At 65.4% G+C, this 108496-nt stretch carries 117 protein-coding genes and 1 pseudogene (1 of these 118 cut by a window edge); 71 read left to right on the forward strand and 47 right to left on the reverse strand.

Going from position 1 to position 108496, the window contains the following annotated elements; all coding sequences use genetic code 11:
• Nucleotides 1–109: 109 nt before the first annotated feature.
• From msrQ to ACP156_RS08280, 3 genes are all read right to left on the reverse strand, one after another.
• Nucleotides 110–724 carry a protein-methionine-sulfoxide reductase heme-binding subunit MsrQ gene (gene msrQ / locus ACP156_RS08270; RefSeq protein ID WP_425050836.1) on the reverse strand — a complete coding sequence of 205 codons (615 nt, stop codon included), beginning with the start codon at nt 722–724 and terminating at the stop codon, nt 110–112.
• 10 nt (nt 725–734) lie between these two features.
• Entirely contained in the window at nt 735–1664 is a 930-nt protein-coding gene (msrP, locus tag ACP156_RS08275; RefSeq protein WP_425050837.1) for a protein-methionine-sulfoxide reductase catalytic subunit MsrP, read from the reverse strand.
• A 116-nt stretch (nt 1665–1780) separates the two neighbouring features.
• A complete protein-coding gene (locus ACP156_RS08280) occupies nt 1781–3307 on the reverse strand; it encodes an FMN-binding glutamate synthase family protein (RefSeq protein ID WP_425051884.1) in 1527 nt (508 codons plus the stop codon).
• A gap of 266 nt (nt 3308–3573) precedes the next feature.
• Between ACP156_RS08280 and ACP156_RS08285 the strand changes: the two genes are divergently transcribed.
• Together ACP156_RS08285 and ACP156_RS08290 are read left to right on the forward strand one after the other, a co-directional pair.
• Nucleotides 3574–4062, forward strand: coding sequence for a fasciclin domain-containing protein (locus ACP156_RS08285; protein ID WP_425050838.1), 489 nt, complete (start codon nt 3574–3576; stop codon nt 4060–4062).
• Between the two features lie 294 nt (nt 4063–4356).
• Nucleotides 4357–4602, forward strand: a complete 246-nt coding sequence (locus ACP156_RS08290) for a hypothetical protein (RefSeq protein WP_425050839.1) — start codon at nt 4357–4359, stop codon at nt 4600–4602.
• A gap of 138 nt (nt 4603–4740) precedes the next feature.
• Here the strand turns inward: ACP156_RS08290 and ACP156_RS08295 are convergent, their stop codons facing one another.
• Nucleotides 4741–5196 carry an Lrp/AsnC family transcriptional regulator gene (locus tag ACP156_RS08295; protein WP_425050840.1) on the reverse strand — a complete coding sequence of 152 codons (456 nt, stop codon included), beginning with the start codon at nt 5194–5196 and terminating at the stop codon, nt 4741–4743.
• A gap of 175 nt (nt 5197–5371) precedes the next feature.
• Here ACP156_RS08295 and ACP156_RS08300 point away from each other — a divergent pair, with 175 nt between their 5' ends.
• The 4 genes from ACP156_RS08300 to adhP all read left to right on the forward strand — a co-directional run bounded on the left by ACP156_RS08300 (nt 5372) and on the right by adhP (nt 9507).
• Nucleotides 5372–6412: a pyridoxal-phosphate dependent enzyme gene (locus ACP156_RS08300; protein ID WP_425050841.1), complete on the forward strand. Its 1041-nt coding sequence runs from the start codon at nt 5372–5374 to the stop codon at nt 6410–6412.
• The gene (locus ACP156_RS08305) at nt 6405–7571 is read left to right on the forward strand and encodes a M24 family metallopeptidase (RefSeq protein ID WP_425050842.1); all 1167 of its coding nucleotides are present in this window, start codon (nt 6405–6407) and stop codon (nt 7569–7571) included. Before ACP156_RS08300 ends, ACP156_RS08305 begins: the two co-directional genes overlap by 8 nt.
• Complete coding sequence (locus tag ACP156_RS08310) at nt 7568–8320, forward strand: maleate cis-trans isomerase family protein (protein WP_425050843.1); 753 nt, start codon at nt 7568–7570, stop codon at nt 8318–8320. Before ACP156_RS08305 ends, ACP156_RS08310 begins: the two co-directional genes overlap by 4 nt.
• Nucleotides 8321–8496: 176 nt before the next feature.
• Entirely contained in the window at nt 8497–9507 is a 1011-nt protein-coding gene (gene adhP, locus ACP156_RS08315) for an alcohol dehydrogenase AdhP (RefSeq protein ID WP_425050844.1), read from the forward strand.
• Between the two features lie 51 nt (nt 9508–9558).
• Here the strand turns inward: adhP and ACP156_RS08320 are convergent, their stop codons facing one another.
• The 7 genes from ACP156_RS08320 to ACP156_RS08350 form a co-directional block, all read right to left on the reverse strand.
• Complete coding sequence (locus ACP156_RS08320) at nt 9559–9858, reverse strand: DUF6525 family protein (RefSeq protein WP_425050845.1); 300 nt, start codon at nt 9856–9858, stop codon at nt 9559–9561.
• Complete coding sequence (locus ACP156_RS08325) at nt 9855–11063, reverse strand: GTP-binding protein (RefSeq protein WP_425050846.1); 1209 nt, start codon at nt 11061–11063, stop codon at nt 9855–9857. The genes ACP156_RS08320 and ACP156_RS08325 overlap by 4 nt, the downstream gene beginning before the upstream one ends.
• Before the next feature lie 73 nt (nt 11064–11136).
• Nucleotides 11137–11916, reverse strand: a complete 780-nt coding sequence (locus ACP156_RS08330; RefSeq protein WP_425050847.1) for a 3'(2'),5'-bisphosphate nucleotidase CysQ — start codon at nt 11914–11916, stop codon at nt 11137–11139.
• Nucleotides 11903–13249: a TldD/PmbA family protein gene (locus ACP156_RS08335; RefSeq protein ID WP_425050848.1), complete on the reverse strand. Its 1347-nt coding sequence runs from the start codon at nt 13247–13249 to the stop codon at nt 11903–11905. The genes ACP156_RS08330 and ACP156_RS08335 overlap by 14 nt, the downstream gene beginning before the upstream one ends.
• 118 nt (nt 13250–13367) lie before the next feature.
• Nucleotides 13368–14093 (reverse strand): orotidine-5'-phosphate decarboxylase, encoded by a 726-nt coding sequence (gene pyrF / locus ACP156_RS08340; protein WP_425050849.1) that lies wholly within the window; start codon nt 14091–14093, stop codon nt 13368–13370.
• Between the two features lie 54 nt (nt 14094–14147).
• Nucleotides 14148–14387 (reverse strand): hypothetical protein, encoded by a 240-nt coding sequence (locus ACP156_RS08345; RefSeq protein ID WP_425050850.1) that lies wholly within the window; start codon nt 14385–14387, stop codon nt 14148–14150.
• Nucleotides 14374–14586: a hypothetical protein gene (locus tag ACP156_RS08350; RefSeq protein WP_425050851.1), complete on the reverse strand. Its 213-nt coding sequence runs from the start codon at nt 14584–14586 to the stop codon at nt 14374–14376. The genes ACP156_RS08345 and ACP156_RS08350 overlap by 14 nt, the downstream gene beginning before the upstream one ends.
• A 206-nt stretch (nt 14587–14792) precedes the next feature.
• Between ACP156_RS08350 and clpB the strand changes: the two genes are divergently transcribed.
• The 4 genes from clpB (at nt 14793) to lpxK (ending at nt 20095) form a co-directional block, all read left to right on the forward strand.
• Entirely contained in the window at nt 14793–17408 is a 2616-nt protein-coding gene (clpB, locus tag ACP156_RS08355; protein ID WP_425050852.1) for an ATP-dependent chaperone ClpB, read from the forward strand.
• A 142-nt stretch (nt 17409–17550) separates the two neighbouring features.
• Nucleotides 17551–17796 (forward strand): DUF4170 domain-containing protein, encoded by a 246-nt coding sequence (locus ACP156_RS08360; RefSeq protein WP_275632253.1) that lies wholly within the window; start codon nt 17551–17553, stop codon nt 17794–17796.
• An 11-nt stretch (nt 17797–17807) separates the two neighbouring features.
• Nucleotides 17808–19097 carry a 3-deoxy-D-manno-octulosonic acid transferase gene (locus tag ACP156_RS08365; protein WP_425050853.1) on the forward strand — a complete coding sequence of 430 codons (1290 nt, stop codon included), beginning with the start codon at nt 17808–17810 and terminating at the stop codon, nt 19095–19097.
• Complete coding sequence (gene lpxK, locus ACP156_RS08370; RefSeq protein WP_425050854.1) at nt 19097–20095, forward strand: tetraacyldisaccharide 4'-kinase; 999 nt, start codon at nt 19097–19099, stop codon at nt 20093–20095. Before ACP156_RS08365 ends, lpxK begins: the two co-directional genes overlap by 1 nt.
• On the opposite strand, the gene ACP156_RS08375 is transcribed toward lpxK, so the two are convergent.
• A complete protein-coding gene (locus ACP156_RS08375; RefSeq protein WP_425050855.1) occupies nt 20070–22244 on the reverse strand; it encodes a lytic transglycosylase domain-containing protein in 2175 nt (724 codons plus the stop codon). The two genes, lpxK and ACP156_RS08375, sit on opposite strands and share 26 nt — an antisense overlap.
• A 165-nt stretch (nt 22245–22409) precedes the next feature.
• Here ACP156_RS08375 and dapA point away from each other — a divergent pair, with 165 nt between their 5' ends.
• Nucleotides 22410–23288: a 4-hydroxy-tetrahydrodipicolinate synthase gene (gene dapA / locus ACP156_RS08380; protein ID WP_425050856.1), complete on the forward strand. Its 879-nt coding sequence runs from the start codon at nt 22410–22412 to the stop codon at nt 23286–23288.
• Between the two features lie 16 nt (nt 23289–23304).
• Here the strand turns inward: dapA and ACP156_RS08385 are convergent, their stop codons facing one another.
• Nucleotides 23305–23802, reverse strand: a complete 498-nt coding sequence (locus ACP156_RS08385) for an ion channel (RefSeq protein WP_425050857.1) — start codon at nt 23800–23802, stop codon at nt 23305–23307.
• 118 nt (nt 23803–23920) lie between these two features.
• On the opposite strand from ACP156_RS08385, the gene smpB reads away from it, so the two are divergent.
• The 5 genes from smpB (at nt 23921) to ACP156_RS08410 (ending at nt 27946) form a co-directional block, all read left to right on the forward strand.
• Nucleotides 23921–24397, forward strand: a complete 477-nt coding sequence (gene smpB, locus ACP156_RS08390; protein ID WP_425050858.1) for an SsrA-binding protein SmpB — start codon at nt 23921–23923, stop codon at nt 24395–24397.
• 65 nt (nt 24398–24462) lie between these two features.
• Complete coding sequence (gene sseA, locus ACP156_RS08395) at nt 24463–25317, forward strand: 3-mercaptopyruvate sulfurtransferase (RefSeq protein ID WP_425050859.1); 855 nt, start codon at nt 24463–24465, stop codon at nt 25315–25317.
• A gap of 4 nt (nt 25318–25321) precedes the next feature.
• Nucleotides 25322–26509, forward strand: coding sequence for an aromatic amino acid transaminase (locus ACP156_RS08400; protein WP_425050860.1), 1188 nt, complete (start codon nt 25322–25324; stop codon nt 26507–26509).
• A gap of 129 nt (nt 26510–26638) precedes the next feature.
• Entirely contained in the window at nt 26639–27535 is an 897-nt protein-coding gene (locus ACP156_RS08405) for an MBL fold metallo-hydrolase (protein ID WP_425050861.1), read from the forward strand.
• 24 nt (nt 27536–27559) lie between these two features.
• Nucleotides 27560–27946: a rhodanese-like domain-containing protein gene (locus tag ACP156_RS08410; RefSeq protein ID WP_425050862.1), complete on the forward strand. Its 387-nt coding sequence runs from the start codon at nt 27560–27562 to the stop codon at nt 27944–27946.
• Nucleotides 27947–28046: 100 nt separating this feature from the next.
• Here the strand turns inward: ACP156_RS08410 and ACP156_RS08415 are convergent, their stop codons facing one another.
• Both ACP156_RS08415 and ACP156_RS08420 read right to left on the reverse strand, forming a co-directional pair.
• Nucleotides 28047–29390 (reverse strand): ammonium transporter, encoded by a 1344-nt coding sequence (locus tag ACP156_RS08415; RefSeq protein ID WP_425050863.1) that lies wholly within the window; start codon nt 29388–29390, stop codon nt 28047–28049.
• A 26-nt stretch (nt 29391–29416) separates the two neighbouring features.
• Nucleotides 29417–29755, reverse strand: coding sequence for a P-II family nitrogen regulator (locus ACP156_RS08420; RefSeq protein WP_425050864.1), 339 nt, complete (start codon nt 29753–29755; stop codon nt 29417–29419).
• 270 nt (nt 29756–30025) lie between these two features.
• Here ACP156_RS08420 and ACP156_RS08425 point away from each other — a divergent pair, with 270 nt between their 5' ends.
• The gene (locus ACP156_RS08425) at nt 30026–32248 is read left to right on the forward strand and encodes a transglycosylase domain-containing protein (protein WP_425050865.1); all 2223 of its coding nucleotides are present in this window, start codon (nt 30026–30028) and stop codon (nt 32246–32248) included.
• Between the two features lie 52 nt (nt 32249–32300).
• On the opposite strand, the gene ACP156_RS08430 is transcribed toward ACP156_RS08425, so the two are convergent.
• Together ACP156_RS08430 and ACP156_RS08435 are read right to left on the reverse strand one after the other, a co-directional pair.
• Entirely contained in the window at nt 32301–32894 is a 594-nt protein-coding gene (locus tag ACP156_RS08430; protein ID WP_425050866.1) for an MlaC/ttg2D family ABC transporter substrate-binding protein, read from the reverse strand.
• A 1-nt stretch (nt 32895) separates the two neighbouring features.
• Complete coding sequence (locus ACP156_RS08435) at nt 32896–33690, reverse strand: MlaA family lipoprotein (protein WP_425050868.1); 795 nt, start codon at nt 33688–33690, stop codon at nt 32896–32898.
• A 109-nt stretch (nt 33691–33799) separates the two neighbouring features.
• On the opposite strand from ACP156_RS08435, the gene ACP156_RS08440 reads away from it, so the two are divergent.
• The 8 genes from ACP156_RS08440 (at nt 33800) to ACP156_RS08475 (ending at nt 41948) form a co-directional block, all read left to right on the forward strand.
• Nucleotides 33800–35536, forward strand: coding sequence for a type I secretion system permease/ATPase (locus tag ACP156_RS08440; protein WP_425050869.1), 1737 nt, complete (start codon nt 33800–33802; stop codon nt 35534–35536).
• Between the two features lie 89 nt (nt 35537–35625).
• Entirely contained in the window at nt 35626–36888 is a 1263-nt protein-coding gene (locus ACP156_RS08445) for an HlyD family type I secretion periplasmic adaptor subunit (RefSeq protein ID WP_425051885.1), read from the forward strand.
• Between the two features lie 150 nt (nt 36889–37038).
• Nucleotides 37039–37503, forward strand: a complete 465-nt coding sequence (locus ACP156_RS08450) for a RidA family protein (RefSeq protein ID WP_425050870.1) — start codon at nt 37039–37041, stop codon at nt 37501–37503.
• Nucleotides 37500–38288 carry a glycerophosphodiester phosphodiesterase family protein gene (locus ACP156_RS08455; protein WP_425050871.1) on the forward strand — a complete coding sequence of 263 codons (789 nt, stop codon included), beginning with the start codon at nt 37500–37502 and terminating at the stop codon, nt 38286–38288. Before ACP156_RS08450 ends, ACP156_RS08455 begins: the two co-directional genes overlap by 4 nt.
• Before the next feature lie 49 nt (nt 38289–38337).
• Nucleotides 38338–39525 carry a GNAT family N-acetyltransferase gene (locus ACP156_RS08460; protein ID WP_425050872.1) on the forward strand — a complete coding sequence of 396 codons (1188 nt, stop codon included), beginning with the start codon at nt 38338–38340 and terminating at the stop codon, nt 39523–39525.
• The gene (locus ACP156_RS08465) at nt 39522–39815 is read left to right on the forward strand and encodes a 4a-hydroxytetrahydrobiopterin dehydratase (RefSeq protein WP_425050873.1); all 294 of its coding nucleotides are present in this window, start codon (nt 39522–39524) and stop codon (nt 39813–39815) included. The genes ACP156_RS08460 and ACP156_RS08465 overlap by 4 nt, the downstream gene beginning before the upstream one ends.
• Complete coding sequence (locus tag ACP156_RS08470) at nt 39812–40681, forward strand: mechanosensitive ion channel family protein (protein ID WP_425050874.1); 870 nt, start codon at nt 39812–39814, stop codon at nt 40679–40681. The genes ACP156_RS08465 and ACP156_RS08470 overlap by 4 nt, the downstream gene beginning before the upstream one ends.
• Before the next feature lie 100 nt (nt 40682–40781).
• Complete coding sequence (locus ACP156_RS08475; protein ID WP_425050875.1) at nt 40782–41948, forward strand: benzoate/H(+) symporter BenE family transporter; 1167 nt, start codon at nt 40782–40784, stop codon at nt 41946–41948.
• Here ACP156_RS08475 and ACP156_RS08480 read toward each other — a convergent pair whose 3' ends face one another.
• The 4 genes from ACP156_RS08480 to ACP156_RS08495 form a co-directional block, all read right to left on the reverse strand.
• Complete coding sequence (locus ACP156_RS08480; protein WP_425050876.1) at nt 41949–42416, reverse strand: DUF1203 domain-containing protein; 468 nt, start codon at nt 42414–42416, stop codon at nt 41949–41951.
• Between the two features lie 83 nt (nt 42417–42499).
• Nucleotides 42500–43771 (reverse strand): bifunctional folylpolyglutamate synthase/dihydrofolate synthase, encoded by a 1272-nt coding sequence (locus ACP156_RS08485; RefSeq protein WP_425050877.1) that lies wholly within the window; start codon nt 43769–43771, stop codon nt 42500–42502.
• On the reverse strand, nt 43768–44733 hold the full coding sequence (gene accD, locus ACP156_RS08490) for an acetyl-CoA carboxylase, carboxyltransferase subunit beta (protein WP_425050878.1): 966 nt from the start codon (nt 44731–44733) through the stop codon (nt 43768–43770). Before accD ends, ACP156_RS08485 begins: the two co-directional genes overlap by 4 nt.
• Nucleotides 44734–44808: 75 nt before the next feature.
• Nucleotides 44809–45687: a lysostaphin resistance A-like protein gene (locus tag ACP156_RS08495; protein ID WP_425050879.1), complete on the reverse strand. Its 879-nt coding sequence runs from the start codon at nt 45685–45687 to the stop codon at nt 44809–44811.
• 94 nt (nt 45688–45781) lie between these two features.
• Here ACP156_RS08495 and ACP156_RS08500 point away from each other — a divergent pair, with 94 nt between their 5' ends.
• The 3 genes from ACP156_RS08500 (at nt 45782) to ACP156_RS08510 (ending at nt 47741) form a co-directional block, all read left to right on the forward strand.
• A complete protein-coding gene (locus tag ACP156_RS08500; protein WP_425050880.1) occupies nt 45782–46450 on the forward strand; it encodes a hypothetical protein in 669 nt (222 codons plus the stop codon).
• Between the two features lie 108 nt (nt 46451–46558).
• The gene (locus tag ACP156_RS08505; RefSeq protein ID WP_425050881.1) at nt 46559–47347 is read left to right on the forward strand and encodes a DUF6478 family protein; all 789 of its coding nucleotides are present in this window, start codon (nt 46559–46561) and stop codon (nt 47345–47347) included.
• A gap of 13 nt (nt 47348–47360) precedes the next feature.
• Nucleotides 47361–47741 carry a hypothetical protein gene (locus ACP156_RS08510; protein ID WP_425050882.1) on the forward strand — a complete coding sequence of 127 codons (381 nt, stop codon included), beginning with the start codon at nt 47361–47363 and terminating at the stop codon, nt 47739–47741.
• 7 nt (nt 47742–47748) lie between these two features.
• Here the strand turns inward: ACP156_RS08510 and ACP156_RS08515 are convergent, their stop codons facing one another.
• Nucleotides 47749–48141 (reverse strand): hypothetical protein, encoded by a 393-nt coding sequence (locus ACP156_RS08515; protein ID WP_425050883.1) that lies wholly within the window; start codon nt 48139–48141, stop codon nt 47749–47751.
• 310 nt (nt 48142–48451) lie between these two features.
• Here ACP156_RS08515 and ACP156_RS08520 point away from each other — a divergent pair, with 310 nt between their 5' ends.
• Nucleotides 48452–49357 carry a LysR family transcriptional regulator gene (locus tag ACP156_RS08520; protein WP_275632222.1) on the forward strand — a complete coding sequence of 302 codons (906 nt, stop codon included), beginning with the start codon at nt 48452–48454 and terminating at the stop codon, nt 49355–49357.
• 30 nt (nt 49358–49387) lie between these two features.
• Here ACP156_RS08520 and ACP156_RS08525 read toward each other — a convergent pair whose 3' ends face one another.
• From ACP156_RS08525 to ACP156_RS08540, 4 genes are all read right to left on the reverse strand, one after another.
• Entirely contained in the window at nt 49388–50326 is a 939-nt protein-coding gene (locus ACP156_RS08525) for an OmpA family protein (RefSeq protein WP_425050884.1), read from the reverse strand.
• Nucleotides 50323–50856 carry a peroxidase-related enzyme gene (locus tag ACP156_RS08530; RefSeq protein WP_425051886.1) on the reverse strand — a complete coding sequence of 178 codons (534 nt, stop codon included), beginning with the start codon at nt 50854–50856 and terminating at the stop codon, nt 50323–50325. The genes ACP156_RS08525 and ACP156_RS08530 overlap by 4 nt, the downstream gene beginning before the upstream one ends.
• Before the next feature lie 69 nt (nt 50857–50925).
• A complete protein-coding gene (locus tag ACP156_RS08535) occupies nt 50926–51561 on the reverse strand; it encodes a GNAT family N-acetyltransferase (RefSeq protein ID WP_425050885.1) in 636 nt (211 codons plus the stop codon).
• A gap of 80 nt (nt 51562–51641) precedes the next feature.
• Entirely contained in the window at nt 51642–52373 is a 732-nt protein-coding gene (locus tag ACP156_RS08540; protein WP_425050886.1) for a competence/damage-inducible protein A, read from the reverse strand.
• A 57-nt stretch (nt 52374–52430) separates the two neighbouring features.
• On the opposite strand from ACP156_RS08540, the gene sfsA reads away from it, so the two are divergent.
• Nucleotides 52431–53144 carry a DNA/RNA nuclease SfsA gene (gene sfsA, locus ACP156_RS08545; protein WP_425050887.1) on the forward strand — a complete coding sequence of 238 codons (714 nt, stop codon included), beginning with the start codon at nt 52431–52433 and terminating at the stop codon, nt 53142–53144.
• On the opposite strand, the gene ACP156_RS08550 is transcribed toward sfsA, so the two are convergent.
• Nucleotides 53128–53754: a hypothetical protein gene (locus tag ACP156_RS08550; RefSeq protein ID WP_425050888.1), complete on the reverse strand. Its 627-nt coding sequence runs from the start codon at nt 53752–53754 to the stop codon at nt 53128–53130. The two genes, sfsA and ACP156_RS08550, sit on opposite strands and share 17 nt — an antisense overlap.
• 159 nt (nt 53755–53913) lie before the next feature.
• Here ACP156_RS08550 and map point away from each other — a divergent pair, with 159 nt between their 5' ends.
• Complete coding sequence (map, locus tag ACP156_RS08555; protein WP_425051887.1) at nt 53914–54705, forward strand: type I methionyl aminopeptidase; 792 nt, start codon at nt 53914–53916, stop codon at nt 54703–54705.
• 38 nt (nt 54706–54743) lie between these two features.
• On the opposite strand, the gene ACP156_RS08560 is transcribed toward map, so the two are convergent.
• Nucleotides 54744–55475, reverse strand: coding sequence for an SDR family oxidoreductase (locus ACP156_RS08560; protein ID WP_425050889.1), 732 nt, complete (start codon nt 55473–55475; stop codon nt 54744–54746).
• A 105-nt stretch (nt 55476–55580) separates the two neighbouring features.
• On the opposite strand from ACP156_RS08560, the gene ACP156_RS08565 reads away from it, so the two are divergent.
• Complete coding sequence (locus ACP156_RS08565; RefSeq protein WP_425050890.1) at nt 55581–56471, forward strand: LysR family transcriptional regulator; 891 nt, start codon at nt 55581–55583, stop codon at nt 56469–56471.
• On the opposite strand, the gene ACP156_RS08570 is transcribed toward ACP156_RS08565, so the two are convergent.
• Genes ACP156_RS08570 through ACP156_RS08585 form a run of 4 tightly spaced genes read right to left on the reverse strand, consistent with a single transcriptional unit; the run spans nt 56468 to nt 59278 of the window.
• Nucleotides 56468–56827, reverse strand: a complete 360-nt coding sequence (locus ACP156_RS08570; RefSeq protein WP_425050891.1) for a hypothetical protein — start codon at nt 56825–56827, stop codon at nt 56468–56470. The two genes, ACP156_RS08565 and ACP156_RS08570, sit on opposite strands and share 4 nt — an antisense overlap.
• Nucleotides 56824–57471, reverse strand: a complete 648-nt coding sequence (locus tag ACP156_RS08575; protein WP_425050892.1) for an HAD family hydrolase — start codon at nt 57469–57471, stop codon at nt 56824–56826. The genes ACP156_RS08570 and ACP156_RS08575 overlap by 4 nt, the downstream gene beginning before the upstream one ends.
• A gap of 33 nt (nt 57472–57504) precedes the next feature.
• Complete coding sequence (rsmD, locus tag ACP156_RS08580; protein ID WP_425050893.1) at nt 57505–58071, reverse strand: 16S rRNA (guanine(966)-N(2))-methyltransferase RsmD; 567 nt, start codon at nt 58069–58071, stop codon at nt 57505–57507.
• A gap of 1 nt (nt 58072) precedes the next feature.
• Entirely contained in the window at nt 58073–59278 is a 1206-nt protein-coding gene (locus tag ACP156_RS08585; protein WP_425050894.1) for an NAD(P)/FAD-dependent oxidoreductase, read from the reverse strand.
• An 84-nt stretch (nt 59279–59362) separates the two neighbouring features.
• Between ACP156_RS08585 and ACP156_RS08590 the strand changes: the two genes are divergently transcribed.
• Together ACP156_RS08590 and ACP156_RS08595 are read left to right on the forward strand one after the other, a co-directional pair.
• A complete protein-coding gene (locus ACP156_RS08590; protein ID WP_425050895.1) occupies nt 59363–59854 on the forward strand; it encodes a peroxiredoxin in 492 nt (163 codons plus the stop codon).
• A gap of 138 nt (nt 59855–59992) precedes the next feature.
• Complete coding sequence (locus tag ACP156_RS08595) at nt 59993–60703, forward strand: NYN domain-containing protein (protein WP_425050896.1); 711 nt, start codon at nt 59993–59995, stop codon at nt 60701–60703.
• Here the strand turns inward: ACP156_RS08595 and ACP156_RS08600 are convergent.
• Nucleotides 60700–61323, reverse strand: coding sequence for a TetR/AcrR family transcriptional regulator (locus ACP156_RS08600; RefSeq protein WP_425050897.1), 624 nt, complete (start codon nt 61321–61323; stop codon nt 60700–60702). The genes ACP156_RS08595 and ACP156_RS08600 overlap by 4 nt on opposite strands.
• Before the next feature lie 144 nt (nt 61324–61467).
• On the opposite strand from ACP156_RS08600, the gene mbfA reads away from it, so the two are divergent.
• The 7 genes from mbfA (at nt 61468) to ACP156_RS08635 (ending at nt 67314) form a co-directional block, all read left to right on the forward strand.
• Nucleotides 61468–62442 (forward strand): iron exporter MbfA, encoded by a 975-nt coding sequence (mbfA, locus tag ACP156_RS08605; RefSeq protein ID WP_425050898.1) that lies wholly within the window; start codon nt 61468–61470, stop codon nt 62440–62442.
• Between the two features lie 123 nt (nt 62443–62565).
• Complete coding sequence (locus ACP156_RS08610) at nt 62566–63504, forward strand: AEC family transporter (protein WP_425050899.1); 939 nt, start codon at nt 62566–62568, stop codon at nt 63502–63504.
• 43 nt (nt 63505–63547) lie between these two features.
• Nucleotides 63548–64378, forward strand: a complete 831-nt coding sequence (gene fghA, locus ACP156_RS08615) for an S-formylglutathione hydrolase (protein ID WP_425050900.1) — start codon at nt 63548–63550, stop codon at nt 64376–64378.
• A complete protein-coding gene (locus tag ACP156_RS08620; protein WP_425050901.1) occupies nt 64379–65278 on the forward strand; it encodes a hypothetical protein in 900 nt (299 codons plus the stop codon).
• Nucleotides 65278–65715 (forward strand): YaiI/YqxD family protein, encoded by a 438-nt coding sequence (locus ACP156_RS08625; RefSeq protein ID WP_425050902.1) that lies wholly within the window; start codon nt 65278–65280, stop codon nt 65713–65715. Before ACP156_RS08620 ends, ACP156_RS08625 begins: the two co-directional genes overlap by 1 nt.
• Before the next feature lie 58 nt (nt 65716–65773).
• A complete protein-coding gene (locus ACP156_RS08630) occupies nt 65774–66400 on the forward strand; it encodes an HAD family hydrolase (protein ID WP_425050903.1) in 627 nt (208 codons plus the stop codon).
• The gene (locus ACP156_RS08635) at nt 66397–67314 is read left to right on the forward strand and encodes an ornithine cyclodeaminase family protein (protein ID WP_425050904.1); all 918 of its coding nucleotides are present in this window, start codon (nt 66397–66399) and stop codon (nt 67312–67314) included. The genes ACP156_RS08630 and ACP156_RS08635 overlap by 4 nt, the downstream gene beginning before the upstream one ends.
• Here the strand turns inward: ACP156_RS08635 and ACP156_RS08640 are convergent, their stop codons facing one another.
• Nucleotides 67315–68571 carry an MFS transporter gene (locus ACP156_RS08640; RefSeq protein ID WP_425050905.1) on the reverse strand — a complete coding sequence of 419 codons (1257 nt, stop codon included), beginning with the start codon at nt 68569–68571 and terminating at the stop codon, nt 67315–67317. It abuts the gene before it with no gap.
• Between the two features lie 118 nt (nt 68572–68689).
• Here ACP156_RS08640 and zapE point away from each other — a divergent pair, with 118 nt between their 5' ends.
• Both zapE and thpR read left to right on the forward strand, forming a co-directional pair.
• Complete coding sequence (gene zapE, locus ACP156_RS08645) at nt 68690–69775, forward strand: cell division protein ZapE (RefSeq protein ID WP_425050907.1); 1086 nt, start codon at nt 68690–68692, stop codon at nt 69773–69775.
• Nucleotides 69775–70314: an RNA 2',3'-cyclic phosphodiesterase gene (gene thpR, locus ACP156_RS08650; protein WP_425050908.1), complete on the forward strand. Its 540-nt coding sequence runs from the start codon at nt 69775–69777 to the stop codon at nt 70312–70314. The genes zapE and thpR overlap by 1 nt, the downstream gene beginning before the upstream one ends.
• 132 nt (nt 70315–70446) lie before the next feature.
• Here the strand turns inward: thpR and ACP156_RS08655 are convergent, their stop codons facing one another.
• The gene (locus ACP156_RS08655) at nt 70447–70941 is read right to left on the reverse strand and encodes an N-acetyltransferase family protein (protein ID WP_425050909.1); all 495 of its coding nucleotides are present in this window, start codon (nt 70939–70941) and stop codon (nt 70447–70449) included.
• 37 nt (nt 70942–70978) lie between these two features.
• Nucleotides 70979–72109 carry an S-(hydroxymethyl)glutathione dehydrogenase/class III alcohol dehydrogenase gene (locus tag ACP156_RS08660; protein WP_425050910.1) on the reverse strand — a complete coding sequence of 377 codons (1131 nt, stop codon included), beginning with the start codon at nt 72107–72109 and terminating at the stop codon, nt 70979–70981.
• 80 nt (nt 72110–72189) lie between these two features.
• Here ACP156_RS08660 and ACP156_RS08665 point away from each other — a divergent pair, with 80 nt between their 5' ends.
• Nucleotides 72190–72480 carry an I78 family peptidase inhibitor gene (locus tag ACP156_RS08665; protein WP_425050911.1) on the forward strand — a complete coding sequence of 97 codons (291 nt, stop codon included), beginning with the start codon at nt 72190–72192 and terminating at the stop codon, nt 72478–72480.
• Nucleotides 72481–72532: 52 nt separating this feature from the next.
• Here the strand turns inward: ACP156_RS08665 and ACP156_RS08670 are convergent, their stop codons facing one another.
• Complete coding sequence (locus ACP156_RS08670) at nt 72533–72973, reverse strand: c-type cytochrome (protein ID WP_425050912.1); 441 nt, start codon at nt 72971–72973, stop codon at nt 72533–72535.
• 185 nt (nt 72974–73158) lie between these two features.
• On the opposite strand from ACP156_RS08670, the gene ACP156_RS08675 reads away from it, so the two are divergent.
• Nucleotides 73159–74814 (forward strand): Y-family DNA polymerase, encoded by a 1656-nt coding sequence (locus tag ACP156_RS08675; protein ID WP_425051888.1) that lies wholly within the window; start codon nt 73159–73161, stop codon nt 74812–74814.
• A gap of 13 nt (nt 74815–74827) precedes the next feature.
• Here the strand turns inward: ACP156_RS08675 and ACP156_RS08680 are convergent, their stop codons facing one another.
• A complete protein-coding gene (locus tag ACP156_RS08680) occupies nt 74828–75175 on the reverse strand; it encodes a DUF2794 domain-containing protein (protein WP_425050913.1) in 348 nt (115 codons plus the stop codon).
• Between the two features lie 422 nt (nt 75176–75597).
• Here ACP156_RS08680 and ACP156_RS08685 point away from each other — a divergent pair, with 422 nt between their 5' ends.
• Together ACP156_RS08685 and ACP156_RS08690 are read left to right on the forward strand one after the other, a co-directional pair.
• Complete coding sequence (locus tag ACP156_RS08685; RefSeq protein ID WP_425050914.1) at nt 75598–76737, forward strand: glycosyltransferase family 2 protein; 1140 nt, start codon at nt 75598–75600, stop codon at nt 76735–76737.
• Nucleotides 76738–76740: 3 nt separating this feature from the next.
• On the forward strand, nt 76741–77901 hold the full coding sequence (locus tag ACP156_RS08690) for a glycosyltransferase 87 family protein (protein WP_425050915.1): 1161 nt from the start codon (nt 76741–76743) through the stop codon (nt 77899–77901).
• On the opposite strand, the gene ACP156_RS08695 is transcribed toward ACP156_RS08690, so the two are convergent.
• From ACP156_RS08695 to ACP156_RS08705, 3 genes are all read right to left on the reverse strand, one after another.
• Nucleotides 77898–78728, reverse strand: a complete 831-nt coding sequence (locus ACP156_RS08695; protein WP_425050916.1) for an NlpC/P60 family protein — start codon at nt 78726–78728, stop codon at nt 77898–77900. The genes ACP156_RS08690 and ACP156_RS08695 overlap by 4 nt on opposite strands.
• Nucleotides 78725–80110, reverse strand: a complete 1386-nt coding sequence (locus ACP156_RS08700) for a leucyl aminopeptidase family protein (RefSeq protein ID WP_425050917.1) — start codon at nt 80108–80110, stop codon at nt 78725–78727. Before ACP156_RS08700 ends, ACP156_RS08695 begins: the two co-directional genes overlap by 4 nt.
• Nucleotides 80111–80176: 66 nt before the next feature.
• The gene (locus ACP156_RS08705) at nt 80177–80554 is read right to left on the reverse strand and encodes a hypothetical protein (RefSeq protein ID WP_425050918.1); all 378 of its coding nucleotides are present in this window, start codon (nt 80552–80554) and stop codon (nt 80177–80179) included.
• A 148-nt stretch (nt 80555–80702) separates the two neighbouring features.
• On the opposite strand from ACP156_RS08705, the gene ACP156_RS08710 reads away from it, so the two are divergent.
• From ACP156_RS08710 to ubiB, 3 genes are all read left to right on the forward strand, one after another.
• A complete protein-coding gene (locus ACP156_RS08710; RefSeq protein WP_425050919.1) occupies nt 80703–81353 on the forward strand; it encodes a carbonic anhydrase in 651 nt (216 codons plus the stop codon).
• 87 nt (nt 81354–81440) lie between these two features.
• The gene (ubiE, locus tag ACP156_RS08715) at nt 81441–82184 is read left to right on the forward strand and encodes a bifunctional demethylmenaquinone methyltransferase/2-methoxy-6-polyprenyl-1,4-benzoquinol methylase UbiE (protein WP_425050920.1); all 744 of its coding nucleotides are present in this window, start codon (nt 81441–81443) and stop codon (nt 82182–82184) included.
• Nucleotides 82185–82187: 3 nt separating this feature from the next.
• Nucleotides 82188–83717, forward strand: coding sequence for a 2-polyprenylphenol 6-hydroxylase (ubiB, locus tag ACP156_RS08720; protein WP_425050922.1), 1530 nt, complete (start codon nt 82188–82190; stop codon nt 83715–83717).
• 9 nt (nt 83718–83726) lie between these two features.
• Here the strand turns inward: ubiB and ACP156_RS08725 are convergent, their stop codons facing one another.
• Both ACP156_RS08725 and ACP156_RS08730 read right to left on the reverse strand, forming a co-directional pair.
• Nucleotides 83727–84401 (reverse strand): flagellar hook capping FlgD N-terminal domain-containing protein, encoded by a 675-nt coding sequence (locus ACP156_RS08725; protein ID WP_425050923.1) that lies wholly within the window; start codon nt 84399–84401, stop codon nt 83727–83729.
• 12 nt (nt 84402–84413) lie between these two features.
• A complete protein-coding gene (locus tag ACP156_RS08730) occupies nt 84414–86204 on the reverse strand; it encodes a flagellar hook-length control protein FliK (protein ID WP_425050924.1) in 1791 nt (596 codons plus the stop codon).
• A 117-nt stretch (nt 86205–86321) separates the two neighbouring features.
• On the opposite strand from ACP156_RS08730, the gene ACP156_RS08735 reads away from it, so the two are divergent.
• On the forward strand, nt 86322–86618 hold the full coding sequence (locus ACP156_RS08735; protein ID WP_425050926.1) for a rod-binding protein: 297 nt from the start codon (nt 86322–86324) through the stop codon (nt 86616–86618).
• Complete coding sequence (locus tag ACP156_RS08740) at nt 86605–86955, forward strand: hypothetical protein (protein WP_425050927.1); 351 nt, start codon at nt 86605–86607, stop codon at nt 86953–86955. Before ACP156_RS08735 ends, ACP156_RS08740 begins: the two co-directional genes overlap by 14 nt.
• 223 nt (nt 86956–87178) lie before the next feature.
• Here the strand turns inward: ACP156_RS08740 and ACP156_RS08745 are convergent.
• Both ACP156_RS08745 and ACP156_RS08750 read right to left on the reverse strand, forming a co-directional pair.
• Nucleotides 87179–87304: pseudogene (locus ACP156_RS08745) on the reverse strand (chemotaxis protein MotB); the annotation flags it as partial.
• Between the two features lie 153 nt (nt 87305–87457).
• Nucleotides 87458–89041, reverse strand: a complete 1584-nt coding sequence (locus ACP156_RS08750; RefSeq protein ID WP_425050928.1) for a GMC family oxidoreductase — start codon at nt 89039–89041, stop codon at nt 87458–87460.
• A gap of 174 nt (nt 89042–89215) precedes the next feature.
• Here ACP156_RS08750 and ACP156_RS08755 point away from each other — a divergent pair, with 174 nt between their 5' ends.
• The 16 genes from ACP156_RS08755 to ACP156_RS08830 all read left to right on the forward strand — a co-directional run bounded on the left by ACP156_RS08755 (nt 89216) and on the right by ACP156_RS08830 (nt 102227).
• Nucleotides 89216–90148 (forward strand): VOC family protein, encoded by a 933-nt coding sequence (locus tag ACP156_RS08755; protein WP_425050929.1) that lies wholly within the window; start codon nt 89216–89218, stop codon nt 90146–90148.
• Nucleotides 90149–90151: 3 nt separating this feature from the next.
• Entirely contained in the window at nt 90152–90775 is a 624-nt protein-coding gene (locus tag ACP156_RS08760; RefSeq protein WP_425050930.1) for an alpha/beta hydrolase, read from the forward strand.
• A 170-nt stretch (nt 90776–90945) separates the two neighbouring features.
• Nucleotides 90946–91953: a LacI family DNA-binding transcriptional regulator gene (locus ACP156_RS08765; RefSeq protein ID WP_425050931.1), complete on the forward strand. Its 1008-nt coding sequence runs from the start codon at nt 90946–90948 to the stop codon at nt 91951–91953.
• A gap of 619 nt (nt 91954–92572) precedes the next feature.
• Entirely contained in the window at nt 92573–92761 is a 189-nt protein-coding gene (locus tag ACP156_RS08770) for a hypothetical protein (RefSeq protein WP_425050932.1), read from the forward strand.
• Nucleotides 92762–92856: 95 nt separating this feature from the next.
• Nucleotides 92857–93042 carry a hypothetical protein gene (locus ACP156_RS08775; RefSeq protein ID WP_425050933.1) on the forward strand — a complete coding sequence of 62 codons (186 nt, stop codon included), beginning with the start codon at nt 92857–92859 and terminating at the stop codon, nt 93040–93042.
• An 83-nt stretch (nt 93043–93125) separates the two neighbouring features.
• Nucleotides 93126–93329 carry a hypothetical protein gene (locus ACP156_RS08780; protein WP_425050934.1) on the forward strand — a complete coding sequence of 68 codons (204 nt, stop codon included), beginning with the start codon at nt 93126–93128 and terminating at the stop codon, nt 93327–93329.
• 211 nt (nt 93330–93540) lie between these two features.
• Nucleotides 93541–94143 (forward strand): hypothetical protein, encoded by a 603-nt coding sequence (locus ACP156_RS08785; RefSeq protein WP_425050935.1) that lies wholly within the window; start codon nt 93541–93543, stop codon nt 94141–94143.
• Nucleotides 94144–94995 (forward strand): bifunctional DNA-formamidopyrimidine glycosylase/DNA-(apurinic or apyrimidinic site) lyase, encoded by an 852-nt coding sequence (mutM, locus tag ACP156_RS08790; protein WP_425050936.1) that lies wholly within the window; start codon nt 94144–94146, stop codon nt 94993–94995.
• Between the two features lie 63 nt (nt 94996–95058).
• Nucleotides 95059–95835, forward strand: coding sequence for an enoyl-CoA hydratase (locus ACP156_RS08795; protein WP_425050937.1), 777 nt, complete (start codon nt 95059–95061; stop codon nt 95833–95835).
• Between the two features lie 11 nt (nt 95836–95846).
• Entirely contained in the window at nt 95847–96155 is a 309-nt protein-coding gene (locus ACP156_RS08800) for a putative quinol monooxygenase (protein ID WP_425050938.1), read from the forward strand.
• Between the two features lie 235 nt (nt 96156–96390).
• Nucleotides 96391–96654, forward strand: coding sequence for a 30S ribosomal protein S20 (rpsT, locus tag ACP156_RS08805; RefSeq protein WP_425050939.1), 264 nt, complete (start codon nt 96391–96393; stop codon nt 96652–96654).
• Nucleotides 96655–97331: 677 nt separating this feature from the next.
• The gene (gene dnaA / locus ACP156_RS08810; protein ID WP_425050940.1) at nt 97332–98699 is read left to right on the forward strand and encodes a chromosomal replication initiator protein DnaA; all 1368 of its coding nucleotides are present in this window, start codon (nt 97332–97334) and stop codon (nt 98697–98699) included.
• A 104-nt stretch (nt 98700–98803) separates the two neighbouring features.
• Nucleotides 98804–99922, forward strand: coding sequence for a DNA polymerase III subunit beta (gene dnaN / locus ACP156_RS08815; protein ID WP_425050941.1), 1119 nt, complete (start codon nt 98804–98806; stop codon nt 99920–99922).
• A 57-nt stretch (nt 99923–99979) separates the two neighbouring features.
• Nucleotides 99980–101083 (forward strand): DNA replication/repair protein RecF, encoded by a 1104-nt coding sequence (gene recF / locus ACP156_RS08820; protein WP_425050942.1) that lies wholly within the window; start codon nt 99980–99982, stop codon nt 101081–101083.
• On the forward strand, nt 101080–101610 hold the full coding sequence (locus ACP156_RS08825; RefSeq protein WP_425050944.1) for a DUF1697 domain-containing protein: 531 nt from the start codon (nt 101080–101082) through the stop codon (nt 101608–101610). The genes recF and ACP156_RS08825 overlap by 4 nt, the downstream gene beginning before the upstream one ends.
• Nucleotides 101607–102227, forward strand: coding sequence for a LysE family translocator (locus tag ACP156_RS08830; protein WP_425050945.1), 621 nt, complete (start codon nt 101607–101609; stop codon nt 102225–102227). Before ACP156_RS08825 ends, ACP156_RS08830 begins: the two co-directional genes overlap by 4 nt.
• A 6-nt stretch (nt 102228–102233) precedes the next feature.
• Here ACP156_RS08830 and ACP156_RS08835 read toward each other — a convergent pair whose 3' ends face one another.
• Nucleotides 102234–102557, reverse strand: coding sequence for a hypothetical protein (locus tag ACP156_RS08835; RefSeq protein ID WP_425050946.1), 324 nt, complete (start codon nt 102555–102557; stop codon nt 102234–102236).
• A gap of 175 nt (nt 102558–102732) precedes the next feature.
• Here ACP156_RS08835 and gyrB point away from each other — a divergent pair, with 175 nt between their 5' ends.
• Nucleotides 102733–105150 (forward strand): DNA topoisomerase (ATP-hydrolyzing) subunit B, encoded by a 2418-nt coding sequence (gene gyrB, locus ACP156_RS08840; protein WP_425050947.1) that lies wholly within the window; start codon nt 102733–102735, stop codon nt 105148–105150.
• Between the two features lie 123 nt (nt 105151–105273).
• Entirely contained in the window at nt 105274–106671 is a 1398-nt protein-coding gene (locus ACP156_RS08845) for a methyl-accepting chemotaxis protein (RefSeq protein ID WP_425050948.1), read from the forward strand.
• A 9-nt stretch (nt 106672–106680) separates the two neighbouring features.
• Here the strand turns inward: ACP156_RS08845 and ACP156_RS08850 are convergent, their stop codons facing one another.
• Nucleotides 106681–107403: a GntR family transcriptional regulator gene (locus tag ACP156_RS08850; protein WP_425050949.1), complete on the reverse strand. Its 723-nt coding sequence runs from the start codon at nt 107401–107403 to the stop codon at nt 106681–106683.
• Nucleotides 107404–107575: 172 nt separating this feature from the next.
• Here ACP156_RS08850 and ACP156_RS08855 point away from each other — a divergent pair, with 172 nt between their 5' ends.
• A protein-coding gene (locus ACP156_RS08855) for a TRAP transporter substrate-binding protein (protein WP_425050950.1) crosses the window boundary here: on the forward strand, nt 107576–108496 show its 5' portion. Its footprint extends 111 nt past the window's final position; only the first 921 of its 1032 coding nucleotides appear in the window; the start codon lies at nt 107576–107578; its stop codon lies off the right edge, out of view.

The following is a 108496-nucleotide window of genomic DNA, read 5'->3' on the forward strand; positions in this document are numbered from 1 at the left end:
CCGGCTCCGCTTCCCCACCCACTAAGCCCCGCAATCGGGCGTCAGACACCGGGACTCGCCCCCTCGACTCGCGAGTCGAGGGGGCGAGTCCGCTCGTTACGCCCCGGTTTCAGGCGCGCGCCATCATCCGGCTGCGTTTGGGCACCATGCGCAGGGCAACCAGACCGACCACCGCCGCCATGTACAGCATCGGTTCCAGCTGGAAGCCTTTCGACAGGATGACGAAGTGCAGGCCGCCAAGCAGACAGGCGGCGTAGACCAGCTTGTGCAGCTTGCGCCACGCGGGGCCCAGCTTGCGGACGGACCAGTTGTTCGAGGTGACAGCTAGTGGGATCAACAGAACGAAGCTCGCCATCCCGATGATGATGTACCACCGCTTCACAAGGTCCGCGGCGATCTGCGACCACAGCAGGCTCATGTCCAGTACCAGCCAGATCAACAGATGCAGCAGGACGTAGAAGAAGGCGACAACCCCGATCGCACGCCGGTGCTTGATGAGGTTGATGCCGGCGAACCGCCGCAGCGGCGTGACGGCCAGCCCGGCGATCAGCAGTTGCAACGCGAACAGCCCGACCTCGTGCTCCAGCGCCTTGATCGGTTCCACGCCCAGCCCGCCGGTAAAGCCGAGATAGAACCACCACGCCGCCGGAAGCGGCGCCACTATATACAGCAGCCACGTGGGAATGGCGCGGAAGGCCGCGTTGATGCGGTCAGTCAGGGTCATCTGTCCGGCCTCAGTAGAACTTCGACAGGTCCATATCGGCATACATGCCGGCGACCTCGGATTCATAACCGTTGAACATCAGCGTCGGGATCCGCTTGGCGAACAGACCGCCACCGACCTGCCGCTCGCTGGCCTGGCTCCAGCGCGGATGGTCCACCTGGGGGTTCACGTTGCTGTAGAAACCGTACTCCCGCGCGTTGGCCATGTTCCAGCTGGTCGGCGGCATCTCTTCGACAAGGCTGATCCGGACAATCGACTTGATCGACTTGAAGCCGTACTTCCACGGCACCACCAACCGAAGGGGCGCGCCGTTTTGCTTGGGCATCGGCTCGTCGTACAGGCCGGTCGACAGGATGGTCAGCGGGTTCATCGCCTCGTCCAGCCGCAGGCCCTCGCGGTAGGGCCATTCAAGGATCGGCCGTTTCTGCGCCCACATCTCTTCCGGACGGTAGAGGGTTTCGAAGGCCACGTACTTGGCGCCCGGCTGCACGCCGACGCGGTTCAGCAGATCGGCGAGTTCAAAGCCGACCCACGGCACAACCATCGACCACGCCTCGACACAGCGAAAGCGGTAGATCCGCTCTTCCAGCGAGACACCCGACATGATGTCGTCAAAGGAATAGTCGCCTGGCTTGTCGACCATGCCGTCGATCTTGACGGTCCACGGATCGATGGTCAGCGCGTCGGCATATTCCGCCGGGTCGTTCTTGCCGGTGCCGAATTCATAGAAGTTGTTGTAGCTCGTGATTTCCTCAAGCGTGTTCGGCGTCGCGTCCGTGGAATACTCGGACGGCTTTGCGCCCAGTTTCGCCAGCGCAGGCCCGGCGATGCCGCCCGCCGCAAGCGCGGTGGCCCCGGCAATCAGTTGACGACGGTTCATGAACGCCGCTTTCGGGGTCACGTCGGACCAGTTCAGATCGTTCTTCCAGCGTCCAGCCATTGTCTTTCCTCCGTTCCGCTTCCTTGCACCATCAGATACGGCCGCCGCGTCGCTTTTCAAAAACACGCCCTGCCACGGTGGCGTCAGGCATGTTTCAGGCGGCCTCTCACAGGTACTTACGAGTGCAGTTCGCCGGTTGGGCTCAAATTGTTACGCCGACGCTCTTCAGCATTTCGTGAGAACAGCTCGTTCATCGGGACCGAGATGCCCTGATCCGTCATGATCCGCACGTGCCGGCGGCGCATCAGCCGAGGCTCGCTGACACCGACGGAATGGGCGATCGTCTCGACCTCCTTGATGACGCCCTTCGCGTAATGCGCCACCTTCTTGTACTTGTCCTCGACCACCAGCCCGCGCTGCAGGCGCTTGTCATGGGTGGTCACGCCGGTCGGGCAGGTGTTGCGGTTGCACTTCATCGCCTGGATGCAGCCCAGCGAGAACATGAACCCCCGCGCCGAGGTGACAAAGTCCGCCCCAGCGCACAGCGCCCACGCCACGTCGGACGGGTTCACCAGCTTGCCGCTTGCCACCAGCCTGATGCGTTCCTTCAGGCCGAAGTGGTCGCGCAGGTTGGCCACCAGCGGCAGCGCCTCGCGGATCGACATGCCGACCAGATCCATCAGCGGCAGGGGCGACGCGCCCGTGCCGCCTTCGCCGCCATCCAGCGTGATGAAGTCCGGCGCACTGTCGGGTCCGCGCTGCACGATCAGCGAAAACAGTTCGGACAGCGGCTGCATGGACCCGGCGACGGTCTTGATCCCGACGGGCTTGCCGGTCACCTCGCGGACATGGGCGATCATGTCCAGCAGGTCGCCCCAGTCGTCGACCTCGACATGGCGGTTGGGCGAGATGCTGGACTGTCCCACAGGGATGCCCCGGATCTCGGCGATCTCGGGCGTCACCTTCTCGGCGGGCAGGATACCGCCCTTGCCGGGTTTCGCCCCCTGCGCCAGCTTGATCTCGAACATCTTCACCTGCGGCTTGCCCGCGATGTCGCGCAGCCGGTCGTCGGACAGGTGCCCCTCGGCATTCCGCACCCCGTACTTGGCGGTGCCGATCTGGAACACGATATCCGCGCCCCCTTCCAGATGATACGGCGACAGCCCGCCCTCGCCGGTGTTCATCCATATGCCGGCCTCTTTCGCGCCCCGGCTCAGGGCAAGGACGGCGGGCTTCGACAGCGCGCCGAAGCTCATGCCAGAGATGTTGAAGAAAGAGGGCGCCATATATGGCTCGCGCGCGCGAGGGCCGATGACCATCGGCTCGGTGCTGGCGCTTTGATCGTCCAACGGGGGAAAAGCGGCGTTCACGAAGATCGGGGTGCCGACGACGTTCAGGTTGCGGGTGGACCCGAAGGCCACCGTATTCCCGGCGCCCCCTGCCGCGCGCCCGATCCAGTCGCGTTGCGCGCGGTTGAACGGCATCTCTTCCCGGTCCATCGCGAAGAAATACTGCCGGAAGAACTCGCCCAGCTCGGTGAACATGCCCCGGAAGCGTCCGATCACCGGATAGTTGCGGCGCACCGCATCCGCTGTCTGCGTCTTGTCGATGATGTAAAGAACAGCCGCCAACAGCGCGGCGCAGCCGACGACGCCGACGAAGGCCAGTGCCATGATCTCCAGCGCGCGCGCGACGATGTTCATGTACAGCATGGTGCCTCCTCCGGTGCCTGCATCTCTGCCGCCACCCTCTGCGAAATGCGGACCCAACCGCAAGTCCGCGATCACATCGGATCACCTAGCGTCACCCGGTCGTGATTTGAAAAGACCGGCGGCCGCGGCTTAGCGCGCGCTTCCTCAGCGTCAACGGCGGGCCGCGAAAATGTGAGCGTGATCCGATCCGGCCCGACGCCCCGTAGCCATGGCGATGTCACAGACGACATCTGCATTGCAACGAAGGGAGACACCCAATGCTTCGCAGAACCATGATCACGCTGACCGCCGCCACCGCTCTTGCCATGCCGGCCTTTGCCGCCAGCCACTCGGAGATGAAGAACATCGTCGAGACCGCGCAGGAAGCCGGTAGCTTCTCGACCCTGCTCGCCGCTGCAGAAGCCGCTGGCCTTGTGGAAACGCTGACGGGCGAAGGTCCGTTCACCGTGTTCGCGCCGACCGACGACGCATTCGCCGCGCTGCCCGAGGGCACCGTCGACACCCTGCTGATGCCCGAGAACAAGGATCAGCTGACCGAGATCCTGACCTATCACGTGGTGCCGGGCAAAGTGATGTCGGGCGACCTGTCGGACGGCATGATGGCCACCACCGTCCAAGGTTCTGACGTCACGATCATGACCGAGGGCGGCGTCATGGTGAACGACGCCAACGTCGTCACCCCGGACATCGAAGCCTCGAACGGTGTGATCCACGTGATCGACGCCGTGATCATGCCGGAAATGTAATTCCCGCACCGATCGGCCACCCAGCCGGTCGGACCCCGCCCACGGCGCACCCCCCGCGCCGTGGGCACCCCGCCGCCGGAACGCGCAATTGGTACGGGTGGCTTCCCGCCGATCGAGGCGGCTCCCTGTTTTCGCGCGGAACGCCGCCTTTCCTGGCGGCTGGTTTTCGCGGCGCGGCGCCCAGAACGACGCTTTCCCGACATCGCTGATGCGAACCGCCTCCGCCGACCCCATCCTCTGCCCCGTGGCCGGAGCTACGACCGGACACGCCCCCAAACCAGAGGATACACGAACATGAAGAAAGCACTCATCACCCTGGGCATCCTGGCGTCCACCGGCGGCGCCGCCGCCGCCATGACGATGGCGCAGATGGACGCAAACGGCGACCAGTTCGTCAGCCTCGAAGAGATCCAGTCGGTCCATCCCGCCGTCACCGGCGAGGTCTTCGCGATTGCCGACGAGGACTCGGACGGCCTTCTCAGCGACGAGGAACTCGCCTCTGCCCAGCAGATGGGTCTGATCCCGGCCGACCAGGGCTGACAGGCTGCCGACCGGGCGACGGCACAGGGACGGGACCCAACCATCCCCAAGGCTTCGGGCCCTGCGCCCGTCCGTTCCCTGCGCAGCAGACCCCGGAACGCGGGACCCCGTCGGACACGTCCGGCGGGGTTTCACAGGTCATGTGACGGGTACCGAGAACCCGACCTTTACCCGGTCCATGACGGCGCTTGTCCGGAACCTCAGCACGTTCTCTTCCGAGAAAAAGTGGCGGCGGGTGAAGTCGTCATAATCCGCCATGTCGCGAGCCGAGAGGATCAGCACGAAATCGGCGTTCCCGGTGACATAGTAGCACTGCATCACTTCGGGCGCGTCGCGCATCCGGTCCTTGAACCGGTCAAGATCCGCGATCCGCTCGTTCTGCAACGTGACCTCGACGATCAGGATCAGCCCGCGCCCGACCTTGTCCGGTGCCAGAACCGCGATCTCGGCCTCCACCACACCGGACGCCCGCAACCGCGCCAGCCGCTTGCGGCAGGCATCGGGCGAAAGCCCCACTCGCTCTGACAGGGCGTCCGCCGTCAGCCGGGCATCCTGCTGGATTGCATCCAGGATCTTCGCGTCGAATCCGTCCATGGCGGCAAGTCTGGCGGGTTTTCGGCCTGAGATTAAGCCTGATACGCGCGCTCGTCCGGAATTCGGCCAAAGACCGGATCTGAACGCCGCTTTTCGGCCTCATCCGCCCGTCCTTTTCCGGGAACATCACGTCGGACACGGCTAAGCTGTCTCAAACCCCAGACGAAAGCGCCCGATGCCCGTAGTTCTCGACAATCCGTTCCGTGGCCATGGCCTTGCCCTTGACGCCCCGATGCCCGCCGACGATCCGACCGGGGTCGCCGGTCTGCTCGCGAATTGCCCGGCGCACGCCGCAACTCCGCTGATCGACGCGGCGCCCCTTGCCACCCGCACGGGTGTGGCCTCGGTCAGCATCAAGGACGAACGGAACCGCATGGGCCTTGGCAGCTTCAAGGCGCTTGGCGCGGCCTACGCCATCGCGCGCGAAGCGGCCGCACAGGGCACCGACTGGCCCACTTCGCTTGGGGACCGTACCTATGTCACCGCCAGCGCCGGTAACCACGGGCTTTCCGTCGCCGCCGGAGCCCGCCTGTTCGGCGCGCGCGCTGTCATCTATCTTGCCGAGACCGTGCCGCAGTCCTTCGCCGCCCGCCTGAAAGCCAAGGGGGCCGACGTCGTCTACGAGGGCCGGAATTACGAGGCGAGCATGGCCGCCGCCGAGGCCGCGGCGCAATCGAACGGCTGGACGTTGCTTTCTGACAGCTCATGGCCGGGCTACACCGAACTGCCCTACCGCGTGATGGAAGGCTATCTGCAACTCGCCGCGGAAGCCGCCGGACAAATCGCCAAGCCGCCAACTCACATCCTGCTTCAGGCAGGTGTCGGTGGCCTTGCTGCGGCGGTCGCCGCCTTCGCTCGGCGGGCGTGGGGCGACGCGCCCCGTATCGTCGTGGTCGAACCAGACGCCGCCCCGGCGCTTCATGAAAGCATCCGTGCGGGCAAAGTCATCGACACCGAAGGCCCCGTTTCCTGCATGGGGCGGCTTGACTGCAAGACCCCCTCGATGATCGCGCTGAACGGCCTCGCGAGAGACGCCGATGCCTTTGCCACCATCACCGAAGCCGAAGCGGAACGCGGCGCCGACGTTCTTGCGGAGCTCGGCCTTGCGACCACGCCCTCTGGCGGGGCGGGGCTGGCGGCTTTGATTGCGGGCCTCGACCCTGGCCCCGATGCCCGCGTTCTCGCCATTCTCAGCGAGGGACCCGAGGATGCCTGACCGCTCCCTCATCTTTCCGGCCGCCGAATATCGCGCCCGGACCGAACGGCTTCAGGCAGAGATGGCCGTGCACGCGCTGGACGCCCTCCTGCTGACCACCCCCGCCGACGTCTTCTATGTCACCGGGTTCCTGACCCGCTTCTGGGAAAGCCCGGCGCGCCCGTGGTTCATTCTGGTGCCCGCAACGGGCGCACCGGTCGCGGTGATCCCCGCCATTGGCGCCGACCTGATGTCGCGCACCTGGATCACCGACATCCGCACATGGGACGCCCCCGACCCCGTCGATGACGGCGTCTCACTTCTGACCGGCACGATCCGCGAAATGGTGCCGGTGCAGGGAAAGATCGGCGTCCCCTCGGGCCTTGAGACCCACCTGCGGATGCCGCTGTCCGATTACGAAACCGTGCTGCGCCGCATCGCCCCGCGCAGCATCGACGACGGCACCGCCTGCGTTCAGCGGGTGCGCGAGATCAAGTCGGACGCCGAGGTTGCGAAGATCCGCCAGACCTGCGCCATCGCGGGCCGCGCCTTCGAACGGGTCAAGGATTTCGCCGGTCCGGGCCGCCCGCTCGACGCCGTGTTCCGCGAGTTCCAGATCGCGCTGCTGTCGGAAGGCGCGGACTGGGTCAGCTATGTCGCAGGTGGCGCCGGACCGGACGGCTACGGCGATGTCATATCGCCAGCTACCCCGACTCCGCTCGACCCCGGCGACATTCTGATGCTGGACACCGGCGCGGTGCGCGACGGCTATTTCTGCGATTTCGACCGCAACTATGCTGTCGGCACCGCCTCGGATACCGCAAGGCGAACCCACCACGCCCTGTGGAACGCGACCGAGGATGTGCTGCGCGACCTTCGTCCGGGCCACCGCGCCTGCGATGTTCACCGAATGCTGTGTGACGGCCTGACCCGGCGCGGCGCGGAACCGGGTGGCGGACGCCTTGGTCACGGGCTGGGCATCACGCTGACCGAATGGCCCTCTTTCACGCCGCTCGACCAGACACCCCTGCGCGCTGGCATGGTTCTGACGCTGGAACCCGGTGCAATCGTCGCGCCCGGTCGCATGATCGTCCACGAAGAGAACATCGTGCTGCGCGAAAACGGCCCGGACCTTCTGTCGCCCCGTGCCCCCGCCGAACTGCCGGAACTCGTCGGATGAGCGTCGCCTACGAAATCTCGGAAGACCCGATTCCCCGCCTCGGCCTGATCGTGCTGCAGGTGGACGAAACCATCGAAGACGACTTCCGCCGCATGTTCCCACCCGGTACCGCCCGGCTGCACATCAGCCGCATCCCTTCGGGCGCGGAACTGACGCCGGGCACAATCGCCGCGATGGAAATGGCGCTGCCCGCCGCCGCAGCCCTTTTGCCGCCCGCCGTCCGGTTCAACGCAGTGGCCTATGCCTGCACCTCGGGCACCACGCTGATCGGCGCGGGGCGGGTGCGCGATCTGGTGCAATCGCACACGAGCACCGCCAGCGTCACCGACCCGCTGACGGCTACACTGGCAGCGACCCACGCGCTTGGCATCCGGCGGATCGGCATTGTCTCGCCCTACATCGAAGCCGTGGCGACCCCGATCCGCCGAGCGTTCGAGGCGGACGGAATCGAAGTGCCCGTGACGCTGTCTTTCGGAGAAGAGGTCGAATCCCGCGTCGCCCGCATCGCCCCGGCCTCAATCCGCGATGCCGCCATGTCGCTGGCCGCTCAGGCAAAGCTCGACGGTCTGTTCCTGTCCTGCACCAACCTCCGAACACTGGATGTGATCCCCGAACTGGAACAGGCGCTTGGCCTTCCGGTGCTGGGCTCGAACCTGGCATTGGCATGGCATATGGCGCGCATGTCCGGGGTGTCGACCGACGGACTTCCCGGACGGCTCGCGACGCACATACTGCCGGGAACGGCCTGAAACCGGTTCCAGTTTCTTCTCCGCCAGAACCCCTTCAAACCAACACACCTCACGCCTCGAACGTTATAAATTTTTCATTATAAATTTGATCCAGAACATATCGCGACTCGTCCGGGCGTGGGATTATTGGGCGAAATCTCAGAAACGGAGCTTTTGCCATGTCATTGCCCAAGACAATGAAAGCGGCCGTCGTCCCCGCGCTCGGCCAACCTCTTGATATCCGCGAAGTCCCCGTCCCCGAAGTCGGGCCGGGACAAGTCCTGATGCGTGTGCGCGCGTCGGGCGTCTGCCACACCGACCTTCACGCCGCCGAAGGCGACTGGCCGGTGAAGCCGACCGCGCCGTTCATCCCCGGCCACGAAGGCGTCGGCGAAGTCGCCGCGATCGGTGCCGGCGTCACCCATTTGAAAGAGGGCGACCACATCGGCGCACCGTGGCTGCACACCGCCTGCGGGCGCTGCGAACACTGCGTCGGCGGCTGGGAAACGCTGTGCGAACACCAGCAAATGACCGGCTATACGGTCAACGGCGGTTACGCCGAATACGTGCTGGCCGATGCCAACTATGTCGGCCGCCTGCCGGACAACCTCGAATGGGGTCCGGCGGCGCCAGTGCTGTGCGCCGGGGTGACGGTCTACAAGGGTCTCAAGGAAACAGAGGCCAAACCCGGCCAGTGGGTCGCCATCTCTGGCATCGGCGGGCTTGGCCACATGGCCGTTCAATATGCCAAGGCCATGGGCCTGCGCGTGATCGCCGTCGATATCGCCGACGACAAGCTTGAGCTGGCCCGCAAGATGGGGGCCGAGATCGCGCTGAACGCGGTCGAGACAGACGTCGCGACCGAGGTGCAGAAACTCGTCGGCGGCGCGCACGGCGTGCTGGTCACGGCTGTGTCCAACAGCGCCTTCGAACAGGCTGTCGGGATGACTCGCCGGGGCGGCTTCATGTCGATGGTCGGCCTGCCGCCGGGAACCTTCCCACTGCCGATCTTCGATATCGTGCTGAAACGGATCACCGTGCGTGGCTCGATCGTCGGCACCCGCAATGATCTGCGCGAGGCGCTGGACTTTGCCGGAGCCGGGCAGGTCGAGTCTCACTTCAGCTGGGACAAGCTGGAGAACATCAACGCCATCTTCGACAAGATGCGCGCCGGTCAGATCGACGGTCGGATCGTGATGAAGATCTGACGCGCCGACTATCGCAACGATGACCCCGCCGAACCTATCCGGCGGGGTTTTCTATTGCGCCGTCACCGCCCCGCGCGCGGTCTTGGGATGCGATGCGCCCCAGACCTTCGCCGCATCGCGCTGCAAAAGCCGCTCTTCGATGCCGGACAGCGCCCGCGCGGCCGAAGCCGCATCGCCGCCTGCGTCCCGCAGTGCACCCTGCCACGCCCGAAGCGCCGAGCGCGGCGACCACGGCAATGCCGCACCGTTCAGCCATCGACGCAGGTCCGCCGGCAGGCGGTCGTACTCGGCCATCGGGTTCACCGCCCGCCGCCTGCGCGGCAGCGAGCATTTATCGTTTCCGCGCCTCATGCCGCCTGCGACGCCTCGCGCCAGCCGGGGAACGGGTCGGCAAGATCAGTCCAGTCCGACGGCGTGAAATCCTGCGCCGTGTCCAGAAGCGCCGCGTCCAGCGACGCAACCAGAGCCTCGCGGTTCATGCCCGAGCCGATGAACACCAGCTCTTGCCGCCGGTCGCCCCACGGCTCCATCCAGTTCTCGCGGATATAGGGATGATCCGGCCGACGCTCTTTCGGCACTGTCGCCCACCAGCGCCCCAGCGGTTTCACGGTGCTCAGCGCGCCGGCCATCGAGAACTCGGCCAGCCAGTCGGGCCGGGTCGCGATCCAGAAATGGCCCTTTGCGCGGATCACGCCGGGCAAGGGCCCGGTCAGCACCGCATGGATCTTAACCGGATCGAACGGCGCCCGCGCGCGGTAGACGAAGGACGAGACACCGTATTCCTCGGTTTCCGGCACGTGATCCGCGAAGCCATACAGTTCCTTGGCCCACAGAGGATGCTCGTGCGCGGTTTCGAAGTCGAACAGACCGGTGTCGAAAATCTCGGTGGCGGGGACCTGCGAGTAATCCGTCTCGATGATCCGCGCATCCGGGTTCAGTGCGGTGACGATCTTGCGCGCCGCGTCGACCCGCTGCGGCCCCGCAGCGGAGACCTTGTTCAAGACGACCACGTCGGCGAACTCGATCTGGTCGACCAGCAGATCGACCAGCGACCGGTCGTCGCCTTCGCCCATGCTCTCGCCCCGGTCGGCAATGAAGTCGTGGCTGGCATAGTCCTGCAGCAGGTTCACCGTATCGACGACGGTCACCATCGTATCCAGCCGCGCGACATCCGACAGGCTTTCGCCCGCCGCGTCGCGGAACTCGAACGTCGCGGCGACCGGCAGGGGCTCTGACACGCCGGTGGATTCGATCAGCAGGTAGTCGAAACGCCCTTCGGCGGCGAGACGGCGCACCTCGATCAATAGGTCGTCGCGAAGGGTGCAGCAGATGCACCCGTTGGTCATCTCGACCAGCTTTTCTTCGGTCTGCGACAGGTCCGCGCCGCCGTCCCGCACAAGGTCCGCGTCGATGTTCACCTCGGACATATCGTTGACGATCACGGCGACGCGCCGACCCTCGCGATTGTTCAGTACGTCATTCAGCAGCGTGGTCTTCCCGGCGCCAAGAAAACCGGACAGGACGGTGACAGGAAGACGGGTGTCGGTGGTTGGCATTGCTGGCTCCAAGATTGATACGTTATAACATATCAAATCTCGTGAAAGCCTCAAGCCGCATTCTGCAACTGCGTCAGCCGTGTCCGAGGTGGTCCAGAAAGGCCTTGTGCATGGCAGACGAAGCCACGATGCAGCCGGGGCTTTGCGCGCCCTGCGAATTGAATCTCAGCGCCGCACCGGCCGCATCGGTGGCCAACGCACCCGACTCGGCTGCGATCAGAACGCCAGCCGCAATGTCCCAATCCCAAGTCGGCCGCAGCGTGATCATCGCGTCGAACCGCCCCTCCGCCACAAGACACAGCCGGTAGGCAAGCGACGGACGGAAATGCCGTTCGATGTTCGGAACGCCGCCCGGCCAGTGCGCTGCATCCATCACGGGACGCGACGCCAGAACCTCGGCCCCGTCCAATGCAGCGCGCCGGGACGCGGCAAGCGGCTTGCCGTTCAGCAACGCGCCGCCGCCAAGCTCGGCGCGATAGGTCTTGTCCAGTTTCGGCAGATGCACCACCGCGGCAATGGTCCGCCCGTTTTCGACCACGGCAAGCGAATGCGCCCAGGTAGTCTGCCCGTCGATATAAGCCCGCGTGCCGTCGATGGGATCGACGATGAACACCCGTTTCGCGGACAGCCGCTCTGGATTGTCCGGCGTTTCCTCTGACAGCCAGCCATAGTCCGGACGCGCCGCGGTCAGGGTCTTGCGCAGATAGGTATCGACGGCAAGGTCGCCCTCGCTGACCGGCCCCGCACCGTTGCCCTTGTCGCGGATCGTCTGGTCGCTGCGCCAGTATCGAAGCGCGATCTTCGCGGCTTCTTCTGCGGCGACCGACAGCAGGTCGGCATCACTCTCCGGCAAGGGTCAGCCCTTCGACCAGAAGCGAGGGCACGCGATAGCTGCGGTGCGCCCGCGCGTCGTTCGCCGGGGTGATCCGCATCAGCATGTCGCGCAGGTTGCCGGCCAGCGTGCATTCATTGACCGGATAGGCGATCTCGCCATTCTCGATCCAGAAGCCGGACGCCCCACGGGAATAGTCGCCGGTCGTCGGGTTGATCGAGCTGCCCAGCATCGATGTGACCATCAGCCCGGTGCCCATCTCGGCCATCAACTCGGCGCGCGATTTCGGGCCGGCGGTCAGTTCGATATTGAACACGCCCGGCGACGGCGGGCTGCTGGTGCCGCGCGTTGCGTTGGCGGTGCTGGACAGGCCCAGCTTGCGGCCGGTGGCAAGATCCAGAACCCAGCCGCGCAGCTGGCCGTTCTCGACGATCTGGCGGCGCGCGGTCGGCAGCCCCTCGGCATCGAACGGACGGGACGAGGCGGCGCGGGGGCGGTGCGGATCTTCGGTGATCGACAGCCAGTCAGGCAGAACCTGCTGCCCCATCGCATCCCGCAGCCAGCTTGCGCCACGGGCGACGGCGGTGCCGTTGATCGCGGACAGAAGGTGGCTGATCAGCCCCGACGAGATGCGTTCATCGTACAGCACCGGGAATGCGCCGGTCTTCGGGCGCCGCATCCCCGCCAGCGCGGCAGCGCGTTCACCCGCGAGACGGCCGATTTCTTCCGCGGCGGGCATGTCGGCGGCATGCAGACGCGACTCGAACGCGTGGTCGCGTTCCATGCCGGTGCCGGTCCCGGTGATCGCGGTGCAGGACACGCCATGGCTGGTCCGTGCATAGCCACCCGAAAAGCCGTTGGTCGCGGCAAGATGATGCGCCCGCCGACCGTATCCGGCACTGGCCCCGTCGCTTTGGCTGACGCTGCTCACGTCAAGCGCCGCAGCCTCGGCAACCCGCGCGCGGTCTTCAAGCGTCTGCGGGTCGGGCTCTTCGGAGGGATCGTCGAGATCCAGCGCGGCGACGTCCCAGTCGCGGGCAAGCTGTTCGGCCCCGGCAAGTCCGGCGTTTGGATCTTCCGGGGCTTCCTTCGCCATGGCGACGGCGCGCTCGGCCATCTGGGCAATGGTCTCGTCCGAGGTGTCAGAAGCCGAAACACTGGCCTGCTTCCGCCCGATCAGCACGCGAAGGCCGATGTCGGTCCCTTCCGAGCGTTCCGCCTGTTCCAGCTTGCCGCCCCGCACATCGATATTGATCGACGTCCCCTCGACCGCGATGGCGTCGGCGCTCTCGGCGCCGGCCTTGCGGGCGGCGTCAAGCAGGCGGTCGGTCAGGGCGGCAAGACGGTCGGACATACGCGGGAACTTTCGTGGCTTCGGACTGCACTCCACCTAGTCCCGCCCGCGCGCGCCTGCAAGCGGGCGACGCCCGTGCGGCGACGGTGTCGGTCGTCCCTGAGTAGAGATCAGGTGGCTAGGGCAGCTCTGCCACGATGGCCTGCGCCGCGGCGCGGGGGTCCTGCGCGGTCCAGATCGGGCGGCCTACCACGATGTGATCGGCGCCGTCGCCGATGGCGCTGGCGGGTGTCGCGATCCGTTTCTGATCGCCCACCGCCGAACCGGACGGCCGCACGCCGGGCGTCACGATCAGCTTGCCGGCGGAATTGCCCAGCGCCCGGATCGCCGCCGCTTCGTGCGGCGAGGAAATGACGCCGTCGGCGCCCGCATCGAAGGCGCGACCGGCGCGGTCCACCACGATCTCGGCCACGTCGCCCGCGCGATACTGGGCGTCGTCCAGATCGCCACGGTCGTAAGAGGTCAGAACCGTCACCGCGAGGATCTTCATGTCAGACTTCGCCGCGCCCTGCTTGGCCGCCGCGACAACGGCCGGGTCGCCCTGCACCGTCAGGAAATCCAGATCGAATTGCGCCAGTCCGCGCACGGCCGCTTCCACCGTCGCAGAGATGTCGAACAGCTTCATGTCAAGGAAGATGCGCTTGCCGTGCTCTTGCTTCAGTTCGTTGGCAAGGGCCAGCCCGCCGCCGGTCAGCATCCCCAGCCCGATCTTGTAGAACGACACCGCGTCGCCGATCCGGTTGGTCAGCTCCAGCGCCTCCAGCGCGTTCGGCACGTCGAGGGCGGCGATCAGCCGGTCGTCGGCAGCCGGGTACAGGTCGTCCTTGGGCATGGGCAGGGACATGGCGCTCTCCGTTTCGGTGGGGTCGCGCCTATGTCCTCGTTTAGCGCCTCTGCGTCAAGCGTGGTGCGGTCCGGGATGGCGTTGCGCGTCCATCCGCAGGGCAAGCCTCTGGGCGTCGGCGGCAAGCCGTTCCTCAACCGGCGTGGCGCCCTTCAGCGGCTGGCTCGTGCGAAGCCGGATCCGGCGCGCGGGCTGACCGGCCTGCGGCTTGACGATAAGGGCCACGGCCGCTTCGACCCGGTCGAAGTCGGCGTCATAGTGCATGTCCGTCACGCGGGTCTCAAAGATCTGCATCGGGCCGCTCCTGTTTCTGCTGCGACGTCGCGGCGGCGATAAGCGCGCGGCTGATGCGGCGGTGGCTCCACGCGGGATGTCCCGGAGCCGAAATCCGAAGCGGGCGGCGCCCGGCGGTCGGGGAAAGATGGACCTGGCCGATGAATCGACGCGTGGTCGGGTCGAAGATCACGTCGTCCACGCCTGCGATGGCTGTCATGGGACTGCTCCTTCTGGTGGCCGGTATCGGCCTTGCTACAAGATATACGCGCGAGCCCTCCCAAGGTTCCAATCGGCTTGCACAAATCGCACATGCGCCTGTCTTGAAACCGCATTCCGCAACGCCCAAATCCTTATCGAGGCCCGAGGGGGGACGTGCCGATGACGGGCGTTTCCGACAATGGGTGCTTTGATAAGGAGAGTGCGATGAACTTGGAGAAGTTCACGGAGCGGTCGCGCGGCTTCCTGCAAGCTGCACAGACGATCGCCATGCGGGAAAACCACCAGGCGCTGGTGCCCGAACATCTGTTGAAAGCGCTGATGGATGACGATCAGGGGCTGGCCGCCAACCTGATCAAACGCGCGGGCGGTGCGCCCGAGCGCGTCGTCGAGGCCTTGGATGCCGCGATGGCGAAACTGCCGCAGGTGAGCGGCGCGAATGGCCAGACCTACATGGACCGCCAGACCGCCAAGGTTCTGGACGAGGCCGAGAAGATCGCCACGAAGGCGGGTGACAGTTTCGTTCCGGTGGAACGCCTGCTGACCGCGCTTGCCGTGGTGAAGTCAAAGGCCAAGGACGCGCTGGACGCGGGCGCTGTCACGGCGATGGCGCTGAACAGCGCGATCAACGATCTGCGCAAGGGCCGCACTGCCGACACGGCAAGCGCCGAGGAAGGCTATGACGCCCTGAAGAAATACGCCCGCGACCTGACGGAAGCGGCGCGCGAGGGCAAGATCGACCCGATCATCGGACGCGACGAGGAAATCCGCCGCGCCATGCAGGTGCTGTCGCGCCGGACCAAGAACAACCCGGTCCTGATCGGCGACCCCGGTGTCGGTAAGACCGCCATCGCCGAAGGCCTTGCCCTGCGGATCGTGAACGGCGACGTGCCGGAATCCCTGCGCAACAAGAAGCTGATGGCGCTCGACATGGGCTCGCTGATCGCCGGTGCCAAATACCGGGGCGAGTTCGAGGAACGTCTGAAGGCGATCCTGAAAGAGATCGAGGCCGCTGCGGGCGAGATCATCCTGTTCATCGACGAGATGCACACGCTGGTCGGCGCGGGCAAGACGGATGGCGCGATGGACGCGGCCAACCTGATCAAACCTGCTTTGGCGCGGGGTGAACTGCACTGCGTCGGCGCCACCACGCTGGACGAATACCGCAAGTACGTCGAGAAGGACGCGGCGCTGGCCCGCCGGTTCCAGCCGGTGATGGTCGACGAGCCGACGGTCGAGGACACGGTGTCGATCCTGCGCGGCATCAAGGAGAAGTACGAACTGCACCACGGCGTGCGGATCTCGGACTCGGCCCTTGTCGCGGCCGCGACGCTGTCGCACCGCTATATCACCGACCGGTTTCTTCCGGACAAGGCGATCGACCTTGTCGACGAGGCCGCCAGCCGCCTGCGGATGGAGGTCGACTCGAAGCCCGAGGAACTGGACCAGCTGGACCGTCAGATCCTGCAGATGCAGATCGAGGCGGAAGCCCTGAAGAAGGAAGACGACGCTGCCTCCAAGGCCCGGCTCGAAAAGCTGGAGAAGGAACTGTCCGACCTTCAGGAGAAATCCGCCGAACTGACCGCCAAGTGGCAGTCGGAACGGGACAAACTGGAATCGGCGCGCGAGCTGAAGGAACAGCTGGACCGTGCGCGGATCGAGCTGGAAACCGCGAAGCGGCAGGGTAACCTGCAGCGCGCGGGCGAGTTGTCCTACGGCGTGATCCCGCAGCTTGAGAAACAGCTGAACGCGGCGGAAGAAGCCGAGGACGAGGTGATGGTCGAAGAGGCCGTGCGCCCCGAGCAGATCGCGCAGGTCGTCGAGCGCTGGACGGGCATTCCCACGTCCAAGATGCTGGAAGGCGAGCGCGAGAAGCTGCTGCACATGGAAGAGGAGCTCGGCAAGCGGGTGATCGGCCAAATGGCCGCCGTGACCGCCGTGTCCAACGCCGTGCGGCGCGCGCGTGCCGGTCTGCAGGACGAGAACCGTCCGCTGGGGTCGTTCCTATTCCTTGGCCCGACCGGCGTCGGCAAGACCGAACTGACCAAGGCGCTGGCCGAGTACCTGTTCGACGACGACAAGGCGATGGTCCGCATCGATATGTCCGAGTTCATGGAAAAGCACTCGGTCTCCCGTCTGATCGGCGCGCCTCCGGGCTACGTCGGCTATGACGAGGGCGGCGTCCTGACCGAAGCCGTGCGGCGCAGGCCTTATCAGGTCGTGCTGTTCGACGAGGTCGAGAAAGCGCACCCCGAGGTGTTCAACGTGCTGCTTCAGGTTCTGGACGACGGTGTCCTGACCGATGGGCAGGGTCACACGGTGGACTTCAAGCAGACGCTGATCGTGCTGACGTCGAACCTTGGCTCGCAGGCGCTGTCGCGGTTGCCGGACGGCTCTGATGCGGCTCAGGCGAAGCGGGACGTGATGGATGCGGTCCGGGCGCACTTCCGGCCCGAGTTCCTGAACCGTCTCGACGACATGGTCATCTTCGACCGCCTGACGCGCGCCGACATGGACGGCATCGTCGAGATCCAGCTTGGCCGCCTGAAGAAGCGGCTGGCCCAGCGCAACATCGTGCTGGAACTGGACGACACCGCGATGACGTGGCTGGCCGACGAAGGGTACGACCCGGTCTATGGCGCGCGCCCGCTCAAGCGGGTGATCCAGCGAAGCCTGCAGGACCGGCTGGCCGAGATGCTGCTGGCCGGCGACGTGAAGGACGGCGACACGCTTGCCGTCAGCGCCGGGGCGGACGGGCTGATCGTGGGCGACCGCGTGGCCAGTTCAAACCGGCAGGCCCCGGACGACGCGGTCATTCACTGACCTGCCACCTATGACGACAGCAGGGCCCTGCCGGCAACGGCGGGGCCTTCGCGCATCCGGTCGCGCCGTCGGGCGGGCCAATCGCTCTTTCCCCCCGCCCCCCGGTTGACTAGGTTGCGGCTGAAATCGGGAAGGAAATGCCATGACCCAACGTCTGCACCTCGTCTTTGGCGGCGAACTCGTCGACCCGTCCAAGACCGTGTTCTCCAACGTCGACGAGATCGACATCGTCGGGATCTTCCCGAACTACGCCACCGCCTATGACGCGTGGAAGTCGGCGGCCCAGCGCACCGTGGACAACGCCCACATGCGTTACTTCATCGCCCACCTCCACCGCCTGCGCGACGAGGAAGCCGAGGCGTCCTCGACCGAGGAACTCGACAGCTAAGGCATCGCCGCATGGCCAATTCGCTGTCTCTCAAGCTGTATCTGGCCACCCGAGCGCGGTCCCGCAGGGCCGCGCGCAAACCCGTCGCGCCGCAAGACGGCGCCGAGACGGCCCGCGTCCTTGCCGGCGAGCGGAACGGCGAGGCGTCCGCGCCCCGCCCCAAGGGCCCGCTTCTGTGGATTCACACCGGTCAGGACAGCCACGCGCTGGCTGCCCGCGAACTGGCGCACCGCCTGCGCTCTGAGCGGTCGGAACTGAACATCCTGTTCACGACCACCGCCGAGAAACGGCGTGACGGCACGCGCGACGCCCTGTCCCAGCTGGCGCCGGACGACGCCTCGCCGCCGGTACGGCGGTTCCTCGACCACTGGCAACCGACCCTGTCGCTGTGGACCGAGCCGGACGTGCGCCCTGCCTTGGTCGCGCAGACCAACAAGCGCAACATCCCGATGTTCTTCGTCGATGCCCATACCGCCCCGTCCGAACCGCACGGCTGGCGGTTCTGGCCGTCGCTGTCGGGGTCGATCCTGTCGGACTTCCGGAACGTGATCACCGGCGACCGGGTCAAGGCCGGGTCGCTGCGCCGCCTTGGCGCCGACCCTGCCCGGACCGAGGTCATCGGCTATCTCGAGGAAGGCACTGCCGCGCTGCCCTGCAACCAGGCAGAACGCGACTCGCTTGCCGAAGAGCTTGAAGGGCGGCCGGTCTGGCTGGCCGTCAGAACGGCCGACGACGAGCTTGAACCGGTGCTCGACGCGCACCGGCAGGCGCTGCGGCGCACGCACCGGCTGTTGCTGATCCTCGTCCCCGAAGAAACCGATCATCCCGATGGACCGGATGCAGGCCCCGAGTTGCAGGCGGCATTGCAGGATCAGGGCTTCATGACCGCCCTACGCTCGGCGGGCGAAGAACCCGAACCCGAAACGCAGATCTACATCGCGGACAGCATCGAGGAATTGGGCCTGTGGTATCGCCTTGCCGCTGTCTCTTTCCTTGGCCAGTCGCTTGAGGCATCCGGCGGGGTGAACCCGTTCGAGCCCGCTGCGCTTGGCTCTGCGATCATCCATGGTCCCAACGTCCGCAACTATCGCCGCGCCTATGGACGGCTGGCCTCTGCGGGCGCCACCCGGATGGTGCGGAACCCCGAACAGCTTTACGACGCGCTGGAAGACCTTCTGTCGCCCGATGTCGCCGCCACGATGGCGCACGAGGCGTGGAAGGTCTGCACGTCCGGCGCCGAGGTGACAGACCGCGCGATGGATCTTGTCCTGTCAGAACTCGACGCGCTCGAGGACGGCTGATGCGCCCGCCCCGCTTCTGGTCCGCGCCGCCCTCGCACCCCGGCTGGCAGGCCCGCGCCCTGTCGCCACTCGCCCTCCTCTACGCCCGCGCAACCGCCCGCCGCGTCGCGACCGGGGGCTACCGCGCCCGCGTGCCGGTGATCTGCGTCGGCAACATCAACGCGGGCGGCACCGGCAAGACGCCGACCGTCATCGCCCTGTTGTCGCGGCTTCAGTCGCAGGGGATCGAAGCGCATGTCGTCACACGCGGCTACGGCGGCTCTGCGGAAGGCCCGTTGCGGGTCGACGAACGCAAGCACACCGCCGCCGCAACGGGTGACGAGCCCCTGTTGATCGCCGCCTTCGGTCCTGTCTGGGTCGCCAAGGACCGCGCCGCCGGGGTTCGTGCAGCCGAGGATGCCGGTGCGCAGGCCATCCTGCTGGACGATGGCTTTCAGTCGCCCGCCGTACACCGCGACCTGTCGCTGGTCGTCGTCGACGCCCGCGCCGGCTTCGGCAATGGCCGCGTCATTCCCGCCGGCCCCCTGCGCGAGCCGGTCGATACCGGCCTGTCCCGTGCCGACGCGCTGCTGTCCATCGGCGACGCCAAGGCGCAAGAGCGGTTCGGGGCGACATGGGGCGACCGCATCCACCTGCCCCACCTGACCGGCGCGCTGCAACCGCTGCAGACCGGGATGGACTGGCAGGGGCTCGACGTCCTTGCCTTCGCGGGGATCGGCCACCCCGAGAAGTTCTTCGCCACTCTGCGCGGCCTTGGCGCAAACCTGCGCCGCGCCGAGCCTCTGGGGGATCACCAGCCCCTGACCGAACCGCTGATGACCCGGCTGGAGAACGAGGCGGCGCTGCTGGGCGCACAGCTTGTGACCACGGAAAAGGACGCCGTCCGCCTGCCGAAAAGCTTCCGGCAGAAGGTGCTGACCGTGCCGGTGCGGCTGGAACTGGACGACTGGGCGCCGCTGGACGCCCTTGTCTCTAGCGCGCTGTCAGGATCTCGGTAAGCCCGATCGGCCCGCCCGCCTTGCCGGTCAGCCGCGCACGGTAGACCGGAATGCTTTCGGTGACCCGCATCACATAGTCCCGCGTCTCGCGAAACGGGATGTGTTCGACCCAGTCCACCGGGTCGGTCCCCGGATAACGCGGATCGCCATAGTCCTGCACCCAGCGCCGGGGCCGCCCGGGACCGGCATTGTACCCCGCCGCGACCAGCGCGTAGTTCGGCCCGAATTCCTCGATCAGCGTGGCAAGATAGGCGCTGCCCAGCGTCGCGTTATAGACCCCGTCCGTCGTCAGCCGCGACAGGACGTAGGGCAGGCCCAGCTTTCCCGACACCAGTTTCGCGGTGCCCGGCATCAGTTGCATCAGCCCCCGCGCACCGGCAGGGCTGACCGCGCCCACGTTGAACTCGCTTTCGCGCCGCGCGATCGACAGCGCCAGCGCCTCTTCGACCGGCAGGTCGATCCCAAGACCGGCCAGCGGGAAATAGGCGCGGGGCGCAACGACACCCTCGCTGGCCGCCTGCTTGGCGACCCGGACACTGACGAATGTGTCCCCCAGCGACATGGTGGCATCGGTCAGCGCGACCAGCTCCTCGGTCGGAACGATCTCTGCCAGATGCGACAGAAAGCGGATCGTTTCCCACTGTTCGCCTGCGTCGTGCCAAAGCTTTGCCGCCCGCCAGACCGTCGACGTGGCGAAACCGGCCTGCCGCCAGTCCGGCTCTGGCCCATCGGCCACCAGCGCGGCGTCAATCCCCACCCCGGCCTTCTCGGCAGCCAGCAGCCCATAGAAAGTGGTCTGATGCACGCCGCCCTTGCGATACTCGGCCTGTGCGGCTTCGGCATCGCCCATCGCGTCCAGAGCGCGACCTTCCCAATAGTTGCCCCGGCTAAGCGAAATCGGCGTGAACACCGACGCGGTGAACCGGCGGAAATGGGTCAGCGCCGTCGCCGGGTCGTCGAGGTAGCGAAGCGCCACGTAGCCCGCGAGCCATTCGAGATCCGAATAGGAATATTCGCCACTGTCGGCGGGGATGTAGTGATGGCTGGCCAGCGTATAGGCCCGCGCCCCGTCGCCGTCGCGCATCGCCTGCCGTGCAAGGATGCGCCGCCAGTTGCCCCAGGCGGCAGGGCGGCCCAGCGCCTCGGCCGAGGTGCTGACCTCGATCATCAGGTCGGCGGCGTCGTCGCGACGTCCCTTCTCCAGCCGCCATGTGAACCGGTCATACGCCAGCCCGCCATTGTTCTGAAGCGAGGCCGGTACCTTGCCGATCAGCGTGTCGACACCGGCGGCCTCGCGCTGCAGGGCCTCGCGCGCATCGGCCAGCGCGTCCCACGCCGCGCCGACGCGCCCCTTGGCGCGCAGGATGCCATCGCGGTCTTGCTCCCACAGCAGGAAATCCATCCGATCCTCGTGCGCGGCTTTCAGCGTCTCGGCATAGGCACCAAGAAAGTCGTCTTCCTCCCGCGCGCTCATTTCGATCCCGCGCCATGCGCGCAGCGCCTCGGCCTTGGCGTCGTCGCCCCGGCCCAGCGCATCCAGCGCCCGCGCCAGCCGGAACGCACCGCGCCCCGTCTGCGGCGCCTGCGGCCCGAAGTACGCCACCACCTGCTCGGGGTCCGCGCCTTCGGGAATCTCCGACTCGCCCCGCCGGCGCAACAAGGCCAGACCGGGCCAGTCCGCGTTTCGTTCAAGGAAAGCAAGGTAGTCGGCAAAGGTTCCCTCGCCCGACCGCAAACGCTGCCACTCGATCAGGTCGACCGCCACCGGATCAGCCGCAGCGCCCGCCAGCTTCAGCGCAAGCTCCCAGTCTTTTCGCGCCGCCGCAGCCTGCGCGACGCGGAACTCGTGACCGGTCATCAGGTCGTCCGGCCGTAGCGGCGGCAACCGGTCGATCAGTGACACAGCAAGGTCCGACACGTCCTCACCCTCGGCGTCGGCTTCCGGCACAGGCTCTGCAGCCGGATCCTCCATCACCTCGGCCTCGGTCACGTCCAGGACGTTTTCCTCGACAACGGTCGTATCGGATTCGTCGGCTGCGGCGCTTTCAGCCACCGGACGCGGCGAAGGCCGCATGTCCGTTTGTGCCGCAACCGGCACCCCCGAAAGGCAGAACGCCGCCAAGCTGGCGGCCCACAGTCGACGTTGCATGATTTCGTACCCTTGACGCTTTCGCGGCCAGAAGGTAGCGGGCCGCGGGCCTTAGTAAAACACACAAACTTGGCAACACGATGCCAAGGCACTAGGGTCCGCGCAATTTTGCGGCCGGTTTCAGTGGAAGGTCGCAATCATGGAACACAGGAAAGGATGCGCATCATGATCAAGGGATCTCTCCCCGCACTGGTGACGCCGTTCGCAAAGGACGGCTCGGTGGATCTCGATGCGCTTAAACGGCTCGTCGAGTGGCAGATCGAGCAGGGCAGCCACGGGCTGGTGCCGGTCGGGACCACGGGCGAAAGCCCCACCCTTACCCACTCGGAACACGAGATGGTGGTCGAAGAGGTCGTGAAAGCCGCCGCGGGACGCGTGCCGGTCGTGGCGGGCGCGGGCTCGAACAACACCGAGGAAGCGATCCGCTTCATGCGCCACGCGGAATCGGTCGGCGCGGACGCGGCACTGGTGGTGACGCCCTATTACAACAAGCCGACCCAGCGCGGCCTGTACGAGCACTTCCGCGCGGTCCACGACTGCTGCGAACTGCCGATCATCATCTACAACATCCCCGGCCGCTCGGCGGTGGACATGTCGCCCGACACGATGGGCGAACTGGCCAAGCTGCCGCGCATCGTCGGTGTGAAGGACGCGACCGGCGATCTGGCGCGCGTGTCGTGGCAGCGGATCACCTGCGGCCCCGACTTCGTGCAGGTCTCGGGCGAGGACGCCACGGCCCATGGCTTCAACGCTCAGGGCGGCATCGGCTGCATCTCGGTCACCGCGAACGTCGCGCCGAAACTGTGTGCCGAGTTGCAGGAAGCCTGCCTTGCCGGAGACTACGCCACCGCACTGACGATTCAGGACCGGCTGATGCCGCTGCACAAGGCGATCTTCACCGAACCCGGCCTGTGCGGCGCCAAGTTCGGCCTGTCGGTGCTGGGCATGTGCAACGACAGCGTCCGCTCTCCGCTGGTCGACCTGACCGACGGCACCAAGCAGCTCATGCGCGACGCGATGGTCCACGCGGGTCTTATCAACTGAGATCACCCTTTACGGGTCAGTCGTCCGGCCGGTCCTTCGGGGCCGGCCGTGCGCTTTCCGCGGCCTGCCTTTCGTGCCGGCGCTTCAGCATCAACGCCTGAACCGACCGCACCTTGCGCACGAGATCCACGAAAGCCCCGGTCAGCAGCGCGGCCATGAACAACCCGTTGATCGCCAGCATTCCCGACAGGATCGCCCACTCTTCCGGCAGGACCACGTCGCCGAACCCGACGGTCGTGAAAGCCACCAGCGAGAAGTACATCGCCTCGTCCACCGTCTCGAACAGATCGAGGTGGACCAGCAGCAGCGACCAGAACCAGCACGACAGCAGGATCAGCGTCAGCAGCCAGACGACCGAAAAGCAGACCTGAAGGATCAGCCAGCCGGGCCCGTGCCGCACCGCCTCGTCCGCGGTGGCGCGTTCTGCCAGACGGTCAAAGAACGGCATCGCCGCAAGCCCGAGCAGCGTCGTGACAAGGATAAGGGCCGTTCCGTACAGGATCTCAAGAAGCATGGCCCGTATTGGTCCCTCATCCCCGCGAAGGTCAAGCCTGCCGGGCTGCGACCAAGTGGTGCCCGAAGGCCGCCGACCACTGGACTTGAGGGCCTGAACGCCCTATCTCCTGTCGGCCATGGCAAAGCCGAAGGAAAATACCAACTACAAGGTCGTCGCCGAGAACCGGCGGGCGCGGTTCGACTATGCGATCGAGGAAGATCTGGAAGTCGGCATCGTGCTTGAAGGGTCCGAGGTCAAATCGCTGCGCGAGGGGTCGGCCAACATTGCCGAAAGCTACGCCGAGGTCAGCGACGGCGAGCTCTGGCTGGTGAACAGCTACATCGCGCCCTACGCGCAGGCCAAGACCTTCGGCCACGACGAACGCCGCCGCCGCAAACTGCTGGCGTCGAAAAAGGAACTCTCCCGTCTCTGGAATGAAACCCAGCGGAAAGGCATGACCGTTGTACCGCTGGTGATGTATTTCAACGACCGCGGCATCGCGAAGATGAAGGTCGGCATCGCCAAGGGCAAGAAGGTCGCCGACAAGCGCGAGACGGCGGCCAAACGCGACTGGAACCGCCAGAAGCAGCGTCTCCTGAAAGAACACGGCTAGTCCCGCCCTTGTCAGCACCGCGTCGCGGGGCTAGGCAAGCGGGGTCCGTGCCGAGGGAGCGAGAAATGGCGTCCGACGATCCAAAAACGCTGGTGTCCACCGACTGGCTGGCCGCCCACCTGAACGACCCCGACCTGCGGGTGTTCGACGCCTCGTGGTACCTGCCGGACGCGGGCCGCGACGGGAAGGCCGAATACGACAGGGCCCACATCCCCGGCGCCCGCTATTTCGACATCGAAGAGATGTCCGACCACCGCTCCTCGCTGCCGCACATGATGCCGCCGGCCGAGAAATTCATCAGCCGCATGCGTGCGATGGGCGTGGGTGACGGCCATCAGGTCGTGGTCTACGACGGCGCCGGCATGTTCTCGGCCCCCCGCGTGTGGTGGATGCTGCGCCTGATGGGCAAGACGGATGTGGCCGTGCTGGACGGCGGCCTGCCGAAGTGGATCGCCGAGGGCCATCCGACCGAGGACCTGCCCCCCGTCATGCGCGACCGCCACATCACGGTGTCGTTCCAGAACCATCTTGTCCGCGACGTGACCCAGGTGGCCGCCGCGTCGAAGCTGATGGATCACGAGATCCTCGATGCCCGAGGCCCCGCCCGGTTCCGCGGCGACGCGCCAGAACCGCGCGAGGGGCTGCGTTCGGGACACATCCCGAACTCGAAGAACGTACACTACGCCACGCTGATGAACGACGACGGCACGATGAAGGATCCCGACGCCCTGCGCCGCGTCTTCGACGCCGCCGGCGTGGATCTTGCGAAACCTGTCATCAGCTCCTGCGGATCGGGCGTGACCGCCGCCATCATCGACCTGGCGCTGGAACGCATCGGCCATGACCGCCACGCCGTCTACGACGGCTCGTGGTCCGAATGGGGCATGTATGGCGACCTGAAGGTCGAAACCGGAGAGTGATTCCATGCTGAAAGAGCTGCAAGCCCAGCCGAAGGACAAGATCCTGATGCTGATGGAGATGTACAAGGCCGACCCGCGCGAGCAGAAGGTCGACCTTGGCGTTGGCGTCTACAAGGATGCCGAGGGCGTCACACCGGTGATGCGCGCCATCAAGGCCGCCGAAAAGCAGCTGTGGGAAACCGAGACGACCAAGTCCTACACCGGCCTCGCCGGTGACCCGGCCTTCGCCGCCGGCATGCGCGATCTTGTGCTGGGCGATGCCGTTGCCGCCGACCGCGTGGCTGCCGCCGCGACGCCGGGCGGCACCGGCGCGGTGCGTCAGGCCTTCGACCTTGTGCAGATGGCGAACCCCGACGTGACCGTCTGGGTCTCGGCCCCCACGTGGCCGAACCACGTGTCGATCCTTAAGCACATGGGCATCTCCATGCGCGAATACCGGTATTTCGACAACGAGACCTGCGCCGTCGACTTCAACGGCATGATCGCCGACCTCGACGGCTTGAAGGCGGGCGACGTGGTTCTGCTGCACGGCTGCTGCCACAACCCGACCGGCGCCAACCTGACCCTGCCCGAGTTCAAGAAGGTCGCCGAGATCCTGAACGCCAAGGGCGCGATCCCGATGATCGACATCGCCTATCAGGGCTTCGGCGATGGGCTGGAAGCGGACGCCGCCGGTGTGCGCCATGTCGTATCGACCTGTCCCGAGTCGCTGGTCGCCGCAAGCTGCTCGAAGAACTTCGGCATCTACCGCGAGCGGGCCGGCGTCCTGATGGCGATCCAGGAGGACGCTTCGAAAACCGCCGTCGCGCAGGGCACGCTGAACCACCTGAACCGGCAGAACTATTCGTTCCCGCCGGACCATGGCGCGCGGCTGGTGGGCATGATCCTTGCCGACGACGCGCTCAAGGCGGACTGGATGGCAGAGCTGGAAGAGATGCGCCTTGGCATGCTCAAACTGCGCGAGCAGCTGGCGGATGAACTGCGCAAGCTGACCGGCTCGGACCGCTTCGGCTTCATCGCCCAGCACCGTGGGATGTTCAGCCGCCTTGGCCTGACGCCTGAACAGGTCGAGAAGCTGCGCGAGGATCACGCGATCTACATGGTCGGCGACAGCCGCATCAACATCGCCGGTCTGAACGCCAAGACGGTTCCGATCCTCGCGCAAGCCATCGCGGCGGTCGACAAGGCGTAAAACGGCGCGGCGCGATCTTCTAGAAGATCGTGCGAGGCAGGAGTTTCCAGAAATTCCTGCCTCCACCGGCCCTTTACATATTCCGCGTCAAGAATATGTATCCTTCCGAACCGTCTACGGAGGGATAACATGTTCAGCAAAGAAAGCCCGTCTTCGGGACCGAAATCGCCCCGCGTCGTCGGGTTCTATGAAGAAGCTTCGGGCAGCATCCAGTATGTCGCCATCGACGACGCTACGAAGAAGGCCGCGCTGATCGACGTCGTTCTCGACTTCGACCCGTCCCACGGCCGCACCCGCACCGACAGCGCAGCCGAGATCCTCGATTTCGTTAAGTCCGAGGGGCTGACCGTCGAGTGGGTGCTCGACACCCACCCCCACGCGGACCACATGATGGCCTCGGCTTGGCTCAAAGAGCAGACCGGCGCGCCTGCCGCCATCGGCGAGAAGGTCCGCGACATCGCGAAGCTGTGGGAAGACATCTACCACACGCCCGGTGCCTTCGATCCCGACCGCGATTTTGACCGCCTGTTCGCGGAGGGCGAGACCTTCACGCTTGGCGATCTGGAGGTGAAAGTGATGCTTTCGCCCGGACACACGCTGGGCTCGATCACCTACGTGATCGGCGACGCCGCCTTTGTTCACGACACATTCATGCATGTCGACAGCGGCACCTCGCGCGCCGACTTCCCCGGCGGATCCTCTGCCGAACTGTACGACTCGCTGATGGCCATCCTGTCGTTGCCCGACGACACCCGCCTGTTCGTCGGCCACGATTACCCGCCGGTCGGAGACCGCAAGGACCCCGCTTGGGAAGCGACGGTCGCCGAGCACCGCGAGAACAACAAGCACATCGGCGGCGGCACCTCAAAGGCCGAGTACTGCAAGCTGCGCGACGACCGAGACGCGACGCTGGCGCTGCCGGACCGCATGTTGTTCGCGCTGCAAGTCAACCTGCGCGGCGGGCGTCTTCCGCCGGCAGAGGCGGACGGCGACGCATACTTCAAGATCCCGGCGAACAAGTTCTGACCCGAACGCAGAAAGGACCGACAGATGAAAACCGAAACCGTCGACGGCGGCACCATCGAGACCTGGACGCCGCAGGAGGTCTGGGACGCATATTCGCAGGGCAAGATCGCCCTCATCGACGTGCGCACGCCGCAGGAATATATGCTGGAACACGTCGAAGGCGCGCTGCTGCTGCCGATGCCGTTCTTCGATTCCGAGAAGCTGCCGTCGCAGCAGGGCAAGCGGCTGGTGCTGTACTGCGGCTCCAGCGCGCGCTCGGGCCGGATCGCCTCGGCCTGTGCGGCCAAGGGCATGGTGCCGGTCACGCACATGGAAGGCGGGTTCGCCGCGTGGAAGCAGGCGGGTCTTCCTTACATGGGCACCGACATGGCCACCGGCGCGCCGAAGCGGGTGCCCGGCCAGCAGGACTGACGTCCGCTGCCGATCCGGCCTGCGCGCCCGCGGGCGCCCCAAAAGAAAAAGCCCGGGCGCGTACGCCCGGGCAGTCGTCTCAGACTGACAGGAAGGGAAGTCAGCCTTTCGAGAACTCGGGGTATGCTTCCATACCCAGCTCGGCCATATCGAGACCGTTGATCTCGTCTTCTTCGCTGACGCGGATGCCGATGATGGCTTTCAGGATGAACCAGACCACCAGGCTGACCACGAAGGTGAAGACACCGTAGGCGATGATGCCGGTCAGCTGCGTGCCGAGGCTGGCTTCGCCGTAGAAGATCACGGCGATGGTGCCCCAGATACCGGCACACAGGTGGACCGGGATGGCGCCGACAACGTCGTCGATTTTCAGCTTGTCCAGCATCGGGACCGCGAAGACCACGATCACGCCGCCAACAGCACCGATCCACAGCGAACCGAACAGCGTCGGAGCCAGCGGTTCGGCAGTGATCGACACGAGGCCGGCCAGAGCGCCGTTCAGCACCATGGTCAGGTCGACCTTCTTGTACATCACCTGCGTCAGGATCAGCGCGGCAACAGCACCGGCCGCAGCGGCCATGTTGGTGTTCGCGAAGATGCGCGACACGTCGGACACGTCACCAACGGTGCCCATCGCCAGCTGCGAACCGCCGTTGAAGCCGAACCAGCCGAGCCACAGGATGAACGTGCCGAGCGTGGCCAGGGCCAGGTTCGAACCGGGCATCGGGTGGACTTGACCGCTGCTGGTGTACTTGCCGATACGCGGGCCAAGAACGATGGCGCCCGCCAGAGCAGCCCAGCCGCCGACCGAGTGCACGACCGTCGAGCCGGCGAAGTCAGAGAAGCCCATCTCGGACAGCCAGCCGCCGCCCCACTGCCACGAGCCCGAGATCGGGTACATGACGCCGGTCAGGATGATGACGAAGAACAGGAACGGCCACAGCTTGATGCGTTCGGCCAGAGCGCCCGACACGATCGAGGCGGTGGCGGCAACGAACACCAGCTGGAAGAAGAAGTCCGAACCGATCGACGCATAGTCGAGCGCGGCATCGGCGGCATCCACACCAACCGGATCAAGCACCGTGGTGCTGAAGAACGGGCCAACCCAGCCGGCCATGATCCAGCCATCGCCCGGGTACATCAGGTTGAAGCCGATCAGCCAGTACATGATGGCCGCGAACGAGTAGAGTGCGATGTTCTTGGTCATCTGCATCGCAACGTTCTTCGAGCGGACAAGGCCGCCTTCGAGCATCGCAAAGCCAGCGGCCATGAAGAACACCAGGAAGCCGCCCATCATGAACAGCAGGGTGGTCATGATGTAGGGACCGATCTCGTCGAAGCCCGGCGCGACGGCCTCTACGGCTTCTTCGGCCTCTTGGGCGAAGCCCAGCACCGGCAGCGCGATCAGCGCAGCGGCGATGGGAAGAGTCTTGTTGAGTTGCATATTCGTAATTCCCCTCTGTGCGGCGCTCAGAGCGCGTCCTCGTTGGTTTCGCCCGTGCGCACGCGGATCGCGCTGGCCACGTCGAGAACAAAGATCTTGCCGTCGCCGATTTTGTCGGTCTTGGCGGTGGTCTGGATCGTTTCAACGACCTGGTCGGCCATCGAGGCCGGGACGACGATCTCGAGCTTCACCTTCGGCACGAAGTTCACGGCGTATTCGGCGCCGCGGTAGATCTCGGTGTGACCCGACTGCGAGCCGAAGCCCTTGATTTCAGTTACCATCATGCCGCGCACGCCGATGGCGGTGAGCGCTTCGCGCACCTCCTCCAGCTTGAACGGCTTGATTGCTGCAATGATGAGTTTCACTGTCTTCACCCTTCCGATTGGCAGGTTGTCCCTGCAAGGATTCCACGCCGCTCACAAAGCGATGCACACGCGGGCGTTACAATCCGAAGCACGAGAATTAACGACTTCTTAACAGGCGTGTTGCACATTTTTTGCACTGTTTTCAGAAAACGCCTTAAAAATGTGCGATCAAAAAACACGTTGCTTTGACGCCGCGGCGTCTCCACATCTGCGGACATCGCAGCTATTCTGCGCAAAACAACGACAATCGAGTAGCAGTAGACCAATCTGATGAGCGGGAACGGACGCAAGACGCCGACCCTCGTGGCCGACAAACGGTCACGGGCGGCCGCGAAGCCGAAGAAGGGCCGTACCCCGGCCCGTGGGAAGGCTTCCGCGCGCGGAAAATCGAAGCCCTCGAAACGAACCAACCGGCGCAAAGGCGGTGGCGGCCGCGGTGGAATCCTTGGATTCTTCGGCTCGGTGTTCCGCTGGATCCTGCGCCTGCTGTTCAAGGTCTTCGCTGCCGGCGCTACGGTCGTCGTGCTGATCGTCGGCGTCGCGACATGGTACTTCTACACGACCCTGCCACCGCTCGAGGATCTGCTGGACGGCCGGACGCGCGGGTCTGTCACGATGCTGGACCGCTACGGCGAAGTCTTCGCATGGCGCGGTGACCAGTTCGGCGGACAGGTCACGGCGGAAACCGTGGCCCCGGTCCTGAAGAATGCGGTCGTCGCGACAGAGGACAAACGGTTCTACCGTCATTTCGGCGTCAGCCCCCGCGGCATCGCCAGCGCCATCGCCATCAACCTGCGCGAGGGCCGCAGCCCGTTCTCGGGACACGGCGGCAGCACGATCACTCAGCAGGTGGCGAAGCTGCTGTGCCTTGGCGTGCCGTTCGACAAGGACACGTGGGAGACCGAAGCCGCCTACGAGACCGACTGCCGGCGCGGCACCCTGTGGCGCAAGATCAAAGAGATGCCCTATGCCTTCGCGCTTGAGGCGAAGTACTCGAAAGACGAGATCCTGACGGTCTACCTGAACCGCACCTACATGGGCGGCGGCGCCTATGGCTTCGAGGCCGCCTCGCAGCGGTACTTCGGCAAGGGCGCGGCGCAGGTGAACGCGTCCGAGGCCGCGATGCTGGCCGGTCTGCTGACGGCGCCCAGCCGCTATGCCCCGACATCGAACCTGCAACGCTCGCAGGACCGTGCGAACGTGGTGCTGGGACTGATGCACGATCAGGGCTACCTGACCGATGCCGAGTACGCCCATTCCACCGGCGCGCCCGCCATGCTGTCCGAAGCGGCAGAAGCCCGGGCCGGCGGCTATTTCGCCGACTGGGTGATGGACTCGGGACCGGGCTTCCTAACCCGCGAGACGACCGAAGACGTTGTGATCCGCACCACCTTCGACCAGCGCATCCAGACCGCCGCCGAGACAGGATTGCAGGCAATCTTCGATGCGAAGGTTAAAGAGGGCTCTGAGGCGCAGGCCGCGATCGTGATCATGTCCGCGGACGGCGCGGTGCGCGCTGTGGTCGGCGGCCGCAAGTTCACCGGCATCGCAGGACAATTCAACCGCGCCATCATGGCCAAGCGGCAGTCCGGGTCGGCCTTCAAGCCGTTCGTCTACGCCACCGCGCTGGATCTCGGGTATCGGTTCGACGACTACATCCTCGACGCGCCCCTGACGATCAACGTCCCCGGCTCTGGTCCCTGGTCGCCGCGCAACTACACCCGCGACTATTATGGCGAGGTCACGCTGACCGAAGCGCTGGCGCGATCGCTCAACACGGCGGCGGTCCGGTTGTCAGAGACGGTCGGCCGCGAGAACGTGCGCCACGTGGCCGAGGATTTCGGCATCGTTTCCGACCTTGCCGTCGGCCCCGCGCTGGCGCTTGGCACGTCCGAAGTCAGCCTGCTGGAAATTACCGGCGCCTACGCCGGCATCCTGAACGGCGGCTCGTCCGTGAAACCCTACGGCCTGATCGACCTGCGGCTTGTCGGCGACGATGCGCCGCTGATGGACCAGTCCGGCGGGCTTGGCGAGCGCGTGATCTCGGAACAGGCGGCGCGCCAGCTGATCTACATGATGACCAAGGTGATCGAGTACGGCTCGGGCGGACGCGCCAAGCTGCCGGGTCGCGAGGCCGCGGGCAAGACCGGCACCACGCAGGCCAACCGCGACGCATGGTTCGTGGGGTTCACCGCCGACTACGTCGCGGGCGTCTGGATGGGCTATGACGACAACACTCCGCTTTCAGGTGTCACCGGCGGCGGGCTGCCGGCGGAAATCTGGGGCGAGGTGATGAAACGTGTCCACGAAGACCTGCCGGCCCGGCCCCTGCCGATGATCGACGCGACGACGCTGCCGCCGCGCACGCCTCCGCCGGGACAGGTGCAGGCGCCCCCACCGGGCCAGGGCAACGGAAACGGCAGCGGCGACACGATGGCCGACAGGATCATCAACGACGTCCTAGATTCGATCTTCGGAACGCCGCAGCGCTAAAGAAAAGGCCCGCCAACCGGCGGGCCCTTCATTTTGGTCTGTTCCGTTTGGATCAGCCGCCCGCCTGAAGCGCCGCGGTTACCTGTCCGATATCGCCGCGGTAGCGGTCCAGCATCGCGCCGATCTCTTCCCGCTCTGTCAGCAGCATCGAAACGCCCTCGACGTCGAGGTTGAAGAACAGCGGCCGACCGGTCCGGTCCGACACGTAGAAGGTCACGTTGAACGGCGACTGGCCGGGCAGGTCGGCGGTGGCGCGCACCTCGACCCAGTTCTTCACCGGCTTGGCGCCGCGCACGTTCACCGTGCCGCCCTGATACTCGCGGAACCGGCGTCCGTATTTCGCGGTCAGATAGCGGCTGAACGCAGCCGAAAACGCCGACCGCTCTGCCGCCGAGGCGGTTCGCGCCGCCGGGCCCAGCGCGTAGGCCGCGATATAGGCCTGATCCGCGTAACGATTGAAGATGTTCTGGAACTGGGAAATGATCTGCCCGTCCGAGCCGCCACCGGCAATTGCACGGTTGATGTCGGCCACGGCCTGATCGACCAACCCCTGCGCCGCTGCGGTCGACAGGGCGAATGCCCGACCGGGCAGGAACGGCAGCGCGGCCAGCGCCGCCACGAGAGAACGTCGTGTGATCTGCACCATGCTAGAATCCTTCGGTATCAAGCGCGAAGGGATCGATCTCCTCCGCCGCTACTGTCTGACCTAGCTGGAATCGCCGATTTTGCAAATAAAGCAAACGTGTCGCGGCGTAGCTGTCGGCGCTGGTTTGCAGCACTTCGTTGATCTCGTCGCCGTATTCCACCAGCTCGGTGAAGCCCTCGATAATGCCCGCCGATTGGACGAAATACTGCTCCGGCGTGGGCACCGCATAGCTAAGCGGGTTCATGAAGAAATCGACCACCGTGCCCGCCGTATCCCGCGATGTGGACGGCCCCAACAGCGGTAATTCGACATAAGCCCCCTCTGCGGCGCCCCACGTGTGCAAAGTTTCGCCGAAGTTCGTCGGCCGCGACGGCAGGCCCCATGCGGTTGCCGGATCGAACAGCCCCGCTATGCCGAATGTCGTGTTGATCAGGAACCGCATCCCGTTGTGGACCGCATCCTCGGGATTGGCCTGAAGCAAGTCGTTGACCACCAGGCGCGGGCTGTCGATATTGCCCGCGAAATTGCCCAACGTCCTGACAAAGACGCCTTTCTTGCGCGGCGGGGCACCCTCGGGACGAGGTTTCACAAGGATGCTGGCGACACCCTTGTTGAACTCGTGAACCGCGCGGTTCTGCGTCTCGTACGGGTCGTTGATCGTCTCTGTGATCTCGGGCGCGGCGCAGGCCTGAACAAGGACTGCGGCGGCAAGAACCGCGGCGAAACGCAGGGATGGCTTGGTTCTCATGGCGAATTCCGGAACAATATGAACTCGTTTGGCAGGTCGGTTACACATAGTGCAAGACGACTCCCGGGACAGATGCTACACGTCCCGCTGCATTGTGATGTGACCATTTGGCGACAGCGTCATATGGCGGCGACAAACAGATAGGTAAGACTAGAAAATGCGGCAAGGCGATCCCGATCAAGGCCTTAAGGAACTGCGCGCGGCGCGGGCGGAGAACCGCCCACTTTTCATATTCGTGGCCATCTTCAGCTTCTTCGTCAACCTGCTGATGCTGACAGGTCCGCTGTTCATGCTGCAGGTCTACGACCGGGTTCTGGGCAGCCGGTCCGAAGCGACGCTGCTGGCGCTGTTCATCGTGATGGCGTTCCTGTTCCTGATGATGGGCCTTCTGGATTTCGTCCGTGGCCGGGTGCTGGCGCGGATCGGCGCGCGGTTTCAGGCGCGACTTGACCGGCGCGTATTCGCGGCGGTGGTGCGGAAGGCATCACTGACCCACGGACCGAACCAGTCGGCCAGCGCCCTGCGCGATCTGGAAGCCGTGCAACGCCTGCTGGCGTCGCCCGTGTTCGCCGCGCTGTTCGACATCCCGTGGGCGCCGGTCTTCCTTGCCGGGATCGCGCTGTTCCACCCGTGGCTGGGCGGCCTTGCCATAATCGGCGGCGCTATCCTGATTCTCATTACCGTTCTCAACCAGATCCGCACCAAGGACCCGGTTCAGACCAGCAACCTGGCGACCGCACAGGCCGAGCACATGGCCGAACAGATCCGGTCCGAGGCCGAACTGATCCGCGCGCTTGGCATGCAGGGCAGCGCCTTCAGCCGCTGGAACATCGCCCGCGAAAGATCGCTGAACGAGGGCCTGATCTCCAGCGACCGCACCGGCGGCTATTCGGTCCTGTCGAAGACGTTCCGCCTGTTCCTGCAATCGGCGATGCTGGGCCTTGGCGCCTATCTTGTGCTGACCGAGGGTCTGACCCCCGGCGCGATGATCGCTTCGTCGATCCTGATGGGCCGCGCGCTGGCGCCCCTGGACCTTGCGATTGGCCAGTGGCCTTCGATCCAGCGGGCGATGAAGGGCTGGCGGACCCTCAGCGAGTTGCTGAACGAGATCCCGGAAGAACGCCCCCGCACGCCGCTGCCCGCCCCCGCCGCCAAGCTGACGGCGGACCAGCTGACGGTGATCCCGCCGGGCGAACAGCTTGCAACGTTGCGGCTTGTGAACTTCACGCTCGAACCCGGTCAGGCGATGGGCGTGATCGGTCCCTCGGGGTCCGGGAAATCGACGCTTGCCCGCGCGATCACCGGCGTCTGGCGTCCTGCCGGCGGCAAGATCCGGCTGGATGGCGCTTCGCTCGACAACTACGACCCCGACGTGCTGGGCAGCTACATCGGGTACCTGCCGCAGCGCGTGCAGCTGTTCGACGGCACCATCACCGACAACATCGCGCGTCTCAGCCTGTCGCCCGACCCCGACGCGGTCGTCGTCGCGGCCAAGAAGGCGGCGGCGCATGAGATGATCCTGAAACTGCCCGATGGCTACGACACCCGCGTCAGCGCCGGTGGCGGCCGGTTGTCGGGCGGGCAGATCCAGCGCATCGGGCTGGCGCGCGCCATGTACGGCGAGCCGAAGGTGCTGGTGCTGGACGAGCCGAACTCGAACCTCGACAACGAGGGCTCGGTCGCCCTGAACCAGGCGATCCGCGCGATCAAGGCGGATGGACGGTCTGTGATCATCATGGCCCACCGCCCCGCCGCGATCGAGGAATGCGATACGCTTCTGGTGCTGGACGGCGGCACCCGCCGCGCCTTCGGGCCGCGGGATTCGGTAATGAAGGAAGTCCTGCAGAACTACAGGCAGGTTGTGCAGAACGTGGGCCCGGGGGGCACGGTATGAGCCAGGCAAAAATTCAGATCGGCGGCGCACCCGCTGGCGGCGGCGGCAACAAGCCCGGCGGGCCAATTTCGGCAAAGCGCTATCTCTGGATGGGCGCTTTGGTTCTGCTGGTGCTGGTCGGCGGCTTCGGCGGCTGGGCGGTGTTCTCGCAACTGGCGGGCGCTGTCGTGGCCAGCGGTCAGGTCGAAGTCGACCAGAACCGGCAAGTAGTGCAGCATCCTGACGGCGGCGTCGTGGAAGAGATCGCCGTGGAAGAGGGCGATTTCGTCGAAGCGGGCGATGTCCTTCTGCGGCTGGACCCGACGCTGCTGCGCTCGGAACTTGCGATTGTCGAAAGCCAGCTGTTCGAACTAATGGCGCGGCGCGGCCGGCTGAACGCCGAGCGCGACGAGGCGGAAGACATCCTGTTCGACGACGAGCTGCTAAAGGTCGCCCAGAACCGGCCCGAGGTTCAGGAACTGATCGACGGTCAGACCAACCTGTTCGAAGCGCGCATGGAAACCATGGCGCGCGAGATCGAGACGCTGGAAAAGCGGCGGCGCCAGATCGAGACCCAGATCACCGGCATCGAATCGCAGCAGACCTCGATGGAGCGGCAGCTTTCGCTGATCAACGTGGAACTCGAGAAGCAGCGCAACCTCCTCGAGCAGGGCCTGACGCAGGCCGCCACCGTGCTGGATCTGGAACGCGAACATGCGGATCTCACCGGCAGCCAGGGCGAACTGGTGGCCGAAAAGGGTCTGGCCGAAGAACGCATCACCGAGATCGAGCTTGAGATCCTGAAGCTTGGCACCAGCCGCCGCGAAGAGGCGATCACCCAGCTGCGCGACCTTCAGTTCCGCGAACTGGAACTGGCGGAACAGCGGCGCTCGCTGTTGGAACGCCTGTCCCGGCTGGACATCCGCGCCCCGGTTTCGGGTATCGTCTACGGCAAGACGGTGTTCACCCCTCGGTCGGTCATCCGGTCGGCGGATCCGGTCATGTACCTGATCCCGCAGGACCGCCCGCTGATCATCGCGGTGCGGATTTCTCCGACCGACATCGACAAGGTGTACCCCGGCCAGGACGTGCGGCTTCGCTTCTCTGCGTTCGACAGCCGGACGACACCGGAACTGACCGGGCTGGTGACGCTTCTGTCCGCCGACTCTTTCGTCGATGAGAACGCCGGCGTGGCCTATTACCGGGCCGAGATCCAGCTGCCGGAAGAGGAACTGGTCAAGCTGCCTGAGAACCTTCAACTGATCCCGGGCATGCCGGTCGAAGCGTTCCTGCGCACCGAGGACCGCAGCCCGATGAACTATTTCGTGCAGCCGCTGGCGACCTATTTCGCCCGCGCGTTCCGCGAAAGCTGATCAGAATCCCATCCTGAAAACGATCCGCGCGGCGCAATGCCGCGCGGTCGCTGCCCGCTGCGGCGGAAATCGCCGGGCACAGAGTTTCCGGCGTTTCCTTCGGGCGCGTGCATGGACTAGGTTGCCCGCGAATCCAGACAGGAGCCCCCGATGACCGGAAAGATCGAAACCCGCCTTGCCGAGCTTGGCGTGACGCTGCCCGACGCCCCCGCCCCCGCCGCCAACTACGTGCCCTCCGTCATCGACGGCGACACCGTCTGGGTCTCGGGGCAGATTTCGGCGGGAGCGGACGGGATGATCAAGGGCAAGCTTGGCGACGGTCTGGACATCACCGCGGGCGCCGCCGCGGCGAAGGCCTGCGCGATCAGCCTTCTGGCGCAGGTGAAGGCCGCGCTTGGCGGCGATCTTGACCGGCTGGACCGGGTGGTGAAGCTGACCGGCTTCGTGAACTCGACCCCCGACTTCGTCGACCAGCCGAAAGTCATCAACGGCGCCTCCGACTTCCTTGTCGAGGTGCTGGGCGACAACGGCCGTCATGCGCGGTCCGCGGTCTCTGCCGCGTCGCTGCCCATGGGCGTCGCGGTCGAGATCGAAGGTATCTTCAAGATCAAATGACCCAAGGCCCGCCCCTTCCGCCGGTTTTCCTGCGCGCGCCGATTGCGCACCGTGGTCTGCATGACGGCGAGCACGGTATCCCCGAGAATTCCCGCGCCGCCTTCCGGGCGGCGATTGCGGGCGGCTACGGGATCGAGCTGGACGTGCAGATGTCGTCGGATGGCAAGGCCATCGTGTTTCACGACTATGGCCTGTCCCGCCTGACCGGCGCGGACGGTATGCTTCGCGACAAAACCGCCGAGGACCTGTCGCGCATCCCGCTTCTGGCCAACGGCGAGGGCATTCCGACGCTGGCAGAGGTGCTGGCCCTTGTCGCCGGTCGCGCGCCGCTGCTGATCGAGATCAAGGATCAGGACGGCGAGATGGGGCCGGACACCGGCCAGCTTGAAGTCTCGACCGCGCGCGACCTTCAGGGCTATCACGGCCCGGTCGCGCTGATGTCTTTCAACCCCCACTCGGTCGCCGCCCTCGCTGCCGCCGCGCCTGACATTCCGCGCGGCCTGACGACCTGCGCCTACGACCCTGCCGACTGGCCGGAACTGCCCGCTGCGACATGCGACGAACTGCGGGGCATCCCGGACTACGACCGGACCGGGTCGTGTTTCATCAGCCATCAGGGCAACGACCTTGGCAACGCTCGGGTGGCAGAGCTGAAATCCGGTGGTGCGGCGATCCTGTGCTGGACGATCCGAAGCGCCGCGCAGGAAGCCGAAGCGCGCAGGGTTGCCGACAACGTGACCTTCGAAGGCTACGCCGCCGAGGTCCCCGAGGACTCACTCCCTTGACGCTGCGCCGCGGCGGTCCAATTCTAGGGACAATCGCGGACAGGACTACATGCGCGAAACCCGCATCGACATCGACCTGCATGGTAGCCTCGCCGAGATCGCGGCAGAGGACTGGGATGCCTGTGCCTGCCCCGAGTCGGCGGATGGCGGACGTCCCGACGATCCGTTCACCACGCACCGCTTCCTTCTGGCGCTGGAACGCTCTGGCTCTGTCGGCCCCGGCACCGGCTGGCAGCCCCGCCACGTCACCGCGAAGATGGACGGAGAAACCATCGCCTGCGCGCCGATGTACGCCAAGGGTCACAGTCAGGGCGAATACATCTTCGACCACTCCTGGGCCCACGCCTATGAACGCGCCGGCGGACGCTATTATCCCAAGCTCCAGATCGCGGTTCCCTTCACCCCCGCCACCGGCCGCCGGTTGCTGACACGGCCGGGGCTGGAAGAGATGGGGCAATCGGCTTTGGTGCAGGGCGCGGTTCAACTGGCCGCCGAGAACCGCATCTCTTCGGTCCATATTACCTTCTGCACCGAAACAGAGGCCGAGGCCGGCGACGAGATGGGGCTGATGCACCGCCTTTCGGACCAGTTTCACTGGCTGAACCGGGGCTATGCCGATTTCGACGCCTTCCTTGCCGACCTGTCGTCGCGCAAGCGCAAGAACATCCGCAAGGAACGCAAGCAGGCGCAAGAGTTCGGCGGCGAGATCCTAAGCCTGACCGGCGACGCCATCGAGCCCGAACACTGGGACGCCTTCTGGCGATTCTATCAGGACACCGGCAGCCGAAAGTGGGGCTCGCCCTATCTGACGCGCGCGTTCTTCCACGAAGCGCAGGAAACCCTGCGCGACGATATCCTGCTGGTGCTGGCCGTCCGCAATGGCCGCTACGTCGCCGGCGCTCTGAACTTCATCGGGCGCGAGACGCTGTATGGCCGCTATTGGGGTTGCACCGAACACCACCCCTGCCTGCATTTCGAGCTCTGCTATTACCAAGCCATCGACTATGCCATCACGCATGGCCTGTCGCGGGTCGAGGCGGGCGCGCAGGGCGAGCACAAACTGGCGCGCGGCTACCTTCCCTCGCACTGTCATTCGCTGCACTGGATCGCAGACGAGGGTTTCCGTCGCGCCGTTGCGGAATATCTCGAGGCCGAACGGGCCGCTGTCGACAACGAGATCGAGGTGCTGACCAGCTACGGTCCGTTCCGACAGGAAAGGCGAGAGGAACAGGAATGACCGACAAGCTGACCGAAACCGAACGCGCCGAACAACTCGCGCCCCTGCTTGCGACCGGCTGGACCGAGGTCGAGGGCCGCGATGCGATCAAGAAGACCTTCGAGTTCAAGAATTTCGTCGAGGCATTCAGCTTCATGACCCGCGCTGCGTTGTGGGCCGAAAAGCTGAACCACCATCCCGAGTGGTTCAACGTCTACAAGACCGTCGAGGTGACGCTGTCGACACATGACGCGGGCGGCCTATCTGCGCTGGACGTGAAACTTGCAGGAAAGATGGACACCCTCGCATGAACCTCGACAGCTTTCTGAACATGCAGATCACCGACGGCGTCACCATCGGTGATGTTCTGACCGTGGACTTTCTTGCCTCGGTGCTGGGCAACGTCGTCTCTGCCGTCGTGATCCTGCTGCTGGGCTTCATCATCGGCGGCTGGGCGGCGCGGCGCGTGCGCAAGCTGGGCGAACGGCATCCGAAGCTGGACGTGATGCTGTTCAACTTCCTCGGCTCGATCCTGCGCTATGCGATCCTTGCGATTACGGTGATCTTCGTCCTGAACCGCTTCGGGCTGGAAACCACCTCGCTGGTCGCTGCCATGGGTGCCGCCGGGCTTGCCATCGGTCTGGCGTTGCAAGGCACGCTGTCGAATGTCGCGGCGGGCGTGATGATCATCCTGTTCCGCCCGATCAAGGTGGGCGACTTCGTCGAGATCGCGGACGAGATGGGCACGGTCAAGGACGTGTCGCTGAACTATACCGAGCTTGCGTCGCTTTCGAACACGCAGGTCATCATCCCGAACGCTCAGGTCTGGGGCAACACGATCGAGAACTACTCGGTCTACCCGACACGGCGGGCAGAGTGGACCTTCGGCGTGTCCTACGACGCCGATCTGAAGCTGGCAGAGACGACGATCCTCGACACCATCATGGCCGATCCCCGCGCCAAGTCGGACCCAGAGCCGTTCATTCAGGTGAACAACCTTGGCGACAGCTCGGTCGATTTCCTTGTCCGCGTCTGGGTCGATGCATCGGACAACTTCGGCTTCCAGACCGACATGAAGCGCAAGGTCAAAGAAGCGCTGGACGCCGCCGGGATCGAGATTCCCTATCCCTACCGCACGGTGGTGATGGCGGGCGGCGAGGCCCCCGCCGAAGCCTAGATAACACGCCGGGTGGGGGTGCAAGCGTCTCCCCCACCTTTCCTCCCCCTCCTTGCCGGTCTAGGAAGCCGGGGCAGTTCCATCCGGACAGGTCATTCCCTTGCCCCGCATCGCCCCACCGCTTCAGACCGTCACCACCGGCTTTGTCGTCGCAGTCGTCGGCTTTTTCAGTTCCTTCCCGATCCTGCTGCAAGGCATCCGGGCGATGGGCGCCGACGATGTACAAGCTGCGTCCGGCCTGATGTTCGCAGCCCTCGCGATGGGGCTGGCTGGTCTGGTTCTCAGCGTCTGGAGCCGCATCCCCGCAAGCGTCGCGTGGTCCACCCCGGGCGCGGCGCTGCTGGCCTCGACCATGGTGCCCGAGGGCGGTTTCGCCGTTGCGGTCGGCGCTTTCCTGTTCGCGGGCGTGCTGACGCTGGTGGCGGGCCTCTATCGCCCGCTTGGCCGCCTGACCACCGCGATCCCCGCGCCGCTGGCGCAGGCGATGCTGGCGGGCGTATTGCTGGGCCTTTGCCTTGCCCCGTTCCGCGCGCTGGGAGAGGTGCCGCTGACCGCGTTGCCGATCCTGATCACGTGGTTCGTCGTCAGCCGCTTCAACCGCACCTTCGCGGTGCCGGCCGCCGTGCTGGTGGCCTTCGCGCTGACCGTCATCGAACAGGGCTATACCGTCCCGTTGCCCGACCACCTGCTGACCGTGCCCCGGTTCGTCATGCCGCAGTTCGAGCTATCGGCGCTGCTTGGCATCGGCGTGCCGCTGTTCATCGTGACGATGGCCGCGCAGAACATTCCCGGCATCGCGGTTCTGCGCAGCTTCGGCTACGAGCCATCCGCCCCGCGCCTTCTGTCTGGCACCGCGATTGCCAGCATCCTGTCCGCACCCTTTGGCGCGCCGCAGACCTGCGTGGCGGCAATCACGGCGGCGATGTGCAGCGACGCGGATTCGCATCCCGACCCGGCGCAACGCTGGTGGTCGGCAGTGATGGCGGGGCTGGTCTATTGCCTGTTCGGCCTGTTCGCCGCTGTGATCACAACGCTTGCCGCAGCCGCCCCCGATATGGCGGTCGAGACCTTGGCCGGTGTGGCGCTGCTTGGTGTCTTCGCCCACTCCGCAGGAGCGGCGCTAGAGAAGCCCGACACGCGCGAGGCGGCGGCGGTGACCTTCCTCGTCACCGCTTCGGGCGTCACTATCATCGGGCTTAGTGCCGCTGTCTGGGGTCTTCTGCTGGGCGGCATCGTCCACGCCGCCATGTCGCTGAAGCGCCGCTGATCACACGCGCGTGGCCCGCGCCGCATAGCAGCCCTGTTTCGCGTGGTGGATCGCGACCTCGGCAATCTCGGGCGCGGCCAGCATCGCATCCAGCGCCGGACCCAGATCGCCGCCATCCACGACATCCGCGGTCCGCATCATCCCCGTGGCGTCGAAGGCGCGTAGCGACAGCAGACGTCGCGCCAGCGCCTCGGGCACCTCGTCTGGCGCAGGCCGCGCGGTGGCGACACCGGGGCGCACAAAGATCGCATGGGTGGCGCGATACGGCGTGTCGGCGTCGTGGCAGCAGTGATTCAGCAGGATGATCGTTTCGCCCACCTCGGCGTCGGCAAGGCTGATGCGGCAGGGATAGCCGGGGGTTTTGGCAACGGTAACGCGCTGCGCCCGGCGGGCGGTCAGCGCGTCGTCATCCAGCGCGAAGAGCGGTGCGAAGTCCTCGGCAGGCAAGGCGTGGATCTGGAACGGCATGTGCAGGTCTCCAATTGAACAGAGACAGACATGCCGCGCCGGGCCTGCGCGGGCGATCCGCTTCCTGCGGAATGACGAAGGCCTCAGCCGTTCTCGGCCAGAACCGTCCCCGCCAGATACAAGGACCCGCAGATAAGGATCCGCGCTCCGGGTTCGCGCCGCGCGATCTCGGTCACCGCGTCCAGCACCGAATGCGCCTGCTCTGCCTCGATCCCCGCCTTCCGTGCGGCAACGGCGGTCTCGGCGGCGGTCAGCGTCGCGCTGACACCGTCGATGCTGACGGCCCGCAACCCCTGCGCCAGATGCGCCATCGGGTGCAGGTAGCCGACCGGGTCCTTCGTGTTCAGCATCCCGCAGATCAGCCAAAGCGGCTTTGGCGGAAGGTCGGCCAGCGTTCGCGCCAGCGTCTCGCCCGCCGCGGGGTTATGGCCGCCGTCCAGCCAGACTTCTGCCTTGGGCGCGGCGTCCACCACCGGCCCGCGGCGCAGGCGCTGCATCCGGGCGGGCCAGTCCGCGTTCACCAGCGCCGGCTCGTAAGAGCCTTCGCCGACACCAAGGTGACGCAGCGCCATCAGCACCATGCCCGCGTTGTCGAACTGGTGATGTCCCAGCAGCTTTGGCAGCGGCAGGTCCAGCAACCCGTCCTCGTCCTGAAACACCAGCCGGCCATGTTCGGTCGTCACGTGCCAGTGCTGGCCTTGGGTCAGCAGCGGCGCTCCGACCTTCGCAGCCTGACGCTCGATCACTTCCAACGCCTCGTCCGTCTGGCGACCGACCACGCAGGGCACACCCCGCTTCAGGATACCCGCCTTCTCGAAGGCGATCTCGGCCAGCGTCTCGCCAAGATAGCTTTGGTGATCCATCGAGATCGGAGTGATCACGCACAGGGCGGGCTCGACCACGTTGGTCGCATCAAGCCGCCCGCCAAGTCCGACCTCAAGAAGCGTGTAGTCCGCCGGGGTCCGTGCAAAGGCAAGCAGGGCCGCGCAGGTGGTGATCTCGAAATAGGTGATCGACTCGCCGCCGTTCGCGGCCTCGCACTCGTCCAGCACCGCCGACAGCGCGTCTTCCGAGATCAGCTCTCCGGCCAGACGGATGCGTTCGTGGAAACGCAACAGATGCGGCGAGGTATAGGCGTGGGCGCTTTTGCCAACGCCCTCGATCCCCGCGCGCAGCATGGCCTGGGTTGAACCCTTGCCGTTCGTCCCGGCGATGTGGATCACCGGGGGCAGGCGGTCTTGCGGATCGCCAAGCGCATGCAGCAGACGCCACACCCGATCCAGCGTGAGGTCGATGATCTTCGGGTGCAGCGACATCATCCGGTCAAGGATGACGTCCGATGTTTCGGTGGTCACTCGGTCTTGGCCTCCGCGGCCGCCTCCGCTGCGGGCAAGGCCGTCTCCTCCGGCTTCGGTGCTGCCAGCGCGGCGGTCTCGTCCGGCGCGGGCAGGTCGCCACGGACGGCGGGGCCAAGCCCCATCAGCATCCGGACGATGGTGATCAGCTCGTCGCGCATGTCCTTGCGGTGCGTCACGCGATCAAGCATCCCGTGGTCCAGCAGGTACTCGGCCCGCTGGAAGCCCTCGGGCAGTTTCTCGCGGATCGTCTGCTCGATCACGCGGGGACCGGCAAAACAGATCAGCGCATTCGGCTCGGCGATGTGGACGTCGCCCAGCATCGCGTAGGACGCGGTGACGCCGCCGGTCGTCGGGTGCGTGAGCACGACGATATAGGGCAGCCCGGCCTCTTTCAGCATCTCGACCGCGACGGTCGTGCGCGGCATCTGCATCAGCGACAGGATGCCTTCCTGCATCCGCGCGCCACCGGCGGCAGAAAACAGGATCAGCGGCTGGCCCGCTTCGACCGCGCGCTCGGCGGCGGCGATGATGGCGTTGCCGACATACATGCCCATCGAGCCCGCCATGAAGCTGAAGTCCTGCGCGGCGCAGACAACGGGCGTGCGCCCGATCTCTCCCTGCGCCACCAGCATCGCCTCTTTCTCGCCCGTCTCGCGCTGGGCTGCGCGCATCCGTTCGGGATAGCGTTTCTGGTCGCGGAACTGCAGCGGGTCGGCCACCGGCTCGGGCACCGCGACCTCGGTGAAGACGCCGCCGTCGAACAGCGCCTCGAAGCGCGCGCGGGGCGTGATGTTCATGTGGTGGTCGCAGTTGGTGCAGACGTTCAGGTTGTCCGTCACCTCGCGGTGGAACAGCATGGTTCCGCACTCGGGGCACTTCGTCCATAGATTCTCGGGCGTCTCGCGGCGCGAGAACAGCGAGTTGATCTTGGGGCGGACGTAGTTGGAGATCCAGTTCATCGGGTGCCCTTGAGTGGGTTTCGGGTCATCATTCCGGTCATGGCGTCAGATAGTCGGCGGCGCGGCGAAATGCAATCAACGCGCAAGAAACCGCCGCGCAAGACGCCACGCCACCAGCAGCGCGAAGCAGTCGAACACGACCTGCCAGCCGGTCGCGCCGGGCAGATAGGGCGTGGTGAACAGCGACAGGCCGCTGATGTTGCCCTCGGTCGACAGGATCAGGATCGCGCCCGCGTTGTTCGTGAAATGCAGCCCCCACGCCGCGCCCAGCGTTCCGGTGCGGACGGTAAGATCGGTGGCGATCAGGGCGAAGATGCCGGTCGCGAACACAAGGTGCCACGTCTCGGACCCCATCGCCGGGTCACGGTGCAGCAGGCCGAAACCCACCGCGGGAAGGACGCCCCAGATCATCGGGCTGCAGAACCGGGCGGCCAGCTGCTGCATGATGTAGCCGCGGAACACCAGTTCCTCGGCCCCGGTCTGCAGCAGCACACCGGCCAGCGACAGCGGCAGCAACATCGCCCACAGACCGAAATCCACGTTGGGCGACACGTCATAGGCCGTGACCCAGAACAACAGCGCGGCAACCTGTACCGCGGCGGTGCACAGGGCGACGCGCCCGAAGTCACGCAGCGCCTGCCGCAGCGGGCCGATCAGCGTCCCGATCCCGCGCTGGTGCAGCATCGGCGCCATCAGCAGCGGCCCCGCCACCATGGCGGCGAAACTGCCAAGCAGGACAAGCGTGCCGAATGGCCGCTCGGACCGCGTCGCGACATCCACCAACCACGAGGCCGACGGCACGCCGACGACCGCGCCCAGCAGGCTGAAGTATAAAACCAGCCCGCCCGCGTAGACGCCAAGACCCAGAAGCAGGCCCAGCACCAGCCGCCAGACCTCGGGCCGCGTGCGCGCAGGGGCGACGTAGTCTTCGAATGGTGTGCTGTCAGACGGCATGGATCCCCCGCGCCCGGGACCCTCAAGTCCGCTTGTTTCGGGCGTTGCGATTTCCTATCCCGGTCGGTACCGCATTTGCAACGGGAGGCGGCACATGCCCACGATCTCGACACGCCTGCAACGCCTGACGGCCGGTCTGGCCCTTGTCGCCCTGACCGCCTGCAGCGGCGGCGCGGGGCTGGGCGACCTGACCTCGGGGCTTGGCGCGGGCCTGTCGCGCAAACCGCCCCGCACGGTCGAGGTGGCGCGCGGAGAGGTCACCGTCAGCGGGCCGCAGGGCTATTGCGTCGACCGTGCAGGCAGCCGCCTGAACGCGGAAACGCCCTTTGTTCTGCTGGGCGCCTGCGCTTCGATCGCGCGCGACAGGCGCGCCGGCCAGCCGCTTCAGCAGGGGCTTCTGACGGTCGCCGTGTCACCCCCTGATGCGGGGCCGAGCTTTGCCGAGACGCTGCCCCAGCTTGAGGGGTTCCTGTCCTCGCCCGCCGGGCGCGCCGCCTTGGCGCGGGACGGCCGCGATACCTCGGTCGAGGTGCTGGACACCCGGCGCGAGGGCGACGCAATGCTGGTCCTGCTGCGCGACACCAGCGAAACCGGTCTGCCCGGCACCGACGCGACCTACTGGCGCGGGCTGTTCGAGGTGAACGGCCACCTCGTCACCGCCTCGGTCATGAGCTTTGCGGGAAAACCGATGGCCCCGGACCTTGCGCTGGCGACGCTGCGCGGCGTGATCGCGGGGACCCGACAGGCCTCGCGCGCGGGCTGAAATGCAGCAATCGGCCGCGTTTCCCCCGCATTCGGGGGGCTCGGCCTTTTTCTCGGCCGGATTATCTGTTTCTAAACAGAGGACAACCAAGACTTCCGCTCTGCGGTTGTGACGAAAGCGAACGGTTTGGGCAGGATCAGCGACACGATACGACACCGGGCCATGCTGCGCCGCTGGACCCGCGCCGCGCGACGGGCCGAGACGACGGATCTCGGCACGCTTCGTGACCTGCGCGCGCAGGCACGAGAGTTGCGGCGGCGGCTGAACAAGGTGCTCTATATCGCCGAGGAACGGCTGACGCTGCCCCTGATCGGATCGGATGCGATCCAGAAACCGCTGCATTGCGACTGGTGGTACCGTCCGGAACTGTGGCGCGGCCAGATGCAGCCGCCCGGCCTTGTCGCCGTGGACAGCAAGACCGAGTACGGCGAAGAGGTGAAGGTGTTCCACGACTGCCGTGTCAGCGAACTGACGCTGCGCCAGGTCCGCAACACCCGCGAAAGCGACCTTGCCCCCTTCGGCCTGCGGATGGACGTGTTCCGCTTCGACGGCTCGTTCCTGTCGCTGGTGGTCGAACTGCCCGAAAGCGCGGTGCTGGGGCTGGAACGGCGGCACATCGTACGGATGACCACCGTGGTCGAGGCCGAGAAACCGCTGGAGATCTTTGCGCGGCTGAACATCAAGAACGGCCCCAACGTCGAACAGATCGTGCGGGAACTGCCGATCACCGCGACCGAGGCGGACGAGGTGAACGTGGAATTCGACCTCGCCTATACCAAGATGAACGAGAAGCGGGTGGAACGTATGTGGCTCGACCTGATCTTCGAGGGCGCGCAGATGAACCAGATCCTTCTGCGCGACCTCGCCCTGACGCGACGCCCGCGCGCCGAGATTTGAACGGAGCCAGCCGATGATCGAGCTTTCGCTGACCAAGACGCGCATTCAGGCGGGCATCTGGGAAGGTATCCTGACCGGGGGCCCGCAAGACGGCGATGTGCCGGACCTTCAGGTCACCCACCTCGGCAAGACGCTGAACACCGTTGCGGTGACGCCCGACCCAGACGCGCCGGGGCGCTGGCAGGTCAAGATCGCCATCCCGCCCGAGCTTTTGTCGGACGGTGTGCAGACCTTCCTGATCCAGAACGGCGCGACCGGCGAAACGCTGAACAGCTTCACCGTGGTGACCGGAGAGCCCTTGGGCGACGACATCCGCGGAGAGATGGATCTGCTGCGGGCGGAACTCGACATGCTGAAGCGCGCCTTCCGGCGTCACTGCAACGAGACGATGTAAGGAAAGGTCAGGCCGCCGCGTTGCCGCCCGACTGCCGCTCGACCAGCGACCGCGCCGCGCAGACCAGGGTCGCCGCAAGGATCACACCGCCAAGCCCGGCGATGAAATCCACGGCCGAAGGTTCGCGCCCCGGCACCAGCATCTGAGCATATTCGATCAGGTTCGCGCTGGACACCAGCGCCAGCACCACGCTGGCGACGCCGAGGATGTCGATCAGCGCGACGGTCAGCACCGCGAAGACCAGACCATAAACAAGCGGCATCGTATCCGTCGGCATGTGCATGTCCGACGCGAAGCTGCCTAGCGCAATCAATCCCCAGACGCCGACAAGCACGACCGGGTAGATGGCGATGCTGACAAGGAAGGATTTGAGAATCTCGATCAGGCGACTGCGGAACATGGGCAACCTCTTGTAAGCGGTACATGCCTTCATGCCGATTCAATCGGGCCTAAGTTTGACACCCTCGCAGATCCTGCCCGATTTTCGCCACAGGAAACGCTGTGTGCGGATTTCCGCAATAAACGTAATCCCTTGATCATCAATCCGCGCATAGGGCCCCGGGCCGTTTCGCCCACTCGGTGAATGTGTTTCCCTGCCTCGGACGATCCGCGCGATCACCAAGATATTGTCCGGCCCGGTTCCAAATCTCGCCTGAATTGCCCCGGATAAACGGAACCCGAGGGGCCGATGGGAAAGAACGAGTGAGTTTATGGACAGATTGACGGAAATGGAGGCCTTCGCGACGGTCGTGGACCAGGGTGGGTTCACTGACGCTGCCAAGAAGATGGGGATCTCTAAGTCTGCCGTGTCGAAACACGTTTCGTCCTTGGAAGCGCGACTGGGTGCACGGCTTCTGAACCGGACGACGCGACGCGTCAGCCCGACCGAGATCGGCCTTGCCTACTACGATCGTGCCCGCCGGGTACTGAACGACGCCGGAGAGGCGGATGCGCTGGTGACCTCGATGCAGTCGGCGCCGTCCGGTCTGCTGCGGATCAGCGTCGCCACCGACTTTGGCGTGAACCACCTGTCGCCGGTGCTGGGAGAGTTCCTGTCGGACTTCCCGGACGTGACGGTGAACATGGTGCTGAACAACCGTTTCGTGGAACTGATTTCGGAAGGCTTCGATATGGCCGTCCGGATCGGCGAGCTTGAAGACAGCACGCTGCGTGCCCGCAAGCTGACCGAGACCACCAAACGCATGATCGGCGCTCCGTCCTACTTCCAGAAGTACGGCCGGCCGATGAAAATCGACGATCTGAACGAACACAAGCTGCTGCATTATTCCAGCCAGTCCTCGGGCAACGTCTGGCGTCTCACCGCGCCATCGGGCGAGAAACGCCAGGTCCGGACCGCTGGTTGGCTGTCGGTGAACGACGGGCAGTCGCTGTTGAACGCGGCCATCTCGGGGCTTGGCATCGCCTACCTCCCGAGCTTCCTTTACGCCGACGCGCTGCGTCAGGGGCTGGTGGAAGAGGCCATTCCGGAACTTCCGGTCGAAACGCAGGGCATTTACGCGGTGTACCCGCCGGGCCGCTTCACGCAGCCCAAAGTCCGCGCGTTCATCGACTTCCTTGTCCATCACTTTGCGGACAAGGGGCCGGAAAACTGGTAAACTAATAATAACCCTTCAGGTGCACACTTCTTACTGGGTCGAGGTCATAATGACTTCGACCCTTCTGTTTTGCGTGCGCCCTTCCGGCGTCAGGTTGCTGGCGCGCGGCGCAAGAAAGCCGACTCCGTCGGCGGCCACCTGCGCGGCATTCACACCGTAAACGCTGACCAGATGCTCCATCACCGCAGTCGCCCTGCGGCGCGAGACGGTGATGTTCACCTGCAATGAGCCCTCGGCATCCGTATGTCCGACCAACGTCACCGTTCGTTCGGGGTTGGCCTTCAGATAGGCCGCAAGGCTGCTGAGTGACTCGAACTCGCCCGATCCAAGCTCGGTCGAGCCGGGCCGGAACGCCAGATCCAAAAGCGTCGCGTGACCCTTCGCTTCAAGCTGCTCTACCAACGGCCCGTTCGTGTCCGACACAACCGGCGAGGTCGGCGCGGGCGTTTTGGTCGACGCAGTAAAGACCGGGGTCCGCTCGGGCGGCCCGATCCGGGTGATCTGGACAAAGCCGGTGTTGGTGCTGCGGCTGACGACAAGGCTGACATAGCCGTCGCCCCCTGGCCCTTCAGCCGCGAGATAGCGGAAATCGCCTAGGTTCACGTGCATGTCCGGCTCGGGCAGAAGGTCGATCTCGTACCGGAAATCGAAGCCGCCGCACTCGCGGGTGTTGCACTCGTAGATCGGGGAATAGCCCGCGTCGATCAGCTGATCGCGCAGCGGGGCAAGAATCTGCATCGTGGTCAGTGAACCGTCGCCCACCACCCACGCGGTCTGTTCCAGCGCGCCCTCGGCGGTGATGCCATCGATGTCGCCCTCGGCATAAGGTCCGTTCGGCAGGAACAGGCTGTCCTCTGCCGCGGTCTTCCGCGCCTGCAATTCCGCCTCGCCGGGAAAGCGCAGGGTCTCGGCCAGCGCCGGACCCGCGGCGGTGATCGCCAGCGCGGATATCGCGGCGGTCCAGCTCACCGGAAGGACCCGTGATAATCGTCGTTTGGCGCCATCGCCACGCCCGAAGCCACGCGGTTCGTCATGTTGAAGAACGCGGCCACGCTGGCGATGTCGAAGATATCCCGGTCGCTGAATCCCGCGTCGCGCAGGGCCTGCCGGTCGGCTTCCTCTGTCTTGTGGCTTTCGGTCGTCAGCTTCTCGGCGAACAACAGCATCGCACGCTGCCGCGCATCCAGCTTCGCGGTGCGCCAGTTGAACGCCATCCGCTCGCCAAGCACCGGGTCGCCCGACAGTTGCCGTACCGCCGCGCCATGGGCGACGAGGCAGTACCAGCATTTGTTGATCGAACTGACGACCACCGCGATCATCTCGCGTTCCAGCTTGGACAGACCGCTGTCGCCAAGCATCAGGTCGTTGTACATCGCGGTGAAGGTGTTGAGCTTTTCAACGTCGAAGGCATAGGCCTTCAAGACGTTCGGGATCATGCCAAGCTTCTCCTGGCAGACGTCGAAGTACTTTCGCGTCGCGTCCGGCAGCGGTTCGACCATGGGAAGGTCGAGCGCGAGGATCTGCTCGTCAGACTGTGTCACTTCTGCTCCGTCACCCGTGTCCCGGGCTTATTTTATTCGGTAGTGATAGTATCCGACAACCTTCATCCCGAGTGAAGAATACAGAGCATTTGCCGAGACATTTGAGCGGGTTACCGCCAGTGCAAGTGTGGTCGCACCTTGATTTTGTGCCCAGAACGCAGCGGCCCTCATCATATTGCGGGCCACGCCCAGCCTGCGCAGCGCCGGAACGACCTCTAGCGCGTGGATCATCGCGACTTTCCCGTCACAGGCAACAAAGCCGGATGCCGCCGGTTGGTCTTGAATCCGGCCCAAAAGCCCGGTTTTTGGGCATTTCACACGTTCCATAACCGCCAGTCGCGCGGGCCCGATGCCGCCTTCGGCCCAGATCTCGGCCATGATCGCCAGCGGCGGCCATGCCGGCATCGCAGAGACCGGAGGCACCGGTTCTGTTGTCAGATCCGCCACCTCGACCGCATACAGGGCAACCGGGTCCTTCACCGCGTAGCCGTTCGCCTCCAGCAGAGCGTCCAGTGCGTCGTCTCCGTCGCGGATCATGAACAGTGGCTGTTGGCCCAGATCGGCCATTGCGGCTTCGGCGGCGGGAAGATCATCGTCCGAGAAGGCGTCGACCGCTGTCGCGGCGGAGACCCGGCTGCCGCCGCCCTGCCCGTCACGGATCATCCACGGCCCAACCCGGAACGCGCGGGCGGGGGCCCACGTCGCCTCGGTGACCGGGTAGATCGCGGAACCTTCGGGAAGGCTCACACCGAAACCCCGTCCAGCCGCGACACCAGTTCCTCTGCCACCGCGTCGACCACCGCCGGGTCCTGTCCGCGCACCACGAGGTTGGTGCCGTACTTGCCGTCGCGGGTGAACGGATAGGACCCAAGCGACAGGTCCGGATGCGCCTTCGCCAACGCGCCCAGATCGGCGGCGACGTCACCCTCGGGCCGGTCGACGCGGACCGTGCGCGACACCACCGGCGCGCCGCCGGTCAACGTGGGCAGAACGCTTTCCACCATCGCGTTGAAGATCGACGGCACCCCCGCCATCACGTGCACGTTGCCCAGCGTGAAGCCGGGCGCCGCGGACACCGGGTTGTCGATCAGCGCCGCGCCGTCCGGAATGCGCGCCATCCGTAGCCGGGCCTCGTTCAACTCGGTGCCGTTGCGGTCGTAATGCGCCTGAAGGATCGCCCGCGCATCGTCGCGCACGTCAATCGGCGCACCGAAGGCATCGGCGATGGCGTCTGCGGTGATGTCGTCATGCGTCGGCCCAATCCCGCCCGAGGTGAACACGGTGTCATACGCCTTTGACAGAGCCTGAACCGCCGCCACGATGGCCGCGTGGTCGTCCGCCACGAAGCGCACTTCCTTCAGATCGATCCCCGCCGCGGTCAGCTCGATTGCAAGATGGTTCGAGTTGGCGTCGCGGGTGCGTCCCGACAGGATCTCGTCCCCGATGACAAGCATTGCGGCGGTGGGGTTTGGCATGGCGGGCTCCCTCGGATTCGTCTGGAAGAATTCGTCCTACCGTGTAAGTCGGTTCCCATGCACTTCGCCACCCCTCTCGTCCCCGCCCGCCTGATCCGCCGCTACAAACGCTTCCTTGCCGACGTGCGGCTGGAGGACGGGACCGAGGTCACCGCGCATTGCCCGAACCCCGGCAGCATGATGGGGCTGGCGGAACCGGAGATGCGGATCTGGCTGGAACCGAACGACGACCCGAAGAAGAAGCTGAAATACGGCTGGCGGCTGGTCGAACATGACACCGGCGACTTCACCGGGATCGACACCGCCGTTCCCAACCGGATGCTGAAGGACGCGCTGATCGCGCGGGCGGTGCCGGCGCTGGCCGACTATCCGCAGGTCCGCGCAGAGGTGAAGTATGGCGAGAAAAGCCGCGTGGACTTCCAGCTGTCCGGTGACGGCCTGCCCGACGCCTATGTCGAGGTGAAGTCCGTGACCCTGCTGCGCCAGCCCGGCGTCGCCGAGTTTCCCGACGCAAAGACCGCCCGCGGCGCGCGCCACATGGCCGAGCTTGCCGCCATGGTGGCCGAGGGGCACCGCGCCTATGTCCTGTTCCTTGTCCAGCGCACCGACGCCAGCGAGGTTCGCATCGCCCACGACATCGACCCGGCCTACGGGCGGGCCCTGCGCGATGCAAAGGCGGCGGGCGTCGGCATCCTTGCCCACGCCTGCGGCATCACCCCCGAAGGCGTGACGCTGGGCCCCGCGCTTCCGGTCTCTACTGAGGCGCCGTGACCGAGATCGAAGGATCGTATTCGAACCGGATCTCGTGACGCGCCATGTCCATGCCCTCGGTCCACGAATTGACGAATTCGGTCATCTCCATCCGCATCATCAACCCCGTCTCGGGATCGACCCACGCATCCGTCAACGCGCCGTAGAACATGCCGTTGTCGTCCTTGTCGGTCTGCGTCCGCCACGTGTAATGCAGCAGCCCGTCCTCTTCGCCATGACAGACTGTGTCGGTCAGGTTGGCGCGGTTCTGGGCCAGCCCCTCGCGCATCTGCTCTTCCCGGCCCTCGGGCATCTGGTAGCCAAGGCTTTCCCAAGGTCCGTCCAAGGAAGGGCCGTTCCAAAGGTCCCGGTCGATCGCCATGGTAAAGTGGTTCTCGGCCGTCACCCCCGCGATGGTGTTCAGCGGCCCGTCGAACAGCGCCTCGTTCAGGCGGGTCGGGTTGCCGTCGGCATCGTATTCCTGAGTGAACTGATGCAGCGGCGGGCGGGCGAAGGGGTCCATCGCACCGCCATCGTCGAACAGCGCGGCGACCTCGTCGAGGCAGGCATCGGCATGGGCGGGCGCGGCCAGAAGGACGGCGGCGAGGCAGGCGGAAAAAGTGCGAACCATGGGAGTTTCCAGAATGAAGCAGGTCAATACCCCATGCGTAGCACGGGCAGCCGGGTACGCAAACGCGGCCCGCCTCTGGTTTTGCGGACGCGGCTGGCTTATGTAGCGGGACAGTATCAAGGAATGAGGCCCCGCGTGGACGACAGCAGCCGCGGCAGGATGACCAAGGACGGCATCCGCATCTATGAACCGGGCGATTTCGCCGGAATGCACGCGGCCGGAAAGGTCGCGGCACAGATTCTGGACGACATCGCGCCGATGATCGAGGTCGGGCGCACCACCGCCGAGATCGACGCCGAGATCACCCGGCTGGTCGACGTGTATGGCTCGACCTCTGCCACCATCGGCTACAAGGGCTATCAGCACGCCAGCTGCATCAGTGTGAACCACGTGGTCTGCCACGGGATTCCGGGCGACAAGAAGCTGAAGGACGGCGACATCCTGAACATCGACGTCACCGTGATCGTCGATGGCTGGTTCGGCGATACCAGCCGCATGTATGTCGCGGGCAAACTGCCCCGAAAGGCGGAACGGCTGATCGAGGTCACGCATGACTCGCTGATGCTGGGCATCGAGGCGGTAAAGCCGGGCAACACCTTCGGCGACATCGGCCACGCCATCCAGACCTTCGTCGAAGCCAACCGCATGTCGGTGGTCCGCGACTTCTGCGGGCATGGGCTTGGCCGCGTGTTCCACGCGCCGCCGAACGTGCTGCACTATGGCCGTCCGGGCACCGGGCCGGTGCTGGAGGAAGGCATGTTCTTCACCATCGAGCCGATGGTGAACCTTGGCCGACCCGAGACCAAGGTGCTGGGCGACGACTGGACCGCCGTGACCCGCGACAAAAGCCTGTCGGCGCAGTTCGAGCATTCGGTCGGCGTGACGGCGGACGGGGTCGAGATCTTCACCCTTTCCCCCGGCGGCCTGTTCCACCCGACCTACCAGCAGTAGATCGCCCACGGGCCGGTCAGGGACCGGCCCGCACCTGTTCAGACGACGCCGCCATTCGCGCGCAAGGTCTGACCGTTGATCCATCCGCCATCCGCGCTGGCAAGGAATCGGATGACTCGGGCGATGTCGGCCGGCTCGCCCAAACGACCAAGCGGGATCATGCCGCGAATACGGTCGACCAGTTCCTCGCTTTTGCCGTCCAGAAACAACTCGGTCGCCACCGGCCCCGGCGCGACGGCGTTCACGGTGATGCCGCGCGACCCAAGCTCTTTGGCAAGGATCTTCGTCACCGCCTCGATCCCCGCCTTGGTGGCGGCATAGGCGGCGTATCCGGGCTGGTACAAGCCAACAACGCTGGACGACAGGTTCAGGATCCGCCCGCCCTCCACGATCCGCGTCGCGGCCTCGCGCATCAGCCGGAACGGCCCCGCGAGGTTGGTGGCGATATGATTATCGAGCATGTCATCCTCGGTCTCTGAAATGCTGCTTAGGGACATAGTTCCAGCGTTGTTCACCAACAGACCCACCGGCCCCAGCACGGACTCGGCGGCGTCGAACAATGCCCTGGCTGCACCCGGATCCGACAGGTCCGCCTGCACCGCGGCGGCCCGGCCACCGGCTGCCACGATCTCGTCAACGACCGCAGCCGCGGCGTCCGAACTGTGGGCATAGCTGACCGCGACGGCCCAGCCGTCGGCGGCAAGCACACGGGCGATCTCGGCGCCGATCCCACGGGATGCGCCGGTTACGATTGCGGTTCGGATGGTCATGGAGAGCCTCCTTTTGTCTGGCCTTGGGCGAAAGTATGCGACTCCCCTCGGCAAACAATCGCTTGCGATTTGACATAACAATTCACTGTCAGCTAATAATCTTCGATGGACCGGATCGACCGGATGCAACTCTTCGCCCGCATCGTGGAAGGCGGGAGCTTCGTGAAAGCCGCAGCAGAGCTCGGCATGGCACGATCCACGGCGACTCAGGCGATCAAGGCGCTAGAGCAGGAACTGGGCGTTCGGCTGCTGGCCCGAACAACCCGCCACGTCAGCCCGACGCCGGAGGGCGAGGAATACCACGCCCGCGTCCGCGCGATCCTTGCCGAAGTCGATGCGGCGCACAGCGCGTTCAGCGCCGACAGCCCCTCGGGCCACTTGCGGATCGACGCGCCAAGCCTTCTGACCCGCACTTTCATCGTCCCCCGTCTGCCTGCCTTCCTGGCCCGCCATCCTCGGATCACGCTGCAATTCGGGCAGGGCGAACGGCTGGTCGATCTTGTCCGCGAAGGCGTCGATTGCGCCCTGCGCGCGGGCGAGCCCGAGGACAGCAGCCTGATGATGCGGCGGCTGGGCGAACTGCCGGAAATCACCTGCGCCAGCCCGGCCTATATCCAGACCCACGGCATGCCGCACAGCATCGACGCGCTGGAAGGGCACCGCATGGTCGGGTTCGTGTCATCGCGGACGGGCAAGGTGATGCCGCTGGAGTTTCTGGTGAATGGCCGGTTGCAGACCCGGATGCTGCCCGTCGCGGTGTCCGCCGACAGCGCCGACACGACCGCCGATCTCGCCCGCATGGGGTTTGGGCTGATTCAGGCGCCGCGCTACCGCTTCGCGGCGGAACTGGCGCAGGGCGATCTGGTCGAGGTGCTGTCCGATGTGCCCCCCGCGCCGATGCCGCTGAACGTGCTGCACCCGCAGGACCGGCAGATTTCGAGACGGCTTGCGGTGTTCCTCGATTGGTTGAAGGACGTCTTCGCGGACCTGTCCTAACCTGACGACCGCCGGGGCGGCATTGGCGTGGCGCGCGTCAGGTTCCAGTATCCGTCCGGCCAGTGTTCCGCGCTATGCGCAGGTTCTACCGCGATGCCTCCGAACCGCGCCTCGTGCACCAGCACCGGGCGGCCTAGCAACAGACAGACCGCGCCACGACATTCGGTGCGCTCGTCGCTGCCCGCGACCCACCACGCAAAGCCGCCGGACAGCGCGGTGTTGCCAAATTCCAAAGCATTGCCCGCGCCGTCCGTCACACGTTCGCGGCAGTCTTTGCAGATGTACCACGGGTAGCGCAGGAAGGCGCGCTGGGGGACGCCGCAGGCCGGGCAGAAATGCTCGGCCGGATCGCTCACAACCCCAGCAGTCCCGGCAGGTCGGACATCCGGTGGAACGGCTCTGCCCCCACCGCTTTCAGCCGCGCGCCATCGTTGTGCTCGGCGTACCCCATCGTCCGCATCCCCGCGCGCACCCCGGCAGTGCAACCGGTGGCGCTGTCGTCGACGACCGCGCATTGCTCGGGAGGAACGCCGGCGTCGCGAGCGGGTTTCAGGTACAATTCGGGGTCCGGCTTTGCGACGCCAAGCGTATGCGCCGAGTACAGAGTAGTCTCTAAACGCGCGTATAGAGCCGGATGACCACCCAGCGTGATCGACATTTTGCGAAGCGACCCGTTCGAACCGACGGCATAGGGAATGCCCGCCGCATCAAGCTGATCGAGCACGTCTTCGATCCCGTCGACCAGTGGCGTGCCCTTGGCGAGTTCCGCATACATTTGCTCGTAGAAGGCATCGACCCAGCCCTCGGGAATGTCGGCCCCCATCTCGCGCGCCGTCTCACCCACGCTGGCCATGGTGCCGCCCACGAAAACCTCTTCGATCCGGTCAAGAGTCAGGTCCAGCCCCCGCGCCGCGAGGTCGTCGCGCAGCAGCCGGTTCGTGATTGGCTCGCTATCCACAAGAACGCCGTCGCAGTCAAAGATCACAAGGGAAGGGCGCATCGGAAGCCTGTCAGTTGGTCATGGAAAGTAGAGTCAGCCTGCCGACCGCTCGAGAAACGTCACGTGTGTATCACCGTACCGGCGGGTGTCGAGCAGCTCGAACCCCTCGGGCGCGGTCTGTGGCCCGTTCTCCTCCCACACGATCAGGGCGCCGGGCGCGATCCAGCCACCAGTAACAGCGGCTTCCAGCGCCTTCGCGCCAAGGCCTTTGCCATAGGGCGGATCAAGGAAGACCAGCGTCGCAGGCGCACCCGTCACCGGACCAAGCCGGGTCGCGTCACGCTTGATCAGGGCGGTGCGGTCCGCGCTGCGGGTCAGGCCGATGTTCTCGCGGATCAGCGCGCGCGCCTTGCCGCCGTCGTCCACGAAAGTGACATGCGCCGCGCCGCGCGACAGGGCCTCCAAACCCAGCGCACCGGTCCCGGCGAACAGGTCCAGCACCTCGGCCCCCTCGATCGGATCGCCGAAATGCCCGCCCGACAGCACGTTGAACAGCGACTCGCGCACGCGGTCCGTGGTGGGCCGCAGGTGCGCCCCCGCATCGCCCTTGCCGACCGAGGCCAGACGCAGCCCGCGCATGGTCCCGGCGATGATCCGCATGTCAGCCCCGCAACAGCGTCTTCAGCTCGGTGTCCGGGTTCGCGATGGCCTCGGCGTCCGGGTTCTTGCCCATCTCCAGCAGCCGTTTGCCCACCATGTAGCTGCGCGCGTCGTTCATCGAGTCGACGGCAAGAAACTGGTCGCCCTTGAAGTACCAGAACGACACCGCCGCGCCCTCGCCACGCGTGATGATACGGTCATAGCCGGTCGACAACCCCGCGATCTGCAGCTTGCAGTCGTACTGGTCAGACCAGAACCACGGGTAAGGCAAATAGTCCTTGCCCGCGCCCAGCATGTTCTCGGCCACGCATTCCGCCTGATCGATGGCGTTCTGCACAGACTCCAGCCGGATGCGCCCACCCTTGTACGGGAACGAGGCGCAATCGCCCGCGGACCAGATATCCTCGTCCGAGGTACGGCCCTGCGCATCGGTCTTGATGCCGTTCTCGATCTCCAGTTCGCAGGCTTCGGCCAGCGCGATGGCAGGAGCGATGCCGATGCCGACGATCACCACGTCGACGGCCAGTTCTTCGCCGTGGCTCAGGACCGCGCCCGAAACATGATCGTCGCCCACCAGTTTCTGAAGGCCGACGCCCTCGCGGATGTTCACGCCCTTGTCGGTGTGCAGCGCGCGGAAATAGTCAGAGGTCTCGGGCGATGCGACGCGTTGCAGGATGCGGTCGGCCATCTCGACGACGGTGACGTCCATCCCCGACTTGCGGGCGACCGCAGCCGCTTCCAGCCCGATATAGCCACCACCCACGACCAACGCGCGGGCGCCTTCCTTGAACATCGGCGCCATCGCGTCGACGTCGGCCAGCGTGCGCACGGTGAAGACACCCGGCAGGTCGCCCCCGATCGCGGCGGGCAGCCGGCGCGGGATCGAGCCGGTGGTCAGCGCCAGCTTGTCGTAGGGAATGCGCCGGTCGCCGGCGATCACTTCCTTGCCGCCCCGGTCGATGGTGTCGACGTGCAGGTCGGTGATGACCTCGATGTTGTTTTCTTCGTAAAACGTCGCGGGCCGCAGGTACAGACGCTCCTGTCCGACGTCGCCCAGCAGGTAGGCTTTCGACAGCGGCGGGCGTTCGTAAGGAAGCGCGGGCTCTTCGCCGATCAGGGTGATCTTGCCCTCGAAGCCCAGCTTCCGCAGCTTCGCCACCAGAGATGCCCCGGCCTGCCCGGCCCCGATCACAACGATATCGTCCATCCGCCCTCTCCCAGTACCTGTCACGTGCCGAAACCTTCCTATATCTACCGTCAGAGGAATGGCAATCAGGGAAGGATGCCGCGAATGGCACTAGAAGTGGGCGATACGTTTCCGGGCGGAACGGTTCTGACGCTAGGCGATGACGGACGGCCGGCTCCGGTCGAGCTGGGAGAGAAGCTTGAAGGCCGCAAGGTGGTGATCTTTGCCCTGCCCGGCGCCTTCACCGGCACCTGCTCGACCGCGCATATGCCAAGCTTCGTGCGCACCGCGGACGAAATCCGCGGCAAGGGCGTGGACGAGGTGATCTGCCTGTCGGTCAACGATCCATTCACCCTGTCGGCGTGGGGCACCCAGCTGGGCGCCGACGATGCCGAAATCACCATGCTCGCCGACGCCGGTGGCGAGGTGACCAAGGCGCTGGGGCAGGATTTCACCGCGCCGCCCGCCGGGCTGTATGGCCGGTCCAAGCGCTATGTCTGCGTCGTCGAGAACGGCAAGATCACCCACGTCGGCGCCGAGCCGAACCCGGGCGAATGCCAGATCTCGTCCGGCGAGGCGGTGCTGGAAGCGCTGTAAAAGACGAAACAGGGACCGGGCGCGCAACGACCACAAAGCGCGCCCGGCCCACATGGCGCGGGCCCGCCGCCGGGCTTTCCATCGGGCCGGCGCTATGGCATGGGTCGCGCGATGGTGCAGACCCGAAAGGAGGCCCAGATGGCCGACCGCGACCGCCCGCTCTATGCCGTCCTGATCGACGCCGACAACATCCCCGCCAAGTTCGCCGCGCCGATCCTGAAGGAAATCACCACCTTCGGCGAACCCGCGCTGCGGCGGGTCTATGGCGACTGGTCGTCAGGCCGCCTGTCGGCTTGGGCGAAAGAAGTGCGGACGCTGGGCATGGTCGCGCATCAGGAAAGCGCGAACACCGTCGGCAAGAACGCCAGCGACATCGGGCTGGTGATCGACGCGATGGACATCCTGCATACCGGCCGGTTCGACGGCTTCGTGCTTGTGTCGTCGGACAGCGACTTTACCGCGCTGGCCAACCGTATCCGCGAACAGGGTCTCGACGTGATCGGCATCGGCGAGGGCAAGGCCCCCGAAAGCCTGCGGAACGTCTGCAACCGCTTCGTCCTGATCGAGAACATCATCGACGAACCCGAACCTGTGAAGGGCGCGCCGCCCGCTCCGGGCAAGCAGCAGCCGACGCAGGCGATCCCGCTGATCTTGCGGGCAATGGACAAGATCCAGCAGGACGACGAGTGGTATGCGCTGGGCCAGATCGGCCAGTACATCACCGCAGACAACCCCGACTTCGACACGCGGACCTACGGCAAGCGCAAGCTGTCGGACCTTGTCGAGGGGCTGAAACGCTTCGAGACACGGAAGACCGGCAATCAGCTCCAGGTGCGGCGGCTGGATTAGTCTTTCCGGCCGTAACGGGCGAGGAACATCTCGACCGCGCCCCGGATCACCCGGCTGACCTCGGCGTCGGTGAACCCGTCACGGATGCCCAGAACCCACTCGATGTGAAGCCCGGCCTTGCACAGTTCGATGAACTGCTCGGCGGCGAAACCCACGTCGTCGATATCCAGCTCGCCCGCCTCGATCCGGTCCTTCAGGTAGCAGACCAGCGCGCCGCGGGCGCGGGTCGGGCCGGAGTTGTAGAACTCCCGGCCCAGTTCCGGAAACCGTTCGGCTTCGGAAACCGCGATGCGAAAGGTCTGGCGGCCAAAGTCGGACAGAAAGAACTTCGTCATCTCGGTCGCCGCCTCGAACAGCACGTCGCAGGCGGGGCCGGCCATCTGGATACGCGCCACCGCAGCCTCGGCCTGCCGCTGGCATTCGCGCTGAGCGACCTCCATGAACAGCCGTCGCTTGTCGGGGAAATAGCTGTACAGCGTCGCCTTCGACACCTGCGCGGCGCGCGCGATGTCGTCCACGCTCGCCCCCTCGAAGCCTGCGCTCAGAAAGATCTCGCGGGCGCCCTCGACCACCTGGTCGAACTTGCGGCCGTGCTTGATGTCACCCATTCCGGCGGTCATTTCATCCCCGTCCAGTGGACTTTATGAATATAAACCGAACGGTTCAGTTCCGACAAGGACGGCCGCGATGAAAGGCGGTAAGTTGCCCTTGTCATTACGGAAGCAATCCCTACTTTAGAATTGTTCTAATATATGGGTGCAGACATGATGCCAGCCTTTGGACGCCGGCGCTTCCGGGACCTTTCAGAGCAAGAGATCCTTGCGCTTGCGATCTCTTCGGAAGAGGACGACGCACGGATCTACCGCCAGTACGCCGAACGGCTTCGTGCGGAATTCCCCTCCAGCGCCGCCGTGTTCGACGGCATGGCCGCCGAGGAGGACGGGCACCGGCAAAGGCTGATCGACCTGCACCGCAAACGGTTCGGCGAGGTCATCCCCCTGATCCGCCGCGAACACGTTGCGGGATATTACGCCCGCCGCCCCGTCTGGCTGGTCGAGAACCTGCCGATCGAGCGTATCCGCGAGGAAGCCGAAGCGATGGAGCGGCAGGCGGAACAATTCTACCTGAACGCCGCAAGCCGGATGCAGGACGCCGAAACGCGCAAGCTGTTGGGCGATCTCGCTGCCGCCGAGGCGGGGCACGAGCAACGGGCGGACGAACTGATCCGCGAGCACCTGAGCGATGAGACCCGCGACGAAGAGGGCCGCGCCTCGCACCGGCAGTTCGTGCTGACTTGGGTGCAGCCGGGGCTGGCGGGGCTGATGGACGGGTCGGTGTCGACCCTTGCGCCGATCTTCGCCACGGCCTTCGCGACACAGGACACGTGGACCACCTTCCTTGTCGGCCTTGCCGCGTCGGTTGGCGCGGGCATCTCGATGGGCTTTACCGAAGCCGCGTCGGATGACGGCGAACTGTCGGGCCGGGGATCGCCTCTGAAACGCGGCATCGCGTCCGGCGTCATGACGGCGCTGGGCGGGCTAGGCCACGCGCTGCCTTACCTGATCCCGCATTTCTGGACCGCGACCATCATCGCCACCATCGTCGTGTTCGTCGAACTCTGGGCGATTGCATGGATCCAGAAACGCTATATGCAGACCCCTTTCCTGCGCGCCGCTTTTCAGGTCGTGCTTGGCGGCGCGCTTGTTTTCGCGGCAGGCGTGCTGATCGGCAGCGGCTAGAACCTGCGATTACCCGCCGAGGACCGGGGCAAGGCGACCTTGCGGAAGGTCGCGGGGCCGCACCATCCGCGAAATCGAACGGGGGCCATTCCGGCGGAACGGACAAGCTGCTAAGGCGAGTCCATGGTCGAGATTTTCCTGAAGACGTTACCTTTCTTCCTGCTGATCGGCGTTGGCTACATCGCCGCGGCGACAAAGTTCTTTTCCGAGGCCGCGGCGAATGCCCTGACCCGGTTCGTCTTCTTCTTCGCGCTGTCTGCGATGCTGTTCCGCTTTTCGGCCAACCTCAGCTTCGGCGAGGTGTTCGACGGGCGCTTCATGCTGGTCTACCTCGCCGCGACCGGCGCGGCCTACGTCGTGTTCACGCTGGTCGCCGTGTGGCGCAAGGTGCCCGTCGCCGAGGCTGCCGTCGAAGCGCAATGCGCCGCGATCGGCAACATCGGCTTCCTCGGCATCCCCATGCTGGCGCTGCTGATGGGCGAAGCCGCCGTCGGCTATATCATGATGATGCTGGCCATAGACCTTGGCGTGTTCGGCTCGCTGATCGTGATCCTGATCACCGGCAGCCGTGAACGCCTGTCCCCCCGCGTGTTCAAGACGGTCGCCATCGGTCTGGTCAGCAACCCGATGCTGGTGTCGATCTTCGCGGGCTTCACGGTATCCGCGCTTGAGGTGCCGATTCCGGTGCCCGCGAACGAGTTCCTGACCCTGCTTGGCAACGCCGCCACACCCGGCGCGCTGTTCGCCATCGGAGCCTCGCTGGCCAGCAAGTCGGCCGAGCGACTGTCGGTAGCCGCGTGGCTGTCCTTCGGCAAACTGATCGTTCACCCCGGCTTCGTGGCGCTGGCGGCAATAGTGATCTGGCCGGTGGAACCCTACGCCGCCGCCGTCATGGTGGCCTCGGCCGCGCTGCCCACGGCGGGCAACATCTATATGGTGGCACAATACTACGGCGTCGCGCCGCACCGGGTGTCGGCGACCATCCTGATCTCGACCGCCGCGTCCATTGTCACCGTCTCGCTGGTTTTGGCGTGGCTTGCCGAATGGACCGCCTTCCAGTAGCCAGACCGCAACATCACGGGGCAGCAGCCAAGCGGAGGATCCCATGGAAACGAAATCGGAAAACGCCTGTTTCGGGGGCGTTCAGGGGGTCTACACCCACGCCGCCGACACCACGAAATGCGACATGACCTTTGGCCTGTTCCTGCCGCCGCAGGCAAAGGACGGGGACGTCCCGGTGCTGTGGTACCTGTCGGGCCTGACCTGCACCCACGAGAATGCGATGACCAAGGCCGGCGCGCAGGCTTGGGCCGCAGAGGCCGGCATCGCGCTGGTCTTCCCCGACACCTCGCCGCGCGGCGAAGGTGTGGCGGACGACGAAGCCTACGACCTCGGTCAGGGCGCGGGCTTTTACGTGAACGCCAATCAGGCGCCTTGGGACCCGCATTTCCGGATGTGGGACTATGTTGCCGACGAACTGCCGAAACTGTTGTTCGGAGAGTTCCCGCTGGACCCGGACCGGCAGGGCATCACCGGCCACTCGATGGGCGGTCACGGCGCGCTGACGATGGCGATGCGGCTGGAAGGGCGGTTCCGCTCGGTCTCTGCCTTCTCGCCGATCTGCAACCCCACGAAAAGCGACTGGGGCCAGAAACAGCTGACCGCCTATCTGGGCGAGGATCACGGCCAGTGGGCCGCGCATGACGCAAGCCTTCTGATGGCCGAGAAGGGCTTTGACGGTCCGGTGCTGATCGACACCGGCACCAACGACCAGTTCCTTGACCTGCTGAAACCCGAGGCGCTGGCGACCGCTATCGCAACCCGCCGCCAGCAGGCCGTGTTCCGGATGCAGCCGGGCTATGACCACAGCTACTTCTTCGTCTCGACCTTCATGGCGGACCACGTGGCGTTCCACGCCGAAGAGCTGCTTGGCTGAATGGGCGCCGCTGAGGACATCCGCGCCGCGTGGGCGAGGTTCGCCGACAGACGCGAGCGGCATCCGCAGCACACGCTGTTCACGCATCCCCTGCCCGCCTTCCCCTGGCCGGAACGGCGGGCGGTCAAACCCGAGCCGCACGTCGCCATCGTGACGCCGTGCAAGGACGTTGCCCCTACACTTCCCACCTATGCCGCCCTGATCGACGGGCTGGCCTATCCCAAGGACCGCCTGCACTGGATCGTGCTTGAAGGCGACTCGACCGACGACAGCGAGATCGCCGTGCGCTCGATGCTTGGGGTCGCCGGTGGCTACGCGTCGACACGGTTCCTGAAACACAACGTTGGGTCCGGCCATGTCCGCGCCAGCCGGACCGAGGCCGGGCTTCAGCGCGCCCGGCGCGCCGCCATCGCCTCGTGCCGCAACCGGCTGCTTGAGGCCGCGATGCAGACGCCCGCCGAGTACGTGCTGTTCATCGACGCCGACATGGCGGAAATCCCGTCCAACGCCGTGGCCCGCGCGGTCGCGTGGAACGCGCCGGTACTGGCTGCGAACTGTCTTCGGCATCAGGGCGACAGGGTATTCGACCGCAACTCGTTCCGCTATGTCCGGCCGCCCAGCGACCGCTCGGTCCGGCGCTTTCTGCGGGACGGCCTGTACCAGCCGCCCACCGGTTTCTTCCGGCACTACCCGTCGCCCGGCGACGGCCTGCGCTCGCTTAGCTGCGTTGGCGGCACGTTCCTGATGATCCGACGCGACGTCATCGAAGCGGGCGCGAAATTCCCGGAAACCCCCTACCAGCTGCATATCGAAACCGAGGGCTTCGCGCTGAAGGCCGCGGACCTGGGCTTTGGCAGCTTCATGGACGCGGACCTGATCGTCCGCCACGGACCTCACTGATGATCTATGTCGACGCGGATGCCTGCCCGGTGAAGCAGGAGATCGAGAAGGTGGCAACCCGCCACCGTGTTCCTGTGACGCAGGTGGCGAACGGCGGCCTCAGACCGTCTCAGAACCCGCTTGTAGAGACTGTTTTCGTCCCCGAAGGCCCGGACGTCGCCGACATGTGGATCGCCGACCGGGCCACCACGGGCGATATCGTCGTGACCTCCGACATCCCGCTGGCCGCCCGCTGCGTCGAGGCGGGGGCCATGGTGCTGAAGCCCAACGGCGAGCAACTGACCGCAACGAACATCGGCAATGCGCTGGCGATGCGCGACCTGATGGCCGACCTGCGCGCCGCCGATCCGTTCCGCCAGGGCTCGGGCAAGGGCTTCACCAAGGCGGACCGCTCGCGGTTTCTGCAAGCCCTGGAAGACGCCCTGCGCCGACGCTGACCTTTCCATCCCTTCCGCCGCCCGCTACCACTTGGGCGCGAGAATATGGAGGCCCGGAATGGCAGGCATCGAGGCAGTCGTTTTCGATTTCGGAAACGTCCTGATCAAGTGGAACCCCGAAGAATGGTACGACGCCCGGATCGGGCGCGAGGCGCGCGAAAAGCTGTTCGCCGAGGTGCCGCTGGAAGAGATGAACCTGCGGTCCGACCGCGGCGAGCATCTTGCCGACCTTGTCGCCGAAACCGCCGCGCAACATCCCGAGCACGCCGATAACATCCGCGCCTGGCACGACAACTGGATCGAGATGGCGCAGCCCGACATCCCGCACAGCGCCGTCCTGTTGCGCGCGCTGCGGGCCAAAGGCGTGCCGACCTTCGCGCTGTCGAACTTCGGCATCCCGACGCTGGCCCTCGCCGATGTCGCCTATCCGGTCCTGACCGAATTCGACCGCCGCTTCATCTCGGGCGAGCTGCGCACCATCAAGCCGGAACCCGAGATCTACATCCACGTCGAGGAAGGCACCGGCGTCGCCCCCGAGGCGCTGCTGTTCACCGACGACCGCCCCGAGAACATCGAAGCCGCCCGCGCCCGTGGCTGGCAGGTCCACCTGTTCGAGGGGCCGCAGGGCCTTGCCGACCGTCTGGTGGCCGAGGGCCTGCTGACCCCGGAGGAAGCTGCGGCATGACCGTCCCCGTCATCCCCTTCGCCGAAGCCGAAGTCCGCATGGACTGGCACGCGCTGACAAAGGCGCTTGCCGCCGGGCATAGGCTGCCGAAGGCGACGCTGGATGACACCTTCCTGTATCGCGGCGACGACACGCTTCTCAGTCGCAGCGCATGGATCAGCGGGCTGGGGATCGCCGTGAAATCGGCGACGATCTTCCCCGGCAACAAGGCGGCAGGCCTTGGCACGGTGAACGGCGGCGTGTCGCTGTACTCGGACACCGACGGCCTGCTGCAGGCGATCATCGACTTCCACCTCGTGACCAAGTGGAAGACGGCGGGCGACAGCCTGCTGGGCGCGTTGAAGCTTGCCCGGCCCGACAGCCGGACGATCCTGATCGTCGGCGCGGGCACCGTGGGCCGCAGCCTGCGCGAAGCCTATGGCGCGGGCTTCCCCAACGCTCGGTTCCTCGTCTGGAACCGAAGCCCAGCGGGCGCAAAGGCGCTGGCCGCCGACTTCGACCACACCGAAGCGGTGCCGGATCTGGCGGACGCCGTCGGTCAGGCCGATATCGTCACCTGCGCCACCATGTCGACCGAACCGGTGTTGAAGGGCGACTGGCTACGCCCCGGCCAGCACATCGACCTTATCGGCGCCTACCGCCCCGACATGCGCGAGGCGGACGACACCGTGATGCGGCGCGGCCGGATCTTCGTCGACAGCCGCGACACCACGGTCGGCCATATCGGAGAGATCAAGACCCCGCTCGCGGACGGCGTGATCACCCCGGACGACATCGTGGCGGACTATTATGACCTCGGTTCGGACCGCTTCGCACGGGGCTCGGACGACGAAATCACCGTGTTCAAGAACGGCGGCGGCGCGCATCTGGACCTGATGACCAGCCGCTACATCCTCGACGCCTGGACCGCCTGATCAGGCGGCCAGCGCCGGTTTGCGGATCGCGAGCGGTTGCTCACGCACAGGAAGGTGGACAATGGCGCTGAACGCGCCGATGCCGATACCGACCCACCAAACGGCGGAATAGTCGCCGTAGATGTCGTACATCCGCCCACCCAGCCAGACGCCGAGAAACGAACCGATCTGGTGGCTGAGGAACACGATCCCGTACAGCGTACCCATGTAGCGCAGCCCGTAGATATGGGCGACAAGCCCGCTGGTCAGCGGAACCGTGGCCAGCCACAGCGACCCCATGACCACCGCGAATACAAGCACCGTGACGGGCGTGATCGGCAAAAGGATGAAGAGCGCCGACGCCACGGTGCGACCGACGTAGATCAGTGCCAGCAGGTATTTGCGCTGGAACCGGTTGCCCAGCCAGCCCGCCGTCAGCGTACCGACGATGTTGGCCAGCCCGATCACCGAAATCGCCACGGCACCCAGCGCCGAGGTCGACGAAACACCCACCGCGGCCAGCGTACCCGACGGGTCGATGGCCGCGCACATCTCGGTGATCATCGCGGGGAAATGCGCGGTGATGAAACCAAGCTGATAGCCACAAGAGAAGAAGCCAAGGAAGATCAGCACAAAGCTCGGATCGCGGATCGCGCGCCCGAGAATCGCGCCCATGCTTTCTTCCAGCGCCGCGTTGCTGGCAGGCTGGGCAACGGTGCGGAACATCGGCAGGCACAACAGCGTGCCAAGAATTGCGGCGGCGAAGACCAGGAAGACCGACTGCCACGTCATGATGGTCATCAGCCACTCGGCCAGCGGCGCGCCGATCACCTGTCCGGCGGACCCGGCGGCGGTGACGATGGCAAGCGACATCGACCGGTTCTCGTCACTCGCGGCGCGGCCCACCACGGCCAGCAGCACGCCGAAACCGGTCCCGGCGATGCCGAAGCCCACCAGCCCTTCGTAAACCCAGTGCTGCGCCGGGGTGACGGCAAACGACGAAAGCACCAGCCCCGCCGCATACATAAGCGCGCCAAGGACCAGCGCCCGACGGTCGCCGAACCGCTCGGCGAATGCCCCGAACAAGGGCTGGCCGATCCCCCAGAAAAGGTTCTGGATCGCAATTGCCATCGAGAAATCGGCCCGCATCCAGCCGAACTCTTCGGCAATCGGAATCTGGAACACCCCAAAGCTTCCGCGGATCGCGAAGTTGACGATGATGATCAGGCAACCACCGATCAGGATTGGGGTGACAAGCGGGGCGCGGGTCGTGGTCATGCGGGAGGGCTCCGTAAGGCCGGGCGAAACTCTGCCGATTTCGGCGGAGGGTCAAATCGTTTTTCGTGCGCCTGTTCATCATCTTTCCTTATCCAGCGCGGCGGACTATGGGTGCGCCATGGGCGAGAACCTGACGGATATCTACGAGACCCGCGTCAGCGCGGGAGAGATCAAGGCGGACCCGGCGCAACACGCGGTTCTGCCTGCGCTCGACCGCATCCGTGCGCATTTCGAGACCGCCCCGTCGCAGAAGAAGGGGCTGCGCGGCCTGTTCTCGAAACCGCCCGAACCGCCGAAGGGGCTGTATCTGTGGGGTGGCGTCGGGCGCGGCAAGTCGATGCTGATGGACCTGTTCTTCGGCGCCGTCCCGATCGCCGAAAAGCGCCGCGTCCACTTCCACGCTTTCATGCAAGAGATCCATTCCGGCATGCACGATGCCCGGGGCACCGGCGTCGAGGACACGCTGCGGCCAGTGGCCGAGAAGGTCGCCGACGAAGCGCGGCTGCTGTGCTTCGACGAAATGCAGATCACCGACATCACCGACGCGATGATCGTGGGTCGCCTGTTCGAGATCCTGTTCGCGCGTGGTGTGGTCATCGTGACCACCTCGAACCGGGTGCCCGACGACCTGTACAAAGATGGGCTGAACCGGGCGCTGTTCCTGCCCTTCATCGAACTGATTAAGCAGCGGATGGAGGTCCACCACCTGCAGTCGCCCAACGACTACCGGCAGGACCGGCTGGCCGGCTCCGATGTCTATTTCCATCCCGCCAACGCCGAGGCGCGGGCCGAGATCGACCGCCTGTGGCACGACTTGACCGGCGGCGACTGGGAGGCGCTGACGCTGACCGTGAAGGGACGGCAGGTGGTGCTGCCGGGCTACTCGAACGGCGTCGCGCGGGCAGAGTTCTGGGAACTCTGCGGCCGAATGCTGGGTCCCGCCGATTACCTCGCCGTGGCCGAAGCGGTGCGGGTGCTGATCCTCGAGGACATTCCCCGCCTTGGCCGGTCCAATTTCAACGAGGCGAAACGCTTCGTCACGCTGATCGACGCGCTCTACGAGGCGAAGGTGCGCCTGATCGCCAGCGCCGCCGACACGCCGGAACAGCTTTACATCGAGGGCGAAGGCGTCTTCGAATTCGAACGAACCGCCAGCCGCCTGCGCGAGATGCAGTCCGCCGACTGGGCGGCAGGAGCGACCTGATGCGTGCCTTCGTTGCCATCGACCTGCCCGAGATCGTCCGAGACGTGCTCGAGGACCTGCAGGACCGCATCCCCGCCGGACGCCTGCTGGACCCGGACACGCTGCACCTGACGCTCGCCTTCCTTGACGAACAATCGCAGGAGCTGCTGGAACAGCTGCATGACGACCTGTCGTCGATCCGCGCCCTGCCGTTCGAGGTCCAGCTGCGCGGCCTCGGCACCTTCGGCACCCGCGCCCCGCGCGTCGTCTGGGCCGGGATAGAGACACAACCGGCGCTGACCGCCCTGCACGAAAAGGTGCGCGGCGCGGCCCGGCTCGCCGGCATCGAACTCCGCCGCGAACGCTACCGCCCACATGTGACGCTGGCCCGCCTGCCGGACCGGCTGGAGCCGGGAGACCTCGAGAAGCTGCGCAACTTCCTGGAACGCTGGCAGAACTTCCCCTGCCCGCCGTTCGAGGTCGCGGGCTTCACGCTGTTCCAGTCGATCCTCACCCCCGACGGCGCGATCCACGACCCGCTGGCGGAGTACCCGTTCTAGACACATGCGAGGGGCCAGCCCCTCGCGCTCCCCGAGGTATTTCGAAAGAGAAGAAGGGCACAGGCGATGCTACTTCTTCTCTTGAAAAATACCTCGGGGGGAGCGCGCGAAGCGTGCGGGGGGCAGAGCCCCCTAGCCGGTCAGATCCTTGAACATGACAAGCGCGTCGACATACCCGGTTTCGGGGTGCCGGAACGCGTTCGGCAGCCGCCCGACCACGTCGAACCCGGCGCGCTGCCATGTGTCGACGGCGCGGGTGTTGCTGGCGAGGACGAAATTGAACTGCATCGCGCGGTAGCCCAGCGCAACCGCCTGCTCCAGAGAATGCGCCAGCATGGCGCGGGCGATGCCGCGTCCGCGCGCCGCGGGCGAGGTTGCGAAACCGCAGTTGCAGACATGCGCGCCGCCGCCCGGCTGGTTGGTCTTGAGATAGTAGGTCCCAAGAATCTCGCCACCCACTTCGGCCACGAAGCAGTGGTTCGCCGTCCAGTAGGCCAGCGCATCGGGTTCGGAGATCTCGGGATCGACCGCGTAGGTGTCCCCCGCCCGGAAGATCGGGCAGAGGATGTCCCACACAGCCGCCGCATCGGCGGCCGCATAGGAACGGATTTCAATCGTATCGCCCATCGCCGTAGGGTGCGGTTTCAACCGCACCCCTCAAGGCTCAGTACAGAACCACCGACCGGATCGATTCACCCGCGTGCATCAGATCGAAGCCCTTGTTGATGTCGTCCAGCGGCATGGTGTGGGTGATCATCGGGTCGATCTCGATCTTGCCGTCCATGTACCAGTCGACGATCTTCGGAACGTCGGTCCGGCCCTTGGCGCCACCGAAAGCGGTGCCCTTCCAGACGCGGCCCGTCACCAGCTGGAACGGGCGGGTCGCGATCTCGGCCCCGGCGGCCGCGACGCCGATGATGATCGATTCACCCCAGCCGCGGTGCGCGCATTCCAGCGCCTGCCGCATCACCGTGGTGTTGCCCGTGCAGTCGAAGGTGTAGTCGGCGCCGCCGATCAGATCGCCGCGGCGTTTCGTGAGGTTCACGATGTAGGGAACGATGTCCTCGCCGATCTCTTTCGGGTTCACGAAGTGGGTCATGCCGAATTTCTCGGCCATTTCCTTCTTCGCCGGGTTCAGGTCGACGCCGATGATCATGTCGGCGCCCGCAAGCCGCAGGCCCTGGATCACGTTCAGGCCGATGCCGCCGAGGCCGAACACGACGGCGGTCGAGCCGATCTCGACCTTTGCCGTGTTGATTACCGCGCCGATCCCCGTCGTCACACCGCAGCCGATGTAGCAGATCTTGTCGAACGGCGCGTCCTCGCGGACCTTCGCCACCGCGATCTCGGGCAGGACGGTGTGGTTCGAGAAGGTCGAGCAGCCCATGTAGTGCAGGATCGGATCGCCATCGAGCGTGGTGAAGCGCGAGGTGCCGTCGGGCATCACGCCCTGACCCTGCGTGGACCGGATCGAGGTGCAGAGGTTGGTCTTGCCCGAGGTGCAGGAATAGCACTCGCGGCATTCCGGGGTGTACAGCGGGATCACGTGGTCGCCGGGCTTCACGGTGGTGACGCCTTCGCCCACTTCCATGACGACGCCCGCGCCCTCGTGTCCGAGGATCGCCGGGAACAGGCCTTCGGGGTCGGCGCCAGACAGCGTGAATTCGTCGGTGTGGCAGATACCGGTGGCCTTGATCTCGATAAGAACTTCGCCGGCCTTCGGACCGTCAAGGTTGACGTCCATGATCTCAAGCGGTTTGCCAGCAGCGGTGGCGACGGCGGCGCGGGTTTTCATCAGTGGCCTCCCAGAGTTACAATCGTGAAAACCCTTAGCGAATGCCGAGTGGTTTGCAACCTTTGCCGCGAGGTGACGATATGAGGAAACTGGTTTTGCTTGGCGCCTGTTGTGCCGCGATTGCGGGCTGCGAGCGCGTGTTCGAACCCCCGGCGCCGCGCCCCCCTGCGGCGGTCGAGCCCGATGCCTGCGGAACCGGCCAATACCGGTCTTACATCGGCAAGCCGGCGTCCGAACTTCAGGGGATCGTGTTCGTCAGCCCGATGCGGGTGGTGCCGCATAACGGCATCGTGACGATGGATCACAACCCGGCGCGCATCAATTTCAATCTCGACCCCGAGGGCCGGATTCTGACCATCACCTGCGGCTGAGATCGTGGGACACCCCGGCGGACGCGCGAGCGCACCGCCGGGGCAGAAAGCGTCACTCGCGGTAGGCGCGGTGACAGGCCATGCAGGTCGGGCCGATCGCCTGCATCGCGGCGCCGATATCCTCAACCGAGGCGATCGAGCCGGACGCATCGGACGCCGCGGTTTCCAGATCGCCGGCCTTGGCGGTGAAATCGTCCCAGTTCTCCCAGATCGCCGGCAGCGCCTCGGACTCCGGATCGTCTTCCTGCGGTTCGAACAGGGCGGGCACCATCGCGGCTTCTTCCGCGATGGCGGCGGCGGCGGCATTCGCGGCGTCAGCGTTGAAATCCGTGGTGCCCTTGGCCATGTCGCCCAACGTCTTCAGGTTCATGCCGATGGTCGACATCGAGTCCATGCGGGCTTTGACCGCCTCGTTCTCGACGGCGGAATGGGCAATGGCGGCGGTTGCGGCAAGGATGGCCGCGGCGCTGGCGATGCGAATGGATTTCTTCATGTGAACTGGCTCTCCGATAGCTTGCTGCGTTGCAGCTTAGAGGGCTTTCGTAACGCCGCAATCAAATCCGTCATAAATTACCCGTGATCGGTCAGGGGCTTCCGACGGCTCGGGGCGGCTCGACTCGGCGGGGCGACTCACCGTACAGTGAGAACGTATCAGGAACATTTGTCGTGCTGCCCGCCATGTCGATCCGCCGTATCCTGTCGCTGTGGTTTCCCCGGCTTGCCGCCGAGCGCCTGCTGCGCGCGGGCGGCGGGTATCTTGACGCGCCCTTCGCGGTGGTGGGCGACCGCAACAATGCGCAGGTGCTGGTGTCGCTGTCGGCGCGCGCCTCGGCCGAGGGGCTGCGGGCGGGGCAACCCCTGCGCGACGCGCAGGCGATGTGCCCCGGCCTGATCACCCGGCTGGCGAACCCGCATGCCGACGCCGTCTTCCTGTCGGCGCTGCGGCGATGGGCCGGCAAGTTCTCTCCCTGGGTGGCCGAAGAGCCGCCAGAGGGGCTGATCATCGACCTGACCGGCTGTGCGCACCTGTTCGGCGGCGAGGCGGAACTGGTCAGCCAGGCGGAACTGGACTGCGCCGATCTGGGCCTGACGGTGCAGTCGGGCATCGCCGACACGGTGGGCGCGGCCTGGGCGCTGGCGCGCTATGCCGGGCGGGCGCCGGGCGCGGTACGGTCGGGCGACGCCATCGACCAGGAGGCCTATGCCACCCGCGCCCGCGCGGCCAAGCGGCGCAACTGGGAACGCGGCGGCCCGCCCCCGCCCCGCCACGGGGTTGAGGCGCGCGGCGGGCGCATCGCGGCGGGCGGTCAGACCCGCACCGCGTTGGCCGAGCTTCCGGTCGCGGCGCTGCGGATCGACGCGGACACCGCCGCCAGCCTGTCGAAGCTGGGCCTGCGCACCATCGGCGATCTGGTCGGCGTGCCCCGCGCCACGCTGGCGCGCCGGTTCGGGCAGCCGCTGGTGCTGCGGCTGGATCAGGCGATGGGCCAGACGCCCGAGGCGGTGTCGCCCGCCAAGCCGGTGTTCCATTTCGCGGTGCGGCTGACCCTGCCCGACCCGATCGGGCTGGACGAGGACGTGATGGCCGCGATCGACCGTCTGTTGCCGGAATTGGAGAAGCGGCTGGTCGAGAAGGGACGCGGCGCGCGGCGGCTGCGGTTACAGCTGTTCCGCGCCGACAACACGATGCAGACCGTCGAGGTCGGCATGGCGCGGCCCTCGGCCAGCCCCGACCGTATCCGCCCGCTGCTGATCCTGAAGCTGGACGAGATCGACGCGGGCTATGGCATCGACTGCATCCGGATCGAGGCGCATGTGACCGAACCCGTCCACGCCCGCCAGCATCGCGGCCACATGGACGCGGCGGCCGAGGCGATGACCCGGCTGAACTCTGACATGCGGCTGGACGACCTGATCGGGCGGCTTGGCGCGCGGATCGGGCTGGAGCGGATCAGCCGCGCCCATCCCGCCGACAGCCATATCCCGGAAAAGACCTCGCATCGGGTCGCTGCCGCTTGGTCAGAGCCCGCGAAGAACTGGCCGCTGCCGCCGACGCCGCGCCCGCTGGTCATGTGGCGGCCCGAGCCCGTCAGCGCCCCGGACCTGCCCCGCCCGCCGGCCGGGTTTCGCTGGCGCGGGCGCACGATGCAGACCACCGCCGCCTCGGGGCCGGAACGGATCGCGCCGGAATGGTGGCTGGACGAGCCCGAATGGCGCACCGGGGTGCGCGACTATTGGCAGGTGACGGCCGACACCGGAGAGCGGCTGTGGCTGTACTATGCGCATGGCGGCGCGATGTCGGGGGGATGGTTCTGTCAGGGGCGGTTCGCGTGACCGCGCCCGCGCGCTATTCCACAACGCGGATCAGCTTCCGCTCAAGCACCCGCAGCACCGTCTTCAGGTCATGGCCGCGCTTGAGAATCTGCCCATCCATCCCGATCACCGAGTACTGCCCCTGTTTCAGGCGCAATCGCGGATGCTTTTCGATACGGTACATGGGGCGTTCCGCGGTGCGTCGGAAAACCGAGAACACGGCACAGTCACGAAGGGCGGAGATCCCGTAGTCCCGCCACTCACCGGCAGCGACCATCCGGCCATACAGCCCGAGGATCGTGCCCAGTTCCCTGCGGTCGAACGAAACCTGTTCCGGAATCCGGCGTGACGCGGGAAACGGGGTCGGCGTCTGGATCGTCATACGAAACAGATTGGGGTCATGCCCCGGTTAAATCAAGCGTTTCGATGCACTTCCCCGACTGCGCGTCACCTCAGACCGTTAACTTTGCCCATTTCCCGCCGCAAAAAGACCCCGCGCCGGGCACCGCTGCACCATTCCGCTGCCGACATGAGAGGCGAAAACAATCTTGTCGCGAGCGGGAACGATCACGGGGTCGGTTCATAGCCCCCACACCTCCGCCTCCGGGAACGTCCCGCTCGCTTCAATCCCACACATCGGAAAACAGGGCCTCGGCGGTCGGCTTGCATCTGGCCTGCGGTCGCGAAATCCCGCCGGGCGGCTGTCTTTACGGCAAGAACGCTTTAACTTTACCTCTGTTCGCTTCATCAAGGGGAACAAGGTTCCCTCGCGTCGGAGTCTGAAAGATTCAGCCCCTGCCCCGCATGACGTCCGTGCTTCCGCTTACGGACCCGGCGCCGCCCCTGACGGCGCAGCTGTCCAGCCCGGAACTGGCGGTGATCGTTCCCACCTTCAACGAGGCCGGCAACGTCGCCGAACTGGTGTCGCGCATCGAATCCGCGCTGGACGGAATCGCCTATGAGTTGATCTTCGTCGACGACAACAGTCCGGACGGCACCGCCGAGCGTATCCGGGACCTGTCCCGCGACCGGCCACACGTGCGCTGTCATCAGCGGATCGGGCGACGTGGCCTGTCTGGCGCGGTGATCGAGGGCATGCTGGCCACCACCGCACCCTTCGCCGCCGTAATCGACGGCGACATGCAGCACGACGAGACCCGTCTGCGCGCGATGCTGGACCTGTTGCGGTCGGGCGCCGCCGACGTTGCCGTCGGCTCTCGGTATGTCGACGGCGGCGGCACCGGAAACTGGTCCGAGGACCGTCGCCGCGCGTCGGAACTGGCGACGCGGCTGGCGCGGCGCATGACCGGGCTGGCGCTGTCCGACCCGATGAGCGGCTTCTTCATGCTGCGGACGGATGTCCTGCGCGCCCGTGCGCCCCGGCTGTCGACGCAGGGCTACAAGCTGCTTCTGGATCTGCTAGCGACGCCGGGCGAGCCGCTGAAGGTGCAAGAGATTCCATACGTCTTCCGCGCCCGCACCCGCGGCGAAAGCAAGATGGACAGCAAGGTGCTGATCGACTTCCTCGAATTGCTGCTGGCCAAGTCGCTGGGCCGCGCGGTTCCGGTGAAGTTCATCCTGTTCTCGATGGTCGGCGCATTGGGCGTCGTGGTCCACATGGTGATCCTGTCGCTGGCGTTCCAAGGCCTGGACCTTGGCTTCGGCGCCGCGCAGGCACTGGCGACCTTCGTCGCGATGACGGTGAATTTCTTCATCAACAACGTCTTCACCTACCACGACCGCCGCCTGCGCGGCTGGAAGCTGTTGCCGGGCTGGCTGTCGTTCTGCGCCGCGTCCGCCGTGGGCGCGTTGGCGAACGTGGGCGTCGCCGTCTACCTGTTCGACAGCTTTGGCGCGGTCTGGTGGGCCTCGGCGCTTGCGGGAATCGTCGTGGGCGCGGCGTGGAACTATGCCGTGACGGCGCTTTACACTTGGAAATCATAGAACGTGCCGCCGACCGCGCGCCTTCTGGCATGGACCGTCGCGTTGGCGCTGCCGGTGATCGCGCTGGCAGTCGGGCTGACCCATGACCACGCGGATTACCTGAAACAGTGGCTGATGGCGGCCGAGGGCATCGATCCGTGGATCACCGCGCTTGGCGGCCGGGAACTTGCCGCGCCGAACGCCTATGGTCCGCTGCACCTGCTGCTGGCCCCGCTGGCGGCTTGGCACCCCCTGCTGCCGAAGTCGGTCTTCGCGCTGTGCGCGGTGCTTGCTTTCGCGCTTCTGCTGGCCGAGGCAGGTCGTCCCGACGCGCGCCGCGTCCTGTATCTGGCGCTTCTGTTCCCGCTTGCTCCGCTCGTCGTGATCGCGGTCCTGATCTATGGCATCAACGACATCGTTCCCGCGCTGCTGACGATGGTGGCCTGCTCGAGCTTTGCACGGAACCGGCGCACCACCGCCGGGATCCTTCTTGCCTTCGCTGGTCTCTACAAATTCTACCCGCTCTTGTTCGCGGGCTTCCTGACCTCTCGCGGAGACGGCCGACTGGACCTGCGCGTGCCGCTTGTCGCCGCAGCGGTCTTCGCGGTCGGCATGGCGGCAGCCTACGCTGTGTGGGGCGAAAGCCTGCTGACCCCGCTGCGTTTCGGGTCGGACCGGCCACCGAAGATGCTGTCGATCCTGCGCCTGTTCTATCAGTTCGAGCCGCTAAAGACCTCGGGCTGGATGGAATTCCTGCTGGCCAAGAACAGCCTGTTCGTCTTGGCAACAGCCGTTCTGGTCGCGCTGCACGGCTGGCTGGCGCGGCTGGACTGGGAAGTCACGCTGCTGATCGGCATCCTCGCCGTCTTTGCCGTCTACAAGGTCGGGCACGCTCAGTTCTACGTGACGTGGATCGGGGTGCAGGCGTGGATCATCGCCCGGTCACCCGACACTACGCCCGGCCGCGTTGCGCGGGGCTTCCTGCCGCTCGCGGCAATTCTGTCCCTGTACGAATTGCTCTATTTCGCCAGCGGCTTCACTCATGACGGCCACCTGGGCGGGCCGTGGTATCCGCTGCGGTGGGGCGGGTCCGTGCCGTTCCTTCTGACCCTCGGCTGGTGCGTCTGGCAGACACGGGAACAGCTGTTTCGCCCGTGGCGCCGACCCTCGGGATTACGGCTTTAGCCGAGCCGTCTGCGATGGGTCACCGGCCCGTCGCCCTGCGCCTCGATCCGCAGAATGGCCTTGTCCAGAGGCTCGTACGCGACGGCCATGTGATGTGCGTTGGCATGCAGGATCACGTCCGGGTCCACCACCATCGCCACATGGCCCTTCCAGAACAGCAGGTCGCCGCGCATCAGCGGCTCGGCTTCCGGGATCTCGTGACCCAGCACTTCCTGCTGGTCGCTGTCGGCGGGTGCCTTGATGCCTGCGGCCAGCAAGGCACCCTGCACAAGCCCGGAGCAGTCGATCCCGCGCGCGGTATTGCCGCCCCACAGATAGGGCGCACCGAACATCAGTTGCGCGGCGGTCACCGGATCGGCGAACCGCTTGTCGATCGGCCAGAGGTGCGGCTTGGGGATATAGTACCCGTCCGCCGTCTCGAAGAACTTCGGCTGATGCGTCACCACGCTGACATGCGCGCCGAACGGCAGGTCCATCACCTGCGGCACCTTCATGTCCGGCTCGGGATAGGCCTGCGAGCCGGGAACCGCCACCCAGTGCGTCGGCGCGGCATCGGCGGGGCCAAGATCGCCCTCGGCCACATAGCCCACATAGTCGTCCTTGGCCGCCTGAACATAGGCAAAGCCCTCGTACCGTTCGTAGACGGTGACGGCATCGCCCAACAGCAACTGCCGGTCACGCCGCCCGCCCGGGCTGCGCCACAGGTCAGCGACGGCCACCGCGATACGCGCCGGCGTGCCCTCGACAAAGGCTGTCGCCTCGACCTGACCCTTCAAATGCGCCGCGGCGACGCGGCCGTTCGCGGGAAGCAGCCGGCGGTCGGTCACAGGCCCAGCACCCCGGGCAGCGCTTGCAGGATCGCCCGCGCGCCTTGTCCGACGCCGCCCTTGGGCCGCGCGGGCGCCCCCGCGGGCTGCCAGCCGTAGATGTCGAAATGCGCATATCGGGCCGTTTCAGTGACGAAACGGCGCAGGAACAAGGCGGCGGTGATCGACCCCGCGAAGCCGCCCTTTGGCGCGTTGTCCAGATCGGCGATGCCGGGCTCGATCATGTCCTCGTACGGCGTGTGATAGGGCATTTCCCACACCGGATCCGCGATGGCGGTTCCGCCCGCCCGGATCGCCGCCGCCAGCGCCGGGTCGGTCGCGTAGAACGGCGCGATATCCGGGCCGACAGCGACCCGCGCCGCGCCGGTCAGCGTCGCCATCGAGATCAGCAGGTCCGGCGGCGTCTCGTCCGCCAGTGCCAGCGCGTCCGCCAGCACCAGCCGACCCTCGGCGTCGGTGTTGTTGATCTCGACCGTCAGGCCCTTGCGCGAGGTCAGGATGTCCTGCGGACGGAACGCGTTGCCCGCGATGTTGTTCTCGACCGCCGGCACCAGCACGCGCAGCTGCACCGGCAGTTTCAGCGCGCCGATCATGCTGGCAAGGCCCAGCACGGTCGCCGCGCCGCCCATGTCCTTTTTCATCAGCCCCATCGACGCGCCGGGCTTGATGTTCAGCCCGCCGGTGTCGAAACAAACACCCTTGCCGACCAGCGTGACCGTCGGCCCCTCGGTCCCCCAGCGCATGTCGATCAGGCGCGGCGCGGATGCGGCGGCGCGGCCGACCGCGTGGATCATCGGGAAGTTCGCCTCAAGCAGTTCGCCGCCCGTGGTCACCTCGATCTCGGCCCCGATGTCGGACGCCAGATCGCGCGCCGCTTCTTCCAGCGCGTCCGGCCCCATATCGGCGGCTGGCGTGTTGATCAGGTCCCGCGTCAGCGCCTCGCCCGCCGCGATAGCCTCTAGCCGAGCGGCATCCACGCCGTCGGGGGCGACCAGCGCCGCGCCTTCCGGCGCCGTCGCCCGGTAACGGCCGAAGCGATAGCGCGATAACAGCCAGCCCAGCGCATTCTCGTCCCGGTGGCCGGGTTCAAGCGGCGTGACCAGCCGATACGTGCCCTCCGGCAGGGCGGTTTGCGCCCGCGCCAGCGCGAAACGGCCGCGCGCCCGGTCCGCGGCGGTGCCAAAGCCAACGGCGGCCGCGTCGATCCCGCCATCCTCTGCCGGGATCACAAGCACCTTGCCCAGCGCCCCGTCAAAACCGTTCGCCTCCGCCCACAGGCGGACCCGATCGGGTTGCGCGGCGGCCCAACCCTCGGCCTCGTCCCGCGGGACGATGTGCAGCGGGATGGCGTCGGGGCTGTCGGAAGCGAAGCGGAGAGACATGGAGCGAACCTTCAATTCATGGATCGCCCAGACCCTAGCCGTTCCCCCTGCCGCGGCAAGCCCCCATCAGACCACCGGCACCTGCGCGTCCCAGACCGCGCACAACGAGCCTTCGCCCAGCCGTTGCAACCGCTCGATGATCGCCGCCAGCGCCGCTTCGTCGCCCGCTGCACACAAAGCGATCACGTCCCCGGCGACGTTGCGAACCTGCGGCATGCCCAGCCGTTCCGCCGTGCCCTGCAGCGCCAGCGCCCGCATCCGCAACGCGCGCCGGTCGCCCATTTCCCAAGCCACGCGCGCCTCTTGCAGCAGCAGCGCAAGGTCTTCCATCGCGATGCCCAGCGCGATTTCTCCATGTTCCGGACCCAGCCTTCGCCAGAACCGTTCCAGCCTGTCGAACTCCAGTCCCACGACCTCGGCCGGTCGCAGTTTGCTTACCCGCATCGCCCTCTACCCCGGTGGAAAGCCCGCTCACCCACCTTCCTCTTGCGCGACGCGACCCAAGATTTCGTTGATCCGGCTTTGAATTCTCGCTCGAATTTCTTGAAAATGCGTCCTAGGAGAAGTCAGGACGCCAGTTGCGGAGAACGAGATGAAAGAGGCCAAGCCCCTGCCAGCCTATCTGTCCACCCGCTATCAAGGGTGGAAGGCGACGACCTATTCCGAGAACAAGGCGTGGTACCGCCGCCTTGCCGAAGAGGGTCAGCGCCCCCGCGCCATGATCATCTCGTGCTGCGACAGCCGGGTGCATGTGACCGCGATCTTCGAGGCCGATCAGGGCGAATTCTTCATTCACCGCAACATCGCGAACCTCGTACCGCCGCACAAACCCGACGGCCAGCAGCACGGCACCTCGGCGGCACTGGAATACGCGGTGACCGCGCTGAAAGTGGCCAATATCGTGATCATGGGCCACTCAAGCTGCGGCGGCGTTCAGGGCTGCCACGACATGTGCTCGGGCGAAGCGCCGGAACTGGAGGACGAGTCGTCCTTCGTCGGCCGCTGGATGGACATCCTGCGCCCCGGCTACGAGAAGGTGAAAGGCATCGAAGACCGCGCTGAGCGTCTTAGGGCGTTGGAACAGCAGGCTATTCTCACCAGCCTTGAGAACCTGATGACCTTCCCCTTCGTGGTCGAAGCGGTCGAGAACGAAAAGCTGTCGCTGCACGGGGTCTGGAACGACATCGCGAATGGTGAACTGCTTTGCTATGACCCCAAGTCCGAAAGCTTCGTCCCGGTCTGATCCGGGGCGGCCTGCGACCTCATCGGCATTTGTGTCCCGCCGCAATGGGCTATATCGGAACGTGACACGGCTAACCGGGCGGATGAGATGACGGAAAAGACGACGCATTTCGGCAACGAAACCATCCCCGAGGAGGAAAAGGCCGGGCGCGTCCACGGCGTCTTTACCTCGGTCGCATCGAAGTATGACGTGATGAACGACGTCATGTCGGTCGGCATCCACCGCGCCTGGAAAGACGCGATGATGGACTGGCTGGCGCCTCGGGACGGCCAGCGCCTGCTGGACGTGGCGGGCGGCACCGGTGACATCGCTTTCCGCTTCCTTGGCCGCGCGCCCGGGGCCAGCGCCGTGGTCTGCGACATGACCGAGGGCATGCTGATCGCGGGCCGCAAGCGCGCCGACGCCGAGAAGATGGCCGACCGGCTGGACTGGGTCGTCGGCGACGCGATGGCGTTGCCGTTCGAGTCGAACAGCTTCGATGTCTACACGATCAGCTTCGGCATCCGGAACGTCACCCGCCCGCAAGAGGCCCTGAACGAGGCCTATCGTGTCCTCAGACCCGGCGGGCGACTGATGGTTCTGGAATTCTCGCAGCTTCCCAACCCGGGGATGCAGAAGCTTTACGACATGTACTCTTTCAACGTGATCCCGCGCATGGGCCAGTTGATCGCGAACGATCGCGACAGCTATCAGTACCTTGTGGAATCGATCCGCAAATTCCCCGACCAGGAAACCTTCGCCGGCATGATCCGCGACGCCGGGTTTGATCAGGTGAAGTACCGCAACCTCACGATGGGCGTCGCCGCGCTGCATTCCGGCTGGAAGATCTGACCCTTGCGCGGACCCCACAACATCTGGCGGCTGGTCCGCACCGGCGCGACCATGGAACGCACGGGCGCGATGGGCGTCGTGCTGGACGCGATGGACGCGCCGCCGATGCTGCGGGCTGCCGCGCGCATTCTGGGCTGGCCGTTCAAATGGCTGGGATATAGCGGCGATCCGACGATGCCGCCGGTCACCCGGGCGCTGACCGCGCTGGGACCAGCCTACATCAAGTTCGGTCAGATCCTGTCGACCCGCCCTGACGTGGTCGGCGCCGATCTCGCGAAACAACTGCAGGTTCTGCAGGACAAGCTGCCGCCGTTTCCTGTCGTGGTCGCGAAGAAGACCATCGAAACGGAATTGCAGCACCCGGTGGAAGAGATCTTTTCCGAGTTCTCCGAACCCGTCGCCGCCGCCTCGATCGCGCAGGTGCATCGCGCACGGCTGGTCGACGATGGTCGCGAGGTCGCGGTCAAGGTTCTGCGCCCGGGGATTGAACGCGCCTTCCGTAAGGATGTCGACGCCTTCTATTTCGCCGCCGATATGATCGAACTGCTCTCCCCCGCCTCGCGACGCCTGCGCCCGCGCGATGTGATCGAGCATTTCGAAGGCGTCGTTCTGGGCGAACTGGACCTGCGCATGGAAACGTCGGCGGCCGCCGAGTTCGCCGCGAACACCGCTGGCGACGAAGGGTTCCAAGTTCCGCAGGTCGAATGGTTCCTGTCCGGCCGCCGCGCGATGGCGCTTGGCTGGGCCGAGGGCATCGCGTTGAACGACCTCGACGCGATCGACGCTGCGGGTCACGACCGCCGCGCGCTGGCCGAGCGCGTGCTGCAACTGTTCCTGCGCCACGCGCTGCGCGACGGCTACTTCCATGGCGACATGCACCAGGGGAACCTGAAGGTTGCGCCGAACGGCGACCTTATCGCGCTCGACTTCGGGATCATGGGCACGATCGACGAGTACACCCGCCGGGTCTATGCCGAGATCCTGTTCGGCTTCATCCGCAAAGACTATCGCCGCGTGGCCGAGGTGCATTTCGAGGCCGGATACGTTCCTGCCGATCAGGATGTTGACGCCTTCGCCCGCGCGCTTCGGTCCGTGGGCGAGCCGATCTTCGATCTCGACGCCTCGCGCATGTCGATGGGCCGGCTTCTGAACCACCTGTTCGAAGTGACGGAACGGTTCGGAATGGAAACCCGAACCGAGTTGATCCTGCTGCAACGCACGATGGTCGTGGTCGAGGGCGTCGCCCGATCGCTCGACCCGCATATGAACATCTGGCGTGTCGCCCAGCCGGTCGTCGAAGATTACATCAAGCAGAACGTCGGCCCCCGCGCTCTGTTGAACGACCTGTCCAGAACGCTTGCCGTCTTGTCGCGGATCGGCCCGCGCCTTCCGGAAATGGCCGAAGCCGCTTTGACAGACCGCAAGGGCGAACCGCAGCGCCCGGCGCAGCCGACCTATTGGCAGGCGCTGCTGTACGCCGCGATCGGCGGCGGACTGGTCGCGTTGGGCGTCTGGATCGGCGTGGTCATCTGAGGCGCGCATCTACGGTTCCCTGAGACCGGTAACCTGATCAACCGGCACTTCGATCCCGCCCGCCGTCACCAGCACCGCCTGATCGCCACCGCCGCGCGCCTCGGTGATGCGCGTATAGATTTGCGCCGTCTCAACCGCCTCCAGCCCGTCCTCCGTCCAGCTTTCGACGGTGAACCCATAGCGCCCTTCCGGGACGGGAAGCCCGCTTGCGGTGGCGCCGTCCCATTCGATCTGCGCCGCGCTGGTAGGTATGGCCACGCGCTGAACCTCAAGGCCGTTGCCATCCCGGACAACAAGGAAAGCCTCTGTCGCGTTGGGATCCGGGTCCGAGGCAACGGTGATCGCAGAGCCATCGAAATAGGCGTCGACCGGCGCGCGGGCGTCTTTGCCGATCCAGTCGGCATAGGGACCGATACCGGAAAGCCCCATTTGGGACTGCAGCTGCTCCAGCAGCTTGTTGGTGTAGACGGCCTGTTCAACGCCCGAAAACGTGGCAAGTTGAACGGCAAAATCCTCTGCTTTCACCGGATTGAGCGGGTCCTGATTCTCCATCTGAACCGTGAGCATCTTTAGAAACGTCTCGAAGTCGGACGCGATCGTCGGTTCGTCCGTGGCCCGCACCGGCGCCGGGTCCGCTGAAAGGACAGTGGCAACCGGCGATGTCTGAGTCTGCGTGATCTCCATTCGGGTAACCTCCTAAAGCCGGATATCCATCCTGTCGGTAAGCGTAATCCTCACCGGCGCGGGCTCGGCTGTGTCAGCCATATCCGGTGCCCCGCCACCGGATCCGCCACCAGCGAAGCCCTGTCCGCCATTTGCCGACGTCCCCTCGCCGCTGAACCTGAAGCTGACATCGCGATAGCCGAGTTGCCGGAATTCCTGCGCCAGCGTCTCGATATGCCGGCGCAAGAGCTCCGCCGTTTCGCTGCGCTCGACCGCCAGCGAGACCTGCATCGCCCCCTCGCTGCCCGCCATGGTCATACGGACCCGCCCAAGCTCGACCGGCTCCAGCACCAGTTCAACCGGCCGGTCCGGGTTGCCGCGCGCGGCCTCCAGAAGCTGGATGGCCAGTTGCCGGGGCAAGGCGGGGTCGGTCGCTATACGCGTTGCAGGCAAAGGCAGGGTGCGCTCTTCTGGTGATGAGGCCGCGGACATTTCCATGGCAGGGCCGTCCGGCGAGACGCTGAATACGCCGCGCTCCATTTCCGCTGGGACTTGCGGTGGCGAAACAGCGGGCAGGACCGATGGCATACCCGCGGCAGCCGGCACCATGGTCGGCGCCGGTGGCGCCATGGGTGCAGCGGATTCCACGCGAAGTTGCCCCTCGCTGGTCGGCTGCGCTGTCCTTCGGTTCGAGCCGGGCAATACTGCAGGGGCTCCCGGAACGGGCGCTACAGCCGGGACAACATGCGGAGCCGGTTCACGCGGCAGAGGCGCGTCGGACTTTCCCTGTTCTGGAACGAAATTTAACTCAGGATCCACACCCGCTGCCGGCAACGCTGACACACCGGCCTGTCCCGGCCGCGTGTCCGAACGGCTCTCTGCAATGGTCCGTGCGGGGCGCTCGGCGCGTAGGGGCTCAATCACGCCCCCGGCTTTGCTGGCATCCCCGCCGGGCACCTTCCCATCAACCAAGCGCGGGCTTTCCGCCGCCAATCCATCGACGGTTTGCGATCGCATCGATCTTGCGAGTTCCGGGTTCGCTGAGATGGACGTTTCCGAAACCGACTCGACGTCGACCAGAGATATTCCTGCCAAGCCGTTCGACACTGGCAACGTGGCCGTCGCCGTATTGGGTAACTTATCGGAGTAGGCGGTTTTGTCGGGGTCGCGGGCCGAGTTAACCGCCCTATCGGGCTCACCGGCCATCTTCGCTGGAGCGGCAGAGATTCCAGTCAGTTCGGCTTTGCCGTGAAGCGATCCGGCATTCACCTGCCCCGACCCCGTGGAAGCGCCGGGTGTATCCGTTGCGACGCCGAGAGCCGTCGCGCCCGTGGCCAATCTGTCCGCCAGCGGAACCACCGCCACTATCGATTCCGCGATCCGGTCAGAAACCTCGCCTTTGGGTTCGGTATTTATCTCAACTTCTATTGAAATAATGGATTCCGTCGACTTATCGGGCTTTGAAAGCGCCGTCGTATCCTCGAACCCATCGACATCTACCCCGGGGATTTCTTCGCGATTCACTTCCGCAGGCGTTGGTGTGACCTCGACGTCATTTCCCTCAATTGTTCTGTGTTTTCCAAGGCTTTTCAGATCGAGGTCATTCACAGATGTGCCTGCCAGAACCCTTGCGGCGTCCGGCGCGACCGCGCCTTCCACGCCCTCGCCCAATGAATCAGACCCGACGCTTTCGTCCTGCATAAGGAAAGATGAGAACGGCGTCGCGGCGTGTGTATCCTTCTCAGTCGCGCCGCCTGTCAGGCGGGCGGCACCCTTGCCCGGCGCGGGGTTCAGGATCTCTGTCATCTGGATAAGCTGCATCATCTGCCCCGGGCGTTCTTCCTCGGCCAACGGGGCGCTTATCTTCGAGATTGATTACCAGTTCTTTACCGGTGGCGGTGCATAGAAGCCCAAACTAGTTCGCATTTAAGGAACCGCCGGATGCCCGTCATCGAAGGACCACCCGCCCTGCCCATCGCGCGAACCGCCCCTCCGGTCGACGACGACGCGCCCCTGCGCGAAGCGGCGCGCGCGCTTGAATCGACGTTCTTGGCGGAAATGCTCAAAGCTGCACGGTTCGGCGAGGCGCGGGACGCCTTCGGCGGGGGCGTTGGTGAGGATCAGTTCACATCTTTCCTCGTTCAGGCGCAGGCGACCGAAATGGTCGCGGCAGGCGGGATCGGTTTGGCCGAATCCCTTTTCGAAGCGTTGAAGGACCGTCGCGATGGCTCTGTTTGAAGCCGCTGATCCAGTGACTGCAATGGAAGACCTACTGGCGCGCGAGCGCGCGGCGATCCTGCATGGGGACTTCCCGGCGCTCGACAAGTTGGCGAGGGAGAAAGAGAGGATGGCATCCCGACTGCAAGGCGCCGCGGCAGATCCCGGCAGCTTTGAGCGGCTGCGCAAAATGTCGGACCGAAATGGCCGACTGCTGGAGGCGACGCGAAAGGGGCTCGTCGACGCCCGCCAGAAGATCAAGGCGCTGGACGCTCCGCAGCAGCTGCATACCTACGACGCCTCTGGTCGACGGACGATCCTGACCCAAAGCCCCAAGGCATTGAAGAAACGAGGATAGCCCATCTGCGCGGCAGCTTTGCCGCCGTCGGGCCGATGCGGTGTTAATGATAAGTTTTAGCGAAAACACCCGAAGCGGACGCGGGAAATTCACATTCTATTACCGATTTCATCCGAGAAACGGCGTCGCACCCGACGGGGTGGCGCGTGATCCGAACACCCTCACGCAACAGTCAGAACGGCATTGGAACCGCCCCGACGGGGCGCAATCGGAACTCGGCGCGAAAATCCGCGCCGTTCGAATGAAGGAACAACTCTATGGCAACCTTCCACGCCCCACCGTGGTGCCCGCCGCCGCCGACGACCTTTTTCCTTTTGATGATGACGGGCGCGTTTCCGTTCCCGCTCATCCATCCACCTCGTTCCCGAGCCCCCGTAGTTGCCTTAGCAAAGGGCGGTGAACGTGGCCTTAACCGGGCCGATCTTCGGGGTCGCGACGGCGAATACCGAGACTTTCTTGGTAAATCCCGGGAATTCCTTGGTGAACCCCAGCGCGTGGCGCCCTAGGCAAGGATCATCGACGCGGCTTTCTCGGCGATCATGATCGTCGGGGCGTTGGTGTTGCCGCTGGTGATTGTCGGCATCACGCTGGCATCCGCCACCCGCAGGCCCTCAACCCCGCGCACACGCAGGTTTGCATCCAGTGGCGCGGCATCGTCGGCCCCCATTCGGACGGTTCCGACGGGGTGGAAGATCGTCGTCCCGATATCGCCGGCGGCGCGGGCAAGATCTTCGTCGGTCTCGAAATTGGTGCCCGGCTTGAACTCTACCGGATCGTACTGGGCAAACGCTGGCTGGCCGACAATCCGCCGGGTCAGTCGGATCGAGGCGGCGGCAACCTGACGGTCCCGCTCGGTCGTCAGATAGTTCGGCCGGATCTCGGGCGCGGCCTGCGGGTCAGGCGAAGCGATGCGCACGTGTCCCCGGCTTTCGGGGCGCAGGTTGCAGACACTGGCCGTGATGGCGTCGAAAGCGTGCAAAGGCTCTCCGAAGGCGTTCAGGGACAGCGGCTGCACGTGATATTCCAGATCAGCGGTCGCGACATCGGGGCCGGATTTGGCGAAAGCGCCAAGCTGCGACGGCGCCATCGACATCGGGCCAGAGCGGAACAGCGCATACTCGGCGGCGATCTTCGCCTTGCCGACTATCGTGGCGGACATAGTGTTGAGCGTCTTGGCGTTCGAAACCTTGTAGGAACAGCGCAGTTGCAGGTGGTCCTGCAGGTTCTCGCCAACCCCCGGCATCTCGTGCACCACGTCGATCCCGTGTTCCTGCAACAAGGCGCCGGGCCCGACACCCGACAACTGCAGCAGTTGCGGAGAGCCGATGGCGCCGGCGGCCAGCACGACCTCGCGCCGGGCGCGGATCTGGCGCAGCGCGCCGTTCTGGCGGAACTCGACGCCCACCGCGCGGCGGCCTTCGAACAGGATGCGGGTCGCCTGCGCATCTGTCTCGACCTTCAACCCGCCGCGACCCTCGACCGGACGAAGGAATGCCTTGGACGTGTTCCAACGCCATCCGCGCCTCTGGTTCACTTTGAAATAGCCGACGCCCTCGTTGTCGCCGGTGTTGAAGTCGTCCGTGCGCGGCAGCCCCGCCTGCTCGGCCGCGGCCATGAAGTCATCGAGGATCTTCCAGCGCAGTCGCTGTTCCTCGACCCGCCATTCGCCGCCCGCGCCATGCGCTTCGTTCTCGCCGCCGAAATAGTCCTCGGACTTGCGGAACCACGGCAGCACGTCGTCCCAGCCCCAGCCCGGAAGGCCCAGCTGGCGCCAGTGATCATAGTCCGCCGCCTGTCCGCGCAGATACAGCATGCCGTTGATGGACGAGCAGCCGCCAAGGATGCGCCCGCGCGGATACAAAAGCGAACGGCCGTTCAGCCCCTTTTCCTCGGCGGTGCGAAACCCCCAATCGGTCCGGGGGTTGCCGATGCAGTAGAGATAGCCGACCGGGATGTGCACCCAGTGATAGTTGTCGCGGCCTCCGGCCTCTAGCAGCGTGACGCTGCCCTTCTCGCTCAGCCGGTTCGCCAGCACGCAGCCAGCCGAACCTGCTCCGACGACAACAAAGTCGGTCTCCCCTCCCATCTGCACACCCTCCCCAAGGTCATTGATCACATTTGTGCGATCACGCACAGACTCCCTGCCCGCACGCTTCTTTTCTCCGCAGCATAAATGACGACATTCAGGGACGAAGCACAACGCGCCGACATTCGGTGCGTCAATCAGAGGCACCGGAAGGCCGGTGCAAGGAGAGCTACCATGCTGACGCAAATCAACGGGCTGCACCACGTGACCTCGCTTGCCAGCGGTGCTCAGGCGAACAATGCCTTCTTCACGAAGGACCTCGGCCTGCGCAGGGTCAAGAAGACCGTCAACTTCGACGCACCCGAGGTGTACCACCTGTATTACGGCGACGAGACCGGCACCCCCGGTTCGGTGATGACCTATTTCCCCTTCCCCCATGCCGCGCGCGGCCGCCCGGGTCTGGGCGAGGTCGGCACCACCGTCTTCGCCGTTCCGAAAGGCACCCTTGGCTATTGGCAAGAGCGGTTCGAGACACTCGGTACGCCGGGCCTCGACCGGTCGAGCAGCTTCGGCGAAGAACGGCTGCACTTCACCGGCCCTGACGGCGACGCCTTCGCCCTTGTCGAAACCGAGGACGGGCGCGCCCCGTGGTCCGGCAACGGCGTGGCCGCCGACGAGGCGATCCGCGGGTTCCACTCGGCACACCTGCGCGTCAGCGATGGCGGCGCGACCGAGGAACTGCTGAAGTTCATGGGCTACGAGGAAGACGACCGTGACGGCGACACCGTGCGGCTGCGCATTCCGAACGGCAACGGCGCCGACGTGATCGACCTGCAGACCCTGAAGGGCGCGAACTATGCCAAGCAGGGCGCGGGGTCGGTTCACCACCTGGCGTTCAGCGTCGACAACCACGAAACTCAGCTTGAGGTGCGCAAGGCGCTGACCGACACCGGGTATGGCGTGACGCCGGTCATCGACCGGGATTACTTCTGGGCGATCTACTTCCGGTCGCCGGGCGGGGTCCTGTTCGAAGTGGCCACCAATGAACCCGGATTCGACCGGGACGAGGACACCGCCCACCTGGGCGAGTCCCTGCAACTGCCGAACCAGCACGCCCACCTGCGGAAGGTGCTGGAAGAGAAGTATCTGGAACCGATCGAGGATTGAGCCATGAGCTACGTCTACAAGGAAACGAAGGGGGCCGACGGCGGCCCCCTGCTGTTCACCTTCCACGGCACCGGCGGCGACGAGTCCCAGTTCCACGGGTTGGGAGAGCAGATCCTGCCCGATGCGCACATCGTGTCGCCGCGCGGCGACGTGTCCGAGAACGGCGCGAACCGTTATTTCCGCCGCGCCGCCGAGGGCGTCTATGACATGGACGACCTCGCCACCCGTACTGCGGCGATGGCGAAGTTCGTCGGCGGCTTCCCGTCCGGCGACCATCCGGTGATCGGGCTTGGCTATTCCAACGGGGCGAACATCCTTGCCTCGGTCGCGATGGCGGAGCCGGGGTTGTTCACCGATCTGGTGCTGATGCACCCGCTGATCCCGTGGGCGCCCGATCCGGTGCCGGGGCTCAAGGGGGTGAACGTGCTGATCACTGCCGGGCGCCATGACCCGATCTGTTCGCCCGCCGGCACCGACTTTCTTGCGGACTGGTTCCGCGAGCAGGGAGCCGAGGTGACGCTGTACTGGCACGACGGCGGTCACGAGATTCCGCAGGCCGAGGTTCAGACCGTGGCGGAATTCCTGCGGACCGTCGACAACAAGTGGCGCCGACTGCATAGTCTCTGAGCGCCGCGCCCGCTGCCCGGGCAACCGGGCAGCGTTTTTGCGCCTGCAGAAGCTGCGCCGCAGCGTAAGGCTTACCTTCCGCGACGTCCCGGTCTATCCATAAAGGCGGGGAGAAGGGTCTTAGAGCCCGCGTGACCAATCACGCGGGTCGCTTGCGCAGGACGTATCTGATGGGAAAACGCGCGACGATCCGTGACGTGGCCGAGAAGGCCGGTGTGTCGAAATCCACCGTGTCTCTTGTACTTCACGACTCGCCACTGGTGCGGGCCGAGACGAAGGCCGCCGTCGAAAGCGCGATCCAAGAGCTTCACTACGTCCGCAACCGCGCCGCCGCCGCGCTGCGCAGTTCCAACACCGGGCGCATCGGCATCGTGGTCAACGACCTGCGCGTGCCCTTCGTCACCGATTTCGTCGCCGCCGCACAGCATGCCCTGATGAAGCGTGGCATGGCGGCGCTAATCGCGGACTCCGCCGAAGACCCCGACATAGAAGATCGCGCCGTCCGCCTTGCGCTGGAACAGGACATTGCCGGACTGCTGATCGCACCGTGCCGCAGTTCCGAAGCGCCGGTGTTCAGCACCATCCTCGCCACCGGCATCCCGACGATGCAAGTCTTGCGGCAGGGCGACAGCCGCGTGGCGCAGCTTCCGTTCCATTCCATCGACTACGCGATCGGCAGTCACCTTGCCGCCCAGCACCTGCTGGATCAGGGCCTGACCGAGATCGCCTTCGTCGGCGGCCACGCCGGCCACCAGATCTCGCGCGAGCGGGCGTCGGGCTATCGCGACATCATGCAGGTGCATGGCCGCAAGGCGCTGGTGCTTCAGGGCGGGTCCGACCGCACCTATGGGCGCGAGGCGATGGAACTGATCGCCCGCGACCATCCGGGCGTTCAGGCGGCGATCTGCATCAACGACCGCGTGGCGCTGGGCATGGCCGCCGCCGCGCAGGGCGCCGGACGGACCGTGGGCAAGGATTTCTGGATCATCGGTTTCGACGATATCCCGGAATGCGCGCAGGCCGAGCCGCCGATCACCTCGGTCCGCTGCGATGTCGACGCGGTGGCACGCGCCTCGGTCGATGCGCTTCTCGGCTGGATCGAGAACGCGGTGCCGCCCGAGGAACTGGTGCGCCATCCGGTGAAGCTTCAGGTCCGCGAGTCCAGCAAGGTCGGCTAAGCCGCCCTTTCACGCGCGTCTCCATCTTTGTCATGGCCCGCGACCCGCAACGGTGCGGCCCGGCTTGGACTGCTGTCAGTATATAATAGTACGCCACACTCGGCCCAGGTCAGCCGGAAGCGAGTCGCTTCGTGGCCAGAGGCGGGCACCAGACGCCGCAAACTCGGCGCATTTCAATTGTGGCATACAACCTAAAAGAGAACTCGCCTGACTCCGGCGCAGTCGAAATCGTTCAAATCCTAACGGTCTGAGAGTCCGATTTCCGGGCCCCTCTAACCCCTTTCACATCGATCTGGACGCCTCGCAGGCCGAATCTGGGCATCCGATTCTTATTTCCGCCGCCCGATTCTCACTAAATCACCCGATCGGACCTATCTTTTTAGGTAGTCTTTTCAGCCCTTTGTCGCCTGTTAACCAATAATCGCCACGATTGGCCCCAATTTTTTCAAAATGCCGAACGGCTTCAAACACGCTTCGGACGCCAAAAAAGGCCAAAACCGCCTGTTATCAGGTATTTTTGGGGCTTTGCACATTCTCGCCATATTTCCCGTCGTTTTCCGCCACGATTCAGGAGTGGTTTCAATCTCGGGATGTACGAATGAGGACAAGGAACAAGCCGATGACTGCCAAGATAGTCACTGCTCTGCAGACGGAAGCCGCAAGGAAGCGCAAGCGCGTCCTGGAAGCCGACTGCGACTCCAAGGGCGGCGCTGCCGATCTTCCGCCCGTGTCCAGCCGACTGATCGACACCCTGTTCGATGCCGAATGCGGGCACCGGCAGGAGAAACGGTTCCCCAGCGCCGCCTGACAGACGACCAAGACCAAAACGAACGAACAAACAAACAAACAAACAAACAAACCAAAACAACAACCGAACGAAGACCCGAACGAATGGAGGTCACAATGCACACGAACATCGTCTCCTACCCGAAGAACATCATCCTCCGCGCCGCGAACGATGACCGCCCCTCTGGCCCCGCCGGGAACGTGGTTTCGCTCAAGCAGATCCGCAAGCGCGAGCGGGTGATCCGCACTGTCCGCGGCGTCTTCTACAAGACCGGCGCGACGGGCATTGCACGGGCGGCCTGACCCACCGCCCCCACGACCCCGAGACCACCCATAAGACCCCCACCCAAAAACAAACAAAACAGACTCACGAACGGAGAAACGAAATGGAAAAGTCCCTGCTTCAGAAAGCCCGCGAAGGCCGCATCGCTGCTCTGGCCACCCTGGCTTCCACCAAAGTGGACAACATCTTCCTGATCGAGGACAAGCGCGCCAGCCAGCCGCGCCGGTCCACCACCCTGACTTTCGCGTCGGCACGTTCCGCGGCTCCCGCAAACGTCGTCTTCGCACCGGAGCGTCGGGCGGCCTGACCAACCGCCTGCCCCAGCCTGGACGGACCCGGTTCTCTCTCACTCACACTCTATCCGGGTCCGTCCGGCGCCCTACGCAAGCGCAAGTTTCCCAGCGCTTCCCCCAACAGCCGCCCCGCCACCCCGCGGGGCGGTTCGTTTTTTGGTACCGATGCGGTCACATTGACGAACCATCGCCAAGCCAACCTGCCGCCAGTGCAGGAGGAAGCGGATGGCCGAAGTCGGATACCTGATCGGTTACCTGATCATTGGCGCAGCGATCAGCTGGGTGTTGAAGTTCCGCGGGCTCACGCCCCTGCGGCGCGGTTTGGACCGCCTGACCGCAGGCAATACCGAGAACCTCGAGCACATGCTGCGCGTCGCCGGGATCGGGCAGGAAGCGCCCTACGAACAGGAACAACGCACCACCACCCACAAGGCGACCTTCGGCGTCCGCATGCTGGGCACATTCCTTGTCGTCGCGTTGCTTCTGATGATCTGTCCGCTGCTGGGTGGTGACCCCGCGCTGCCGCTGCCCGGTCTGGAGGGGCTGTTGATCTACCTGATCCTTGTGCTGCTCGGCGCGTGGTATCTGACCTATATGTGGACCTACGAAATCGTGGTCACGGACAAGGTCATCTCGGCCCCGACATGGTGGCTGAAGCGGAAAGACCACGACATCTCTACGCTCGATATGATGGAAAGCGACGCGGGCTATATGTGGCGGCTTTACTTCTGGGATGGAAAGCGGATCGAGGTTCTGAGATACGTTGCGGGCCGCAAGGCGCTGGAACGTCGGCTGAAGCGGCAGATCGAACTGAACCGAAGGCACTGAATGCCCGAACTGCCCGAAGTCGAAACCGTCCGCCGCGGCCTGCTGCCGGTGATGGAAGGGTTCGCCATCGACGCCGCCGACGTCCGGCGCCCCGACCTGCGCTGGCCCTTCCCCGAACGCATGGCCGAGCGGCTGGCCGGAAAGACCGTCACCGCCCTGCGCCGCCGGTCGAAGTATATCCTTGCCGACCTCAGCTCGGGCGAAACGCTGATCGTTCACCTCGGAATGTCGGGACGAATGCTGATCTCGGGCCGGATGCCCGGCGACTTCTTCCACGACCACGCGCCCACCGAGAAACACGACCACGTCGTGCTTGAAATGGGCTCGGGCGCGCGGATCACCTTCAACGACGCACGCCGCTTCGGCGCCATGGATCTTTGGCCCACCGAAACGCTGGAAGAGCACTGGCTTCTGAAGCCGCTGGGCCCCGAACCGCTCGGCAACGCGTTCCATGAAGATTACCTAGCGGAAAGACTTAGGGGCCGAAATACGCCGATAAAATCGGCACTTCTGGACCAGAATGTCGTGGCGGGACTCGGCAATATTTATGTTTGCGAGGCGCTTTTTCGGGCACAGGTCTCTCCGCGCCGGAAGGCGGGCCGCATCTCGGACAAGCGTGTAAGGTCGCTGGTCCCGATCATCCGGGACGTGTTGACCGAAGCGATCGCCGCTGGCGGCTCCAGCCTGCGCGATTACCGCCAAACCAGCGGAGAGCTTGGATATTTTCAGCATACCTTCCGCGTTTACGGGCGCGAGGGGCTGCCCTGCACGACTCCCGGCTGCGGCGGCACAATTGCACGAATCACGCAGTCGGGACGGTCCACCTTCTTCTGCCCCAAGTGCCAAACGTGACTTGAACCGCGCCCATGGATGGGTATGGACTTGGTCGGACGGGGAACAGCCAAAGGCATCCACATGGCCTTCAAGACGATCATCGTCGAAATTGACGACCACGTCGCAGTCATCAAGCTCAATCGACCGGACGCGCTTAACGCCCTCAATTCCGAATTGATGGGCGAACTTGCGTCGGCGCTGCGCGAGGCAGAGGACAACGAGAAAGTCCGCTGCACCATCATCACCGGATCCGAGAAGGCGTTCGCCGCCGGCGCGGATATCAAGGAGATGGCCGAGAAGACCTTTGTCGAGGTCTATCTGGAAAACATGTTCGGCGACGAAGCCGACAGCATCGCACGCGCACGCAAGCCGGTGATCGCCGCGGTGTCCGGTTATGCGCTGGGCGGCGGCTGCGAGCTTGCGATGATGTGCGACTTCATCATCGCGGCGGACACCGCCAAGTTCGGTCAGCCCGAGATCAACCTTGGCGTCATCGCCGGGATCGGCGGCACGCAGCGGATGACCCGCGCCATTGGCAAGGCCAAGGCGATGGACATGCACCTGACCGGCCGCTTCATGGACGCAGAAGAAGCCGAACGCTCGGGCCTCGTCAGCCGCATCGTTCCGGCGAAGAAGCTGATGGAAGAAGCGATGGCCGCGGCGCAGAAGATCGCGGAGAAATCCGCGCTGTCGACCCGCGCCGCCAAAGAGGCCGTCAACCGCGCGTTTGAAACCACGCTGGCCGAGGGCCTGCTGTTCGAACGGCGGCTGTTCTTCTCTCTGTTCTCGACCGAGGACCAGAAGGAAGGCATGTCGGCCTTCCTCGACAAGCGGGAACCGCAGTTCCGCGACAAGTAAGGGACGGCGCGATGTTCGGACTGATCGGGAAGATCACCGCAGAGTCCGGACGCCGCGCCGAACTCGCAGGCTACCTGCACGACGGCTCGCGCGATATGCCGGGCTGTCGATCCTACGTGGTTGCCTTGGACTCAGAGGACCCGGACGTGATCTGGGTGACCGAGGTCTGGGAAGACGCTGCGGCGCACAAGGCCTCGCTTCAACTGCCGCAGGTGCAAAAGGCGATCGCCAAGGGCCGTCCCCTGATTGCCGGGTTCGAGACGGTGGCCACGACCGATCCGCTTCCGAAAGCGCTTGATGTAAAAGGATCTTCCGCATAATCCTGAAGCTCATGTTCCTTTAAAGGGACGTGTCGTCGTGCGCTCGGGACTGTCAGCACGATGCGCCGCCCGCGTGGCAACCCGTTTTCGGCTTCACAAGCTGCGACTCTTCCCTTATAGGCCACGGCTTACATGCGCGTGAGGCCCGCCAGGCCGGATTGAGTCGGTTACGAAAACCCGACCCGGGGCTTATTGCGCTATAGGAATGCACTGAACCCGAGGAAGGGAAACAACCATGGCGAATTCGCCCCAGTCCAAGAAGCGCGCCCGCCAGAACGAGCGCCGCTACGCCGTCAACAAAGCCCGCCGCTCGCGCATCCGCACCTACCTGCGCAAGGTCGAGGAAGCCATCGCGTCCGGCGACCAGAACGCTGCCGCCACCGCGCTGCAGGCTGCCCAGCCCGAACTGATGCGTGGCGTTACCAAAGGCGTTCTCCACAAGAACACAGTTGCCCGGAAAATCTCGCGACTGAACTCGCGCGTGAAATCCCTGGGCTAAGCCCTGCATGAAGATGATTCTGTGGGGCCCTGTTTTTTAACGGGTTTTCTGCGCCGCCGCGCGACTCACAGACAAATCGAACCAAGGCCCGCGACCCCCGCGGGCCTTTCTTGTTTTCCACCTGTGATGATTCCGCACCGCTTGCCCAATGGGGAAAAGGATTCTTCCGAACGCAAGCCAAGAAAGCTGGAATTGAAGCCCGACGACTCATTGCGCCTGCCACATTTCGCGGGCTAGCTTGCCCGAGCGATTCACGCAAAAAAACAACCTGGGGGGACATGGGGTCAGAAGAGCCGGAGCGTCCGAACACTGCAATTCGGATGCGAACCTGATGTGGGGCGAGCAACAGGACGACGCTTGAAGGAATACGCTGAACGGCGCTGCCAAATGCCGTGATAGCGATACCTGCCGGAACAAGACGCAGACGCGTCGGTTCCCGAGACCTCGATGTTCCAAGAAAACTGGTGCCTACGGGCAGGCTGGCGTCGGACCTTTGTCCGACGGGCTGTCTGTTCTATGGCGCCGCCGAACGGGACCGACCGATTTGTGGCACGCAAGGCCTGCGCCTTGCGCATGCGGTCTGTTTTCAAACGGCGGCTTGCGGCGAAACGCAATCAAGGTTCCGGATCCTTCGGGGTTTCGGGTGGGACAGAACTGAGGTGCGGGTCAAAAACAAGATGAACGAAGAGTTGTGGACAAAGATCAGGAACGAACTGGCGGATGTCGTGGGCAAGGACAACTTCCGGAACTGGATCGAGCCGATCGAATTTGGGACCCTCACCGAGGGTGAAGCCGTGTTCTATGTGCCGACGAATTTCATCGGCGACTGGGTCACGCGGAATTTCAGCGACCTGATCATGATGCGCCTGAAGGCTGCCGGCGTGCCGGTATCGCGCCTCAAGTTCACGCTTGCGCCGGCGTCCCGCCCGCAGGCCGCCCGTGTTCCGGCCAAGGCGGCCGCCACCACCCGCACCGCTGCCGTTGCGACCGCTGCCGAAGACGACCTTCCCGGCGCGCCGCTGGACCCGCGCTTTACCTTTGACCGCTTCGTCGTCGGCAAGCCGAATGAACTGGCCCATGCCGCCGCCAAGCGCGTCGCCGAGGGCAACGAGGTCTCGTTCAACCCGCTGTTCCTGTACGGCGGCGTCGGCCTTGGCAAGACGCACCTGATGCACGCCATAGCGCACGAGCTGCAAAACCGCGAAGACGGCCTGCGCGTCGTCTACCTGTCGGCGGAACAGTTCATGTACCGCTTCGTGCAGGCGCTGCGCGACAAGCAGATGATGGACTTCAAACAGCTGTTCCGTTCGGTCGACGTTCTGATGGTGGACGATGTCCAGTTCATCGCCGGCAAGGACAGCACGCAGGAAGAGTTCTTCCACACGTTCAACGCGCTGGTGGACCAGAACAAGCAGATCGTCATCTCGGCCGACCGCGCGCCGAACGAGATCAAGGATATGGAAGACCGCATCACCAGCCGCCTTCAGTGCGGTCTTGTGGTCGACCTGCACCCGACTGACTATGAACTGCGGCTTGGCATCCTTCAGCAGAAGGTCGAACAGCAGCGCCAGCAGTATCCGGGCCTTGTCATCGCCGACGGCGTTCTGGAATTCCTCGCGCATCGCATCTCGAACAACGTGCGGGTGCTGGAAGGCGCGCTGATGCGTCTCTTCGCGTTCGCGACGCTGGTGGGACGCGAGATCACGCTGGACCTGACGCAGGAATGTCTTGCCGACATCCTGCGTGCCTCGGACCGCAAGATCACCATCGAAGAGATCCAGCGGAAGGTCAGCGAGCATTACAATATCCGCCTGTCCGACCTGATCGGCCCGCGCCGACTGCGCGCGTTAGCACGCCCGCGGCAGGTGGCGATGTACCTGTCGAAACAGCTGACCTCGCGCTCGCTGCCCGAGATCGGCCGCCGCTTCGGCAACCGCGATCACACCACGATCATGCACGGGGTCCGCAAGATCGAAGAGCTGATGATGAACGACAGCCAGCTTGCGGACGACATCGAACTGCTGCGGCGCGCGCTGGAAGCCTGACACGGGCTTGACGCTGCCAGCAAAGGGACTCACTGTCCGAAAAAGCACTTGAGCCGGGGCGAGATCCGAGTAGGGTTCTCGCCCCGGCAGCATGAGGGACGACGATGAAAGTCAGCATCGAACGCGGCACGCTTCTGAAGGCCGTAGGCCAGGCCCAGTCGGTCGTGGAGCGCCGCAACACGATCCCGATCCTCGCGAATGTTCTGATCGAGGCGGAAGGCGACAGCGTCACCTTCCGCGCCACCGATCTGGACATCGAGGTGGTCGACAAGATCCCCGCCATGGTCGAACGCGCGGGCGCCACGACGGTCAGCGCCGTGACGCTGCACGAGATCGTTCGCAAGCTGCCCGACGGCGCGATGGTCCAGCTGGTGGACGACGGCGCCTCGGGCCGGCTCGAGGTCAACGCGGGGCGGTCGAACTTCAACCTCGCCACGCTGCCGAAGGAAGATTTCCCGGTGATGGCGTCGTCCGAGTATCACTCGAACTTCTCGGCCCCGGCGCCGGTGCTGCGGCGCCTGTTCGACAAGTCGAAATTCGCGATCTCGACCGAAGAGACACGGTATTACCTGAACGGTGTCTACATGCATGTGGCCGAGGCCGAGGGTGGCCAGGTGCTGCGCTGCGTCGCCACCGACGGTCACCGGCTTGCCCGCATAGACGCCGACCTGCCGGCGGGGGCCGAGGACATGCCGGGCGTGATCGTACCGCGCAAAACCGTGGGCGAACTGCGCAAGCTTCTGGACGACGACGACATGAAGATCGCCGTCTCGGTGTCCGAGACCAAGGTCCGCTTCGCCACGCCCGAGATCACCCTGACCTCGAAGGTCATCGACGGCACCTTCCCCGACTATTCGCGCGTCATCCCGGCGGGCAACACCCGCAAGCTGGAAGTCGATGCGCAGGAGTTCGCGAAGGCCGTCGACCGCGTTGCCACCGTGTCGTCGGAACGCTCGCGCGCCGTCAAGCTGCAGCTTGACGAGGACCGGCTGGTCCTGTCGGTGAACGCGCCCGACAGCGGCGCCGCCGAGGAAGAGCTGGCCGTGGCCTATGGCGACGAGAAGCTCGAGATCGGGTTCAACGCGAAGTACCTGCTGGAGATCGCCAGCCAGGTCGACCGCGAGAACGCCGTGTTCCTGTTCAATTCCGCCGGCGACCCGACGCTGATGCGCGAGGGCAACGACCTGAGCGCAGTCTATGTCGTCATGCCGATGCGCGTGTAAGCCCCCTGCGGGGGCTGCCGCTGGCAGAGGTATTTTTCAAGAGAAGAAGATGGGGTCATGCCCGGTCTTGCACTGACGGAGCTGACGCTGTCGCATTTCCGTTCGCATCGGCGGGCGGTGCTGGCGCTTGACGGGCGGCCAGTGGCGATTCACGGGCCGAACGGCGCGGGCAAGACCAACCTTCTGGAAGCGGTGTCACTGTTTTCGCCGGGCCGCGGGCTGCGCCGGTCGAGCGCGGAAGAGATGTCACGCCAGCCCGAGGGGCTGGGGTGGAAGGTCTCTGGCGTGTTGCAGAGCCTGTATCAGGTGCACGAGGTGGCGACCTCGTGGGAGCCCGCCGGCGCGCGCGTGGTGCAGATCGACGGCAAGGCCGCGACGCAGGTGGCGTTGGGCCGGATCGCGCGCATGGTGTGGCTGGTGCCCTCGATGGACCGGCTGTGGATCGAGGGCGCGGACGGGCGGCGGCGGTTTCTGGACCGGATCGCGATGAGTTTCGAGCCATCCCATGCCGAGGTCACGCTGACCTACGAGAAGGCGATGCGCGAGCGGAACCGGCTTTTGAAGGACCAGGTGCGGGACGCGCACTGGTACGCGGCACTGGAACGGCAGATGGCAGAGGCGGGCGCGGCGATCCAGGCGAACCGGCGCGATGCGCTGGACCGGATCGCGGCGGCGCAGGCGGGGGCCGAGACGGCCTTTCCCGCCGCCGACCTGACGCTGGGCGCCGCGGACGACAGCGAAACGCCGGACGACGCTCAGGGCTTCGCCGAGGCGCTGGCCGCTGGGCGGCAACGCGATCTTTACGCGGGGCGCACGCTGATCGGGCCGCACCGCGCGGATCTGGGCGCGGTCTATGCCGCCAAGGGCGTGCCGGCGCGCCAGTGTTCGACCGGAGAACAGAAGGCGCTGCTGATCTCGCTGATCCTCGCCAATGCCCGCGCGCTGGCGCAGGACTTCGGCGCGCCGCCGATCGTGCTGCTGGACGAGGTTGCGGCGCATCTGGACGCGGGCCGCCGCGCCGCGCTTTATGACGAGATCTGTGCGCTGGGTGCGCAGGCGTGGATGACCGGCACCGGGCCCGAGTTGTTCGGGGAACTGGGCGACCGGGCGCAGGTGGTCGCCGTCACCGAAGCGGGTGGCGTGTCGGAGGTGGGTGCATGAGCGAAGTGTCCGTCGCGTTGCTGCGCGGGATCAACGTCGGCGGGCGAAACAGCCTGCCGATGGCCGAGTTGCGCGACCTGCTGGCCGGGCTTGGGGCCGAAGACTGCAGGACCTACATCCAAAGCGGCAACGCGGCGTTTCGCGGCGATGTGACCGCCGCTGCGATTTCCGATGCAATCGAGACGGCGAAGGGCTTTCGCCCGCACGCGTTGGTGCTGCCGTTGGACGTCTATCGCGCCGTGCTGGACGCCTGCCCCTATTCCGCGGAGGGCGAGGATGACGGAAAATCGGTACACGTCTATTTTGCCGATGGGACACCCGTACCGCCGGATGACAGGACATTGGCGCTTGCCACACATAACGAGACCCTGACGGTGACGGAACACGCCGCCTATCTGCACGCGCCCGACGGCATCGGCCGGTCGAAGCTGGCGGCACGGCTGGACAAGGCGCTGGGTGTGCCGGTCACCGCGCGCAACTGGAAAACCGCGCAGGCCGTGCTTGCGCTGGCCGAGGACATTTCATGACCATCACCGCCGTCGAACTGGGGCTTTATGCCCTTGGGCTTGCCGTTCTGTTCCTGACCCCCGGCCCGGTGTGGCTGGCGATGACCGCCCGCGCGCTGTCGGGCGGCTTCCACGCCGCGTGGCCGCTGGCTCTGGGCGTGGTGGTCGGAGACGTGGTCTGGCCGCTGCTGGCGGTGCTGGGCGTGACATGGCTGGTGTCGGTGTTTTCCGGCTTCCTCGTGTTCCTGAAATGGGTCGCGACGGCGTTCTTCCTTGGCATGGGGTTCATGATCCTGAAGAACGCGGACAAGTCGATCTCGGCCGACAGCCGGCTGACGCGGCCCGGTGCATGGGCCGGGTTCGTCGCCGGGGTCGCGGTGATCCTTGGGAACCCGAAAGCGATCCTGTTCTACATGGGCATGCTGCCGGGCTTCTTCGACCTGCGCACCCTGACCGTGGCCGACATCGTCGCGATCTGCGCCCTGTCGGCGGCAATCCCGCTGCTGGGCAACCTTGTCGTCGCCGCCTCGGTGGGTCAAATCCGCAAGCTTCTTGCCTCGCCCGAGGCGGTGCGGCGGACCAACATCATCGCCGGCAGCCTGCTGATCCTTGTCGGGCTGATCATTCCCTTTACCTGAACGCGGTCACACGGGGGCGGCGAATTCCTCGGTCTTGCCGACCTCGTTGTCGGCGATCAGCGTCATCTGAAGCCGCTGCACCCTGGGTTCGCTGCCATAGGTATCGCGGACCGACTGACGCCAGGCCGCATCGTGCCAGCGGTCGGCAGCCGCCGGATCGGACCACTGGTAGACAGCGCCGGCGGTGTTGGTCTCGGGGTCGTAGAAGAAGCTTTTGCGCACCAGTTCCGGAACGGCGCGCCACTTGGGCGCGACCTTGCGGGCCCCTTCCATCACCTCGTCCCGGGTCATCCCCGGCCGCAGATCGAAGGTCACGATTTCCATCAGCATGGGCCATCCTCCTCGCCGTCGCCACAGGGCGGCAGCCTATGCCGACCGGCCCGCGCCGGGCAACCGGCAGAAACGGGGGCAAACCCCGGTTCCGGATACCAAATGTTGGGTATCTGACGTGACAATCCCCCCACAAACGCGTATAAAATCAGCAACAAGAACAAGGGACCTCCGCATGGCCGAAGCAGCCCGGCAGCCGGACGAATACGGCGCCGATTCTATTAAAGTTCTCAAAGGCTTGGAAGCCGTTCGCAAGCGCCCCGGCATGTATATCGGGGACACTGACGACGGCTCGGGTCTGCACCACATGGTCTACGAGGTCGTGGACAACGGCATCGACGAGGCTTTGGCCGGTCATGCCGATCGCGTGACCGTGACCATCCATGACGATTCCAGTATTTCCGTTAGCGATAACGGCCGCGGGATTCCGGTGGACCTGCACCCCGAGGAAGGCGTCTCTGCCGCCGAGGTCATCATGACCCAGCTGCACGCTGGCGGTAAGTTCGACCAGAACTCGTACAAGGTGTCCGGCGGTCTGCACGGCGTCGGCGTCTCGGTGGTGAACGCCCTGTCCGACTGGCTGGAACTGACCATCTGGCGCAACGGCAAGGAATACTCTGCCCGGTTCGAAACCGGCGAGACCGTGCGCCATCTCGAGGTCGTCGGCGATGCCGAGGGCATGAAGGGCACGCGCGTCCGCTTCCTTGCATCGACCGACACGTTCTCGAACCTCGAGTACAGCTTCAAGACGCTGGAGCACCGCCTGCGCGAACTGGCGTTCCTGAACTCTGGCGTGCGGATCACCCTGCGTGACGAGCGTCCGGCGGAACCGCTGGAAACCGACCTGCACTACGAAGGCGGGGTGAAGGAATTCGTCCGTTATCTCGACCGCAGCAAGACACCGCTGATCGACGAGCCGATCTTCGTCGTGGGCGAGCGCGAGGGGATCACCGTCGAAGTCGCGATGTGGTGGAACGACAGCTACAACGAGATGGTGCTGCCCTTCACCAACAACATCCCGCAGCGTGACGGCGGCACCCACCTTGCCGGTTTCCGTGGGGCGCTGACCCGCACGATCAACCTGTACGCCGGGTCGTCGGGCATCGTGAAGAAGGAAAAGGTGAACCTGTCGGGCGACGACGCCCGCGAGGGTCTGACCTGTGTCCTGTCGGTGAAGGTGCCGGATCCCAAGTTCTCGTCCCAGACCAAGGACAAGCTGGTCAGCTCCGAGGTGCGTCCGGCTGTCGAGGGCCTGATGAACGAGAAGCTGGCCGAGTGGTTCGAAGAGAACCCGCAGCAGGCCAAGATGATCGTCGGCAAGATCGTCGAAGCCGCGCTGGCGCGCGAAGCCGCCCGCAAGGCGCGCGAGATGACGCGCAAGAAGACGACGAACGACGTGTCGTATCTGGCGGGCAAGTTGAAGGAATGTTCCGACAAGGACCCGCGCAACCGCGAACTGTTCCTTGTCGAGGGTGACTCGGCCGGCGGTTCTGCGCAGACGGGCCGCGACCGGCGCACGCAGGCGATCCTGCCGCTGCGGGGAAAGATCCTGAACGTGGAACGCGCCCGTTTCGACCGGATGCTGGGCAGCCAGGAGATCGGCAACCTCGTGATGGCGCTGGGCACCGGCATCGGGCGCGACGAGTTCAACATCGAGAAGCTGCGCTATCACAAGGTCATCATCATGACCGACGCCGACGTCGACGGCGCGCACATCCGGACGCTGCTGCTGACGTTCTTCTTCCGGCAGATGCCCGAACTGATCGAGGGCGGGTATCTCTATATCGCGCAGCCGCCGCTGTACAAAGTGAGCCGCGGCAAGTCCGAGGTCTATATCAAGGACGTGCCCGCGCTGGAGGATTACCTGATCCAGCAGGGGATCGAGGGGGCGGTGCTGCGGCTGAACACCGGCGAGGAAATCGCCGGCGCCGACCTGCATCGCGTGGTCGAGGCCGCGCGCAGCTTCCGCCGCATCCTTGAGGCGTTCCCGACCCACTATCCGCGCAACATCCTTGAACAGGCCGCGCTGGCCGGCGCGTTCGATCCGGGCAAGGCCGACGCAGACCTGCAGGCCGTTGCCGATACCGTGGCCGCGCGTCTTGATATGGTGGCCGAGGAATACGAGCGCGGCTGGCAGGGGCGGATTACACAGGACAAGGGCATTCGCCTGTCGCGCGTTCTGCGCGGCGTCGAAGAGATCCGCACGCTTGACGGCGCAATCCTGCGGTCGGGCGAGGCACGGCGCCTGTCCGAGATCTCGGCCCAGTCGCGCGACGTGTACCGCAACCCGTCCGATCTGATGCGCCGCGACCGCGGGCAGAAGATTTACGGCCCCATCGACCTGCTGGACGCAATCCTTGAAGAGGGCGAGCGCGGCCTGACGCTGCAACGCTATAAGGGTCTGGGCGAGATGAACCCGGACCAGCTTTGGGAAACCACGCTGGACCCCGAGGCGCGCACTCTGCTGCAGGTCAAGGTCGAGGACGTGGCAGAGGCCGACGACATCTTCACCAAGCTGATGGGCGACGTGGTGGAACCGCGCCGCGAGTTCATCCAGCAGAACGCGCTCAGCGTCGAGAACCTCGACTTTTGATCGCCGTCTCATTCGGAACAGACAGGGCCGCCCGGCATTTCGGGCGGCCCTTGTCTTTTGGCTTTACCGAATCCTAAGCCCCCGCATGGCATCAGCGCCCCGACGCAGATGCCGGAGATGCTGATGTCCGTACCGATCAGGGACGTGGTGAAGCCATGGGATGACGCTGACCGGAAGGTCGGGGAACAGGTGCACGACCGCGTGCTGCCCCGCCTTCGCGACGTGTTGCTGGACGCCTACCGGCAGGTGGACCCCGAAATGCCCGCCGTCCCGGATGACCTGTTCGCCGCCGAAAAGGCGAAGTTCGGGTTCATCGCGCGTGGCGATTTCTCGGACGATTACTTTGCCCTGCAAACGCAACTCGCCGAAAACATCGCCTCGATGACCGACTATGCCACCTATCTGAAGGGTTACGGCGTCTACTGCGGAAAGATGGTCTCTGCCCTGCTGGACGCCTGCGACGGCGAAACGCCCGAAGACCGCAACCGCATGGCCGAAAGCGCGGTGGCGTCTGTCTTCGCGGATCTCACCGTCACGATGGGCGAGTACTTCCGGAAAGAGGCCGAAGAAGATGCGCGGGCCCGCGCGGTGCTGGGTGCGGCGCTGAACGCGCTGGCCGACCGCGACCTGACCTATCGCGTCGGCGACGATGCCCCCGCCAAGATTTCCGACGCGCGCGACAACTTCAATGCAGCGACCGAAAGCCTTGAAAGCACGATGACCGGCATCGCCGGCAGCACCGAGGAAGTGTCTGGCAGCGTTTCGGAAATCGCGCGCGCGATCTCGGAACTCGCCGACCGGACCGAGGAACAGGCAAGGATGCTGGAACAGACGGTCACGGCGGTGGATCAGGTCAGCGACGCGGTGCGGACCAACGCCGGCACCGCCCGCCGCGCCAACGGCGCCGCGGCAGAGGCCAACACGCTGGTCGAACGGTCCGGCGTGGTGATGGCGCAGGCCGACGATGCCATGGGCGCGATCTCTCGCAGTTCATTGGAGATTGAGAAGATCGTGTCGGTGATCGACGAGATTTCGATGCAGACAAACCTTCTGGCCCTGAACGCGGCGGTAGAGGCCGCGCGCGCTGGCGACGCCGGGTCCGGCTTTGCCGTCGTCGCTCAAGAGGTCCGGCAGCTTGCCCAGCGCACCGCCGAGAACGCGCGCACGATCCGCGACCTGATCGAGACGAGTTCGGACCATGTCGGGCGCGGCGCTAAGGTGTTGAAAGAAGTCGGCACCACGCTGGACAGCACCTCTGAGCGGGTGAAAGAGATCAATGGCCTGATGGCAGAGATCGCCGAGCGCGCCGAAAACCAGGCCGCAGCGTTCGAGAAAATCAACCAGTCCGTCACCAATATAGAGACACTAACCCAGCGGAATGCCGCCATGGCGGAAGAGACTCATGCCGCCGTCATCGGGCTGGACGGAAGCTCGGCGCGGCTGGGCGAGATGGTGGGGCAGTTCCGGCTGTCGGACGCCACATGGCAGGTGGAAGCGGAACGTCTTGCGAAGGCCGGCTGACGCGCAGGGTCAGGCGGTGCCGCCCTCGAAGTAATCCGGGAACTCGTCGCGCAGGGTTGCGATCCGCCGGATGGTCGCGCCGATATGGCCGCGCATGGCGGCGGCGGCAAGCTCGGGGTTGCCCGACGCAATGCCTTCGACCACCGCAAGATGGCCGTGGATGATCTCTGACATCTTGCCCTTGCGCGGCAGTTCCAGCCGCTGACAGCGACTGAGGTGTCCCAGCCGACGCGCCAGCATCGCGTGCAGCGCCGGCACGCCGACCGTCTCGAACAGGGTCAGGTGAAACGCGCGGTCCAGTTCGTTGAACAGCACCATTTGCGACGGGTCATCCTGCAGCGCCTCCTGCATTCGGACGAAACTGCGCGCCCGCTTCAACGCGGCCATGTCGCCCTTTTCGGCCATCCGGCGCACCACTTCGGTCTCGATCGCGACGCGCAGGAAATGCACCTCTTTCAACTGCGCCTCGTCGATCCGCGCCACCACGGTTTTCGACTGCGGGAAGATCCGGACCAGCCCATCCTCTTCCAGCCTTTGCAATGCCTCGCGCACCGGCGTCTGGCTGACCCCGTACTCTTGCGCCAGTTCGCTGCGGCCAAGCGTGGCGTCGGGAACAAGCTGCATGTCGATGATTCGGGCGCGCAGGTCTTCGTAAACCCGGTCGACAGCGGTTCCCCCGCCATCGATCCGGGCTGTCCCGCCCCGCACCAAACCTTCGGCAGACAAGTCCATGCTGCTCCTCTTCGACCGCTTCCGCGCCGCGCAATCACCCGGCCCGGTCCGTCTTACCATATGTCGGGAAGCCGGTTGCTTCAACTAGGTGACTAATATATTAGTTGGCCTGTTCGACGTCGCAAGAGGAGAGACCGGCGTCGCGCATACCGAGCGTAACGGGAGGAACAGAATGAATATCAAGGGATTGGGCACGGCCGTCGCGACCGTCGCCATGCTTGGAATCACCGGCTTCACCGCCGATGCAGCGGACCGGGTGCTGAAGATCCAGACCTCGTCCAACGCCAGCCACGCGTCGCTGGCCTATCTGAACGAGGAATGGGTGCCGAAGCTGGAAGAGATGACCGGCGGCAGCCTGACCGTCGAGCTTCTGCCGGTCGACGCAGTGGTTCCGCGCCGCGAAACCGCCGAAGCGATCAGCGTCGGCATCCTTGATGGCGACCTGACGTCGATCAACTACTTCGCCGGTGTCGATCCGGCCTTCGCGCTGATGGGCGACCTGATTGCGGGCTATGACAGCGCCGACCAGATCCAGGCCTTCTGCGCTCAGGGCGGCGGCAAGGAAATGCTGCAAAAGCTGTTCGACGCGCATTTCGAAGGTGTTCACGTGGTGGGCTGCGGTGCCTACGCACGCGAAGCTTTCGTCTCTAAAGTGCCGGTTCGTGGCGTTGCCGATCTTGCGGGTCTGAAGATCCGCTCGCCCGAAGGCCTTGCCGCCGACGTGTTCAAGCGCGCAGGCGCCGCGCCGGTGTCGATGTCCGGTTCAGAAACCTACGGCGCTCTGGAAAAAGGCGTGATCGACGCGGCTGACAACTCGGCTTACGCCAACAACGACGCCAACGGGATGCACAAGATCGCCAAGTACCCGATCTTCCCGGGCATCCACTCGACCCCGATCCTGCAGTTCACCGTCTCGCAGATGGTGTGGGACGAACTGACCCCGGCCGAGCAGGTCGCGCTCGAGACGTGGTACCTCGCGGCCTACAACGGCCTGCGCCAGTACTTCGACCGTCTCGACCGTCAGCTGGTCGCCCGTGACAAGGCCGCCGGTGAGCTGGAGATCATCGACTGGCCGCAGGAAGAGCGCGACGCG

Source organism: Psychromarinibacter sp. S121 (assembly GCF_049801035.1).
GTDB lineage: Bacteria > Pseudomonadota > Alphaproteobacteria > Rhodobacterales > Rhodobacteraceae > Psychromarinibacter.

What these genes read in the sequence shown, in the direction of transcription:
- ACP156_RS08845 (WP_425050948.1), top strand. Translation starts at nt 105,274, where the DNA reads ATGTCCGTACCGATCAGGGACGTGGTGAAGCCATGGGATGACGCTGAC.
- ACP156_RS08310 (WP_425050843.1), top strand. Translation starts at nt 7,568, where the DNA reads ATGAGCGTCGCCTACGAAATCTCGGAAGACCCGATTCCCCGCCTCGGC.
- ACP156_RS08765 (WP_425050931.1), top strand. Translation starts at nt 90,946, where the DNA reads ATGGGAAAACGCGCGACGATCCGTGACGTGGCCGAGAAGGCCGGTGTG.
- ACP156_RS08460 (WP_425050872.1), top strand. Translation starts at nt 38,338, where the DNA reads ATGCGCGAAACCCGCATCGACATCGACCTGCATGGTAGCCTCGCCGAG.
- ACP156_RS08325 (WP_425050846.1), bottom strand. Translation starts at nt 11,063, where the DNA reads ATGCCAACCACCGACACCCGTCTTCCTGTCACCGTCCTGTCCGGTTTT.
- sseA (WP_425050859.1), top strand. Translation starts at nt 24,463, where the DNA reads ATGGCGTCCGACGATCCAAAAACGCTGGTGTCCACCGACTGGCTGGCC.
- ACP156_RS08755 (WP_425050929.1), top strand. Translation starts at nt 89,216, where the DNA reads ATGCTGACGCAAATCAACGGGCTGCACCACGTGACCTCGCTTGCCAGC.
- ACP156_RS08415 (WP_425050863.1), bottom strand. Translation starts at nt 29,390, where the DNA reads ATGCAACTCAACAAGACTCTTCCCATCGCCGCTGCGCTGATCGCGCTG.
- ACP156_RS08705 (WP_425050918.1), bottom strand. Translation starts at nt 80,554, where the DNA reads ATGCGGGTAAGCAAACTGCGACCGGCCGAGGTCGTGGGACTGGAGTTC.
- ACP156_RS08450 (WP_425050870.1), top strand. Translation starts at nt 37,039, where the DNA reads ATGACCGGAAAGATCGAAACCCGCCTTGCCGAGCTTGGCGTGACGCTG.
- ACP156_RS08285 (WP_425050838.1), top strand. Translation starts at nt 3,574, where the DNA reads ATGCTTCGCAGAACCATGATCACGCTGACCGCCGCCACCGCTCTTGCC.
- ACP156_RS08740 (WP_425050927.1), top strand. Translation starts at nt 86,605, where the DNA reads ATGGCTCTGTTTGAAGCCGCTGATCCAGTGACTGCAATGGAAGACCTA.
- mutM (WP_425050936.1), top strand. Translation starts at nt 94,144, where the DNA reads ATGCCCGAACTGCCCGAAGTCGAAACCGTCCGCCGCGGCCTGCTGCCG.
- accD (WP_425050878.1), bottom strand. Translation starts at nt 44,733, where the DNA reads ATGAACTGGATCTCCAACTACGTCCGCCCCAAGATCAACTCGCTGTTC.
- ACP156_RS08730 (WP_425050924.1), bottom strand. Translation starts at nt 86,204, where the DNA reads ATGATGCAGCTTATCCAGATGACAGAGATCCTGAACCCCGCGCCGGGC.
- ACP156_RS08500 (WP_425050880.1), top strand. Translation starts at nt 45,782, where the DNA reads ATGCCCACGATCTCGACACGCCTGCAACGCCTGACGGCCGGTCTGGCC.
- clpB (WP_425050852.1), top strand. Translation starts at nt 14,793, where the DNA reads ATGAACTTGGAGAAGTTCACGGAGCGGTCGCGCGGCTTCCTGCAAGCT.
- mbfA (WP_425050898.1), top strand. Translation starts at nt 61,468, where the DNA reads ATGATGCCAGCCTTTGGACGCCGGCGCTTCCGGGACCTTTCAGAGCAA.
- ACP156_RS08610 (WP_425050899.1), top strand. Translation starts at nt 62,566, where the DNA reads ATGGTCGAGATTTTCCTGAAGACGTTACCTTTCTTCCTGCTGATCGGC.
- ACP156_RS08455 (WP_425050871.1), top strand. Translation starts at nt 37,500, where the DNA reads ATGACCCAAGGCCCGCCCCTTCCGCCGGTTTTCCTGCGCGCGCCGATT.
- thpR (WP_425050908.1), top strand. Translation starts at nt 69,775, where the DNA reads ATGCGTGCCTTCGTTGCCATCGACCTGCCCGAGATCGTCCGAGACGTG.
- ACP156_RS08535 (WP_425050885.1), bottom strand. Translation starts at nt 51,561, where the DNA reads ATGATCCGTGACGGGCAGGGCGGCGGCAGCCGGGTCTCCGCCGCGACA.
- ACP156_RS08780 (WP_425050934.1), top strand. Translation starts at nt 93,126, where the DNA reads ATGGAAAAGTCCCTGCTTCAGAAAGCCCGCGAAGGCCGCATCGCTGCT.
- ACP156_RS08515 (WP_425050883.1), bottom strand. Translation starts at nt 48,141, where the DNA reads ATGTTCCGCAGTCGCCTGATCGAGATTCTCAAATCCTTCCTTGTCAGC.
- ACP156_RS08850 (WP_425050949.1), bottom strand. Translation starts at nt 107,403, where the DNA reads ATGGACTTGTCTGCCGAAGGTTTGGTGCGGGGCGGGACAGCCCGGATC.
- ACP156_RS08620 (WP_425050901.1), top strand. Translation starts at nt 64,379, where the DNA reads ATGGGCGCCGCTGAGGACATCCGCGCCGCGTGGGCGAGGTTCGCCGAC.
- ACP156_RS08835 (WP_425050946.1), bottom strand. Translation starts at nt 102,557, where the DNA reads ATGCTGATGGAAATCGTGACCTTCGATCTGCGGCCGGGGATGACCCGG.
- ACP156_RS08585 (WP_425050894.1), bottom strand. Translation starts at nt 59,278, where the DNA reads ATGGACGATATCGTTGTGATCGGGGCCGGGCAGGCCGGGGCATCTCTG.
- ACP156_RS08360 (WP_275632253.1), top strand. Translation starts at nt 17,551, where the DNA reads ATGACCCAACGTCTGCACCTCGTCTTTGGCGGCGAACTCGTCGACCCG.
- sfsA (WP_425050887.1), top strand. Translation starts at nt 52,431, where the DNA reads ATGCACTTCGCCACCCCTCTCGTCCCCGCCCGCCTGATCCGCCGCTAC.
- ACP156_RS08760 (WP_425050930.1), top strand. Translation starts at nt 90,152, where the DNA reads ATGAGCTACGTCTACAAGGAAACGAAGGGGGCCGACGGCGGCCCCCTG.
- ACP156_RS08710 (WP_425050919.1), top strand. Translation starts at nt 80,703, where the DNA reads ATGAAAGAGGCCAAGCCCCTGCCAGCCTATCTGTCCACCCGCTATCAA.
- ubiE (WP_425050920.1), top strand. Translation starts at nt 81,441, where the DNA reads ATGACGGAAAAGACGACGCATTTCGGCAACGAAACCATCCCCGAGGAG.
- ACP156_RS08795 (WP_425050937.1), top strand. Translation starts at nt 95,059, where the DNA reads ATGGCCTTCAAGACGATCATCGTCGAAATTGACGACCACGTCGCAGTC.
- ACP156_RS08800 (WP_425050938.1), top strand. Translation starts at nt 95,847, where the DNA reads ATGTTCGGACTGATCGGGAAGATCACCGCAGAGTCCGGACGCCGCGCC.
- ACP156_RS08350 (WP_425050851.1), bottom strand. Translation starts at nt 14,586, where the DNA reads ATGACAGCCATCGCAGGCGTGGACGACGTGATCTTCGACCCGACCACG.
- ACP156_RS08295 (WP_425050840.1), bottom strand. Translation starts at nt 5,196, where the DNA reads ATGGACGGATTCGACGCGAAGATCCTGGATGCAATCCAGCAGGATGCC.
- ACP156_RS08435 (WP_425050868.1), bottom strand. Translation starts at nt 33,690, where the DNA reads ATGTGTAACCGACCTGCCAAACGAGTTCATATTGTTCCGGAATTCGCC.
- ACP156_RS08290 (WP_425050839.1), top strand. Translation starts at nt 4,357, where the DNA reads ATGAAGAAAGCACTCATCACCCTGGGCATCCTGGCGTCCACCGGCGGC.
- ACP156_RS08470 (WP_425050874.1), top strand. Translation starts at nt 39,812, where the DNA reads ATGAACCTCGACAGCTTTCTGAACATGCAGATCACCGACGGCGTCACC.
- ACP156_RS08600 (WP_425050897.1), bottom strand. Translation starts at nt 61,323, where the DNA reads ATGACCGCCGGAATGGGTGACATCAAGCACGGCCGCAAGTTCGACCAG.
- ACP156_RS08320 (WP_425050845.1), bottom strand. Translation starts at nt 9,858, where the DNA reads ATGAGGCGCGGAAACGATAAATGCTCGCTGCCGCGCAGGCGGCGGGCG.
- ACP156_RS08280 (WP_425051884.1), bottom strand. Translation starts at nt 3,307, where the DNA reads ATGAACATCGTCGCGCGCGCGCTGGAGATCATGGCACTGGCCTTCGTC.
- dnaN (WP_425050941.1), top strand. Translation starts at nt 98,804, where the DNA reads ATGAAAGTCAGCATCGAACGCGGCACGCTTCTGAAGGCCGTAGGCCAG.
- ACP156_RS08565 (WP_425050890.1), top strand. Translation starts at nt 55,581, where the DNA reads ATGGACCGGATCGACCGGATGCAACTCTTCGCCCGCATCGTGGAAGGC.
- gyrB (WP_425050947.1), top strand. Translation starts at nt 102,733, where the DNA reads ATGGCCGAAGCAGCCCGGCAGCCGGACGAATACGGCGCCGATTCTATT.
- ACP156_RS08300 (WP_425050841.1), top strand. Translation starts at nt 5,372, where the DNA reads ATGCCCGTAGTTCTCGACAATCCGTTCCGTGGCCATGGCCTTGCCCTT.
- ACP156_RS08825 (WP_425050944.1), top strand. Translation starts at nt 101,080, where the DNA reads ATGAGCGAAGTGTCCGTCGCGTTGCTGCGCGGGATCAACGTCGGCGGG.
- msrQ (WP_425050836.1), bottom strand. Translation starts at nt 724, where the DNA reads ATGACCCTGACTGACCGCATCAACGCGGCCTTCCGCGCCATTCCCACG.
- ACP156_RS08655 (WP_425050909.1), bottom strand. Translation starts at nt 70,941, where the DNA reads ATGGGCGATACGATTGAAATCCGTTCCTATGCGGCCGCCGATGCGGCG.
- ACP156_RS08670 (WP_425050912.1), bottom strand. Translation starts at nt 72,973, where the DNA reads ATGAAGAAATCCATTCGCATCGCCAGCGCCGCGGCCATCCTTGCCGCA.
- ACP156_RS08685 (WP_425050914.1), top strand. Translation starts at nt 75,598, where the DNA reads ATGACGTCCGTGCTTCCGCTTACGGACCCGGCGCCGCCCCTGACGGCG.
- rsmD (WP_425050893.1), bottom strand. Translation starts at nt 58,071, where the DNA reads ATGCGGATCATCGCCGGGACCATGCGCGGGCTGCGTCTGGCCTCGGTC.
- ACP156_RS08530 (WP_425051886.1), bottom strand. Translation starts at nt 50,856, where the DNA reads ATGGTCGAACCGCTGCCGGACGCGACGCGAAAGTACTTCGACGTCTGC.
- ACP156_RS08675 (WP_425051888.1), top strand. Translation starts at nt 73,159, where the DNA reads ATGTCGATCCGCCGTATCCTGTCGCTGTGGTTTCCCCGGCTTGCCGCC.
- ACP156_RS08680 (WP_425050913.1), bottom strand. Translation starts at nt 75,175, where the DNA reads ATGACGATCCAGACGCCGACCCCGTTTCCCGCGTCACGCCGGATTCCG.
- ACP156_RS08625 (WP_425050902.1), top strand. Translation starts at nt 65,278, where the DNA reads ATGATCTATGTCGACGCGGATGCCTGCCCGGTGAAGCAGGAGATCGAG.
- ACP156_RS08345 (WP_425050850.1), bottom strand. Translation starts at nt 14,387, where the DNA reads ATGCAGATCTTTGAGACCCGCGTGACGGACATGCACTATGACGCCGAC.
- ACP156_RS08440 (WP_425050869.1), top strand. Translation starts at nt 33,800, where the DNA reads ATGCGGCAAGGCGATCCCGATCAAGGCCTTAAGGAACTGCGCGCGGCG.
- ACP156_RS08480 (WP_425050876.1), bottom strand. Translation starts at nt 42,416, where the DNA reads ATGCCGTTCCAGATCCACGCCTTGCCTGCCGAGGACTTCGCACCGCTC.
- dapA (WP_425050856.1), top strand. Translation starts at nt 22,410, where the DNA reads ATGATCAAGGGATCTCTCCCCGCACTGGTGACGCCGTTCGCAAAGGAC.
- pyrF (WP_425050849.1), bottom strand. Translation starts at nt 14,093, where the DNA reads ATGTCCCTGCCCATGCCCAAGGACGACCTGTACCCGGCTGCCGACGAC.
- ACP156_RS08445 (WP_425051885.1), top strand. Translation starts at nt 35,626, where the DNA reads ATGGGCGCTTTGGTTCTGCTGGTGCTGGTCGGCGGCTTCGGCGGCTGG.
- zapE (WP_425050907.1), top strand. Translation starts at nt 68,690, where the DNA reads ATGGGCGAGAACCTGACGGATATCTACGAGACCCGCGTCAGCGCGGGA.
- ACP156_RS08520 (WP_275632222.1), top strand. Translation starts at nt 48,452, where the DNA reads ATGGACAGATTGACGGAAATGGAGGCCTTCGCGACGGTCGTGGACCAG.
- ACP156_RS08635 (WP_425050904.1), top strand. Translation starts at nt 66,397, where the DNA reads ATGACCGTCCCCGTCATCCCCTTCGCCGAAGCCGAAGTCCGCATGGAC.
- ACP156_RS08660 (WP_425050910.1), bottom strand. Translation starts at nt 72,109, where the DNA reads ATGAAAACCCGCGCCGCCGTCGCCACCGCTGCTGGCAAACCGCTTGAG.
- ACP156_RS08365 (WP_425050853.1), top strand. Translation starts at nt 17,808, where the DNA reads ATGGCCAATTCGCTGTCTCTCAAGCTGTATCTGGCCACCCGAGCGCGG.
- ACP156_RS08465 (WP_425050873.1), top strand. Translation starts at nt 39,522, where the DNA reads ATGACCGACAAGCTGACCGAAACCGAACGCGCCGAACAACTCGCGCCC.
- ACP156_RS08405 (WP_425050861.1), top strand. Translation starts at nt 26,639, where the DNA reads ATGTTCAGCAAAGAAAGCCCGTCTTCGGGACCGAAATCGCCCCGCGTC.
- dnaA (WP_425050940.1), top strand. Translation starts at nt 97,332, where the DNA reads ATGAACGAAGAGTTGTGGACAAAGATCAGGAACGAACTGGCGGATGTC.
- map (WP_425051887.1), top strand. Translation starts at nt 53,914, where the DNA reads ATGACCAAGGACGGCATCCGCATCTATGAACCGGGCGATTTCGCCGGA.
- ACP156_RS08495 (WP_425050879.1), bottom strand. Translation starts at nt 45,687, where the DNA reads ATGCCGTCTGACAGCACACCATTCGAAGACTACGTCGCCCCTGCGCGC.
- fghA (WP_425050900.1), top strand. Translation starts at nt 63,548, where the DNA reads ATGGAAACGAAATCGGAAAACGCCTGTTTCGGGGGCGTTCAGGGGGTC.
- ACP156_RS08510 (WP_425050882.1), top strand. Translation starts at nt 47,361, where the DNA reads ATGATCGAGCTTTCGCTGACCAAGACGCGCATTCAGGCGGGCATCTGG.
- ACP156_RS08550 (WP_425050888.1), bottom strand. Translation starts at nt 53,754, where the DNA reads ATGGTTCGCACTTTTTCCGCCTGCCTCGCCGCCGTCCTTCTGGCCGCG.
- ACP156_RS08375 (WP_425050855.1), bottom strand. Translation starts at nt 22,244, where the DNA reads ATGCAACGTCGACTGTGGGCCGCCAGCTTGGCGGCGTTCTGCCTTTCG.
- ACP156_RS08630 (WP_425050903.1), top strand. Translation starts at nt 65,774, where the DNA reads ATGGCAGGCATCGAGGCAGTCGTTTTCGATTTCGGAAACGTCCTGATC.
- ACP156_RS08540 (WP_425050886.1), bottom strand. Translation starts at nt 52,373, where the DNA reads ATGCCAAACCCCACCGCCGCAATGCTTGTCATCGGGGACGAGATCCTG.
- ACP156_RS08590 (WP_425050895.1), top strand. Translation starts at nt 59,363, where the DNA reads ATGGCACTAGAAGTGGGCGATACGTTTCCGGGCGGAACGGTTCTGACG.
- ACP156_RS08575 (WP_425050892.1), bottom strand. Translation starts at nt 57,471, where the DNA reads ATGCGCCCTTCCCTTGTGATCTTTGACTGCGACGGCGTTCTTGTGGAT.
- msrP (WP_425050837.1), bottom strand. Translation starts at nt 1,664, where the DNA reads ATGGCTGGACGCTGGAAGAACGATCTGAACTGGTCCGACGTGACCCCG.
- ACP156_RS08335 (WP_425050848.1), bottom strand. Translation starts at nt 13,249, where the DNA reads ATGTCCGACCGTCTTGCCGCCCTGACCGACCGCCTGCTTGACGCCGCC.
- ACP156_RS08430 (WP_425050866.1), bottom strand. Translation starts at nt 32,894, where the DNA reads ATGGTGCAGATCACACGACGTTCTCTCGTGGCGGCGCTGGCCGCGCTG.
- ACP156_RS08750 (WP_425050928.1), bottom strand. Translation starts at nt 89,041, where the DNA reads ATGGGAGGGGAGACCGACTTTGTTGTCGTCGGAGCAGGTTCGGCTGGC.
- ACP156_RS08385 (WP_425050857.1), bottom strand. Translation starts at nt 23,802, where the DNA reads ATGCTTCTTGAGATCCTGTACGGAACGGCCCTTATCCTTGTCACGACG.
- recF (WP_425050942.1), top strand. Translation starts at nt 99,980, where the DNA reads ATGCCCGGTCTTGCACTGACGGAGCTGACGCTGTCGCATTTCCGTTCG.
- ACP156_RS08830 (WP_425050945.1), top strand. Translation starts at nt 101,607, where the DNA reads ATGACCATCACCGCCGTCGAACTGGGGCTTTATGCCCTTGGGCTTGCC.
- adhP (WP_425050844.1), top strand. Translation starts at nt 8,497, where the DNA reads ATGAAAGCGGCCGTCGTCCCCGCGCTCGGCCAACCTCTTGATATCCGC.
- smpB (WP_425050858.1), top strand. Translation starts at nt 23,921, where the DNA reads ATGGCAAAGCCGAAGGAAAATACCAACTACAAGGTCGTCGCCGAGAAC.
- ACP156_RS08785 (WP_425050935.1), top strand. Translation starts at nt 93,541, where the DNA reads ATGGCCGAAGTCGGATACCTGATCGGTTACCTGATCATTGGCGCAGCG.
- ACP156_RS08775 (WP_425050933.1), top strand. Translation starts at nt 92,857, where the DNA reads ATGCACACGAACATCGTCTCCTACCCGAAGAACATCATCCTCCGCGCC.
- ACP156_RS08425 (WP_425050865.1), top strand. Translation starts at nt 30,026, where the DNA reads ATGAGCGGGAACGGACGCAAGACGCCGACCCTCGTGGCCGACAAACGG.
- ACP156_RS08725 (WP_425050923.1), bottom strand. Translation starts at nt 84,401, where the DNA reads ATGGAGATCACGCAGACTCAGACATCGCCGGTTGCCACTGTCCTTTCA.
- rpsT (WP_425050939.1), top strand. Translation starts at nt 96,391, where the DNA reads ATGGCGAATTCGCCCCAGTCCAAGAAGCGCGCCCGCCAGAACGAGCGC.
- ACP156_RS08735 (WP_425050926.1), top strand. Translation starts at nt 86,322, where the DNA reads ATGCCCGTCATCGAAGGACCACCCGCCCTGCCCATCGCGCGAACCGCC.
- ACP156_RS08400 (WP_425050860.1), top strand. Translation starts at nt 25,322, where the DNA reads ATGCTGAAAGAGCTGCAAGCCCAGCCGAAGGACAAGATCCTGATGCTG.
- ACP156_RS08665 (WP_425050911.1), top strand. Translation starts at nt 72,190, where the DNA reads ATGAGGAAACTGGTTTTGCTTGGCGCCTGTTGTGCCGCGATTGCGGGC.
- ACP156_RS08305 (WP_425050842.1), top strand. Translation starts at nt 6,405, where the DNA reads ATGCCTGACCGCTCCCTCATCTTTCCGGCCGCCGAATATCGCGCCCGG.
- ACP156_RS08640 (WP_425050905.1), bottom strand. Translation starts at nt 68,571, where the DNA reads ATGACCACGACCCGCGCCCCGCTTGTCACCCCAATCCTGATCGGTGGT.
- ACP156_RS08700 (WP_425050917.1), bottom strand. Translation starts at nt 80,110, where the DNA reads ATGTCTCTCCGCTTCGCTTCCGACAGCCCCGACGCCATCCCGCTGCAC.
- lpxK (WP_425050854.1), top strand. Translation starts at nt 19,097, where the DNA reads ATGCGCCCGCCCCGCTTCTGGTCCGCGCCGCCCTCGCACCCCGGCTGG.
- ACP156_RS08560 (WP_425050889.1), bottom strand. Translation starts at nt 55,475, where the DNA reads ATGACCATCCGAACCGCAATCGTAACCGGCGCATCCCGTGGGATCGGC.
- ACP156_RS08770 (WP_425050932.1), top strand. Translation starts at nt 92,573, where the DNA reads ATGACTGCCAAGATAGTCACTGCTCTGCAGACGGAAGCCGCAAGGAAG.
- ACP156_RS08410 (WP_425050862.1), top strand. Translation starts at nt 27,560, where the DNA reads ATGAAAACCGAAACCGTCGACGGCGGCACCATCGAGACCTGGACGCCG.
- ACP156_RS08595 (WP_425050896.1), top strand. Translation starts at nt 59,993, where the DNA reads ATGGCCGACCGCGACCGCCCGCTCTATGCCGTCCTGATCGACGCCGAC.